Annotated in this window: 112 protein-coding genes, 2 tRNA genes and 2 pseudogenes (2 of these 116 cut by a window edge); 42 read left to right on the top strand and 74 right to left on the bottom strand. The window is 39.9% G+C overall.

What is annotated here, in order from left to right:
• The 4 genes from RM553_RS03130 to xth all read left to right on the top strand — a co-directional run.
• Window positions 1-981, top strand: the 3' portion of a protein-coding gene (locus RM553_RS03130; protein WP_311533525.1) for an MFS transporter. It extends 285 nt beyond the left edge of the window; 981 of the gene's 1,266 nt are visible here — the last part of the coding sequence; the start codon falls outside the window, past its left edge; it ends in the stop codon at window positions 979-981.
• A 32-nt stretch (window positions 982-1,013) separates the two neighbouring features.
• On the top strand, window positions 1,014-1,310 hold the full coding sequence (locus RM553_RS03135) for a hypothetical protein (RefSeq protein ID WP_311533526.1): 297 nt from the start codon (window positions 1,014-1,016) through the stop codon (window positions 1,308-1,310).
• Between the two features lie 126 nt (window positions 1,311-1,436).
• On the top strand, window positions 1,437-1,934 hold the full coding sequence (locus tag RM553_RS03140; RefSeq protein WP_311533527.1) for a peptide-methionine (S)-S-oxide reductase: 498 nt from the start codon (window positions 1,437-1,439) through the stop codon (window positions 1,932-1,934).
• A gap of 43 nt (window positions 1,935-1,977) precedes the next feature.
• Window positions 1,978-2,751, top strand: a complete 774-nt coding sequence (gene xth / locus RM553_RS03145; RefSeq protein ID WP_311533528.1) for an exodeoxyribonuclease III — start codon at window positions 1,978-1,980, stop codon at window positions 2,749-2,751.
• A gap of 22 nt (window positions 2,752-2,773) precedes the next feature.
• On the opposite strand, the gene RM553_RS03150 is transcribed toward xth, so the two are convergent.
• Window positions 2,774-3,544 (bottom strand): DUF6090 family protein, encoded by a 771-nt coding sequence (locus RM553_RS03150; RefSeq protein WP_311533529.1) that lies wholly within the window; start codon window positions 3,542-3,544, stop codon window positions 2,774-2,776.
• A 218-nt stretch (window positions 3,545-3,762) separates the two neighbouring features.
• On the opposite strand from RM553_RS03150, the gene RM553_RS03155 reads away from it, so the two are divergent.
• The gene (locus tag RM553_RS03155; RefSeq protein WP_311533530.1) at window positions 3,763-4,044 is read left to right on the top strand and encodes an agmatine deiminase family protein; all 282 of its coding nucleotides are present in this window, start codon (window positions 3,763-3,765) and stop codon (window positions 4,042-4,044) included.
• Between the two features lie 163 nt (window positions 4,045-4,207).
• Here RM553_RS03155 and RM553_RS03160 read toward each other — a convergent pair whose 3' ends face one another.
• Window positions 4,208-4,711, bottom strand: coding sequence for a DUF4251 domain-containing protein (locus tag RM553_RS03160; protein WP_311533531.1), 504 nt, complete (start codon window positions 4,709-4,711; stop codon window positions 4,208-4,210).
• Window positions 4,712-4,828: 117 nt separating this feature from the next.
• A complete protein-coding gene (locus tag RM553_RS03165) occupies window positions 4,829-5,047 on the bottom strand; it encodes a hypothetical protein (RefSeq protein WP_311533532.1) in 219 nt (72 codons plus the stop codon).
• A gap of 195 nt (window positions 5,048-5,242) precedes the next feature.
• On the opposite strand from RM553_RS03165, the gene RM553_RS03170 reads away from it, so the two are divergent.
• The 3 genes from RM553_RS03170 (at window position 5,243) to hpf (ending at window position 7,639) form a co-directional block, all read left to right on the top strand.
• Window positions 5,243-6,184: a cation diffusion facilitator family transporter gene (locus RM553_RS03170; protein ID WP_311533533.1), complete on the top strand. Its 942-nt coding sequence runs from the start codon at window positions 5,243-5,245 to the stop codon at window positions 6,182-6,184.
• 30 nt (window positions 6,185-6,214) lie between these two features.
• Window positions 6,215-7,174, top strand: coding sequence for a cation diffusion facilitator family transporter (locus RM553_RS03175; RefSeq protein WP_311533534.1), 960 nt, complete (start codon window positions 6,215-6,217; stop codon window positions 7,172-7,174).
• A 165-nt stretch (window positions 7,175-7,339) separates the two neighbouring features.
• Window positions 7,340-7,639, top strand: a complete 300-nt coding sequence (gene hpf / locus RM553_RS03180; protein WP_311533535.1) for a ribosome hibernation-promoting factor, HPF/YfiA family — start codon at window positions 7,340-7,342, stop codon at window positions 7,637-7,639.
• An 83-nt stretch (window positions 7,640-7,722) separates the two neighbouring features.
• Here the strand turns inward: hpf and RM553_RS03185 are convergent, their stop codons facing one another.
• On the bottom strand, window positions 7,723-9,759 hold the full coding sequence (locus RM553_RS03185) for an aconitate hydratase (protein WP_311533536.1): 2,037 nt from the start codon (window positions 9,757-9,759) through the stop codon (window positions 7,723-7,725).
• A gap of 135 nt (window positions 9,760-9,894) precedes the next feature.
• Between RM553_RS03185 and RM553_RS03190 the strand changes: the two genes are divergently transcribed.
• Window positions 9,895-10,506: a thyroid transcription factor 1-associated protein 26 gene (locus RM553_RS03190; protein WP_311533537.1), complete on the top strand. Its 612-nt coding sequence runs from the start codon at window positions 9,895-9,897 to the stop codon at window positions 10,504-10,506.
• 118 nt (window positions 10,507-10,624) lie between these two features.
• Here the strand turns inward: RM553_RS03190 and RM553_RS03195 are convergent, their stop codons facing one another.
• The 13 genes from RM553_RS03195 to RM553_RS03255 form a co-directional block, all read right to left on the bottom strand.
• A complete protein-coding gene (locus RM553_RS03195) occupies window positions 10,625-11,341 on the bottom strand; it encodes an MBL fold metallo-hydrolase (RefSeq protein WP_311533538.1) in 717 nt (238 codons plus the stop codon).
• Window positions 11,342-11,435: 94 nt separating this feature from the next.
• A complete protein-coding gene (locus RM553_RS03200; RefSeq protein WP_311533539.1) occupies window positions 11,436-12,008 on the bottom strand; it encodes a 4'-phosphopantetheinyl transferase family protein in 573 nt (190 codons plus the stop codon).
• Window positions 12,005-12,259: an acyl carrier protein gene (locus tag RM553_RS03205; protein ID WP_311533540.1), complete on the bottom strand. Its 255-nt coding sequence runs from the start codon at window positions 12,257-12,259 to the stop codon at window positions 12,005-12,007. Before RM553_RS03205 ends, RM553_RS03200 begins: the two co-directional genes overlap by 4 nt.
• A 48-nt stretch (window positions 12,260-12,307) precedes the next feature.
• A complete protein-coding gene (locus RM553_RS03210; protein WP_311533541.1) occupies window positions 12,308-13,576 on the bottom strand; it encodes a beta-ketoacyl-[acyl-carrier-protein] synthase family protein in 1,269 nt (422 codons plus the stop codon).
• A gap of 122 nt (window positions 13,577-13,698) precedes the next feature.
• Window positions 13,699-14,136: a 3-hydroxyacyl-ACP dehydratase FabZ family protein gene (locus RM553_RS03215; protein WP_311533542.1), complete on the bottom strand. Its 438-nt coding sequence runs from the start codon at window positions 14,134-14,136 to the stop codon at window positions 13,699-13,701.
• Between the two features lie 7 nt (window positions 14,137-14,143).
• Window positions 14,144-14,938, bottom strand: coding sequence for an enoyl-ACP reductase FabI (locus RM553_RS03220; RefSeq protein WP_311533543.1), 795 nt, complete (start codon window positions 14,936-14,938; stop codon window positions 14,144-14,146).
• Window positions 14,932-15,984, bottom strand: coding sequence for a type III polyketide synthase (locus RM553_RS03225; RefSeq protein WP_311533544.1), 1,053 nt, complete (start codon window positions 15,982-15,984; stop codon window positions 14,932-14,934). Before RM553_RS03225 ends, RM553_RS03220 begins: the two co-directional genes overlap by 7 nt.
• Window positions 15,981-16,709, bottom strand: coding sequence for a methyltransferase domain-containing protein (locus RM553_RS03230; RefSeq protein ID WP_311533545.1), 729 nt, complete (start codon window positions 16,707-16,709; stop codon window positions 15,981-15,983). The genes RM553_RS03225 and RM553_RS03230 overlap by 4 nt, the downstream gene beginning before the upstream one ends.
• Entirely contained in the window at window positions 16,706-17,833 is a 1,128-nt protein-coding gene (locus RM553_RS03235) for an NAD(P)/FAD-dependent oxidoreductase (RefSeq protein ID WP_311533546.1), read from the bottom strand. Before RM553_RS03235 ends, RM553_RS03230 begins: the two co-directional genes overlap by 4 nt.
• 77 nt (window positions 17,834-17,910) lie before the next feature.
• Window positions 17,911-18,609, bottom strand: coding sequence for a YiaD family glycine zipper/OmpA-like lipoprotein (locus tag RM553_RS03240; RefSeq protein ID WP_311533547.1), 699 nt, complete (start codon window positions 18,607-18,609; stop codon window positions 17,911-17,913).
• An 11-nt stretch (window positions 18,610-18,620) separates the two neighbouring features.
• Entirely contained in the window at window positions 18,621-19,100 is a 480-nt protein-coding gene (locus RM553_RS03245; protein WP_311533548.1) for a lipocalin family protein, read from the bottom strand.
• 87 nt (window positions 19,101-19,187) lie between these two features.
• Entirely contained in the window at window positions 19,188-19,349 is a 162-nt protein-coding gene (locus tag RM553_RS03250) for a DUF1328 family protein (RefSeq protein WP_311485615.1), read from the bottom strand.
• Between the two features lie 129 nt (window positions 19,350-19,478).
• A complete protein-coding gene (locus RM553_RS03255; protein ID WP_311533549.1) occupies window positions 19,479-21,485 on the bottom strand; it encodes an alpha-ketoacid dehydrogenase subunit alpha/beta in 2,007 nt (668 codons plus the stop codon).
• 124 nt (window positions 21,486-21,609) lie between these two features.
• Between RM553_RS03255 and RM553_RS03260 the strand changes: the two genes are divergently transcribed.
• The 6 genes from RM553_RS03260 (at window position 21,610) to RM553_RS03285 (ending at window position 27,730) form a co-directional block, all read left to right on the top strand.
• A complete protein-coding gene (locus tag RM553_RS03260) occupies window positions 21,610-22,560 on the top strand; it encodes an isopenicillin N synthase family dioxygenase (RefSeq protein WP_311533631.1) in 951 nt (316 codons plus the stop codon).
• A 3-nt stretch (window positions 22,561-22,563) separates the two neighbouring features.
• Complete coding sequence (locus RM553_RS03265) at window positions 22,564-22,920, top strand: translation initiation factor (RefSeq protein ID WP_311533550.1); 357 nt, start codon at window positions 22,564-22,566, stop codon at window positions 22,918-22,920.
• 29 nt (window positions 22,921-22,949) lie between these two features.
• Window positions 22,950-23,882, top strand: coding sequence for a DUF1835 domain-containing protein (locus RM553_RS03270; protein WP_311533551.1), 933 nt, complete (start codon window positions 22,950-22,952; stop codon window positions 23,880-23,882).
• A 1-nt stretch (window position 23,883) separates the two neighbouring features.
• Entirely contained in the window at window positions 23,884-24,756 is an 873-nt protein-coding gene (locus tag RM553_RS03275) for a nucleoside phosphorylase (RefSeq protein WP_311533552.1), read from the top strand.
• Window positions 24,757-24,824: 68 nt separating this feature from the next.
• Window positions 24,825-26,882 carry a polyphosphate kinase 1 gene (ppk1, locus tag RM553_RS03280; protein ID WP_311533553.1) on the top strand — a complete coding sequence of 686 codons (2,058 nt, stop codon included), beginning with the start codon at window positions 24,825-24,827 and terminating at the stop codon, window positions 26,880-26,882.
• Window positions 26,879-27,730 (top strand): substrate-binding domain-containing protein, encoded by an 852-nt coding sequence (locus RM553_RS03285; RefSeq protein WP_311533554.1) that lies wholly within the window; start codon window positions 26,879-26,881, stop codon window positions 27,728-27,730. Before ppk1 ends, RM553_RS03285 begins: the two co-directional genes overlap by 4 nt.
• Before the next feature lie 25 nt (window positions 27,731-27,755).
• Here the strand turns inward: RM553_RS03285 and RM553_RS03290 are convergent, their stop codons facing one another.
• Complete coding sequence (locus RM553_RS03290; RefSeq protein ID WP_311533555.1) at window positions 27,756-28,421, bottom strand: uracil-DNA glycosylase; 666 nt, start codon at window positions 28,419-28,421, stop codon at window positions 27,756-27,758.
• A gap of 47 nt (window positions 28,422-28,468) precedes the next feature.
• On the opposite strand from RM553_RS03290, the gene RM553_RS03295 reads away from it, so the two are divergent.
• Window positions 28,469-30,652: an endonuclease MutS2 gene (locus RM553_RS03295; RefSeq protein ID WP_311533556.1), complete on the top strand. Its 2,184-nt coding sequence runs from the start codon at window positions 28,469-28,471 to the stop codon at window positions 30,650-30,652.
• A gap of 4 nt (window positions 30,653-30,656) precedes the next feature.
• Window positions 30,657-31,064 (top strand): thiol-disulfide oxidoreductase DCC family protein, encoded by a 408-nt coding sequence (locus RM553_RS03300; protein WP_311533557.1) that lies wholly within the window; start codon window positions 30,657-30,659, stop codon window positions 31,062-31,064.
• Here the strand turns inward: RM553_RS03300 and RM553_RS03305 are convergent.
• From RM553_RS03305 to RM553_RS03325, 5 genes are all read right to left on the bottom strand, one after another.
• Window positions 31,048-32,406 (bottom strand): dicarboxylate/amino acid:cation symporter, encoded by a 1,359-nt coding sequence (locus RM553_RS03305; RefSeq protein ID WP_311533558.1) that lies wholly within the window; start codon window positions 32,404-32,406, stop codon window positions 31,048-31,050. The genes RM553_RS03300 and RM553_RS03305 overlap by 17 nt on opposite strands.
• A gap of 20 nt (window positions 32,407-32,426) precedes the next feature.
• On the bottom strand, window positions 32,427-33,491 hold the full coding sequence (gene aroC / locus RM553_RS03310; RefSeq protein ID WP_311533559.1) for a chorismate synthase: 1,065 nt from the start codon (window positions 33,489-33,491) through the stop codon (window positions 32,427-32,429).
• A gap of 158 nt (window positions 33,492-33,649) precedes the next feature.
• Window positions 33,650-34,027 carry a response regulator gene (locus RM553_RS03315; RefSeq protein ID WP_311533560.1) on the bottom strand — a complete coding sequence of 126 codons (378 nt, stop codon included), beginning with the start codon at window positions 34,025-34,027 and terminating at the stop codon, window positions 33,650-33,652.
• A gap of 10 nt (window positions 34,028-34,037) precedes the next feature.
• Window positions 34,038-35,588, bottom strand: a complete 1,551-nt coding sequence (locus tag RM553_RS03320; protein ID WP_311533561.1) for an ATP-binding protein — start codon at window positions 35,586-35,588, stop codon at window positions 34,038-34,040.
• Between the two features lie 87 nt (window positions 35,589-35,675).
• Window positions 35,676-38,594: an FAD-binding and (Fe-S)-binding domain-containing protein gene (locus RM553_RS03325; RefSeq protein ID WP_311533562.1), complete on the bottom strand. Its 2,919-nt coding sequence runs from the start codon at window positions 38,592-38,594 to the stop codon at window positions 35,676-35,678.
• 145 nt (window positions 38,595-38,739) lie between these two features.
• Here RM553_RS03325 and RM553_RS03330 point away from each other — a divergent pair, with 145 nt between their 5' ends.
• Window positions 38,740-39,237, top strand: a complete 498-nt coding sequence (locus RM553_RS03330) for a hypothetical protein (RefSeq protein ID WP_311533563.1) — start codon at window positions 38,740-38,742, stop codon at window positions 39,235-39,237.
• Between the two features lie 52 nt (window positions 39,238-39,289).
• Here the strand turns inward: RM553_RS03330 and bshA are convergent, their stop codons facing one another.
• From bshA to RM553_RS03365, 7 genes are all read right to left on the bottom strand, one after another.
• Window positions 39,290-40,420 (bottom strand): N-acetyl-alpha-D-glucosaminyl L-malate synthase BshA, encoded by a 1,131-nt coding sequence (gene bshA / locus RM553_RS03335; RefSeq protein ID WP_311533564.1) that lies wholly within the window; start codon window positions 40,418-40,420, stop codon window positions 39,290-39,292.
• A gap of 52 nt (window positions 40,421-40,472) precedes the next feature.
• Window positions 40,473-43,406, bottom strand: a complete 2,934-nt coding sequence (locus RM553_RS03340) for a serine hydrolase domain-containing protein (RefSeq protein WP_311533565.1) — start codon at window positions 43,404-43,406, stop codon at window positions 40,473-40,475.
• Window positions 43,407-43,892, bottom strand: a complete 486-nt coding sequence (locus tag RM553_RS03345; RefSeq protein ID WP_311533566.1) for an ABC transporter ATPase — start codon at window positions 43,890-43,892, stop codon at window positions 43,407-43,409.
• Window positions 43,893-44,036: 144 nt separating this feature from the next.
• On the bottom strand, window positions 44,037-44,828 hold the full coding sequence (locus RM553_RS03350; protein ID WP_311533567.1) for a (Fe-S)-binding protein: 792 nt from the start codon (window positions 44,826-44,828) through the stop codon (window positions 44,037-44,039).
• A gap of 23 nt (window positions 44,829-44,851) precedes the next feature.
• Complete coding sequence (locus tag RM553_RS03355) at window positions 44,852-46,195, bottom strand: 4Fe-4S dicluster domain-containing protein (RefSeq protein ID WP_311533568.1); 1,344 nt, start codon at window positions 46,193-46,195, stop codon at window positions 44,852-44,854.
• A gap of 5 nt (window positions 46,196-46,200) precedes the next feature.
• On the bottom strand, window positions 46,201-47,151 hold the full coding sequence (locus RM553_RS03360) for an MlaD family protein (protein WP_311533569.1): 951 nt from the start codon (window positions 47,149-47,151) through the stop codon (window positions 46,201-46,203).
• Between the two features lie 54 nt (window positions 47,152-47,205).
• Window positions 47,206-48,318, bottom strand: coding sequence for an N-acetylmuramoyl-L-alanine amidase family protein (locus RM553_RS03365; RefSeq protein WP_311533570.1), 1,113 nt, complete (start codon window positions 48,316-48,318; stop codon window positions 47,206-47,208).
• A 137-nt stretch (window positions 48,319-48,455) separates the two neighbouring features.
• On the opposite strand from RM553_RS03365, the gene RM553_RS03370 reads away from it, so the two are divergent.
• Window positions 48,456-51,170 (top strand): putative LPS assembly protein LptD, encoded by a 2,715-nt coding sequence (locus RM553_RS03370; RefSeq protein WP_311533571.1) that lies wholly within the window; start codon window positions 48,456-48,458, stop codon window positions 51,168-51,170.
• A 112-nt stretch (window positions 51,171-51,282) separates the two neighbouring features.
• Complete coding sequence (locus RM553_RS03375; protein WP_311533572.1) at window positions 51,283-51,666, top strand: RidA family protein; 384 nt, start codon at window positions 51,283-51,285, stop codon at window positions 51,664-51,666.
• Window positions 51,667-51,682: 16 nt separating this feature from the next.
• Here the strand turns inward: RM553_RS03375 and RM553_RS03380 are convergent, their stop codons facing one another.
• Together RM553_RS03380 and pfkA are read right to left on the bottom strand one after the other, a co-directional pair.
• On the bottom strand, window positions 51,683-52,048 hold the full coding sequence (locus RM553_RS03380) for a methylglyoxal synthase (protein WP_311533573.1): 366 nt from the start codon (window positions 52,046-52,048) through the stop codon (window positions 51,683-51,685).
• Between the two features lie 10 nt (window positions 52,049-52,058).
• Window positions 52,059-53,045, bottom strand: a complete 987-nt coding sequence (gene pfkA / locus RM553_RS03385) for a 6-phosphofructokinase (RefSeq protein ID WP_311533574.1) — start codon at window positions 53,043-53,045, stop codon at window positions 52,059-52,061.
• 360 nt (window positions 53,046-53,405) lie between these two features.
• Between pfkA and RM553_RS03390 the strand changes: the two genes are divergently transcribed.
• Window positions 53,406-53,735 carry a hypothetical protein gene (locus tag RM553_RS03390; RefSeq protein ID WP_311533575.1) on the top strand — a complete coding sequence of 110 codons (330 nt, stop codon included), beginning with the start codon at window positions 53,406-53,408 and terminating at the stop codon, window positions 53,733-53,735.
• Window positions 53,736-53,860: 125 nt separating this feature from the next.
• Here the strand turns inward: RM553_RS03390 and RM553_RS03395 are convergent, their stop codons facing one another.
• Complete coding sequence (locus RM553_RS03395; RefSeq protein WP_311533576.1) at window positions 53,861-58,234, bottom strand: translocation/assembly module TamB domain-containing protein; 4,374 nt, start codon at window positions 58,232-58,234, stop codon at window positions 53,861-53,863.
• A 124-nt stretch (window positions 58,235-58,358) separates the two neighbouring features.
• Here RM553_RS03395 and tsaD point away from each other — a divergent pair, with 124 nt between their 5' ends.
• Genes tsaD through RM553_RS03425 form a run of 6 tightly spaced genes read left to right on the top strand, consistent with a single transcriptional unit; the run spans window position 58,359 to window position 63,600 of the window.
• Entirely contained in the window at window positions 58,359-59,381 is a 1,023-nt protein-coding gene (tsaD, locus tag RM553_RS03400; protein WP_311533577.1) for a tRNA (adenosine(37)-N6)-threonylcarbamoyltransferase complex transferase subunit TsaD, read from the top strand.
• Between the two features lie 3 nt (window positions 59,382-59,384).
• Window positions 59,385-60,092, top strand: coding sequence for a 16S rRNA (uracil(1498)-N(3))-methyltransferase (locus tag RM553_RS03405; RefSeq protein ID WP_311533578.1), 708 nt, complete (start codon window positions 59,385-59,387; stop codon window positions 60,090-60,092).
• Window positions 60,093-60,140: 48 nt separating this feature from the next.
• Window positions 60,141-60,785, top strand: a complete 645-nt coding sequence (locus RM553_RS03410; RefSeq protein WP_311533579.1) for a DUF4159 domain-containing protein — start codon at window positions 60,141-60,143, stop codon at window positions 60,783-60,785.
• Window positions 60,782-61,300 (top strand): TrmH family RNA methyltransferase, encoded by a 519-nt coding sequence (locus RM553_RS03415; protein ID WP_311533580.1) that lies wholly within the window; start codon window positions 60,782-60,784, stop codon window positions 61,298-61,300. The genes RM553_RS03410 and RM553_RS03415 overlap by 4 nt, the downstream gene beginning before the upstream one ends.
• 18 nt (window positions 61,301-61,318) lie before the next feature.
• On the top strand, window positions 61,319-62,407 hold the full coding sequence (locus RM553_RS03420; protein ID WP_311533581.1) for an AI-2E family transporter: 1,089 nt from the start codon (window positions 61,319-61,321) through the stop codon (window positions 62,405-62,407).
• Between the two features lie 11 nt (window positions 62,408-62,418).
• Entirely contained in the window at window positions 62,419-63,600 is a 1,182-nt protein-coding gene (locus tag RM553_RS03425) for a class I SAM-dependent methyltransferase (protein WP_311533582.1), read from the top strand.
• A 113-nt stretch (window positions 63,601-63,713) separates the two neighbouring features.
• Here the strand turns inward: RM553_RS03425 and RM553_RS03430 are convergent, their stop codons facing one another.
• The 5 genes from RM553_RS03430 to RM553_RS03450 form a co-directional block, all read right to left on the bottom strand.
• Window positions 63,714-66,710 carry an MMPL family transporter gene (locus RM553_RS03430; RefSeq protein WP_311533583.1) on the bottom strand — a complete coding sequence of 999 codons (2,997 nt, stop codon included), beginning with the start codon at window positions 66,708-66,710 and terminating at the stop codon, window positions 63,714-63,716.
• The gene (locus tag RM553_RS03435) at window positions 66,711-67,913 is read right to left on the bottom strand and encodes a DUF2062 domain-containing protein (protein WP_311533584.1); all 1,203 of its coding nucleotides are present in this window, start codon (window positions 67,911-67,913) and stop codon (window positions 66,711-66,713) included. It lies immediately after the preceding gene.
• A 77-nt stretch (window positions 67,914-67,990) separates the two neighbouring features.
• Window positions 67,991-68,350, bottom strand: a complete 360-nt coding sequence (locus RM553_RS03440; protein ID WP_311533585.1) for an ApeI family dehydratase — start codon at window positions 68,348-68,350, stop codon at window positions 67,991-67,993.
• 88 nt (window positions 68,351-68,438) lie between these two features.
• Window positions 68,439-69,062: a flexirubin biosynthesis/transport protein LolA2 gene (gene lolA2, locus RM553_RS03445; protein ID WP_489752711.1), complete on the bottom strand. Its 624-nt coding sequence runs from the start codon at window positions 69,060-69,062 to the stop codon at window positions 68,439-68,441.
• Window positions 69,063-69,233: 171 nt separating this feature from the next.
• Window positions 69,234-69,683, bottom strand: a complete 450-nt coding sequence (locus tag RM553_RS03450) for a hotdog family protein (RefSeq protein WP_311533587.1) — start codon at window positions 69,681-69,683, stop codon at window positions 69,234-69,236.
• Window positions 69,684-70,058: 375 nt separating this feature from the next.
• Here RM553_RS03450 and RM553_RS03455 point away from each other — a divergent pair.
• From RM553_RS03455 to RM553_RS03495, 9 genes are all read left to right on the top strand, one after another.
• Window positions 70,059-70,141, top strand: a tRNA-Ser gene (locus RM553_RS03455).
• 90 nt (window positions 70,142-70,231) lie between these two features.
• Window positions 70,232-70,306, top strand: a tRNA-Pro gene (locus RM553_RS03460).
• Window positions 70,307-70,533: 227 nt separating this feature from the next.
• The gene (locus RM553_RS03465) at window positions 70,534-71,787 is read left to right on the top strand and encodes a site-specific integrase (RefSeq protein ID WP_236979766.1); all 1,254 of its coding nucleotides are present in this window, start codon (window positions 70,534-70,536) and stop codon (window positions 71,785-71,787) included.
• A gap of 351 nt (window positions 71,788-72,138) precedes the next feature.
• Window positions 72,139-72,546 (top strand): hypothetical protein, encoded by a 408-nt coding sequence (locus RM553_RS03470; protein WP_236979767.1) that lies wholly within the window; start codon window positions 72,139-72,141, stop codon window positions 72,544-72,546.
• Window positions 72,547-72,803: 257 nt separating this feature from the next.
• Window positions 72,804-73,640 (top strand): DUF932 domain-containing protein, encoded by an 837-nt coding sequence (locus tag RM553_RS03475; RefSeq protein ID WP_236979768.1) that lies wholly within the window; start codon window positions 72,804-72,806, stop codon window positions 73,638-73,640.
• Between the two features lie 750 nt (window positions 73,641-74,390).
• Entirely contained in the window at window positions 74,391-74,537 is a 147-nt protein-coding gene (locus RM553_RS03480; protein WP_311533588.1) for a hypothetical protein, read from the top strand.
• Window positions 74,538-74,547: 10 nt separating this feature from the next.
• A complete protein-coding gene (locus RM553_RS03485; protein ID WP_311533589.1) occupies window positions 74,548-74,904 on the top strand; it encodes a single-stranded DNA-binding protein in 357 nt (118 codons plus the stop codon).
• A gap of 76 nt (window positions 74,905-74,980) precedes the next feature.
• Window positions 74,981-75,361 carry a DUF6876 family protein gene (locus tag RM553_RS03490; RefSeq protein WP_311533590.1) on the top strand — a complete coding sequence of 127 codons (381 nt, stop codon included), beginning with the start codon at window positions 74,981-74,983 and terminating at the stop codon, window positions 75,359-75,361.
• Between the two features lie 21 nt (window positions 75,362-75,382).
• Window positions 75,383-75,580 (top strand): hypothetical protein, encoded by a 198-nt coding sequence (locus RM553_RS03495; protein WP_236979774.1) that lies wholly within the window; start codon window positions 75,383-75,385, stop codon window positions 75,578-75,580.
• Window positions 75,581-75,810: 230 nt separating this feature from the next.
• On the opposite strand, the gene RM553_RS03500 is transcribed toward RM553_RS03495, so the two are convergent.
• Window positions 75,811-77,268: an IS1182 family transposase gene (locus RM553_RS03500; protein ID WP_311533591.1), complete on the bottom strand. Its 1,458-nt coding sequence runs from the start codon at window positions 77,266-77,268 to the stop codon at window positions 75,811-75,813.
• A gap of 520 nt (window positions 77,269-77,788) precedes the next feature.
• Here RM553_RS03500 and RM553_RS03505 point away from each other — a divergent pair.
• Genes RM553_RS03505 through RM553_RS03515 form a run of 3 tightly spaced genes read left to right on the top strand, consistent with a single transcriptional unit; the run spans window position 77,789 to window position 80,802 of the window.
• Window positions 77,789-78,169 (top strand): BfmA/BtgA family mobilization protein, encoded by a 381-nt coding sequence (locus RM553_RS03505; RefSeq protein WP_236979776.1) that lies wholly within the window; start codon window positions 77,789-77,791, stop codon window positions 78,167-78,169.
• Window positions 78,170-78,180: 11 nt separating this feature from the next.
• A complete protein-coding gene (gene mobB / locus RM553_RS03510) occupies window positions 78,181-79,212 on the top strand; it encodes a MobB family relaxase (RefSeq protein ID WP_236979778.1) in 1,032 nt (343 codons plus the stop codon).
• A 9-nt stretch (window positions 79,213-79,221) separates the two neighbouring features.
• Window positions 79,222-80,802, top strand: a complete 1,581-nt coding sequence (locus RM553_RS03515) for a type IV secretory system conjugative DNA transfer family protein (protein ID WP_236979780.1) — start codon at window positions 79,222-79,224, stop codon at window positions 80,800-80,802.
• Here RM553_RS03515 and RM553_RS03520 read toward each other — a convergent pair whose 3' ends face one another.
• From RM553_RS03520 to RM553_RS03535, 4 genes are read right to left on the bottom strand one after another with little or no spacing between them, the layout of a single operon-like run.
• The gene (locus tag RM553_RS03520; protein ID WP_236979782.1) at window positions 80,803-81,840 is read right to left on the bottom strand and encodes a hypothetical protein; all 1,038 of its coding nucleotides are present in this window, start codon (window positions 81,838-81,840) and stop codon (window positions 80,803-80,805) included.
• 5 nt (window positions 81,841-81,845) lie between these two features.
• A complete protein-coding gene (locus RM553_RS03525; RefSeq protein WP_236979784.1) occupies window positions 81,846-82,055 on the bottom strand; it encodes a KTSC domain-containing protein in 210 nt (69 codons plus the stop codon).
• Between the two features lie 6 nt (window positions 82,056-82,061).
• Window positions 82,062-83,927, bottom strand: coding sequence for an ATP-binding protein (locus RM553_RS03530; protein WP_236979786.1), 1,866 nt, complete (start codon window positions 83,925-83,927; stop codon window positions 82,062-82,064).
• Complete coding sequence (locus RM553_RS03535) at window positions 83,917-85,140, bottom strand: SIR2 family protein (RefSeq protein WP_311533592.1); 1,224 nt, start codon at window positions 85,138-85,140, stop codon at window positions 83,917-83,919. The genes RM553_RS03530 and RM553_RS03535 overlap by 11 nt, the downstream gene beginning before the upstream one ends.
• Window positions 85,141-85,350: 210 nt before the next feature.
• On the opposite strand from RM553_RS03535, the gene RM553_RS03540 reads away from it, so the two are divergent.
• Window positions 85,351-86,106 carry a type IV toxin-antitoxin system AbiEi family antitoxin domain-containing protein gene (locus RM553_RS03540; RefSeq protein WP_311533593.1) on the top strand — a complete coding sequence of 252 codons (756 nt, stop codon included), beginning with the start codon at window positions 85,351-85,353 and terminating at the stop codon, window positions 86,104-86,106.
• A complete protein-coding gene (locus RM553_RS03545) occupies window positions 86,103-86,891 on the top strand; it encodes a nucleotidyl transferase AbiEii/AbiGii toxin family protein (RefSeq protein WP_311533594.1) in 789 nt (262 codons plus the stop codon). The genes RM553_RS03540 and RM553_RS03545 overlap by 4 nt, the downstream gene beginning before the upstream one ends.
• A gap of 5 nt (window positions 86,892-86,896) precedes the next feature.
• On the opposite strand, the gene RM553_RS03550 is transcribed toward RM553_RS03545, so the two are convergent.
• From RM553_RS03550 to RM553_RS03590, 9 genes are read right to left on the bottom strand one after another with little or no spacing between them, the layout of a single operon-like run.
• The gene (locus RM553_RS03550; protein ID WP_236979792.1) at window positions 86,897-87,268 is read right to left on the bottom strand and encodes a hypothetical protein; all 372 of its coding nucleotides are present in this window, start codon (window positions 87,266-87,268) and stop codon (window positions 86,897-86,899) included.
• Between the two features lie 7 nt (window positions 87,269-87,275).
• Window positions 87,276-88,115, bottom strand: a complete 840-nt coding sequence (locus RM553_RS03555; protein ID WP_236979793.1) for a DUF4138 domain-containing protein — start codon at window positions 88,113-88,115, stop codon at window positions 87,276-87,278.
• A 30-nt stretch (window positions 88,116-88,145) separates the two neighbouring features.
• Complete coding sequence (gene traM, locus RM553_RS03560; RefSeq protein WP_236979794.1) at window positions 88,146-89,075, bottom strand: conjugative transposon protein TraM; 930 nt, start codon at window positions 89,073-89,075, stop codon at window positions 88,146-88,148.
• Window positions 89,076-89,108: 33 nt separating this feature from the next.
• A complete protein-coding gene (locus RM553_RS03565; protein ID WP_236979796.1) occupies window positions 89,109-89,723 on the bottom strand; it encodes a hypothetical protein in 615 nt (204 codons plus the stop codon).
• Window positions 89,724-89,735: 12 nt separating this feature from the next.
• Window positions 89,736-90,578: a hypothetical protein gene (locus RM553_RS03570; protein WP_150543768.1), complete on the bottom strand. Its 843-nt coding sequence runs from the start codon at window positions 90,576-90,578 to the stop codon at window positions 89,736-89,738.
• A gap of 2 nt (window positions 90,579-90,580) precedes the next feature.
• On the bottom strand, window positions 90,581-91,162 hold the full coding sequence (locus tag RM553_RS03575; RefSeq protein ID WP_236979798.1) for a hypothetical protein: 582 nt from the start codon (window positions 91,160-91,162) through the stop codon (window positions 90,581-90,583).
• Window positions 91,163-91,166: 4 nt separating this feature from the next.
• A complete protein-coding gene (locus RM553_RS03580; RefSeq protein WP_236979801.1) occupies window positions 91,167-93,569 on the bottom strand; it encodes a TraG family conjugative transposon ATPase in 2,403 nt (800 codons plus the stop codon).
• On the bottom strand, window positions 93,556-93,840 hold the full coding sequence (locus RM553_RS03585) for a hypothetical protein (protein ID WP_150543765.1): 285 nt from the start codon (window positions 93,838-93,840) through the stop codon (window positions 93,556-93,558). Before RM553_RS03585 ends, RM553_RS03580 begins: the two co-directional genes overlap by 14 nt.
• A gap of 36 nt (window positions 93,841-93,876) precedes the next feature.
• Window positions 93,877-94,164: a hypothetical protein gene (locus RM553_RS03590; RefSeq protein WP_031428457.1), complete on the bottom strand. Its 288-nt coding sequence runs from the start codon at window positions 94,162-94,164 to the stop codon at window positions 93,877-93,879.
• A 189-nt stretch (window positions 94,165-94,353) separates the two neighbouring features.
• On the opposite strand from RM553_RS03590, the pseudogene RM553_RS03600 reads away from it, so the two are divergent.
• Window positions 94,354-95,001 (top strand): annotated as a pseudogene (locus tag RM553_RS03600) (N-acetylmuramoyl-L-alanine amidase family protein).
• A 96-nt stretch (window positions 95,002-95,097) separates the two neighbouring features.
• On the opposite strand, the gene RM553_RS03605 reads toward RM553_RS03600, so the two are convergent.
• From RM553_RS03605 to RM553_RS03715, 22 genes and pseudogenes are all read right to left on the bottom strand, one after another.
• On the bottom strand, window positions 95,098-95,760 hold the full coding sequence (locus tag RM553_RS03605) for a P-loop NTPase family protein (RefSeq protein WP_236979807.1): 663 nt from the start codon (window positions 95,758-95,760) through the stop codon (window positions 95,098-95,100).
• Window positions 95,744-96,496 carry a hypothetical protein gene (locus RM553_RS03610; protein ID WP_311533596.1) on the bottom strand — a complete coding sequence of 251 codons (753 nt, stop codon included), beginning with the start codon at window positions 96,494-96,496 and terminating at the stop codon, window positions 95,744-95,746. The genes RM553_RS03605 and RM553_RS03610 overlap by 17 nt, the downstream gene beginning before the upstream one ends.
• A gap of 3 nt (window positions 96,497-96,499) precedes the next feature.
• Window positions 96,500-96,784 carry a helix-turn-helix domain-containing protein gene (locus RM553_RS03615; RefSeq protein WP_121344430.1) on the bottom strand — a complete coding sequence of 95 codons (285 nt, stop codon included), beginning with the start codon at window positions 96,782-96,784 and terminating at the stop codon, window positions 96,500-96,502.
• A 294-nt stretch (window positions 96,785-97,078) separates the two neighbouring features.
• Window positions 97,079-97,868 (bottom strand): annotated as a pseudogene (locus RM553_RS19695) (RteC domain-containing protein).
• Window positions 97,869-97,939: 71 nt separating this feature from the next.
• Window positions 97,940-99,196 (bottom strand): MFS transporter, encoded by a 1,257-nt coding sequence (locus RM553_RS03630; protein ID WP_236979809.1) that lies wholly within the window; start codon window positions 99,194-99,196, stop codon window positions 97,940-97,942.
• Entirely contained in the window at window positions 99,196-101,298 is a 2,103-nt protein-coding gene (locus tag RM553_RS03635; RefSeq protein ID WP_311533599.1) for a copper-translocating P-type ATPase, read from the bottom strand. Before RM553_RS03635 ends, RM553_RS03630 begins: the two co-directional genes overlap by 1 nt.
• 18 nt (window positions 101,299-101,316) lie before the next feature.
• On the bottom strand, window positions 101,317-101,610 hold the full coding sequence (locus tag RM553_RS03640; protein WP_008616393.1) for a hypothetical protein: 294 nt from the start codon (window positions 101,608-101,610) through the stop codon (window positions 101,317-101,319).
• A 6-nt stretch (window positions 101,611-101,616) separates the two neighbouring features.
• Entirely contained in the window at window positions 101,617-102,261 is a 645-nt protein-coding gene (locus RM553_RS03645) for a hypothetical protein (protein WP_311533600.1), read from the bottom strand.
• Entirely contained in the window at window positions 102,258-103,151 is an 894-nt protein-coding gene (locus RM553_RS03650) for a ribose-phosphate pyrophosphokinase (protein WP_311533601.1), read from the bottom strand. The genes RM553_RS03645 and RM553_RS03650 overlap by 4 nt, the downstream gene beginning before the upstream one ends.
• A 6-nt stretch (window positions 103,152-103,157) precedes the next feature.
• Window positions 103,158-104,660, bottom strand: a complete 1,503-nt coding sequence (locus tag RM553_RS03655; RefSeq protein WP_311533602.1) for a thymidine phosphorylase family protein — start codon at window positions 104,658-104,660, stop codon at window positions 103,158-103,160.
• Window positions 104,661-104,680: 20 nt separating this feature from the next.
• Window positions 104,681-106,057, bottom strand: a complete 1,377-nt coding sequence (locus tag RM553_RS03660; protein WP_311533603.1) for an MBL fold metallo-hydrolase RNA specificity domain-containing protein — start codon at window positions 106,055-106,057, stop codon at window positions 104,681-104,683.
• A gap of 15 nt (window positions 106,058-106,072) precedes the next feature.
• The gene (locus RM553_RS03665; protein ID WP_008616402.1) at window positions 106,073-106,327 is read right to left on the bottom strand and encodes a hypothetical protein; all 255 of its coding nucleotides are present in this window, start codon (window positions 106,325-106,327) and stop codon (window positions 106,073-106,075) included.
• A gap of 36 nt (window positions 106,328-106,363) precedes the next feature.
• On the bottom strand, window positions 106,364-107,206 hold the full coding sequence (locus RM553_RS03670; protein ID WP_236979820.1) for a restriction endonuclease: 843 nt from the start codon (window positions 107,204-107,206) through the stop codon (window positions 106,364-106,366).
• A 2-nt stretch (window positions 107,207-107,208) separates the two neighbouring features.
• Window positions 107,209-108,039 (bottom strand): universal stress protein, encoded by an 831-nt coding sequence (locus tag RM553_RS03675; protein ID WP_311533604.1) that lies wholly within the window; start codon window positions 108,037-108,039, stop codon window positions 107,209-107,211.
• 27 nt (window positions 108,040-108,066) lie between these two features.
• A complete protein-coding gene (locus RM553_RS03680; protein ID WP_236979824.1) occupies window positions 108,067-108,840 on the bottom strand; it encodes an SDR family oxidoreductase in 774 nt (257 codons plus the stop codon).
• Window positions 108,841-108,877: 37 nt separating this feature from the next.
• Window positions 108,878-109,849, bottom strand: coding sequence for an ATP-dependent 6-phosphofructokinase (locus RM553_RS03685; protein ID WP_236979825.1), 972 nt, complete (start codon window positions 109,847-109,849; stop codon window positions 108,878-108,880).
• Between the two features lie 24 nt (window positions 109,850-109,873).
• Window positions 109,874-110,935: a class I fructose-bisphosphate aldolase gene (locus RM553_RS03690; protein WP_236979826.1), complete on the bottom strand. Its 1,062-nt coding sequence runs from the start codon at window positions 110,933-110,935 to the stop codon at window positions 109,874-109,876.
• 11 nt (window positions 110,936-110,946) lie between these two features.
• Window positions 110,947-111,960, bottom strand: coding sequence for a type II glyceraldehyde-3-phosphate dehydrogenase (locus RM553_RS03695; RefSeq protein WP_236979827.1), 1,014 nt, complete (start codon window positions 111,958-111,960; stop codon window positions 110,947-110,949).
• A gap of 19 nt (window positions 111,961-111,979) precedes the next feature.
• The gene (locus RM553_RS03700) at window positions 111,980-113,326 is read right to left on the bottom strand and encodes an APC family permease (protein ID WP_236979828.1); all 1,347 of its coding nucleotides are present in this window, start codon (window positions 113,324-113,326) and stop codon (window positions 111,980-111,982) included.
• Window positions 113,316-114,683, bottom strand: coding sequence for an NAD(P)/FAD-dependent oxidoreductase (locus tag RM553_RS03705; RefSeq protein ID WP_311533605.1), 1,368 nt, complete (start codon window positions 114,681-114,683; stop codon window positions 113,316-113,318). The genes RM553_RS03700 and RM553_RS03705 overlap by 11 nt, the downstream gene beginning before the upstream one ends.
• A gap of 34 nt (window positions 114,684-114,717) precedes the next feature.
• Window positions 114,718-115,179 (bottom strand): universal stress protein, encoded by a 462-nt coding sequence (locus tag RM553_RS03710; protein ID WP_311533606.1) that lies wholly within the window; start codon window positions 115,177-115,179, stop codon window positions 114,718-114,720.
• A gap of 49 nt (window positions 115,180-115,228) precedes the next feature.
• On the bottom strand, window positions 115,229-115,343 hold the 3' end of the coding sequence (locus RM553_RS03715; protein ID WP_311533607.1) for an AlbA family DNA-binding domain-containing protein. Its footprint extends 680 nt past the window's final position; only the last 115 of its 795 coding nucleotides appear in the window; the start codon falls outside the window, past its right edge — the gene reads right to left on this strand; its stop codon occupies window positions 115,229-115,231.

The raw sequence follows: 115,343 nt of genomic DNA on the forward strand, positions 1-115,343 counted from the left end.
TTTCTGCTTACCTGGCCCAGGATCACTGCAGGATTATCCCAGCAATTTACCTTGTATGCTATATATTTTCTGATATTTATTGGCGGTATTGTGCGGGCTTTCCTTGGGCCAACTAATTTCTCCCTGTTTGCGCTTATTGTTCCCAAAAAAGTTTATCCCAATGCGGCCACATGGAACAGTTCCGTATGGCAAATGGGCGCGGTTTTAGGTCCGGCACTGGCCGGTTTCAGCATTCACTGGATTGGGGTGCACTGGTCTATGTGCCTCATTTTTGGGTTTTCGCTAATCGCGTTAATCGCCCTTTTACAAATTCCGAAGAAACCTATTTTAAATCCCAGGATTGGGGAGCCGGTAATGAAAAGTTTAATGGAAGGGGTGAAATTTGTTTATAATGCGAAAATAATTTTCGGGGCGATCGCATTGGATATGATCGCGGTTCTTTTTGGTGGAGCAGTGGCTTTATTGCCAGTTTTCGCGCAGGATATTTTAAAAGTCGGCCCCGAAGGTTTTGGTGTTCTAAGAGCAGCGCCGGCCGTGGGAGCCGTGCTTATAATGTTTACTTCAGCCTATTATCCGTTAAATAAAAACGCAGGAATAAAATTACTCGCAGCCATTTTTGGATTTGGAGTTTGCATTATTGTCTTTGGGCTCTCAAAATTTTTCTGGGTGTCGGTAATCGCCTTGTTTCTAAGTGGTGCCACAGATGGCATTTCCATGATCATCAGGCAAACCATTCTTCAACTAAAGACGCCCGATCATATGAGGGGCAGGGTTTCTTCTGTAAACTCCATGTTTGTGGGTTCTTCTAACGAACTGGGGGCTTTTGAAAGTGGCCTGACCGCAAAGCTTATGGGCACGGTTAGCGCGGTGGTTTTCGGCGGAAGTATGACTTTGCTCACGGTGCTGGGAATGGGAATCGCTTTTCCAGGGTTTAGAAAACTCGACCTTCGGAAGGATTTGGAAGAACACGAAAAGGAATAGGAAATTTCTTGTTTAAACCTTATTTTAAGAAGATGAATAAGGCTATTGTGAATGCTATAGAAAACGGAAACCTGCTGGAATTCACTTATCATGAGCATTACCGGCTGGTCGAGCCGCACAGGTACGGTATGTTTAAAAGCGGAAATCAAATCCTGCTTGCCTACCAGATAAAAGGAACAGGGGAAAAATCCGAAATTCCTGGCTGGAAAATGTTTCGTGTTGCTGAAATAAAAAACCTGAAGATTTCAAATTCCGGATTTACTGGTACCAGGCCGGGATACGAAACTGGCAAAACCGATATGGAATTGATTTATGCGGAGTTATCTTAAGCTTTTAAAGCTATATATTTAGAAATAGTCTCCTGAATATTGTTGCTTATATATTTTCAATTATGAACACCTGATTTTGGTTAAAAATTTACCTTTTTACAAACCAAAAAAAACACTTAAATAGTAATGGTTGAAAATCTGGAAAAAATAGTCTTTGGAGGCGGTTGCCACTGGTGTACTGAAGCGGTCTTTCAGGCGCTAAAAGGAGTAGGCAGGGTAGAGCAGGGCTATGTTGCTTCTTCCGGAAAAAATTCAGGATTTTCAGAAGCTGTCATTGTTCATTATAATCCAGAAATTATTTCTATACAGCGCTTAATAGAAATCCACCTGCGTACCCATAACAGTACTTCAAACCACAGCATGAGGTCCAAATATCGCTCTGCCATTTACTATTTCAACCTGCTTCAAAAGCAAAAAGCAGAAAAAGCGCTTCAGGAATTGCAGCAGGACTTTGAAAAAGAAATTGTTACTAAAGTTTACCCCTTTTGGGAATTTAAAGCCTCGCGGGAAGAAATTCAGAATTATTACCAAAAAGATCCGCAGAAACCTTTCTGTAAAAATTATATCGATCCTAAGCTGAAAATGTTATTACAGGAATATTCTGAAGATCTAAAATCAATGTAGCCTGAAATTTTGAATATTCTTATATTAGAATAAATTCAACCATATGAAAATTGCCACCTATAATGTGAATGGAATAAATGCCAGGCTTCCGGTGTTGCTTCGCTGGCTAAAGGCTACACAGCCAGATGTGGTATGCCTGCAGGAATTAAAAGCTCCTAATGAGAAATTTCCGGAAAAAGCTATACAGGAGGCCGGTTATAATGCTTTATGGCACGGACAAAAACAATGGAATGGGGTGGCAATTCTTGCCAGGGACATAGAGATTAATGAAACGGGGAGAGGCCTTGCCGGGGATCCCGAAGATGCGCAAAGCCGTTATCTTGAAGCCCTTGTGGGTGACATCATGATTGGCTGTATTTATTTGCCCAATGGAAATCCCGCTCCCGGCCCCAAGCTGGATTATAAATTGAGATGGTTTGAGCGCCTGCATTCCCATGCTTTAGAATTGTTGCAGCTGGATACACCAGTAATTCTTGCGGGCGATTTTAATGTTATGCCTACTAACCTTGATGTTTATAAACCTGAACGATGGCTGGAAGACGCATTATTTCTTCCGGAAGTGCGGCAGGCTTTTAAGAACCTGGTAGAGCAGGGGTGGACAGATGCTTTAAGAGCTTTATATCCGGATGAAAAGATCTATACTTTCTGGGATTATTTCAGAAATGCCTATAAACGTAACGCCGGATTGCGGATTGATCATTTTCTACTGAGTCCGAATTTAAAGGATAACCTTCTGGATGCAGGGGTAGACCGTGAGGTGCGGGGATGGGAGAAAACCAGCGACCATGCACCGGTGTGGATTCAGTTAGGATCCTGAAAATTTAATTCGCCAATCTTCTTTATGATCGCATTTTTAATTCAGCATCAATAAGGCCCAGGATAATATCAATTTCCTCCAAAAGAGGATTGTAATGGGAATTTTCAGTAGCTTTTCCTGTAGTAAGGAACATTAGCAGGTTGTTTTCAAATTCTCTGGAGACCAGAATATTCATATTGCTGAAATTATCTTCTTTCTTTTTAAATCCCATTTCTGCGGAAACCCCTGTATGGTCAAAAATAGTCCTGATACTTCCGGAATCTGCCCGGAACATATCCAGAATTTTCTCACGTTGTATGCGCAGCGAATTTTCCTGGCGGTGTATACTCTGGATAACCGATTCCCAGTTAGTGAGATACATCCTGAGTTCGGGATTGGAAATATCCTCCAGTCCGCCGGAATTTATAAGTTCATTCAGAAGGGAATTATTAGGATTATAAGCAATCTCGTAAGACAATGAATTATAAAGCAAGCCTGAAAGTTCCTGCTCCTCAATTTCTTGTGGTGCATTATCCAGTTGCTCTGCCAGTTTTATGGATTCTTCATAGTTAAGCCTGTTAACATCTATCAGCTTTTCCAGTTTATATTTACTCCTTTTAAATTCACCTTTTAAGCCTTCCAGGTAGAAATGTTCTTTCTCTTTAATAATTCGGTTTTGATTCCAGTTGTTTAATGCCAGCGCAATAAGGATCCCCATTACAATTAAAAATACTTCCCCCGTGGCGTACAACAGATAATTGCTAAATTTATTATTCTTTAGAAATTGCCGTCTTATTTTGCGGAAGAATTTCATTTTTGAATGTTTTACCCTTGCATCACAAGATTTAGTAATAAGCAGGTAATAAAAATATTAAAATTTCTGAAATAGGAGAATGGTGTTTGTGAAAACAACAATTTTAAAAACCTGTTATTCAAAAAACTACAAATAAAGGGAGATTGCTAAAAATGTGGTAACTGTGGTAGAATCTAATCCTGAACATCGAAATTACCAGGCGCTGCAGGATAATCTGATTGAAAAAAGCAAAACTGGAAAACGGGAAAGATTTAAAAATTATAGAACTGCAATGCCGGAAAATATTTGGTTCGACGGAATGTTTAGCGGCCAGCTATGCGAATTTTATTATCCTGAACAAATGTGTTCTGGTACCAACTTTTAATGATGCTAAAGACAGGAAAGCATTGAGCATTTTTGAAGAATGCTTTCCAGGAAGAAAAGTAATTGGTATTAGCTGTATAGATTTTATCTGGGGCTTTGGAACATTATATTGTTTAAGTCAGCAAATTCCGCAATAAGGTTCTGGAATGTCATACTTCTACTTTAGAGTATTTGCACTATAATTTATATTATGTAAAATAGAAAATTGAAGTACCCATAAATTACATCCAATCTCATACCTTCAAAAAAAGCACTACCACAGCCAGCTATTACTAATCAAAAGAACGATTGCAAGAAAAATTAATCTTCTTTGTTAACTGGTTTTATATTTCCACGATACGTAATGGAATTTCTCTGGGTGCTGTTTACTGAGGTGGTACTATTGCCATTAGAAAAAATCTTTAGCATAAACTGAAAATTTTCATTGCCATTATTTCCAACAAAGCTAATCTGTACGTCATCCTTGTTTAATTCCTCAACAGTAAGTTCTTTTGGAATCCCTTTAAATTTGATTCCACCAGAATCTCCATATCCGCCACCGGAATGCCTAACCCCAAAATATGGCAGAAAAACTTCAACGCTATCGCTATCCTTTTTAAACCTGATGTAATTAGGATTTCCTATTAGGTTAATCATTCCTCCGCCTAAAGGAATTGCCCATTGGTTTTCTACTTCAAAACTCCTGCTGCCCACCAGTTTCATGATATCCTCCCCGGAATTTACTTCAGAAGATCCTCCGCAGGAAATCATCAAAAAGAGCATACCGAAAACTGAAGAAATTTTAAGCCAATTACTTCTGAACATATTTTAAGAATTATTTCAAACTAAATTTTTAGGTGAAAAGAATTGAAGAAAAAGAAACTCCCATTCAAAATTTCAGCTAATTGATGCAATCCTGCCCCTCTCCTATTGATTTTAGGGCTACTTTTCTTCTTCATTTTCCTCACCAAAGGAATCGGTAGCATCCTTAATATCTTCCTTTTCTTCTTCGGTAAGTCCATCCTTCTCTTCGCCGGTTTTCAGGGTGCCATCTCCTTTTACTTTTAGATTATCATCTTTTTCTTCCCTGCCAAAATTAGAAGACCTTCTGTACTTATCCTGAAAATCTGCATGATCTTTCTCCTTTTTTTTATCTGTCATCTCTTTTTTATTTTAATTTACAATAGTAGTTGCAAAGTGCAAACTATTTAAAGAAACTTTAGCAGGAAGCATGGCTTAATCTTTTTTCTAACAAATTCTCCTGCTGTAGATGCCAAAGAAATTCTAAAATCTGCTTAGTCTTGTCTTCCTCAGTAAGAAAATTGTATTTTGCATTGACTAACCAAATTAACAATTATGGCCGCAGGCGGATCAAATATTGCTATTTACGGTGCTATTGGCGCCAATTTACTTATTGCTATAAGCAAATTTACAGCTGCTTTTTTTACCGGAAGCTCCGCAATGCTGGCGGAAGGAATACACTCCCTTGTAGATACCGGAAATGGACTTCTTCTCCTGTTGGGAATTAAAAGATCCAAACAAAAGCCCGATAAAATGCACCCGTTTGGTTACGGAAAGGAAGTCTATTTCTGGAGTTTCGTTGTGAGCATTCTTATTTTTGCCCTTGGTGGCGGATTTGCCATTTACGAAGGTATTCATGCCCTTCAGGAGCCCACTGTTATTGAAGATCCCACGTGGAATTATCTTGTTCTTGGTGCTGCCATTCTTTTTGAAGGTACCGCTCTTTTTCTTGCCCTGCGAACTTTTAATAAATCCCGTGCAAAATCAGGAAATCTCATTAGCAGTATTGTGAGAAGCAAGGATGCGGCTACTTTCGCGGTAATTATTGAAGACACTGCGGCAGTGGCAGGTTTAAGTATCGCGCTTGTAGGTGTCTTCTTATCCCAGCAACTGGAAAATCCATATATAGATGGGGCAGCCTCTATTGTGATAGGTGCGCTTTTACTTATAGTGGCTACTTTCCTGGCCAAAGAAAGCAAAGGCCTGTTATTAGGGGAAAGCGCACATCCTGAAGTTATTAAAGAAGTGGAAAGGATCATGGAGCATAATATTAATGTAAAGGAATGGTCGCTGCCACAGACCATGCATTTTGGGCCTGAAAGTATTCTGCTGGTCATAGAAATCGATCTTATAGAAGATCTGGAATTAAGCCAGGCAGAACAAACCATGGAAAGCCTGCGTCTTGAAATAAAGCAAAAACAGCCAAATATTACCCAGGTGTATATACAAACCACAGATAAATTAAAAAATAATATCCTCGGGGAAAATCCTGCGTAATAAGTTTAAGTAGAATTTAAAATTTCTTTTATGGCGGGCAATTCTAATATCGCCATTTATGGTGCTATAATAGCCAATGTTCTAATTGCGATAAGCAAATTTGTTGCTGCTTTCTTTACCGGAAGTTCTGCAATGCTGGCAGAAGGTATCCATTCTGTAGTAGACACGGGTGACGGGCTCCTCCTGTTGCTGGGCGTTAGTCGTTCCCAAAGAAAAGCAGATAAACATCATCCATTTGGGTACGGGAAAGAAGTTTATTTCTGGAGCTTTGTGGTGAGTATCCTTATTTTTGCCCTTGGTGGCGGTTTTGCTATTTATGAAGGCATACATTCCCTGCAACATCCTGAACTTATTGATGACCCCACCTGGAACTACATTGTTCTGGGGGCGGCATTTTTATTTGAAGGTACCTCCCTCCTCATCTCACTTCACAAATTCAATAAGTCACATGAAGATCCTGGTAATATCATCAGCAATATTATAGAAAGTAAGGATTCCTCCACCTTCGCCGTAATTATTGAAGACAGCGCAGCGGTAACGGGAATTATTATTGCTATCCTGGGCGTGTTCCTTTCAGTCTACTATCAAAATCCCATTTTTGATGGTATAGCTTCTATTTGTATTGGTGCCCTTCTCCTAACCGTAGCCACTTTTTTGGCGCACGAGAGTAAAGGATTGCTGCTTGGGGAAAGCGCACGCTCTACTGTTTTAAACGGAATTGAACATGTGCTGAAATCAAAGCATTATATAAAAAACTGGAAATTTCCCAAAACCATGCACTTTTCCTCAGAAAGTATTCTTTTAATCCTTGAAGTTGAATTAACCAATGGGTTTCAACTGGAAGAAGCGGAAGAGAGAATGCAGGAACTGCGAAAAGATATCCAGGAAAAGCAACCAAAGATCACCCAGGTGTATATCCAGTTAATCAACAACGTAGAAACTACATCTTCCGGGTCTAAAAGAAAATCTCTGAACTCAGAATATTATTGACTTCGTTTTATCCGACTTAACGGGAAACTTCTGCTCGAATAAACACCAGTAATTTCAGCCGGTAACAGAATCCAAAGGCTATCTTAAATGTTTCTCAACAAAGGTATAATTTGCTTGGTAAGCTCTCGTAAATTGGGTTAATTGTACCGAATAAAAACAGATTTTATGGAAGCTATTTATGAATTTGTTCACCTGCAAAAAAGTGAACGCCTTGAGGATTACACTCAAAAAAAATTGGATAAACTGGAAAACAAATATGATTTTGTGGTGCGCGCTGAAGTGCATTTTAAAAAACAGGAAGGACAGGATCCTAATGGTTTTATCTGTAATATCAAATTAAGCGTTCCCGGCCCGCAGCTTTTTGCCGAAGCTAATAAAGACAGCTTTGAAGCCGCTGCCACTTCTGCTGTCAGAGATCTTGAAAAGCAGCTGGAAAAACAAAAAGCAAAAATGAACACCCGCTAAAAGCCAAAAATCCCAACAATATAAAGCCCCTTTAAACCTAGAATTTAAAGGGGCTTCTTTTTTAGATTGAAGTTATTTTTTTCCTATTTTACCTGTTCGCGGGAATTGCCGGTAACAGTGTTTTTATTGTCAGAATGTACTTCTTCATTGCTTAACCTGGCTTTAAATTCATTTATAATACCACCCTTCAGTAAGATCCGGATTTGGCGGTCACTCATAGAATGTTTTACTTCAAATTCCACAGGTTCGCTTCCTTTTTTGGCTTTCTGAACACGTACCCGTATATTGCTTCGGTTCTCCACATCCTCACGAAGGTTTTTAAAGCTTACCACGTCACCCTGTTCTATTTTACTATAATCCTCTAAATCGATAAATTCCAGGGGAAGAATACCAAAGTTCACCAGGTTTTGCCAGGCAATACGTGCATAAGAATTGGCAATTACCGCAACCTGCCCCAGGTATTTTGGCGCGAGCGCTGCGTGTTCCCGGCTGGAACCCTGTGCGTAATTATCGCGGGCCACTACAATATGCCCTCCAAAATCTTCCTTGGCTTTCTGCGCCCTTTCATAAAAGCTCTTATCAATAACAGAATATGAAAATTTACTAATTTCAGGGAGATTACTTCTAAAAGGCAAAACTTCAGCTCCTGCCCTTAAAATTTCATCGGTAGAAATATTATCTTCCATCTTGAGTAAAACAGGCACATCGGCACTATCTACCAGAGGTTGTATCTCCGGAAGGGATTTAATATTCGGCCCTTTTTTCAATTCCACTTCTTCTCCTTTTTCCGCAGGGGCCACAAGCATTTCGGTATTGATAATTTCCATTTCCGGCTGCTCATATTTTGGATAAGTCATATCATAAAGCTTTTCCAAATCCCTGGGATCGGTAATTTTACCGGTTAAAGCTGAAGCGGCCGCTGTTTCGGGGCTACATAAATGTACCTGGTCGTCTTCTGTTCCAGACCTGCTTGGGAAATTTCTTGGCATGGTACGCAGGCTAATCGTTCCTGAAGCAGGCGCCTGTCCCATCCCTATGCACCCCATACATCCTGACTGGTGAAAACGTGCACCGGCGGTAATAAGGTTTGCAAAAGCTTTGTTTTCTATCATATTCTGAATAATCTGCCGGGAAGTCGGGTTAACATCGAAAGAAACATCATTATTCACCGATTTTCCCTTTACAATGGCTCCTGCCATCCAGAAATCCCTAAGTCCGGGATTAGCCGATGATCCAATTACCACCTGGCTTATGGTTTTTCCCGCCACTTCACTTACGGGAACTACATTTCCGGGGCTGGTTGGCAAAGCGATTAAGGGAACAAGCTCGTCCAGTACAATTTCATCATGAAGGTCATATTCACAACCTTCATCCGGTAATAATTCCCTCCAGTCTTCTTCCCGGTGTTGTGATTTTAGAAATCTTTTTGTTTCCTGGTCACTAGGGAAAACAGTAGTGGTGGCCCCAAGTTCAGCCCCCATATTGGCAATTACATGGCGGTCCATTGCACTCAAATACTTCAGGCCTTCCCCGTAATATTCAATTACTTTTCCAACTCCTCCTTTTACATCATATCTCCGCAGCATTTCCAGGATAACATCTTTCGCGCTTACCCAATCCGGTAACTTTCCGGTAAGTTTCACTCCCATTACCTGTGGCATTTTCACAAAATATGGTTGCCCGGCAATGGCTGCCGCAACATCCAGCCCTCCTGTACCAATAGCAAGCATACCCAAAGAACCGGCTGCCGGGGTGTGACTGTCCGATCCCACCATGGTTTTTCCCGGTTTTCCAAATCGCTCCATATGCACCGGGTGGCTCACTCCGTTTCCCGGGCGGCTAAACCACAGCCCGAACTTTTGCGCTGCACTTAACAAAAAAAGGTGGTCATCGGCATTTTTGAAATCGGTTTGAAGCAGGTTATGATCCACATATTGTACCGCTACTTCTGTCTTGGCCTTTTTTAATCCCATGGCTTCAAGTTCAAGCTGTACCAATGTTCCCGTAGCATCCTGCAGCAAGGCCTGGTCTATTTTTATACCTATTTCCTTGCCGGGAGTCATCTCCCCTTCAAGAAGGTGTTCTTTAATAAGTTTTTGAGTTACATTTAATTGTGACATAATTGGAGAATTTTACCTTCAAATTATCAAAATAGATTCACACAATTAGTCCATTTAACAATATCTTATATCATTTATTCTACTTAAACAGTTATTTTGAAATTCTTTTCCAGTAAATCAAAAAGATATTAAATAATGGATATAATTTTAAAGCGCGCCATAGTCGGCGGGGTGGTTTCTACTATTGTAATGGGAACCGGAACTTTTATTCTGGGGGAATTGTCTGGCTATAAGGCCATGGAACTTCTATCTTCTTCGCTCTCGGGGATTAATATGTTGTGTAATACAGTGATTCTTGGCTCTTCGACCATCCTGGCATTAATGCTCACCTTACTGAGTATAAGCCGTGCAGCAGATTCCAGCCTTACCCAAAAACATTATCAGGATGTATTGAGACTGGCAAAGTATGACACCGTCCTTATCATCACCGCAATCATTACTTTTTTAATGCTGAACCTTCCAATTGTTGAAAGTCATGAAGTTCCCGAAAACTGGTATGTAACTATTTATTACGTGAGCCTGGGAATGGCTGCAATCCTTGGAGGGGGATTAATAGCTATTGTTACAATGCTTTACGGTACCATCTCCAATATTATACTTATTGTTGGCCTGGGGGTGAAAGATCATCCACTTGTAAACTCTGAAGACGATAACGAGGCCAAAGAAGAAGTTGAGCAAAGGAAAGAAGAAAAGGAGCGCGATAAAAGCAGGAGTAAACAGCCGGAACAAGAAAAACAAAATGCATAAAAAAGACCATTTGAAAATATCCCTGAAAAACTCTCTTCCCGAACCTACTCTTTAGCAGATTGTTGAATGAGCCAGCTGATACTTTAAAATGGCCTTTCCTTTGTTTTAATCTGGATGTTTAGCTTCTGCTAAGATTATTTAAAATATCAATTTGATGCCCTTCTTCCAGGTTAAACCCAGGTTTTCCTTTTCTTGGGAAAAAGTAGGTAAAAGGATCCTCAAAAGCACTCCAGCTTTCAGCTAAACCATAATCGTTATTTTTATTTTTGTTTTCAGGACGTTTAAAGGTGTTAAGGTCAGAATCATAATCTGAGCCTACCGCATCCTCGCCTGGAAACAGCATTCCATCATTAATATCCGAATAAACCAGAACGGATTCTCCTCCATTTCCCGGAAGATCGATCACTTTTAAACCAAAATCTTTAAGTACGGTTTCTTTGGCCGTAATATCTTTGGTTTTAAAACTGTCTTTAAAGTTGTTCCTTGGGTGCGCAAAAATTGGCGCCCCACCGGCATCTTCAGAAATAGTAGCAAGATCGGCATAAGCAGAATCAAGTATATGGTCACAGGTAATCAGGATGCCTTTAATTCTATATCCATCCTCCACGAGCTTCTTTACCGCTTTTTTTGTAGATTCTTCCACCACATCAATCAGGATCATATCCTGGCGGTTAATGTGCCTTATCGCGTATCCCTGGTTAAAAACCCCGTCTTTTTCTTCTCCTTTTATTATAAAAGTGTCAGGAATAAGTTTTAGGAATTTTCCCGTTTCTCCCTGCTTAATAAATTCAGCCGACTGGCTGTGCAATACCTCCATCTTATCTACAGTCTTCATATATATCTTGGATTTTAAATTAGTTCTCTCAAGATACAAATTCAACAACTTCTTCTCAAAGGTTTTTTAGAAGGGTTTAACTGCGTTTTAGCAGTTAATTAACGGCTAGCACATACGCCGAAAATCGGCCGTGGTGAGAGAGTGAAAATGAATGCTTTAAATACTCACCATCACAGTACAGCTGCGGGATACGATAATTGTTTTTTAATAGCTGGACAGCTCCTGAAGTAAAATTATATCGCTCTGAAAATGCCGAAATGAGTTCTTTTTTAAGCTTTTCCTTAATGCTGAAAATTTCATAAATTCTTTCTGCGGAAGCTGAAGCTGATGCTATGCAGTGAATATATTCTGCTGAAATTTTGCTGCTGCTGAAGTATTCAAAACCTTGAATATGAACAGTTCCTGAAAGCTCTGATTTTTCTGAAATTTCACACCTGCACTTGAAATCTTTAGGATTAAACCTTCGCGGAAGGTTGAACCTTCGCTGATGAGCTTTATACGCCGCCTCCTTCATTGCCCAGAAAAGCCATAATTGCGTTTCCGGATTTTCGGAGGTCCTGATAATAACTCTTTCTTCTTCAGAAAAAATCTTTTCCTGAAGCCGCGGACGGTAAATATTGCTTTCTGTTGCCGAAAGTTTTAAATCAACAATATCGTTTCCAATCACTTCTCCTTCAGTTTCGTCTCGATAATCTCCTTTGCGTCGCCCACCGTTAGCATACCATCCATAGAATCGTTGTCAATTTCAATATCAAATTCATCTTCCACATCCAGCACAACATCCACCAGGTTGGCGGAGTTTATCTGCAGGTCGTTTAGGAAGTCGGTTTCTTTATTAAAATTTTCCAAACCTTCTTTACGCTGTACATACGGATTAACAATTTTCTTTAGTCGCTCTATTATTTCTTTTTCTGTCATTCTATAAAAATCAGTATTACAAGTAGGTGCTATTTCAAGCTTTAATTTTTAATATTTTTTAAAAATAATTACCGCATTCACATCACCAAAACCAAAGCTGGCTTTTGCCAAAATTTGTACTGGCTGCTCCAGGGTTTGCTGCGGAATTCTTTCTGCATTAATTAATTCCAGGATTTCCGGATGGGGATCTTCACAGTTTACATTGCCAAAGATAAAATTGTGCTTTATCTCCAGTACACTGGCCACACATTCTATACTGCCCGAAGCACTAAGGCAATGCCCCGTCATGCTTTTAAGTGAATTTATGTATGGAAAATTTTCTTTGCCACTTTGCAGCGCGTCTTTCCAGTTGCTGATTTCTGCAACATCGCCTCCGGTGGCAGTTAAATGCCCATTAACAGTATCTATTTCTGAAGCCTGGATATTGGCATTTTTAATCGCTGCTTTTATGCAGCGCTGTACCGCTTTGTTGTTAGCAGCGGTCATACTTCCGCCGCCACGCTGGCCGCCACTGTTTACCTCCCCGCCTAAAACTTCAGCATAAATTTCCGCGCCCCTTTCCAAGGCCGAATCCAGTTCTTCCAGCACCAAAGCCCCCGCTCCACTTCCGGGAACAAAACCAGCCGCTGTGGCACTCATAGGCCTGGAAGCTTTTTCGGGATCATCATTATATTTCCCAGGGAGAATGCGCATGGCGTCAAAGCCGCCCCACACGTAAGGACCGTCATCCCCACAACTGCCCACCAGCATCCTTTTTGCTTTTCCAGTTTGAATGCGCTCAAAACCCTGGAGCAAGGCCTCTGTCCCAGTTGTACATGCAGAGGAATTGGTAGTTACCTGATTTCCGCAGCCAAGAATTCCTCCTAAATAGGCGCTTATCCCGCTTGCCATGGTTTGGATAACGCTGGTACTTCCCAACCTGCGTGTTTTTCCTTCATCAATTAAATGGATGGATTCCCTGAATTTCTCCACTCCCAGAATTCCGGTTCCAAAAATAATTCCCGAATCCCAGTCTGGTTCTTCCTCTCCTGAAAATTCCAGGCCGGCATCCTTCCAGGCATCGCTGCCCGCAATCACGCCATAAATTAACCCACTGCTGTTTAGACCTCGCAATTGTAGCGGAGTAAAATATTCTTTTATTTTCTCTTCGGAAATTTGCGGCTTCCCTCCTATCTGGCAGCTGAATTTTAATTCCTTAAGCTTCTCATGAAAAGTAATTCCGCTACTGCCCTCTTTAATAGCCGACTCAAAACCGGGAATTCCAACCCCATTTGGAGCAGCCACGCCAAGTCCGGTAATTACCACACGTTTATTCATATCTAAATGTGTCTTTGTTTGTCGTCTGTTGCCTGCTGCATTTTTGATTTTAGGCTGTAGGCTTTAAGCTTTAACTTCTATCTTCCAACTTCGTACTTCGTATTCTTTTCACTCTCCAGGCTTTACTTCCTCATCATTCCCGCCAGTATTCCTTTACAAACCAGGTTATCTTCAGCGTCATACATTTCTACTTTACACTTAAGCTTATTAAACCTGAAATAAATTTTTTCTGATTTTACCTTTACCCGTTCCCCGGGAAAAACAGGCTTAAAAAAATCCATTTCCGAAGAAGTCATAGCCACTCCGGTTTTTGCTTCAGCTGGTTTCTCCTTGTTCAGTAAAAAAATCCCCAGGCAAACAAGTCCGATCTGCGCCATACATTCGGTTAGAATAACGCCTGGCGTGACTGGATTATCCTTAAAATGGCCTTTATAAAAAAATGAATCAGGGGGAAAAGTATAGGTGCCGGAAACCGCATTTTCATCAATAGCAATAATTTTATCTATAAACAAAAATGGTTGAGAATAAGGTAACCGGGAAAGGATTGTTTTTTGGTCCACAGGAGATTTACATTAAATGTTCGCCGCCATTCACAGGAATAATGGTACCGGTAATCCAGCTTGCTTCGTCTTTGCTTAACAGGTAAACTGCGTTGGCCACATCTTTAGGGACCGTGAGCCTTTTAAAAGGATTGTGTTTAAGGGCATGTGTGTGCAGCGTTTCATTATCTGGGATCATCTGGAACGAACGGGTAACGGTAATTCCAGCCTGTATGCAATTTGCCCTTATTCCATAAGGCGCAAATTCCAAGGCGATATTACGGGTTAGGGCTTCCAAAGTCACTTTTGCAGCTGAAACGGCAGCATAATTCTTCCAGGCTTTTTTATTTCCTTCACTCGTAAAGGAAATAATCCTGGCATCTTTGGCAAAAAGCCCGGCTTTAAAAATATCCTGTGTCCAGTCATACAAGCTTAAGGCCATCGCATCTATGGTAAGCTGAAAATCGATATTTTCAAGCTGCTCTTCTTTTCCGGTCATCGATTTTAAATTTCCCTTTGCTATACTATGCAACAAGGTGCGTATCTTTCCTTCTTTACCTAAAATCTCAGTGATCTGGCTTACCAGGCTGGCCCTTTTTTCCTTCTGAATGGCATCTACATTAAAGCTTTCAAACTGCACTCCTGTTTCCCTTATTTCATCAAAAGATTCTTCGATATTAGGAATTTCAGACCTGCGATCCCTATGCACAATTATAATATTCATGCCGTGCTGTGCCAGTTTGCAGGCACTGGCATAACCAAGCCCACTACTTCCGCCAAGGATAAGCGCCCAGTAATTTTTGTCTTTAAATTCTTCTACCATTGCAATAAAATTCTTTGCGCTGAAAATCCGGGGCCAAAACTCAGCATTATTCCCTGTTCCCCTTCAGGAATATCCTTCTCCAGAAACCGCTGCAAAACATACAATACTGTTGCACTGCTCATATTGCCATATAAGCGCAGCACTTCCCTGGTGTCATCAATATTCTTCCCTAAGTTACCAAAAAGATCAGAAACCGTTTGCACAATTTTCTTCCCACCGGGATGGAAAATCAGGTGGTTCACCTTTTCTATGCTGCTGTTGTTTTTCTCCAGGAACGGGAAAATTATATCTTCAAAACGGCTGGAAATTGTCTCTGGAACTGCAGGATCAAGGATCATTTGCAGGCCGGCATTGGTAAGTCCAAAACCCATTAAATGGGTCGCGTCATAAAAATGATACATCTCTTCAGCTAATATTTCTGGCCCCTGGGCCTCTTCTTCTGAAGAAAGCAAAACACAGGCTGCTCCATCTCCAAATATAGCTGCGCTCACCATGTTTGCCATACTAAAATCTTCCAGCTGAAAAGTGGCCGTGGGGCTTTCCACAGCAATTACAGCAGCCCTTTTGCCAGGGTTGGCTTTTAGAAAATTATGGGCATAAATCATCCCTGAAATTCCCGCGGCACAACCCATTTCGGTAACCGGCAACCTGGTAATATCCTGCTTCAGCTGAAGTTCATTAATAAGGTAAGCGTCCAATGAGGGGATCATTATCCCTGTACAACTTACTGTAATTATATAATCCAGGGATTCGGGTTGCCATTGAGTAGCGGTTAAGGCATTCTGCAGTACGTTTTTCCCCATTTTTTTGACTTCCCGTACATATATGTTATTCTTTTCTTCGAAAGAAGTAGAAGTAAAAACCTCTTCAGGAGACATAATGGAATAGCGTTTATCTACTCCCGCGCCCTCGAAAATTTTAATGATCTTTCTGCGGAACCTTTCCTCCTGCCCTTCCAGCCAGTTTTCCACTAAGGGAATTACATCGGCTGTTTCACGTGAATATTCCGGAAGTTCCTTTACTGCTTTTATAACTTTAACGCTCATAAATTTTTGCTATTCTTTTCTATAATCCACTGGTAGCGGAAAGCCCATTTCCAGGATACCTGTTGTTTAAGAGAAGGTATTTTGGAAGCCAATATGGCAATTTCCTTCTTTTTAAATCCGCGTAAAATGGAGATCAACCCATCTTTACGGGCAATTTCATTGTTAATAAATACCTTACAGAAAGCCTGAAATAACCTGTAAGCTGTTTTACTGCGGTGAAGATCGTTTATTACGATTCCAAGTTTTACCTGCTTATAAAACTCATTCAGCAGATTTACGATCTGCTCATCTTTAAAATGATGCAGGGTAAGAGTGCAAAGGATAATATCATACTCCTTTTGCCTGAAGGTATCACTAAAAATGTTTAAGGCTGAAAATTGCAGTTCCGGATAGGAAGTACTCAATTCTCTGGCAATTTTAATTGCATGTGTATTCGCATCAATACCAATTAACTCAAAATTTCTATCCTTTTTTCTGCCCCACTTGGCTATTTCCCGAAGAATAGCACCATTACCGCAGCCAACATCGGCAATTTTAATTTTTTGTTCCTTAGGAATATCTTTAAGCAATGTTTTAACGCCATTCAGCGTAATTCCGTTGCCACCGAGCCACTTGTTAATATTGTCAAGGTCATGCAGGGTCTTCTTTAATTTATTTCCGCTTAAATCAAAATCATCCATGACCTCTGCCATGTCTGTTCTTCTGGAGGTGTCAATTTTCCTCATGCTGCTACTGGCTTTCCATGGGTTCTTTTAATAATGCGGGGAAGCAAAGATGGCATTGTACCTAGCAAATTCTGGGAAATTTCAGCCAGACCGGGATTCAGTAGTATTTTTTGGAGCATTATTCCGGTTAACATCCTGTTTTTAAAGTTTTTAACCCACTCTTCTTTATATCTTAATTCAAGTGCTTTCCGGCCCTTTTCCTGCCCCTTATAATACCCTAATACCGCCTCCGAAGCAATTTTAGCACTATGTATCGCCATAGCCATTCCATTCCCGCAAAGCGGATGAATTAAACCGGCCGCATCTCCCATCATGAGCACGTGATTTTCTACCATGGATTTCTTCTCAAAAGAAACTTGCGCTATGGTGAGATCTTTTTCAAACACGGGCTCTGCATGTTCAAAGAATTTATTTAATACAGGATTTGCAGAAAGTACATGCTCTTTATAATCCTGCGGATTTTTGTAATTCCTGAAACTCTCGTAAGTCGCCAGATAGCAAACATTCACGTTTCCGTTCTCTACTTTGGACAAACCACAGTAGCCACCTCTAAAATTGTTAAGTGCAACCAGGTTATCATCAAACCCATCATGCCGGTAATGGGCTTTTACGGCCAACCAACCAGATTTCTTCTGAATAAATTCACGCTGCAGCTTTTTATCCATTAATGAGCGTTTCCCATGTGCACCCAGCACAAAGCTGGCTTTAATTTGATTTTCTCCCGCACAATCTATAGTAAAATTATCATCCTTATATTCTACATTAGTTACAGTATCCTGAAGAATCCTGGCACCTCTTTCTAAAGCCTTTTCGTACAGGTAGTTATCCAGGATAAATCTGCTCACGCCCAGCCCGCCCATCTTTAAGCCGGAAGAAATTGTACTGCCATTAGGAGTGCTAAATTCCAGGCGGGTAATTTTTTTGGGCTTAAGGGATAAAATATCTACCTCTAAAGCTTTTATGTACGGAAGGATTTCCGTGGAAAGATATTCGCCGCAGACCTTGTGATGTGGAAAGTTTTCTTTTTCTATGAGGATCACGTTCAAGTTACTGGAAGCCAGGTGAATTGCCGCTGTTAAGCCGGCCAAACCTCCTCCAATTATTACTATGTCTGCGTCTCTCATAAATTGAAGATACTTAAAAGAATAAAAAAATCCCGGTGCTGAACCGAGATTTAGTAAATGTTTATGTATTTGAATTTTTAGTTCTGGGAGGTAGCGTCTTTAGCCTCTTCTTTTAAATCTTCACTGGCAACAATGGCTAATTCCACCCTTCGGTTTTTGGCACGGCCCTCAGCTGTAGTATTATCATATTTAGGTTGTGCCTCACCATACCATTTTGTGGTAAAACGCCCCTGGGAAAGGTTACCGTTATTAACCAGGTAATTGGTTACAGACTGTGCCCTGTTTTTTGAAAGGGTAAGGTTATAACTTTCAGAACCGGTATTATCAGTATGTCCTTCTACAAGTACGTTAGTATCGGGATATTCTTTTAAAATGGAAGAGAGCTTATTCAACGTTTGCTGGGATTCAGCATTAATATTTGACTGATCTGTGGCAAAATAAACCCCGCTGTTTTCATCAAAAGTAACATTGATTCCTTCTCCAACCCTTTCCACTTCTGCTCCGGGGATTTCCTCTTCAATCTGCTTGGCCTGTTTATCCATCCGGTTCCCGATGTAACCTCCGGCAGCGCCACCTACAACACCACCTATAATAGCTCCCAGGGCAGTATTCCCATCGCCGGTGTTATTTCCAATTACCCCGCCAATTACGGCACCACTGGTGGCACCAATTACAGCACCTTTTTGTTTATTATTGGCATTTTTTGTTGCCTCGCAACCCACTAACATGCTCATGGCAAACAGGATTGCAAAAAATTTATTTATCGATTTTTTCATAACATTCAATTTTAATTTCTACTAAAGTTCATTCGTATAACAAAAGGTTCTCCTTCCAAAGTCACAGTCTGTTCCCAAACCATGCTGTCCTGGCTTAGGCTCCTAAGGTTCATACGGAAACCCTGCCCTCCCATGGTAGAATTGGCATCCTCATCTGTAGGCTTCAGAAGAAAATCATACATTCCCTGCGGGGTATTTTCCTCATCTATAGACCAGTTGAAATAACGGGTTTCGGTTCCACAATTTGTACCCTGCAAGTTATAAGTTCCCTGATTGTTATTGGACACAAAATCCCAGGTACTGTTCTCAAAGCAGTTTGCCGAAGCATCATTTAAAAGGGTTACATTAAAGGTGCCTGTATTTTGAGGATAAGTTACGCTTGTTAAGGTCCAGCCACCGTCAAAGGTTTTGCGTGCTTCTTTTGCGACCTTACTGGGCCCGCAGGAAACGATAAGTACCGAGAAAAATACTAGGGTCAGAATCTTTTTCATTATATAGTGTTTGGGTTAAAATAAAAACCCAATGCAAATGCCGGCATTTGCCGATAATATACATTGGATTAATCTTTTTAAATATTCTTATCTTCTAAATAATCGGCTTAAAAGAGAGATTACCAGTAGCACAACAAAAATCCAGAAGATAATTTGGGCAATATCGGCAGCTCCTTCAGCTATTCCACCAAATCCAAAGATCGCAGCGATAATAGCGATAATTAAGAAAATAATAATTAGTCGTATCATAATTTATGATTTATTGATTAGCTATAACTAAAGTACACCAGCCCTTTCCGGCAGGCAAAAGATTATTAATACTTTAACAGTGGATATGTTAAGGAATCTTAATTAAATACTGTGAAAGTTGTTAAAATATTAGTATTCTGTTAATTGAATAAGTTTCTCTATTAATCGCTTTTTTGGAAGATACCCCTGTTCCAAAGAAGTGGCAAAAGGAATGGGGGTTTCCATGCTTCCCACCCGAAACACCGGCGCGTCAAGATGTTCAAAACACTTTTCTGAAACCTGAGCTGCTATTTCTGAAGCCATACTTCCAAAAAGAGAGTCTTCAGTAAGCACGAGTACTTTCCCCGTTTTTCGCGCCGATTTAAATATAGCCTCGTTGTCCAGGGGCTGCAGGCTTCTGAGATCAACCACTTCTACCTCTTTCAGTTCTAATTCTTCAATAGCCTCAAGTGCCCAGTGTACGCCTGCCCCGTAAGAGATAATGCTCATATTCTTACCTTCTTTTACGGTGGAAGCTTTTCCTATTTCCACGGTATAATATCCTTCAGGTACCTCCTGGCGCACGCTACGGTACAAAGCTTTATGTTCAAAGAAAAGTACGGGATTGGGATCATTTACAGCAGCATTCAGCAAACCTTTGGCATCGTATGGAAAAGCCGGATATACAACCTTTAGCCCAGGAGTTTTGGTAAACCAGGCTTCATTGGTCTGACTGTGAAAAGGGCCTGCACCCACTCCCGCGCCACAAGGCATACGAATAACCACATCGGCATTCTGCTTCCACCGGTAATTGGATTTTGCCAAATAATTCACAACAGGATTAAAACCGGAGCTTACAAAATCGGCAAATTGCATTTCAACAACAGCCTTCATTCCATTTATAGACAAACCCATTGCCGCACCTATTACAGCCGACTCACAAATTGGGGTATTCCTGATCCTTTCCCTGCCGAATTCCTCCAAAAAACCTTCGGTTATCTTAAAAACACCACCGTATTCTGCCACATCCTGTCCCATTAAAATTAAATTTTCATGCTTCTGAAAAGATTGGCGGAGCGCCTGTGAAACAGCATCTACAAAGCGTATGTTTTTTTTAGGATATGGATTTTCAAATTGCTGATTTACAAATTCTTTGTATACATCATTGAATTCTTTTTCTTCACTGAAGGAAACCTGTTCTTCCATATTGGCTTTAACCAGGTTTTCCTCAATTTCAGCTTTTATCTCCTGCTCGTACTGCTCCTGGATTTGCTCAGTAAGTATTTCTTCTTCTAAAAGAAACTTCCTGTAATTTTCAATAGGATCTTTCAAAGACCAGGAGGCCATCAGTTCTTCCGGAACGTATTTGGTCCCACTGGCTTCCTCATGCCCCCGCATTCGAAAGGTTTTAAATTCTAAAAGTACCGGCCGTGGATGCTTGCGCACACTTTCGGCAATTTCGGAGGTTTTTTGATAAACCTCCAGGATATTGTTTCCTTCAATTATATGAGACTCCATTCCGTAGCCTGCTCCGCGATCAGCTAGATTTTTGCAACGGTACTGTTCATTAACAGGAGTGGAAAGCCCATAGCCATTGTTTTCAATGCAAAATAATACCGGCAAATCCCATACAGAAGCAAGATTCAGGGCTTCATGAAAATCTCCTTCACTGGTGCCGCCTTCTCCCGTAAAAACTGCGGTAAGCCTGTTCTCCTTTCTAATTTTATGAGCAAGCGCAATTCCATCTGCCACCCCCAATTGCGGACCAAGATGGGAAATCATTCCTATAATCTTATATTCCTGGGTTCCAAAATGGAAACTCCGGTCCCGGCCGTTGGTAAATCCTCCTGCTTTCCCCTGCCACTGTGCAAATAACCTGTGCAACGGAATATCCCTGCTGGTAAAAATTCCTAAATTACGATGCATGGGAAGAATATATTCTTCACGCGAGAGTGCTTTGGCAACACCAACAGAAACTGCCTCCTGCCCTATTCCGCTAAACCATTTTGAAACTTTTCCCTGCCTGAGCAGGATAAGCATTTTTTCTTCTATCAAACGCGGTTTCAGCATAGAGCGGTATAAACCAAGAAGTTGATTTGCACTCAGGTTTTTCCTGTCATAATCAAAAATATGAGATGGCTTATTATGTACAGACATACACGAAGTTTATCAAATGTACTTATTTTTATAAATGCCCGAAAAATTAAATTTTTACGGCATCTCGCTTTATTTATTTAAATTTGTTTGTTGACTCTATAAATAAACACCACACAATATGGCAATGAATAACATTCCCAGCGTAGACCTGGCCGATTTTCTCTCTGATGATCCAAATCGGAAACAAAAATTTGTTGATGAAATCGGGAAAGCTTATGAAGAGATAGGTTTCGTTGCTCTTAAAAATCATTTTTTGAGCGATGAGCTTGTAGAGGAACTTTATAAGGAGGTAAAATCTTTTTTTGACCTGCCGCTGGAGACCAAACGTAAATATGAAATTGAAGGCCTTGCCGGGCAAAGAGGATATATCTCCTTTGGAAAGGAACACGCAAAAGGCAAAAAAGAAGGAGACCTCAAGGAGTTCTGGCACTTTGGACAGGAACCTGCAGAGGATGCCAATCTTACGGAAGAATATCCTGAAAACGTACAGGTAGAAGAGTTAAAAGATTTCAACCACGTTGGAATGGAGGCTTACCGTATGCTTGAGAAAACTGGAATTTATGTGTTAAGAGCACTTGCTTTGCACATTGGCCTTAAAGAACATTATTTTGACCATTGGGCGAGTAACGGAAACAGCATCTTAAGGCCCATCCATTATCCGCCAATCACCGAAGAACCAAAAGGCGCTGTACGTGCCGGGGCACATGGGGATATCAATTTAATTACCTTATTAATGGGAGCTTCCACCGGTGGCCTGCAGGTACTCAGGAAAGATGGCGAATGGATAGATGCAATTCCAAAGGAAGACGAGCTGGTGATTAATGTTGGTGATATGCTGGAAAGGCTTACCAATAATAAATTACGTTCAACTGTACACCGGGTAATTAATCCGCCTAAAGAACAGTGGGACAAACCAAGATATTCCATCCCTTTCTTTATGCACCCAAGAAGTGAAATGCCTTTAGATTGCCTGGAAGAATGTATAGATGAAGAACATCCAAAACAGTATGAAGATATTACCGCAGGTGAATTTTTACATCAACGGCTTGTGGAAATAGGATTGCTAAAAAAGTAGGTTATGGCAAAGAAGAAACTGGGGCTTGAAGATCTTGGAGGCTTTGTTTTCTCCACTGATGAAGATTTTGATGAAAATCAATATGCCGATGATGACCAACAGAAATCTTTAAAGCCAGAAGAACAGGAGCTGGAAGCGCATTTTAGCAGCAAAGGGCGCGGCGGTAAAACCGTGACCATTATAAAAGGATTCCAGGGCCCGGAAGAAGATTTGGTTGCCCTGGGAAAAAAGCTGAAGAAGAAATGTGGCGTAGGCGGTTCTGCCAAAGATGGCGAGATTATAATCCAGGGGGACGATCGGGATAAAATAATGCAGCTGCTTGAAAAAGACGGCTATAATGTTAAGCGTGTTGGAGGCTAACTGCCCCGACACGTTTTTTATCTTCATTTATGAGCAGTAAAACAATACATATTATTAATGGCGACAGCCTTGCCGAGAAAATGCAGGAGCTGGATATCCCGGGAGAAATTATTGTCTGGCGGGAATTACTGTGTGAGGGCCCGGCCGTGAAGGAACTGGGCAGTGAGGATTTTATAAAACTGCGGAAAAAATTTCTACAAGACAGCTATGGGATTTCTTCAGAAGATTATGAAGAAAAATTCCTGTCCCAGCTTTATGCATTGCAAAACATTGAAGAATATGATGCCGTGGTGCTTTGGTTTGAATTCGACCTTTTTTGCCACATAAATATGATAGCAGCCATCAGTTTTTTCCTTGCAAAGAAAAAAGAAGTCCCAATGTCCCTGGTGTGCAGCAAAAAGCTAAAAGGTGACGGAGGGCAAAAATCGCTTTCTCACCTTAGCAGCAAACAGCTTTTAAGCCACTATAAAAAAAGGATCGGCCTTACTTCTGATGACCTGGAGATCGCAGAATATATATGGGAACTATATTGCAGCAACAACCCTATGCAGCTAAAGTCACAGATTAAAAGAAACTCCAATTTTGAATACCTTTCCAGTTGTATCCGTGCCCATGTGGAACGCTTTCCAAACAGCACCACGGGGATAAATTCCCTGGAAAGGAATGTGCTCAAAATTATACAGAGGCATACTATATCTTCAGAAAACCAGCTTCTGGGTTATGCGCTGGAATACCAGGGTTATTATGGCTACAGCGATTCCCAAATGCAGCGTTTGCTTTCCAAATTAAAACGTTTTTATCATTTAAAAGAAGACAGGGTTGTATTAACCGAAGAGGGGGAGCAGGCCATGAACGGGACAAAAAACTTTTACAGGCAACTTAAAAATGAGGAATGTTTTGGAGGAGCCAAAATGTATAATTTCCTTTACGAACCTGAATCACACCGATTACTAAAACTTTAATATGAGCTTAGCAGCATCAGAATTTATCCTGAATATTGACGGGAGTATATACCATTTAAATTTATTACCTGAAAACATTGCCGAAACTATAATAGTTGTTGGTGACCCGGACAGGGTGGACAAGGTAACCGCCCATTTTGATTCCGTAGATTTTAAAGTGCGAAAAAGAGAATTTCACACCCAAACAGGAATTTACAAAGGCAAAAGAATAAGCGTGATCTCCACAGGAATTGGTACTGACAATATTGATATTGTGTTTAATGAACTGGATGCCCTGGTAAATATAGATTTTGACTCACGTTCTTTAAAAGATAAACTCACGAGCCTGGATATCGTGCGCATAGGAACAACGGGGTCTATTCAAAAAGATATTCCTGTAGATTCCTTTTTATTAAGCGAAAAAGGAGTGGGCTTTGATTCTTTGCTGCATTTTTATGATAGCAAACACGTACAGGAAACAGAACTTTCCAGGGCTTTAATGGAGCATTTACAATGGCCTTCGCAAAAATCTGAGCCCTACGCTGTAAACTGCGATGAAGAACTGGCAAAAAAGCTATCTTCAGACAAGGTTTTTAAAGGAATAACAGGCACAAACGTTGGGTTTTACGGTCCACAGGGAAGGATTTTAAGATTGCCCCTGCAGGATCCTGCTCTAAACAATAAACTGGAAAGTTTCTCCTGGAATGGCCAGAAAATCACCAATCTGGAAATGGAAACATCGGGGATCTATGGCTTGTCTAAAATGCTTGGCCACAGAGCGGTTTCCATGAATGCCGTAATTGCTAACAGGGCAAGCGGGACCTTTAGCAAAGATCCCAAAAAAGTGGTAGAAGAGCTTATCTCCTACTGCCTGGAAAAACTGGTTGCACAGTAGCTTATTTAACAGAAAATTAGACTTCATGGCCTGGCCTTCTTCGTATTTTTGGGCCTAAAGACTTTTTTATGCAGGAACCTGATGAAAACCGCTTCAGACACCGTGACCTCAACTGGTTAAGTTTTAATGAAAGGGTTTTACAAGAGGCCGCAGACAAACTGAATCCGCTTTACGAGCGCATTAAATTCCTCGCAATTTTCTCCTCTAATTTAGATGAATATTTTAGGGTAAGGGTATCCCAGCTAAGGCAGATGAAAAGGGTAAAAAAAAGCATCCGCAAAAAGCTGGACCTCCGTCCCAGTAAAATTACCAAGCAAATTATTGAGCAGGTAAAACTACAGCAGGAGAAATTTGGTGTACTGTATAAAAAGCAGATTATTCCTGAACTTGCTGAAAATGGTATAAATCTTATAGAATCCCATCATTTTAATGCAGAACAAAAGAAATTCGCCACAGGTTTCTTCAGCAAAAATGTTTTTGGGCATTTAAAACCGGTCTTACTGGATCTTCAAAAGGAAAATGAATTGTTTCTGGAGAATGCCGTTTTGTATTTCCTGGTAACTTTTCAGGATGAAAATAAACTGGGAGTTGTAAATATTCCGGTGAAAAACTGCGGGCGCTTTATTGCTCTAAAAGAAGAAAACCAGGAACATTTTATTACCTATTTAGATGAAATAGTTAGGTTTAAACTGGATGAGCTTTTTCCGCAGAAAAATATAACAGGAATTTTTGAAATTAAACTTTCCCGGGACGCCGAGCTCTATTTACACGATATTTATGATGGCGAACTTTCTGAAAAAATATATGAGTCGCTAAAACAGAGGACCAAGGGGCAACCAACTAGGCTCCTTTATGACGCAAATATGCCCCAGGAAGTACAGAAGAAAGTTAGAAAATTGCTCAATTTGGGCAAAATAGACATGATGCCTGGTGGAAAATACCATAATTTTAAAGATTTCTTCTCTTTTCCTGATCCTACAGATAATAATGATTTACACCGGGAATCGCGTCCTTCTATTCCGCATAAAAACCTGGAAAACAGCAACAATTATTTCAAAACCATTTCAGAAAAAGACCAGGCGGTACATTTTCCTTACATGTCTTTTAAATACATCGAGAATTTTCTTGAGCAGGCGGTGAATGATGAAGCCGTAACAGATATAAAAATTTCCCTTTACCGGGTGGCAGATGAGTCTAAACTTACCTCCTGCCTTTTGCAAGCCCTGGAAAACGGAAAAAATGTTACCGTTTTTGTAGAGGCAAAAGCCCGGTTTGACGAAGAGAACAATATTATATGGGGCAGAAAATTTGAAGAAAAAGGGGCGCACGTAATTTACAGTTATCCCAAGGTAAAGGTGCATTCTAAAATCATGCTGATAAGCAGGTTAGAAAATGATCATAGAAAGCATTACGCCTACATTGGCACCGGGAATTTTAACAGTGAAACCTCAGAAATTTACTGCGACCATGCTATTTTTACCGCTAATCAGCATATTGCCAAAGAACTCATGAGGCTTTTTAAAGTGCTGGAAGGCGAATTAATAATCCCGAGGGAAAAAAATCTCCTCATCTCCCCTTTTTCAACCCGGCAAAAATTCAGCAAGCTCATTTATAATGAAATTGAAAACGCGAGGGCCGGAAAATTTGCGGCAATCACCGCTAAAATGAATAGTCTGGAAGATCATGAGCTTATTGACCTGCTTTATAAAGCCAGCCAGGCCGGAGTTAAAATCCGACTGCTGGTTAGGGGCTTCACCTGCCTTATTCCGGGGATTGAAGGAATGAGCGTAAACATCTATATCACCAGTGTAGTAGATAGTTTGTTGGAGCATGGCAGGATTTACATTTTTGAGAACGGCGGTGATGAAAAGATCTTCTACGGAAGTGCAGACTGGATGAGCAGAAACCTGGACAGAAGAATTGAAGTGATCTCCCCTGTTCTGGATGAAGAAATTTCGAGGGAATTCAAAGATATTTTGAATATTCAGCTGCAGGACAATGTAAAAGCCCGGATCCAGGATGCTTCAGAAGACAATAAATATGTGCAGCGTGAAAATGGGCAAAAAGCCATACGCTCTCAACATGAAATTTACAACTACCTTAAAGAAAAACATACTTCATCATGAAATCGATAAGAATTGGCGGTGTACCTGAACATTTTAACCTTCCATGGCATTTATGCATAGAAGAAAATGAGTTTAATAAAGAAGAAATTAATGTGATCTGGAAAGATTTTCCCGATGGGACCGGAGCGATGAACCAAGCTTTGCGTTCAGGTGAAATTGATGCCGCCGTTATTTTAACCGAAGGTGTTACGTGGGATGTTATCAACGGAAACCCGGCTAAAATTGTACAGAGCTACATTGGTTCCCCTCTGGTGTGGGGCATTCATGTGGCGGCAGATTCCAAATACAAAAATCTCGCGGACCTTAAAAATACCAAAGCAGCGATTAGCAGGGAAGGTTCGGGATCCCATCTAATGGCTTATGTAAACGCCCAAAATAACGGCTGGGATATTAATAATTTGAAGTTTGAAATAGTTACCGATGTGGATGGTGCCGTAAATGCTTTAAAAGAAGACAAAGCGCAATACTTCATGTGGGAACATTTTACCACGAAACCCCTGGTAGATAACCATACTTTCAGGCTTATTGCAGACTGCCCCACTCCCTGGCCCTGTTTTGTAATCGCGGTAAGGGATGAAGTTTTAAAATACAATGCTGAAAGGATTCAAAAGATGCTCGAAATTTTGAATAATAAAACCAGGTCTTTTAAAGATATTCCTGAAATAGATAAAATTCTTGCCGAAAGGTATGATCAGAAACTGGAAGATATCAGGAGCTGGCTGAAGATAACCTCCTGGAGTAACCATCAGTTAAGCGCGAAAGAACTGGATGAAGTCCAGGAAAAATTACTCCAGTTAAATCTTATATCAGAAAAGGCGGCAGATTCAGAAATTCTTCACAGTTTGTAGGCTGTATTTACCAGTAAAAGGATAATTACCAATCTATTGGTTCCTCTCCTTTACTTTTTAGGTATTCATTTGTTTTGCTGAAGTGCTTATTCCCAAACCAATACCCCCTATTGGCACTTAAAGGCGAAGGATGTCCGCTGGTAAGAATCAGGTGTTTGGAAGCGTCTATTTTTTTAGCTTTTCTCTTGGCATAACCTCCCCATAACAGGAAAACCACGTTTTCTTTTTCTGCGGAAATAATCTCTATCACCCTGTCAGTAAACTGTTCCCAGCCTTTATTTTGATGCGATCCTGCCTGGTGCGCCCTTACGGTTAAAGTAGCATTAAGAAGCAATACACCCTGTTTTGCCCATCTTTCCAGGTTACCAGTATCAGGAACAGGTTTGCCAAGATCGTTTTCAATTTCCCTGAAGATATTAATTAAGGAAGGTGGCACGGCTACATTTTCTTTAACCGAAAAACAAAGTCCGTGCGCCTGGTTTACCCCATGATAAGGATCCTGGCCTAAAATCACAACTTTTGTATTTTCGAAAGTGGAATATTCAAAAGCGGCGAAAATATTTTTCCCGGCAGGAAAACATTTATGATTGGCGTATTCATCTTTAACAAAAGCCGCAAGATTCTGAAAATAAGGTTTTTCAAACTCTTCATCTAACTCTTTTTTCCATCTGGGATGTATTTCTACCTTCATTATAATTAAGTAAATTTGCAACACCTCAAAAGTAGGGAAAAATTACTATGATAAAAATTGCAGCTAAGAGCCTTATTGATCTGGAATTTCCGGTAGTGCGTGAGCAAATCAGCGAACTTTGCGTTACGGGAATGGGTAAGGAAAAAGCACTGGATATAAAGCCATTTTCAACCTATAAAAAAACCTATTTTGGCCTTAATCAAACCAATGAATATGTAAATTCCAAAACGCAGGAAAGCCCTATTCCCAATCATGGTTTTGATACTATTCAGAATGAAATAAAATTGCTGAAAATTGAAGATAGCATTCTTGAAGTTGGTGGCTTCAGGAAAATAGCTTCCATTTCAGAAACGGTAAATACCCAGCTACGGTATTTCAGAAAGTTCAGGGAGATTTATCCTGCACTATACACCACCACTTCAGAAGTGGAATACACTACCGAAGTTATTGAGAAAGTTGGGCAGGTAATTGACAAATATGGCGAGTTAAAAGATGATGCCTCTCCCCTTCTTCAAAATATAAGGCGCTCCATAAATTCCGTAAAAGGAAAAATTAATTCCAGTTTTAGCTCAGCACTTACCACATATTCCGGCTATGGCTATTTAGATGAAATACGGGAAAGTGTGGTGGAAAATGTTCGGGTTCTTGCCGTAAAAGCCATGTACAGGAGAAAGGTAAAAGGCGGGATTATGGGCAATTCCAAAACCGGAAGCATCGTTTACATCCAGCCGGAATCTACTTTTCAATTTACTCGGGAGCTGAATAACCTTCAATATGAAGAAAAAGAAGAGATCAACAGAATATTGAAGGAATTAACAAATTTCCTCAGGCCTTACCGGGAACTACTAATGGATTACCAGGAACTGCTGAGTGAGATTGATGTTATTGCCGCCAAGGCTAAATATGCCGACAAGGTCAACGGAATTTTGCCTAAAATTTCAGATAACAAAGAGGTTCAGCTAAAAGAGGCTTATCACCCTTTATTGCTGCTTTCCAATAAGAGAACTGGCAAGAAGACTTTTCCGCAGACCATAGAAATGGCAAAAGACAACCGGATAATTGTTATTTCCGGCCCCAATGCCGGTGGTAAAAGTATTACGCTAAAAACGGTTGGGCTGCTTCAGGTTATGTTGCAAAGCGGAATCCTGGTTCCTGTACATGAATACAGCCGGATGTGTTTCTTTGATAAGATCCTAACCGATATTGGGGATAATCAGTCCATAGAAAATCATTTAAGCACCTACAGTTACAGGCTGAAGAATATGAAGAAATTTCTTTGGAAGTGTGATGAGAACACGCTCTTTCTTATAGATGAATTCGGGACCGGAAGTGATCCTGAACTTGGCGGTGCTTTAGCTGAAACTTTTCTGGAGGTTTTTTATGAAAAAGAATCTTTTGGAATCCTCACCACGCATTACGCGAACCTGAAAAAACTAGCTGGAGAATTGCCAAATATGAGCAACGCCAATATGCTTTTTGATTCCAACAGCCTGGAGCCTATGTTTAAACTGCAGGTTGGAGAAGCGGGAAGTTCCTTTACTTTTGAAGTTGCGCAAAAAAACGGTATTCCTTTTAGCCTTATTAACCGTTCCAAGAAAAAAGTGGAAAGAGGAAAAATAAGGTTTGATAAAAGCATTGCCAAACTTCAGCAGGAGCGGTCCAAACTGCAAAAAACCACAGATTCCCTAAAGACAAAGGAAGTTAGGGCTGCCCAGGAAAAAGACAAGCTGGAAGAGATCAATAGCCGGGTTCAGCAAAAGCTGGAAAGTTACCAGGAATTGTATGATACCAATCAGCGACTGATATATCTTGGCCAAAAGATAAATGATATTAGCGAAAAATATTTCAACGACAAGAAAAAGAAGGAATTGATAGGAGAATTTCTGAAAATGGTTGAAATTGAAAATTCCAAGCGAAAGAAAGAATCTGCCAGGCAACGCAAAGCGAAAAAAGCACAGGAAAAGAAGCTCCAGCAGGAAGTAGCTAAAAAAATTGAGCCTATCAGGAAGCAGAAGAAGGAAGAAAAAGAAAAGCAAAAAATAGCTGCCCAAAAAGAAGCCAATAAACCTAAAGCTACTTTAAGAATTGGCGACCGGGTAAGGCTTGAGGATAGTAAAAGCGTGGGGACTTTGGATAAAATTGAAAAAGGTAAAGCAATTGTAAATTACGGTATGTTTACCACCTCGGTGGATATAAATCAGCTGGAACTGGTGCAGGCCATGAAAAAATAATATTATGGAAGAAGGAAAGAAAATTGTGCTATTTGACGGGGTTTGTAATCTTTGCGACGGCGCAGTCAATTTTATTATTAAACATGATAAGAAAGATATCTTTAGATTTGCTTCCCTGCAAAGCGAATTTGGCAAAAAGCTGGTAGCAGAAAGAGGCCTGGACCCGGAAGCAATAGATTCAGTTATTCTTATTGAACCTAGTGTGGCTTATTACCGGAAATCTTCCGCTGCCCTGGAAATTTCCCGTGATCTTTCCGGTGGCTATTCCCTGCTAAAAAACTTTATATTTCTACCTGAGGGTTTTCGGGACCTGGTTTATGACCTTATTGCCAAAAACAGGTATAAGTGGTTTGGAAAAAAAGAAAGCTGCATGATTCCCACCCCTGAACTAAAAGCTAAATTTTTGGATTAGAACCTGGTGACCTGCTTTCTGAAGAACTGGTTTCCACCTGTTCTTCATAATAATTATCATCCCAGTCTTTCACATTCGGTTCCCCCATTTTATCAACAGATTTGGCTACCATTAAAGCCACCGCAGCGTCCCCGGTAACATTTACTGTAGTCCTGCACATATCCAGTGGCCGGTCTACGGCAAAGATTAGTGCTAAACCTGCTTCAGGAATGCCTGCCTGGGCCAAAACAATAACCAACATTACCATTCCCGCACCTGGTACCGCTGCAGAGCCTATAGATGCCAATGTTGCAGTTGCAATAATTCCAAGCTGGGCACCTATACTAAGGTCTATTCCAAAAGCCTGTGCAATAAAGACTGCAGCCACGGCCTGGTATAGGCTGGTACCATCCATATTAATAGTAGCGCCAATAGGAAGTACAAAACTGGTTACTTCCCGGTGAACCCCCATGTGCTCCTCTACCCTTTCCATAGTTACCGGCAAAGTGGCCGCGCTGGAACTGGTTGAAAAAGCAAGGAGTTGCGCAGGGGCAATTCCATTAATAAAAAAAGAGGGCGTGTTTTTCGTAAAAATCCATACCAGTAAAACATACACTCCAATCATTAATGCCAGTCCAATAAGTACCGTAAGGGCATACATTCCCAGGGCAGCGAACAGATCGGCGCTGGGAGATTCCACCACTAGAGCGGCCAGCAGTGCAAATACACCATAAGGCGCGGTAAGCATAATGATGTCTATCATCTTAAGGATCACCTCGTTAAACCCATCAAAGAAATCCTTTACAGGTTTGGCAGTTTTTTCCGGGATAAGGATGAGGCCGATTCCGAAGAAAATAGCAAAAAAGATTACCTGTAACATATTGGCATTATCTCCGGCCGCGGCAAAAATATTGCTGGGTACAAGGTCTTCCAAAGCCTGCAAAGGCCCAGATTCCCGTTGCTTGGCTGCATTAAGCTGTACTCCGGAGGCATCCCCTTCATAACTTGCCAGCAAGTCTTCCCTGGTTTCTTGCGAAATAGTGCCTCCGGGATTTATGAGGTTTACCATCCCAAGGCCAATAGAAACTGCAATTATAGTGGTAATAATATAGGTGGCTATGGTCCTGGTCCCCATTTTGGACAATTTTGAAATATCCTTTAAATCTGATATTCCTTTAATAAGGGAGGCCAGGATAAGTGGCACTGCAATTAGTTTAAGGGCATTAATAAAAATATTGCCGAAAGGCTTTATCCAATCGCTTACAAATTCTTCCCCCCAACTAAAATTGGTGAGAATAAGCGCGAATATTACGCCGCCAGCCATTCCTAATAAAATCTGCCAATGCAGTGCAAGTTTTTTCATAGTAAAGCTATATCGAAATTTTAGATTCTTGATGTTTTATTCTGAAGCAAATAATCTGCTATCACTAAGGCTGCCATCGCTTCCACAATAGGGACCGCCCTTGGCACCACGCAGGGATCATGCCTGCCTTTACCCTGCATTTCTACAGATTCCCCTTCAGAATTTATGGTTTCCTGATTTTGCATAATGGTAGCCACCGGTTTAAAGGCAACATTGAAGTAGATGTCCATTCCGTTGGAAATTCCGCCCTGGATCCCGCCGCTAAGATTTGTTTTTGTGGAGCCATCATTGTTAAAAAGGTCGTTGTGTTTACTTCCCCTCATTTTAGTGCCTTCAAAACCACTCCCGTATTCAAAACCTTTTACGGCATTTATGGAAAGCATGGCTTTGCCAAGTTCTGCATGTAATTTGTCAAAAACCGGTTCTCCCAGTCCTTTTGGAACATTTTTTATTACACACTGTACGGTTCCACCCACTGTATCTCCTTCAGACCTGATCTTTTTTATGTAAGCTTCCATTTTTTCGGCAGTGGCAGGATCAGGACAGCGTACAGGATTCGTTTCGGTTAAGCTGAAATCCAGTTCGTTATGCTTCTTTTGAAGTTCAATTTCCCCAACCGAAGCAACGTAGGCGTTAATTTCGATTTCAGAGATTAATTGCTTTGCCAGCGCGCCGGCCACCACTCTACAGGCAGTTTCGCGGGCAGAAGATCTTCCTCCTCCGCGATAATCCCTTACTCCATATTTTTCATCATAAGTATAATCGGCATGGGAAGGCCTGTAAGTATCTTTGATATGCGAATAATCCTTAGACTTCTGGTTTGCATTTTTAATGACAAAACCAATTGGGGTGCCGGTTGTTTTTCCTTCAAAAAGCCCGGAATAAAATTCTACGGTATCCGGCTCTTTTCTTTGTGTAACAATGGCAGATTGCCCTGGCCTGCGGCGGTTAAGCTCCTGCTGAATCTTTTCTATAGCTATTTCCAAGCCGGCGGGACAACCGTCAATTATTCCTCCTATTGCCTGCCCGTGTGATTCTCCAAATGTGGTAAGTTTAAAAATTTTTCCGAAGGAATTACCCGCCATAGTTCTCGTTTTGAGCAAATGTAAATTTTTAGCCCCACTTTTGAAAGGCTAATTTCAATTATTGTCGGGATAAAAGGAGGCGAAAACCAACAGGAATGACTATTTCTATCCTATTGCACCAGCAGATGAAAATTGCAAGTTTTGACGGGATTTCGAATTTAATCTTCTTTATTGGAGTGAGTTGCTAAAACTTCATCTATCCTGGAAATTAAGGTAGCCATATCAAAAGGTTTAGCTATAAAATCCACCGCACCAGCTTCTTTACAAATTTTATCTGCATTGTGTAGTGCAGACATCATCACCACCGGGACGTGGGCAACTTCTTCGTCCTGCTTCAACTGTCCACAAACTTCAGTACCGTCTACTCCAGAAATCAGCTTATCAAGCAGTACGAGTTCTATATTATTGTTAACAATATTATCCTTTGTTTCCAAAGGCCTTTGGGATAAGGTAACGTTGTGGTCTTTGAATTCAAGTATATCCCTAATCATGTATCCAATAGACGCATCGTCATCTACTACTAATATTCTTGCCATATATTTCTGATTAATTTGTACAGGGGAGGGAAATGGTAAATTCTGAACCTTCCCCAAAAGTGCTCTCTACCTTAATAGAGCCACCATGACGTTTTATAATTTCATTAGATAAAAACAATCCTATTCCAAAACCGGCATAAGTATCTTCATTTTTAGCTCCTACCCTGTAAAACCGCTGAAATATCTTATCCAGTTCATTTTCAGGAATCCCTATGCCTTTATCCCTGATCTTCACAGCAGCAAGATGCTCTTCTTCTTTCTCTACCGATACCTCAATATCCTTAATGTCCGAAGAGTATTTAATAGCGTTGGTAATTATGTTCATAAGCACCTGACTAATCCTGGAACGGTCCGCATCAACCAGGCATTTACAATTGTTCTTCAAATTTATGGAATTAAAGTCCTGGTTAGAAAAATGTATGTCCTGTATGGTTTCTTCAACCAACTCATTCAGGAGGAACTTTTTCTTGCTGAATTCCAATTCATTTTCTTCAATCCTGGAAAGATCCAGGATTTCTGAAATAAGTCTAACCTGGCGTTCTACCTCGTTTTCAATTCTACATAAATAAGAGGATAAAGGTACTTCCTTAATTTTAGAATCTCTGTTCTCGTCCAGGATAGAAGTTAATAACTGTGTATAGCCTTTAATTGAAGTTACAGGGGTTTTTAGCTCATGGCTCACCAGTTTCAGGAATTTCTCCTTTTTCTTTTCCTCATCCTTCAATTTCTGAATTTCAGTACTGGAGCTCACCCAATTAACAATTTCTCCGCTTTCATCCCGCAAAGGAATTCCCCTGGTAAGGTGCCACTTATAATCCCCGTCCTTATTCAAAATCCGCATTTCCACTTCCAGTTCTGTTCCTTTAGATAATTTTTCTTTTACCGCCTGCATTATATAATACCTTTCTTCAGGATGCATGCGCTGCGACTTTTCTTCATTTATAAGCTCCTGCATGGATAAGCCGGTATAATCCTGCCAGCTTTTGTTATAATAAAAAGATTTTCCACTGGCGTCTGCAATGGTAATTTTATGAGGCATAAAGTCAATCATCTGGCGGAATTTTGATTCATTCTCCCTTAATTTCTGATGCAGCTCTGCCTGTTGCGAAACTATAGTGGCAATTATCCCTATTCCTTCTACTTCTCCCTTGTGGTTCCTTTGCGGCTGATAAAAAAAATCAAAATATTCAAGCTTTCTTTCTCCGTTCACTATGTGTTCCCCGGGCATTTCGAAAGCTCTTACTACCTCTCCCGTATGGTAAACCTTCATTAACAATTCATAAAAACCCTGTCCTTCCAGTTCCGGAACGGCTTTCATCAGGGGTTTTCCAATCACGGACTTCCCTTTGCCCCAATTTTGGAGTATAGCTTCATTTGCTACTTCAATAACAAGATTTTCACCTCTTAAAAAAGCAATTAATGAAGGCGAGGAATGGATAATCTCTTTATAACGGTTATTTACTTCCCTCTCATGATCAAGACAGGAGCGTAACCTCTCAATCTCCGCCTGAAGATGCGCAACATCTGCAGTTTCATTTTTTTCTGTCTTTGAATTCTTCATTTAAAAGCTTATGCCCCCAAATATAAAGATAAATAAGGGGAAGCCTTTTTGCTTTTACCTACAATGTTCTGTTAATATTATCGTCCATTATATTAATGCTTTTCTTAAAATACTAACGGGATGCAGAGCCGTTCTCTGGGTACCATCCTTTATCTGATGCCTGCAACTGGTACCATTGGCCGAAATAATGGTTTCTTTAGGAGCTTTTCTTACCGCCGGGAACAGCGTTTGTTCTCCTATACTCATACTAACCTGGTAATGCTCCTCTTCATACCCAAAAGATCCTGCCATCCCACAACATCCTGAAGGTATAATTGTGACTTTATAATTTTCCGGCAGATTAAGTATGCTAAAAGTAACTGCAGTGTTGGAAAGTGCTTTTTGGTGGCAATGCCCGTGGATCTTTATTTCCTTTTCTTCTGAAGTGAATGAAGATGCTTTTATATTGCCAAGGGAAACCTCCTTTTTTAGAAATTCCTCAATGATCATACAATTATTGGCAAGAGCTTCGGCTTCTGTTTTATCTTCAGCCAGCCGAAGGTACTCATCCCGAAAACTCAATACAGCAGAAGGTTCTATTCCAATAAGCGGCGTTTCTTCAGAAATAATATCTTTAAACAGCCAGATATTCTTATTGGCCAGTTCCTTAGCCTCTTCCAAAAATCCTTTGGAAAGGTGGCTGCGCCCGCTTTCTTCATGTTCTATGATCTCTACCTGGTAATTCAGCTTAAACAAAAGTTCCAGCGCATCAATACCAATTTCAGCATCCAGATAATTGGTGAATTCATCATTAAACAGGTAAACTTTCTTTATGGGATTTTCAGGTATAAGGCGCCGCCTGTTCTTTTTGTAATAACTCCAAAGTGTTTGGGAAGAAAGCTGGGGAAGACTTCGCTCTTTTGCTATTCCAAAAGCTTTTTTAGCTATTCCAGAGGTAATGTTGTTTTTGAAGAAAAAATTAGAAATCCCGGGCATTTTTGAACCAAGCCGGTTCATTTTTGCGTTGTTTACAAACATTTTATTGCGCCTGGTAAAACCGTTTTCCTTCTGATATTGATATTGAAATTCTGCTTTTAACGCAGCTACATCTACACTGGAAGGACATTCGCTTTTACAGCCTTTACAACTTATGCATAAATCGAAAACCTCTTTTAATTCCGCATTATCAAAGCGGTTCTTTTTTTCTGAATTAGTTAGGAATTCCCTTAATGCGTTGGCCCTTGCCCGCGTAGTATCTTTTTCATTTTTGGTAGCCCTGTAACTGGGGCACATCGTCCCGCCAGATTCTGAAGATTTCCTGCAGTCCCCGCTGCCATTGCACTGCTCTGCAAGCCTTAGGATTCCCTGGGTTTCAGAAAAATTCATTAAAGTATTTATTTCAGGCTCTTCGCGGTCTACTTCATATCTAAACGAGGTATCCATTGGCGCGGCATCTATAATCTTTCCCGGATTAAATATATTCTGCGGATCAAAGGTGAACTTCAGCTCCCTTAAAATCTGGTAATTTTTAGGGCCTATCATATATTCAATAAACTCTGCCCTTACTCTCCCATCTCCATGCTCGCCGCTCATGGAACCATTATATTTTTTCACAAGCCTGGCCACATCTTCCGTAATACTTCGAAAAAGCTTAACATCTTCAGATTTCTTGATATCCAGGATAGGCCTAAGGTGCAATTCCCCGGCCCCGGCATGGGCATAATACACGGCATCCTGTTTATACCTGCTCATCACTTTGGTAAATTCATCTATATAGGAAGCAAGTTTTGGGAGGGCCACTGCGGTATCTTCTATACAGGCCACGGCTTTACGGTCTCCGGTAATATTCCCCAACAACCCAAGGCCGGCTTTGCGCAATTCCAGCGCCAGATCAATCTGTTCTCCGTAAAGTACGGGAAAGGCATAGCCAAGGCCGGAAGATTCGAGAGTGTAAAGCAGCTTTTTCGTCTGTTTTTGTAGTTCCTCATCACTGTTTGCCCTTAGCTCCAGCATTAAAATGGCTTTAGGATCGCCGTCTATAAAAAACCTGTTCTCCTTATATTTAAGATTCTGTTTTGTACAGTCCAGGATGGTTTTATCCATCATTTCGCAGGTAAACAAGGGATGTTGCATGGCGGGGACAACAGCCTGCAAACAGGCTTCAATAGAATTATAATGGGCTGCCACCATAGCTGCTTTTGGAGGCGGTAAATTGTCCAGTTGTAAGGTGATTTCTGTAGTAAAGGCCAAAGTGCCTTCACTCCCGGCCAAAAATTTTGCCAGGTTAAATTCTTCAGCTTCCCCGGGATCGAAAACCTGGTTATAAAGAAGGTCGTCTATGGCATAGCCGGTATTTCGCCGGTGCATTTCCCTGGGTGGAAACTTTTCCTTTATTTCCTTTTGATTTTCTTCGGAAGACAACTTCTCTTTCAGCTCCCGGTATATTTTTCCTTCCAGATTTTGCAACTGAAGTTTTTCACCAAAAGCCTGATTGGATATATATCCGAATTCCGCATTACTCCCATCACTTAAAATGGTCTTGAGAGAAATAACCTTTTCCCGGGTAGTGCCATATTTTATAGAAGTGGTGCCGCTGGAGTTATTTCCCACCATCCCACCTATCATGCAACGATTGGAAGTGGAAGTGTTTGGCCCGAAAAAGAGACCGTGTTCATTTAGGATCCGGTTTAAATCGTCTCTTATAACGCCAGGCTGTAACCTTACCGTTTTATTTTCGGTATCTATTTCCAGGATTTTGGTAAAATGTTTGGAAACATCTACAATTATGCCCGTTCCCACACATTGCCCGGCAAGTGAAGTGCCGGCTGTACGTGGGATAAGCGACGTGTTATTGTTGGAAGCAAATTTTATTAGGATTTTAATATCCTTCTCACTTTTAGGATAGCAAACTGCCAGTGGCAATTCCCTGTACACAGATGCATCGGTGGCATAGATAGAACGCCATAAATCATCAGAAAAAAGTTCTCCTTCTATTTGGCCTTCCAGGGCCTCCAGCTTTTCTTTCATATAAAAAATCATAAATTTAAGAATTTAAGCGGGATCCGCTTAACACATTTTTAAACATTATTAACAATAGATTGGCCTAACCCGGCGTTTGCCTTAATAACGAACAATTAAATTTGTCAAAACAAACAAGAAAATCTCTAAAAGAATGAAGAAATTATTTTTATTCGCAGCGCTCAGTTTTGGTGCGGCATTGTTTACAGGAGCAAAAGCTCAGGAAATAGCTGATAATGCTATTGGTTTGCGCCTTGGAGGCGGTAACGCGTATGGGGCTGAAATTTCTTATCAGCGTGCCCTGGGAATGGACAACAACCGTCTTGAGCTGGATTTAGGCTGGAGAAATGATAGTGATTATAGCGCATTTAAAGTCATGGGCCTTTACCAGTGGGTATGGAACATAGATGGCAATTTTAACTGGTATGCCGGTGCAGGTGCCGGAATTGGCGGAGTATCTGATAAGAGGGATAATGTTGAAGCAGATGAAGGTGCCTTCTTTTCTATAGCCGGAGATGTGGGAATTGAATATAGTTTTGATATTCCACTAATGGTCTCTCTGGACCTTCGCCCTGAAATTGGCCTTAGCGGATACGATTATATTGATGATTTTACACCAGATATCGCTGTAGGAGTACGATATCAGTTTTAATAAAGACAGAAATTGAATAAAAAAAGTGGGAGCAAATCCCACTTTTTTTATTTTATACTTTTTCCAGTAAACTCTGGTAAAGTTCTTCATATTGAGGAACAATCCTGTTGATGTCAAATTTTTCCGCTTCCCGGTGGGCGTTTTCTTTAAACTTCTTCAAACGCTCTTTATCTTCCAGAATAAAAATTGCATTCTCTGCCATCTTCTGCACATCTCCAACCTTATTAAGAAAACCGGAAACTCCTTCTACATTTACTTCAGGCAAACCGCCGGTATTAGTAGAAATAACAGGCACGCCGTTCACCATAGCTTCCAGGGCGGCCAGCCCAAAGCTTTCCTTTTCAGAAGGCAACAGAAAGAGGTCTGAGAAACAAAGTACTTTATCTATTTCATGGCTTTCTCCCAGGAAAAGCACTTTATCCTGAATTTGAAGTTCTTTCACCAGCTCTTCCGCCATTTCTTTTTCCGGGCCTTCACCAACCATCATTAGTTTCGCCTTTATTTTCTTCTGAATTTCAAAAAAGATCTTTACCACATCATCAATGCGTTTCACCTTTCTAAAGTTGCTTACATGGGTGATAATTTTTTCATCTTCAGAAGCCATCATTTCCCGCTGGCAATCGGTAAAAGATTTGCGGTCGAATTTACTAACATCAATAAAATTAGGCACTACCTGTATTTCCCTGGTAATATTAAAGGAACTAAGGGTGTCTTCCTTAAGGCTTTGGGAAACCGAAGTAACCACATCACTGCTGTTAATACTGAATTTGACTGCAGGTTTGTAAAATGGGTGGCGGCCAACCAACGTAATATCGGTGCCGTGCAACGTGGTTACCATAGGAATGAAAATGCCTTCCTCTTCAAGCATCTTCTTTGCCATGTAACCTGCGTAAGCGTGTGGTATCGCGTAATGCACATGTAATAATTCTATCCCGTGCAGCTTTACCATATTCACCAGCTTACTGCTTAAAGCCAATTCGTAAGGCTGATAATGAAAAAGGGGATATTCCGGCACATGCACCTCGTGAAAACGGACATTGCTGGAAAGCTGGTCCAGCCTTACCGGCTGTTTATAAGTAATAAAATGGATCTCGTGTCCTCTTTTGGAGAGCGCCAGGCCAAGTTCAGTGGCTACCACTCCACTGCCCCCAAATGTTGGGTAACAAACAATAGCAATTTTCATTTATTTATTTCTTTTAAAGGACCCGGGACCAAAAGCATTAAATTTACAGGCACTAAAAATCTATAGCTTCATAGATCACTTCCTGTATTTTTGACCTGATATCCTCCCTTATCAACTCCCTGTTATTGGAATCGGGGTAGGTCCTGTTAGACAAAAATACGTATATAATTTCTTCCGCCGGGTCTGCCCAGGCAAAAGTTCCCGTGAATCCGCTATGGCCAAAACTCGTTAGTGAAACACAGCCACAGGTAGGGCCTACGCTGTGTAACTGAGGTTTGTCGAATCCTACGCCACGCCTTACATCCTCGTCACAATAATAACAGGTGTTGAACTTTGAAATGGTTCCCGGCTTCAGGAATTTTTCTCCACCATAGCTTCCTCCATTAAGGTACATTTGCATTATTTTTGCCACATCGTTGGAATTGCTGAATAAGCCGGCATGGCCACCAATGCCTCCCTGCATAGCCGCGCCCTGGTCGTGAACATAACCATGAACGGTTTGCGCCCGCCATAACTTATCCTCTTCGGTTGGAGCAATTTGTTCAAGGCTAAAGCGTGTAAGAGGTAAATAACCGGTATAATTTGCACCAAGGGGACGATAGAGCTTTTCCTGAGTAAGACTATTCATATTGGTATCATAATAATCTTCCAGATAATATTTCAGAATATAAAAAGGCAGGTCGCTGTACTTATACTCTTTTTTTCGCTCCAGGCTACTGTCCCGGATAAGGCTGAGAATAGTATCCTGGGCATCATCTTTTATGTACATATGGTCCGCAACCTGGGTATGAAAGGTTTCCTTTGGAACGGTACTATAAAAAACATCAGAAGGTTTATGCGTTTTTTTACTCAAAGTAGAAATATAAAAAGGAATCCAAACCTTTAGCCTTGCATAATGCATCAGCATATCCTGCAACCTGATATTTTCTTTATTTGAACCTTTAAATACCGGCATTAATTCCCCTAATGTGGTATCAAAACTTACAATCCCCTTTTCCTCCTGTTCCATAACAATTGGAAGCGTGGCCAAAATTTTTGTAAGCGAAGCCAGGTCGTAAAGAGTGGTATCGGTAACCGGTAATTCCTCTTCATAGGTCTGGTATCCAAAATTCCGCTGAAATATCACTTTTCCTTTTCTCGCAACCAGGATCTGGGCTCCGGGAGTCATTTTTTCACCTATGGCAAAATTAATTATAGAATCTATATCTTTTAGTTTGCTGGAGTTTAATCCCACCGTTTCAGGAAGTCCGTAACTAAGCCGGTTCAGGTTTTTGGTATGCAGGCCTGTGCCCTCGGGAAATTCTTTGCCAATGCTTACGGGCAGTTCTCCTTTTGCTTCCAGGGCACCAAAGAGGACCTGCGCCACTTTTTGCTGTGCCACTTCGTTGTTCTGATATCCTACAACTATCGCCTCCAGGTCATTAAAACCAGGAATATCAAGTAAGGCATAAGGCCGGGCAAAAACGCTGAGGAGCGTTTTATTTCTCCTGGCAATTTCGTAGATCCATCTTATTTCATTACTGGAAAATTTATAATCTGCCCATGGGCTGTTATCCGGCTTGTGAAAACCCACTATAACCTGATCATATTCATCTAACTTCTCCAGTAATTCTGAAAGCTTACTGGCTCTCACCCAATCTATTTTGGTGTATTTCTTTAACTGCTCCAAAAATGCGCTACCGTCCCCATCTCCAAAATTCACATAAGCGATCTTCTTTTTTGCAAGCTTTTTTATCGGCAAAATCCCGGTGTTATTCTTTATAAGCGTTATAGAATTTTCAGTGAGCTTTTCGAACAGGGCTTTATCCCGGATATTATTTAATTCTTCTACCAGGAAAGCAGTATTCACCGGTTCATAATCATTTAATCCTGCCTTATATTTCGCATAAAGGATTTTTTTAACTGAATGGCTTAACCGCTGTTCCTTAATGCTTCCCGAATTATAGGCATCAATAATTTTTTGAACAGCTTTAGGCACATCTTCTGAAATAAGCAAAACATCGTTGCCCGCCATAAAAGCCGCAAGATCTATATCTCCGGGGTCGCTAAAATTTGAAGCACCCTTCATATTTAGCGCGTCTGTAAATATGAGACCATGAAATCCAAGTTCATTTTTTAAAATTCCTGTCACCACAGTTTTACTCAAAGAAGACGGCGTACCATCTTCTTTCTCCAGGGCCGGAACATTTAAGTGGGCCACCATTACACTGGACAGCCCTTCCTGGATCAGTTTGCGGTAAGGGTACAGCTCCACACTATCTATTCTTTTTTTGGAGAAAGAAATAGTAGGAAGGGTTTTATGGGAATCGGTATCGGTATCGCCATGGCCCGGAAAATGTTTTGCACTGGAAAGAATCCCTTCCCGCTGCATCCCCTTCATAAAAGCAACAGCCTTTTCAGTCACTTTTTCTTTATTTTCACCAAAAGAACGGTTTCCAATAATGGGGTTTTCGGGATTGGTGTTAATATCCACCACCGGGGCAAAGTTAATATGAACCCCCATTCTTTTAGCGTTGCGGGAAATAGCCGCCCCGGCCTCTTCGATTAACTGATTATCCTGAATGGCACCAAGCGTCATATTCCAGGGAAGGGCAAAAGTGGAATCCAGCCGCATGGCCAGCCCCCATTCGGCATCCATACCTACAAGCAATGGAATATCTGAAATTTCCTGGAACTCGTTCGTTAATTTCGCCTGCCTTACAGGGCCACCTTTGGAAAAGATCACGCCGCCAATCTTTTCTTCTTCAATTAATTTCCTGGTTTTGTCAATTTCAGCATCACTTCCGCTGGAAAAAACATCAACCATAAACAGCTGCCCTACTTTCTCCTTTAAGGTCATCGTATTGTACAGACTATCCACCCATTTTTTCTGGGCGGCAAAATCTTTACTGATAAGTGGACTCGTTTGCTGGGCTGACAGGTTAAAAAATGATAGAAAAAAAAGGAAGCTGAAAAACAGGATTTTCGGAACTGTTTTCAAAGTCATTTAATTCAAAAATCGGTTATGCCAGCTTTCAGATGCGGGAACTTCCCAGTCTGAAAGGTATTCGGCTTTATTATTCACTAGATTATTAAAAACAATAGTTTTGGAAGAAACAGCTTTTTCCTTAGCCATTTTTCTGAAATCGCTCAGATTCTTATACGCGATAAATTCTCCCTGCTTGTATGAAACATTCATTTTATCCAGAAGGTCCACTCCATACTCTTTTTCCAGTTGCTGAATAAAATGTACAGAAGCATCTATAGAGCAGCCCGAAGCGGCATTAACCTGCTGGTCCAGGGCAAGCACGATAAACCGGCGGTACTTTATTTCAAAAGAAGCCTTGAGCTCTGCACCATGAGCGGTCCACCGCTGAATAAAACGTTCTAATTCTGGCTGGATTTCCTGAAGTTCTTCTTCAGTAAACGGGCGGTTTGACTGATAGATCCACACGCGTGAACTATCTGGTAAAGTATTAAAAGGTACTAACATTGTTGAGTCGAAAAATATAGGTTTCTACAAAGCTAATTGTTTAGCCTGTAGCTTCAAATATAGTACCGTAATTTAACTTTTGATATTAAGAAAATCTCATGAAGAACGGGTTTGGAAACCGGAAAAACTTCAGTAAAGAAAAAATTAAAGATCATCGGCAGAAGCGATCATTTCAGCAACATCCATCACCGCTATACTGTCCTCTTTATTTTTATTTTTAACTCCGTCGGTTAGCATGGTATTGCAAAAAGGACAACCTGCGGCAACCACTTCAGGCTTTACCTCCATCGCTTCCTCAGTTCGCTTTATATTAATGTCTTTAGTTCCTGGTTCCGGCTCTTTGAACATTTGCGCGCCCCCGGCACCACAACATAAACCATTGCGCTTGCAATTTCTCATCTCCACAAGTTCCACTTCCAGCTTGCGAAGCAAATCTCGCGGAGCCTCATACTCACCATTCCCTCTTCCCAGATAGCACGGGTCGTGAAAAGTGATTTTTTTGCCTTTAAATTTACCGCCTTCAACTTTCAGCCTGCCCTCATTAAGAAGGGATTTCAGGAATTGGGTATGGTGCATTACTTTATAATTTCCACCAAGGGACGGGTATTCATTCTTTATGGTATTGAAGCAGTGCGGGCAGGCAGTGACAATTTTTTTAATCTCATACCCGTTAAGGACTTCAATATTTGCAGCGGCCTGCATCTGGAAGAGGAATTCGTTCCCGGCACGTTTGGCAGGATCACCGGTACAGCTTTCTTCAGTTCCCAAAACTGCAAAATCTACCCCTGCCTTATTTAAAAGTTTCACAAAAGCCCTGGTAATTTTTTTCGCCCTGTCGTCAAAACTCCCGGCGCATCCCACCCAAAACAGGACTTCCGGCTGTTTGCCTTCTGCCATATATTCGGCCATTGTTGGAACTTTTAATGCTTCTGCCATATCACTACTACTTTCTTTTGTAATTATGAATTTTCTTTGGCCCAGTTTAACCTGTCCATCTGGTTGTAAGGCCAGGGCGCGCCATTATTCTCTATGTTGGTCATAGAAATTGCCAGTTCGTTAGGGGCCGCGCTTTGTTCCATTACCAGATATCTTCTCATATCTACTATAATGGACATGGGATCTATTCCAACAGGGCAGGCTTCCACACAGGCATTACAGGTGGTACAGGCCCAAAGTTCTTCCCTAAGAATATAATCATCCAGCAACTGCTTGCCGTCTTCCTTAAATTCTCCGTTTTTGTTGATGTTTTCTCCCACTTCTTCCAAACGATCGCGGGTATCCATCATGATCTTTCTTGGAGAAAGCTTTTTACCTGTTTTGTTTGCCGGGCATTCTGCCGTACATCTCCCGCATTCTGTACAGGTATAAGCGTTTAAAAGCTGAACCCTGTTGAGATCCATAACATCTGATGCGCCAAATTTTTCGGGTTCTTCTGTTTCTTCCCCTTCAGCCGGGGCAGCAAAAGGATCGGCATCGGGATCCATCATTAGCTTGACTTCATCTGTCACTGACTGTAAGTTGTCAAATTCCCCCTTCGGCTTTAATTTTGAAAAATAGACGTTGGGAAATGCCAGTAAAATATGAAGGTGCTTGGAATAATATAAGTAATTCAGAAAAAATAAAATTCCCAGAATATGAAGCCACCAGGCGGTTCTTTCAATAATAATGAGGGTGCCGTCGCTTAAACCTTCAAAAACAGGTAACATAAACTGGCTCACAGGAAAAGAACCCATAATTCCGGCCTCATTGGCATAATGCTCCACGCCGTTTACCTGTAATTGATAATCTGCCACGTTCATCGTTAGGAACAACAGCATCAGTACCATTTCAAAGTAAAGGATATAATTAGCGTCATTCTTAGGCCAGCCTTTCAGCTCACGGCCCAGAAACCTGTAAATGTTGGTAATGTTTCTCCTGGTCCAGAATATGATTACCCCCAAAAGAACCAGTAGCGCGAGAATTTCGAATGCAGCTATCAAAAAATTATAAAAGCCGCCCATAAAGGAAAAGATGCGATGGGTACCAAACACCCCGTCTATAATAATTTCCAGAACCTCAATATTAATAATTATGAAACCGAGGTAGACTATAACATGAAGAATACCAGCGATGGGTTTTCTAACCATCTTGCTCTGGCCAAACGCGATCCTGGCCATTTTGGAAAATCGTTCCCCTGCCCTGTCTTTTCTGTCTATTTCTTTCCCTAATTTGATATTTCGAATGAGCAGGCGGATATTTTTCGCGAAAAATCCCAGGCCTGCCACCAGGGCAATTAAGAATAAGATTTGGGCGATAATTTGCATGGATATTACTTTAAGCTATCTTCAGGCTCTGTATAACCCTTTGGGCGTTTTCCAAATACGGAAAAATGCACATATCTCTTTGGGTTAAGTTTTATGTCCTGTAGTAATTCTTCAAGCTGCTTCGTAGCACGGTCCAGGTTATTATAAACCTCATCATCATTAATAAATTTACCTGCTGTACCCTGGCCTTCCGCCAGTTTATTGGAAACTTCTTCAAAATCAGCAATAATGTTTTCCAAGTCACCTGTCATTTTGCTAAGGTTCACATTCGCCAGCGTATCTGAGAACTTATTAAAGTTGGTAGACATTTCGTCCAAATTGGTAAGAGTGCGGTCAATTTTATCAGAATTTCCCTGTACAATTCCTTCCAAAGATTCCGCGGTACCTCTAAAAGCCCGGGAAGTAGCACTTAGGTTCTGGAAAGTATTCTGGATGTTATTGGTTGTAGAGTCGTTTAACACTTTATTGATCCCCGATAGTAAAGAATCGGCGCTAACGATGGCATTTTCTACCTTAGCCTGAAGAGGTGTAAGTTTATCGTTAACAAGTTCCATAATCCCTTCTTCAATTTCGCCACGAAGGGTGTCCCCGGATTTTGCCAAATTGCCTTTCTCGTATGTAGGAACTATAGCCAGGGATTTGCCTCCAATAATATTACCCCCGTATATGTTGGCAACACTGGATTCAGAAAATGGAAAATCGTTATCTACGGTAAATTTAACTACTAAAAGTCCGGTATTATTTAGAAAATCTATACTGTTTACCTGCCCAACTTTAAGGCCATTAATGGTTACTGCAGAGGAAGGGGAAAGACCTTCAACATCATCATAGACTGCGTAAAATACCCTGCTGTCATCAAGAAGATTTTTACCTTTGAGGAAACTATAACCGAAAATAAGAATCAATATGGCAATTATGCCAAGTATGGCTGTTTTTACCTCTTTAGAATACTTCAAAAGCTATTTTTTTAGGATCCGTACAAATTTAGAAATAAAAATAGAAAAGTACATCTAATTGAGGCCCGATTTTAACGCCTCATTAACTGTAATCTTGTGCCCGTTCCTAAAAGCGACGATATAGCTGGAAGAATACCCGCTTTTTATAGCTTCCTGATGCAGTTGCTGGATTTTAAGATAATCTGAAGTAGCTCCAAGATAGTATTTATAAAGGGAACCTTCCTTTGCCCGCGCCACATTTTCCAGTCCTTTAAAATTGTAAGGCTTTGTTTCCAGCTTCCTGGAACCGGCGGCTAACTGTACTTTAAAAGTCACTCCTTCATAATAGCTGGAATTGCTCACCGCTGTGGATTCTATATTTCCAGCGGTCTCTGGGATACTTTCCAGGGTAGAGAGGTTAATGTTCTTGCTATAGTTAATAATAGCGTCAGAAATGGCTTCGGCCATTTTGTTTTGCCCGCTGTTGCTGTTTAAAAATGCTCCTTCTTCATTATTGGTAAGAAAACCAGTTTCAATAAGAACACTTGGCATAACTGCTTCACGTAATACAAGAAAAACATCCTGTTTTACACCACGATTATTTCTTTTAAGCTCGTTGGTAAACTTCTTCTGGATAAAATCTGCCAGGAGAATACTCTGGTTTAAATATTCTTCCTGCATTAAAGCAAGCCCTATATAAGATTCAGGGGAATTTGGATCAAATCCATTATAAGTCACCTCGTAATCTTCCTCGAGATAGATCACAGAGTTTTCCCGCTTGGCAATCTCCAGGTTATCGTCGCTCCTCCTAAGTCCCAGCACAAAAGTTTCAGTGCCTTTGGCCTGGGAACTGTGGGAATTGCAGTGTACGGAAACAAACAAATCTGCCCGTGCGTCATTAGCAATTTGCGTGCGCTCCTTTAAAGGGATAAAAACGTCGCTGTCCCGGGTGTAAATAACTTCTATCCCGTTCTTTTCAAGCTCCTTCCCTACTTTAAGAATTATACTTAGCGCTATATTCTTCTCTTTGTATCCATTGCCCATGTTGCCGGGATCTTTGCCTCCATGGCCGGCGTCCAGTACCACAACAAAACGATCTTTAGGGGGAACTTCATTAGCAAAGGCAACAGTGCTAAAATTAAAAACACAAAAGAATAATACGAAAAGTTTAATTAAGTTCGTTCTCATAAACAGGTAACGCTAATATCGGGGTGAATATTTTAATTACTATTTTTCACTCTTTCACAAAAGTCAGGTGGAAAAATATATGTAATTTTGGAATCGCAAAAAGCAAGCCACTCTATACAAAAATAGTACTTAAAGCATTGCAAACAAATATACCTCATATACTTTTTTGCTGTATTTTTATACTGTCATTCCCTTCATTTTTAACCGCCCAGGAAATTGATACACTGGGCGGCATTCGTATAGACGCGGCCCGCGATACTATTATTTCTGTGGGAGAAGGCATTCCGCTTGCGCAAACCATCCGCATGCAGGATAGCATTTTAACAGACACTGTACGCCCTCCACAGGGAAACCAGCTTTTAACAGACAAAGTAACTTATAAAGCCAAAGATTATTTGCGCCTAAGCCAGCGGGAAAACCGTATGTACCTGTATAATGAAGCTGAAGTAGTGTATGGGGACATGACTATTAACGCAGGCCGCATTATTATCGATAATGAGAAAAATGAGGTATATGCCTTCGGAATAGTAGACTCCACGGGCACTTACACGCAGGCGCCGGTTTTTAAACAGGGCCCAAAAACTGTGGAACCAGATTCCATACGCTTCAATTTTGATACGGAAAGGGCGCTAATTTATAATTCCCGCACCCAGGAAGCCCAGTTTAATGTTATTGGAGAAGTGACCAAACGGGAGAATGATTCGGTTTACTTTATGCAGAACGTGCGTTTTACCACTTCTGAAGATGTGGATAACCCGGATTATTATTTTTATGCCCGGAGGATAAAATTTGTTCCAGACAAGAAAATTGTCTCCGGCCTGGTAAATATGTATATCGCCGATGTCCCCACACCCTTAGGATTACCTTTTGGATATTTCCCGATGACTGAAGAAGAGACCTCCGGTTTTATAATTCCTTCTTTTGGGGACAGTAATGCCCGGGGCTATTATCTGCAGAACGGAGGGTATTATTTTGCCATAAGCGATTATGTGGACCTACTGGCCATTGGGGATTATTATACCAACGGGAGTTACGCTATGAACCTGGAAAGTAATTACGCCAAACGCTATCGCTTTCGCGGAAATATTAGTTTCAGGTACGAACGGCTTCTGGAAAGCGAGAGAGGTTTTCCAGATTTTGCTCAAAGCTCCAATTATAATTTAAGGTGGTCCCATAGCCAGGATTCAAAAGCCAGTCCTTCTTCCAGGTTCAGCGCTTCGGTAAATTTAGGAAGTAGCGATTATTACCGGGAATCTGTAAATCAAGCCAATACAGGTAATTTCTTGAACAATACCTTAAACTCTTCGGTTTCCTATTCTAAAACTTTTGAAGGGACACCGCAGGTTACCTTAAACCTAGCTGCAAGGCATTCCCAGAATACCAATACCGGGGTGGTAAATCTAACATTGCCAACTTTAACGGCCAGCATGTCCAGGATCTATCCTTTTGAACCCAGGGTTGGAGCAAAAAAAGGAATCATAGAAAATATCAATTTTCAGTATAACTTAAGAGCCGAAAACAGGATTAGTACTTATGATTCTCTTTTCTTTAAACCAGAGATGTTTGAAGGCGCGGTTTACGGAGCCCAACATTCCGTTCCTATCTCTACTAACTTCAAACTTTTCAGGTATCTAAGCGTTAGTACCGGTGCGAGTTATGAAGAGAACTGGGTCTTTGAAACTTACGAAAGGTATTATGACGAAGAAACCAACAGTGTATTAAGGGACACCATTAAAGGTTTTGACGCTTTTCGCACCTATAATTTTAATGCCAGCATAGGAACTACAATTTATGGCATGAAGAGTTTTGGGAAAGACAAGAAAATTCAGGCGATAAGGCATGTAATGCGGCCATCGATAAATTACAACGTGAACCCGGCTTTTGACCAGTATTATGACCAATTCGAAAGGCCAGACGCTGCAGATCCCTCCCAGATTAACCTGGTGGATTATTCGCGTTTCGATGGAACCTTGTATGGCGCGCCGGGAAGAAATTTTTCCAGTTCTATAGGCCTTAGCATAAGTAACACGCTGGAAGCAAAAGTGCGCGATAAAGACAGTACAGCCACAGAACCCAAGAAGATAACGCTGCTCAACAACTTTAGCATGAGCACCTCCTATAATCTTGCAGGCGATTCCCTGCGCCTGGCTCCAATTTCCCTGCGTGGCGGAATTCCGATAGTGGACAACAAGCTTACCATTAATTTTTCCAGTATGCTGGATATTTATGCGCTGGACAACAACAACCGCCGGATTGACAGGCTAAACATCAACAATGGCGGTAGCCTCTTCAGGTTTACTAACGCCAATGTAAGTTTTGGATATTCTTTCTCAAGCAAGGATTTTGATAAGGATACCGAAAATGATGATGAAGTTGAAAATGACACCTACAGAAATGGTGGCCGAAGGGACGATCTCTTTGGAAAAGGTACCGATCTAGATGGCACTTTTTATGAAGATGAAGAAGATCCTTTTGAAGGTAATGAAGAACGGGAAACCAACAGTGAGTGGTACAACTACAAAATTCCCTGGGACCTGCGCCTTTCTTATACCATGACGTACAGCAACAATGCTCGCCAAAATGAAATCACTTCCCATTCCCTCATGTTCTCGGGGAATGTGGAACTTTCCCCAAAATGGTCTATTGGAGCCTCTTCAGGTTTTGACATAAAGGAACAGGGGTTTACTTATACCCAATTGAGATTTGCAAGGGATCTGGACAGCTGGAGGATAAACTTTAGCTGGATACCTTTTAGTCAGCGAAAATCCTGGAATTTCTTTATTGGAATTAAATCTTCTATCTTAAGTGATATTAAATACGAAAAACGAAGGAATCGTGACAGAAGCCTTTAAGCGATAGACAGTGAAGGAGAAAGAGTGAAGAATTCAATTTAAAAAGTACATCAATTTTTTTTAAAAAGGCATTCTGGCTAGAGCAAGAAGAAAATAATCTAAAAGAACAATCATGAAAAAGATCATTAAAACTGAAAATGCCCCCGCGCCAATAGGTCCTTATAACCAGGCGGTATTAAGCGGAAACATGCTTTACATTTCCGGGCAAATAGCTATAAATCCAAAAACAGGTAATCTGGAAACAGAGGATCTGGCGGAAGAAACAAAATTGGTCATGGAAAATCTTAAAGCTATTCTTGCTGAAGCCGAAATGAGCTTTGAAAATGTGATCAAAACTTCAATTTTCATTAGCGATATGAACAACTTCAGTAAAATAAATGAAGTTTACGGGACTTACTTTAATGCGGAAACTGCTCCTGCCAGGGAAACCGTTGAAGTGGCGAACCTTCCAAAATTCGTGAATGTGGAGATAAGCGCGATTGCTGTAAAAGAATAAAAGACTACGCCTTAATCTAAATCCCTTTTATCAGCAAACCTGCTGTTGCCGGATTTGTTGCCAGGGGCACATCATGAACATCGCATAAGCGCATCAGCATAAAAATATCAGGTTCATGCGGATGTTTGTCCAGCGGGTCCCGAAAGAAAATCACCATATCTATGCGGCCTTCTGCAATACGGGCGGCAATTTGGGCATCGCCACCAAGCGGGCCGGAAAGCAGTTTTTCAACTTTAAAGCCGGCAAGTTCTGTTTTTGCACCAGTGGTACCTGTAGCTACAAGATTAATTTCTTTAGATTGAAGGGTCTCCCGGTGCTCATTAAGAAACTGGACCATTTCTGCTTTTTTCCCGTTATGAGCTATTATGGCTATTGTCTTCATATACTATATGCTAGGTAGATAAAATATCTGAAATTCTTAAAAGGTCTTTATTGACTTTATGTTCGGTTTGCAGGGCTTCCCTGATACCGGTTGCTTTTATTTCGTTATTAATAATGCCTACCATCATATCCCGTTTCCCATCCATTAGCAATTCTACTGCCTTAACACATAACCGGCTTGCCAGCACCCTGTCAAAACACGTAGGCCTGCCCCCTCTCTGGATATGGCCTAAAACAGTAACTTTCGCGTCATAATAAGGAAGGTTTTCCTTTACATACTCGGCGAGCTCAAAGACATTTTTTCCAATTTTATCTCCTTCAGAAACCACGACAATACTGGAAGTTTTGCCTGACCTTCTACTTCTTTCAAGAGAATTCAAGAGCCTTTCCAGCCCCAGGTCTTCTTCAGGAATAAGAATTTCTTCAGCCCCTGCACCAATTCCGCTGTTTAAAGCAATAAAACCGGCATCCCTCCCCATGACTTCCACAAAAAACAAACGGTTATGGGAACTGGCCGTATCCCTTATTTTATCAATTGCCTCCACCACGGTATTTAAAGCGGTATCGTAGCCAATTGTATAATTTGTACCTGCAATATCATTATCTATAGTCCCCGGAACTCCAATACAGGGAACCCCATGCTCCTCACTTAAAGCAAGGCCACCCTTAAAAGTGCCATCACCACCTATAAGGATCATAGCATCTACTTCAGCTTCTTTTAATTTTTCAGCAGCTTTCGCCCTGCCCTCTCTTGTACGGAATTCTTTTGAGCGGGCAGATTGTAGCATGGTGCCACCATAGGTTATGATATTACGTACACTACGTGCGTTTAAAGTAACATAATCTCCTTCTATCATTCCCTGAAAACCACGATAAAACCCAACACATTCTGTGTGATAATAAGCGCATGCCCTTACCACTGCCCTTATGGCGGCATTCATTCCCGGTGCATCTCCGCCGGAAGTCATTACTCCTATTTTCCTGATCTTTTTTGACATAGAAACCTTATCCTTAAATATATTAACCTTTAAGATTGATGTAAATCTAAATACAAATAGGTTTGTGGCAAAATATTCCCGAAAACTTCAAAAAATTAATTTTCAGCATCCACTCTATAAAAGTCATTTTTTTTCCGATAGCGGTAAATTAGTATTCACATTTCTTTAACGCCGTAAAATAAGGATTTCTTAAATTTTTGGTGATCTTCATGTAAGAATTTAAGCGCATAAAGGCATATTTTTAAGATTTATTTAAGTGTAATGCCCTGTAATAGTGTTAGTTAAATGAGCAATTGCGTTATGATGTTTTTATAAAAATCATTTACTTTGAAATAGAAATTAACCATTCTACTTATAATTATGTACTACAAACCAACCCAGGGATTTCTTTATGTTCCCAGCAGACCAAAGCCTACTCTAAAAGGCGCCGCAGAAATAGATTTCGATTACTACTTTTCAGCCCGCTACTTCGAAGAAAATGTACTTCTGGATGTTACTACCAAAATCATTTCTGAATACGAAAAGGTTTATACGCGCATATCTAATCACCTTATAAAAAGGGGAGAGGTAAAAACCTGTGTTAAAGAATGCATACTCACACATCTTCTAAGGATGGGTGTATCCAGAAAAAGAGCTAATTATATTCTTAAGGATTTTAGCCTTAGTCCGAGAAAGATACAATTTCAGTAAACTTATTAAAGCTTAGCTAAATTAGCTGCAGTTTAAGATTTATTAGGTTAGTTACATTTGGGGAGATGTACTAATCAAAAAAGAGGGTAAATTAATTTTTACTCTCTTTTTTATTTTTATAATGCCTAATTTTCCGGAAAGTTTATGTACTCTGGTGCCAGGGATTCTTTTTGTACTTCCTCCTGTTCCACTTTTTCTTCATCCCTGGACAGTTCGCTATCTGCTATTTTTCGCAGTAATTCTTTAAAAGTATCAAAATCCACAGAATAAGATAATCCCACGCCCTGGGTAAAACCTATTTCCTCTCCAATAAACTGTATATTATTTTCCCTGTTGAAAACCTTGGCCCTTAGAGTCCCGTCTTCATTTAGAAGAAAATCTATTTCCACGTTTCCAATAATGAGGGATTCCGTCACACCTCCAATAGGCACTCCCACCTGCCCGTTAATTAATACACGGTCACTAATTTGGGTGCTAAGCGTCAAGCCAAAGCGGTCTACTGTTTGCTGATCTGGGGTGCGGTCTCCCTGCACATAATTTACACCTACCTGGAATTTCCCTTCTTCGTCTGCAAAAATATCGTTTACGATACTGGAAGCCCTTTCCGCAAGTGTACCGGTAATAGCGGTTTGATTAAGCCCGAATTCACTATAAAATGCTCCTTGTGTAACCAGGAACAGCGCCTGAAGTTCTTTACTCGCGCGGTCATCGATCTTATATTCCAGTTCTGACCGTACCACGGAACTTACGTTTGGAAAATCTATATCAAAATTAATATCTGGCTGTACAATCTGCCCCTGAAGGTTAATAACCACTTCTACAGGAATTTTACGATTTATGGTAGGATTTTCCAGCAATACTGAAGGATTAGCATTCAGGTCGTAAACCGCACTCACATCCAGTTCAGCCTGGATTGGGTTACCGTCCCAGTTTATACTTCCTCCAGATTTTACACGGAAAACTTTTTGTACAAGCCCGGCATATTTAAAGTTGTAAACTCCTTCATAAACAATAAAGTCACCCCACATATTAAACTTGCCGTTGGTATTGATCTCCAGCAGCAGGTTACCCGCTCCACGACCGCGCAAGGTACTACCGCTGGTTTTATCTATTACCACTTCCACTTCGGCATCATTGGTAACATCCAGGTCAAAGACCATTTCCAGCCCTTTTACCTCGGGCAGCACGATTTCCTCCCCGGCAAGTTTGGCTGCTTTTTCCTCCGGACTTAAAAAATGTATATAAGAATTGTCTCCCGCAGATTCTGTATCGCTAAGCGGAATTTTGAACACTGTCCCCTCCTCTGTGGTGGCATTAACCTCCATTAAGAGCTTATCTGTTGGGCCTTCTATAGAAGCGTCGCCGCTAATAAAAGCGGTGCCGTAATAAAGGGCATCTTCTTCGGCTTCTGTATCCAGCACCACAAGGCGATCTGTGGTAATGTCCAGGTCCAGGAACCAATCAGTGAAATTTTTATGCGAGATATTACCATTCAGGATTCCACGGGTATTGAATTTGGTATCTGTAAACCTGATATTATTAAAATTAAACTGTTGCCGTGTAAGATCCACTTCAGCCATATCCTGGAAACGGTAATCCACATCCAGGTAGGGAATACTCAATCCTGCATCTTCCAGGACTAATTGTCCGCCAAAATCCGGGTTCTTATAATTTCCCTCCACTCTCGCGGTACCTGTTGCTCGCCCTCTTATGTTGCCAATGGCATCGCCACCAAGTGGGCTAAAAGCGGCCATATTGAGCTCTTCCAGGTCAATATCCAAATCTATAGTAGGAACATTCCCCGCCACATTAATATTTCCCGTGGCGTTTAAAGATTCAACCTGCTGTTTCTTAAGATGGGCATTCACAACGTAATTGGTTAAATCTTGATTTCCTTCTACATCAACTAAAAGGTTTCCCAGCAATATTTCATTTACGTTCAGGGAGTCAATGCTCAGCGAAGTGTTGGGGTAATAAGCGCCATTTTCCTGGAGCAGGTCCAGTTTTCCGTTTATTCTTCCGGAAAGCCCAAGTTTTTGTATATCGGGGGTGATTTTGTTGAGTTCCACATTATCAAACTCCATATTAAAATCTTTATAAGTGGAATCCCTCATAACACCGCTTAACCTTATTTCTTCATTTTCATGGCTCATCACCAGCGAGTCGATAACTAAATTCCTGAAGTTATCCTCAATCACCACCTTATTGCTTTTGTTACCTTCTTCATTGAGATACCATACATTGTTCTTGAATTTTAAATCGGAACGCTGTATACCAACAACAGACTTGTTATCTTCGTTTATAGTATGAAAAAGGTTGATATTAAATACATCTTCATTGTTTTCACCTCCCTGGAATTCAGATCTTATAAAAAGCGTATCGCGCTGGGTAACGTTGATAAAGCTGAATTCTGAAAAATTATAAAGATCGGTCGCAACGCTATCAGCTTCAAAATAAGTATTGTAAATAGGGTTAGTATTATCTACCTGAAGGTTCACCCCCTGGAACATATTCTCAAAAGCTTCAATTTCAGGAGACCTGAAAGTTAATTTAAATTCAGATTCGTCCGATTCCACTCTTCCGCGGACGAAAGTATTTGGCGCCAGGGTTATTTCCGGATAAAAGACTTCAACTATTTTATTATAAATATCAAAATCGAACTCCATGTACTGGTTGGTGGTAATCGTCCTGGGTTCATAATTGGTGTAAATACTTCCCAGGGAATTTTCAAACAACGCCCCTACTTCGCTAAGCTGAAAAACTCCCTGCACCTGCCCGCTTATAACATCTGGCGAGTTAATGGCAATGGTCCTCTCGTTTCCTTCGAAGGAAGAAACTATACTGAAATCATCAAAATAATACAGGTCATTCTGGTTTCTGTAAGAAGTGTTCAGCAAAAGGATATTTCCAAAGGCATCATCTATACTGGTGCCTTTCATATTCATAATCACATCTCCTTTAAAAATCGAAATCGTGTCCCGCGAAATAAAATTAAGCGCATTTAAATCGGCATATCCCACAGATGCTTCAAAGTCGTAGACATTAATATCTTCTGAAACATCCACCAGCCCGTTAAATTCCATCCTAAGGTTTGGATCGTTCGAGACGAGATTTCCATTGAAGACCGGATTTCTTAAATTCCCGATTACCCTGATGTTTTCGTAAGTATAATTGTTATAGTTCAGCTTTGAAATAGCACCACGCAGCTGGGCGTTGATATTTTCCTTTTTGAAGCCACGCCCATCCACATCAAGGTTAAAACTTGTTTTTCCCAGCTTCTGATTATCGAGCAAACGCCCCACATTAAAATTCTTAAAAATAAGCTTGCCTTTATAGTTCGCCGCGCTGGAATTGTCAAAATTCCGCAGCACAAAATCGGCATCGGCAGAGCCCAGCTGAGTGTTTATTAGGATATCAGCAACAAGGGAGTTTGCCGTAAGCACTGCTTCGCCACTCATCCTCAGGCTTCCGAAATCCCTTAAATTTTCAGGAAGATTTCCCCGTAAAGGACCGGGCAAAAGGTTTACCAGGTCGTAATAATTGGAATTAAATTCTTCAAATTCTCCTGAAATTTTAAAATCCTGAGCTTCCTGGGAAAAAGAACCCTGTACTTCCAGGTTACCATATATCGCACTGCGGTCCATTCCTTCCAGCTCCAGGTTTTCCAGGTTAAAATCGTTTAAAGTACCCGTCATACGCGTATTAAAGGTCACAAGTTCCCCACTGCCAAACCCGTCATAAAATACCTGAAGGTCTGTGCTGGAAATGGTGGATTCCCGAAAAAGGGCATTAACCTGTACTTTATTTTCAAAATCTGAGAACTGCTCCCGGGTATAATCAAAATTCAGGTCCCCATTAATTTCAGATTCCGCTGTCTTTAGTAACAAATTTTCCAGTTGCATGTGGCGCGGAGTATAACTAAATTCCGTGTTCATGTCGGTAATGCCAATTCCACGCCGCTCATCGGCCCTTAGAGAGGTTATATCCACCTGGATGAGCTCTCCGTCTACCAGCAGGTCTTCAGCATAAATATTAAGGTCGTCCAGCAACAACACGTTTTCTGTCTCCAGATTTTGATCCCGGTAACTGTAGTGGCTGTTGAGGATTTGCACATCATCTACCCGTAGTTCAAAAGGTGAAGGAGGTTTACCAGTGGGTTCTTTTTTTAATTTTGAAATTAGCAAACTTAGATTGTCCCTGTCTTCCCCTTCATAACGTTTCATCTTAAGCTGAAGGTCTTCTACAACGGTATTTCCAAAATTCGGACTGTTGTTAAACAGGTTTCTAAGACTTAAAATAGATGTGGAAACCTCCCTCGCATAAAGCAGCGTATCCTGGTGATGGTCTTCCACATAAACCCCTTTCACTTTTATATTTCCAAAGTAAGACAGGCTTACACGATCTATATTAATGTTAATATCCTTATTTTTCCGGAGGGATCTTGTGAGTCTCCCGGCAACCGAAGTTTGTACGGCGGGAATGGAAAATACTATCAGCAAGAGTATAAAAAACAAAAGAAGCGCGACCACTACCCTTTTTAATATTTTCCAGAATTTTTTGATACGCTTTTATATTTTAAATTTGTACAAAATTTGCAAGTTCTATGCCTCTTTTATTTTCCTGATGACACAACAAAATATTTATATCCTGGCCATTGAATCTTCCTGTGACGACACGGCTGCGGCTGTACTTTGTAACGGCAAAATACTTTCGAATATTGTCGCTACCCAGGAAGTGCACCAGCAATATGGTGGTGTGGTGCCGGAATTAGCTTCCAGGGCCCACCAGCAAAACATCGTGCCAGTGATTCACCAGGCAATTGTGAAGGCAAATATCGACAAAAAACACTTATCTGCAATCGCTTTTACCCGTGGCCCCGGACTTATGGGTTCCCTTCTTGTGGGAACTTCTTTTGCGAAATCTTTGGCCATGGGCCTGGATATTCCGCTTATTGAAATAAACCATATGCAGGCGCATATCCTGGCGCATTTTATTGAAGAGGAAGGTTTTGAAAAACCTAAGTTCCCTTTCCTGGCCTTAACCATTAGCGGTGGCCACACCCAGATTGTAAAGGTTTCCGATTATTTTAAGATGGAAGTTATCGGGCAAACTACAGATGATGCCGTGGGGGAAGCCTTTGATAAAAGCGCGAAAATTATGGGATTGCCCTACCCCGGAGGCCCCTTGATTGACAAATACGCCCGGGAAGGAAACCCTAAGGCCTTTCAATTTCCAAAGCCGAAAGTAGCAGGGCTTGATTTTAGTTTTAGCGGACTCAAAACCGCGATCCTGTATTTTATTCAGAAGCAAAAAAAGGAAAATCCAGATTTTGTGGAAGAAAACCTGAAAGATATTTGCGCTTCCATACAGTATACGATAATTGCGATTTTAATGGATAAGCTGAAAAAAGCTGTTAAAGAAACAGGTATCCGGCAGGTTGCCATTGGTGGCGGCGTTTCTGCCAACAGCGGAATAAGAAATGCCCTTAAGGAAGCCGAAAAAAAACATGGCTGGAAATGTTTTATTCCCAAATTTGAATATACAACAGATAATGCCGCAATGATTGCAATTGCGGGACATTACAAGTTCCTGAAGAAGGATTTTTCAGATTTTTCCACCACCGCACAGGCGCGTTATAAATTTTAGAATATGCAGTTGTTTTACCATCCCGGCCTGTCAGAATCAGATTCTCAGATTGTTTTTCCAAAGGACGAAAGTAAGCATATCGCGAAGGTCCTGAGGAAAAAAGAAGGAGATGTACTGCAGGTTACCAATGGCGAAGGTTTGTTGTTCAACGTAAAACTGATACAGGCAGGAAACCAGACCATTGCCAAAGTTCTTGACGTGCAGGCTGAAGAACCACCAGGTTACTACCTGCATATGGCCGTGGCCCCAACTAAAATGAATGACCGCTTTGAATGGTTCCTGGAAAAGGCCACGGAAATTGGAGTACATGAAATAACCCCTGTAATTTGTGACCACAGCGAGCGGAAAGTGGTAAAATTAAATCGTTTTGAAAGAGTGCTGCAAAGCGCCATGAAACAATCTTTGCATTACAGGATGCCAAAGCTTAATGAGCCGCAAAATTTTTCGGAGTTTTTAGAAGTGGTGCAGGAAGAAGAAATGTTTATCGCCCATTGTGAAGATGATCAGCAACGTTTCCTGCTGAAAAACAAGATCAAAGCCAAATACCGGGCGGTAATGCTCATTGGTCCGGAAGGCGATTTTTCTCCTGAAGAGATCCGGCTGGCACTAAAAAAAGGATTCCAACCGGTAAGCCTTGGGAACAGCAGGTTAAGGACAGAAACCGCTGCCATAGCCGCCTGCCATACTTTTGCACTGGCAAACCAGGAATAATCTTTTTCTTCGGGTAAAATTTATACTTTTAGGGAATTAATCTCAATAATGAAAAACCTACTCCTGCTTTATCTTTTTGCGATAATTGGATATACCTGCAATGCCCAGCAAATAGCTTTGCTAAAGTACAACGGCGGGGGTGACTGGTATGCCAATCCCACGGCTTTGCCAAACCTCATTAAGTTCAGCAATAAAAATACAGGCACAGCCATAGATCCAAAACCGGGAACTGTCAGCCCCGGAGCCACAGAAATTTTTCAGTATCCTTTTATACATATGACGGGCCATGGGAATGTATTCTTCAATGAGGAAGAGGCCAGGAACCTTAGAAGTTACCTGTTAAGCGGCGGATTTCTTCATATTGATGATAATTACGGGATGAACCAATATCTGCGGAAAGAGTTAAAAAAAGTCTTTCCGGAGAAAGAACTGGAAGAATTGCCTGCCAGTCATCCAATTTTCAGCAGCTACTTCGATTTTCCAAACGGCCTGCCCAAAATTCACGAACACGATAATAAACCGCCACAGGCATACGGAATTTTTGATAACGACCGGCTGGTACTTTTATTTACTTATGAAAGTGATCTTGGCGACGGCTGGGAAAATCCCGAAATTCATCATGATCCGGAAGAAGTGCGGCAAAAAGCTTTGAAAATGGGAGCAAATATCCTAAAATACATTTTTGAAAATTGAAGTCACAGCTTTCCCATTATCAATCCAAATTTAATAAGAAGCAGTTTCCGCTTGTTCTAATTCTGGACAATGTTTCCGGCGAAGCGAATATTGGAAGCATCTTTCGCCTCGCCGATGCTTTTGGGGTTGAAAAAATAATTTTTTGCGGTATTCCGCCAAACCTTAAGAGTAACAGGCTAAAGAAAACTGCCAGGAATACCCATGAATATGTGAAATTTGAAGTTTTTGAAACCACTTTGGAAGCGGCAAAATTTTACCAACAACAAAATTACAGCCTTTTCGCCCTGGAAATTACAGATAAAAGTATTCCGCTGGATTCCGCCGATTTTACAGATACAGCTTCCCTGGCATTAGTGCTTGGAAGTGAATCGCATGGAATACAGGAAGAAGTCCTTTCCCTTTGCAGCATTGTGTTGCATATCAATATGTTTGGCAATAACAGCAGTATGAATGTGGCGCAGGCTGCGGCAATCGCTTTGTACGAAATTACCAAAAGCACCACTATTTATGATTAGAAATAATATATTTACGCCGTGAACGCAAAAGAACTTTCTTACGGAATACTACGTGCAGCCGGGATAATGGTTGGAATTATTATCCTCTTATATTTTCTGTACGAGATACAATCTGTTCTGGTTTATATTGCGGTAGCTGCGGTAATTTCGCTTGTGGGCCGCCCCATAGTCATATTTTTGAAGTATCGGCTGCGGTTACCAAACCAGCTGGCGGTTATTATGGTCTTACTGCTTGTGCTTTCCCTTTTTATCGGTTTAATTTATGTATTTGTCCCTATTGTTATAGAGCAAAGCCAATACCTGGGCAGGATAGACATGGATGCCTTTAGGAGTGACCTTAACGATCTAAACACGCAGATAAACAGTTATCTTGGCGTAGAGGAAATAAATATTATTGAAGGACTCAAGCAAAGTGAATTTGTCAGGAATTTTGACATTACCGCTATTCCAAAATTCCTCAACAATGTTTTCAGCATCCTTGGAGCTACTTTAGTGGCGATATTTTCAATTATTTTCATCTCTTTTTTCCTGCTGAAGGACAGTAAGTTGATGATCAACAGTATCCTGGTATTTGCAAATCATGGAGAAGAGCTTAAATTCCAAAGGGTGTTTAATAAGATAAAAATCCTGCTTTCCAGGTATTTTGTTGGCCTTACCATGCAGGTAACGGTACTTTTTATTCTATATACTATTTTACTGAGCGTTTTTGAAATCAGAAACCCAATAGCGATAGCCTTTATTTGCGCATTTCTAAACCTCGTGCCTTACCTTGGGCCGCTATTTGCCGGAATTTTAATGGCACTTTTTGTAATTTCCAGCAACCTCGGGGCCGACTTTTCCGTGGTGATTTTACCGCGTTTAATCTACGTAATGCTGGGCTACAGCATTTGCCAGTTAATAGACAATTTTATTTCACAACCTATGATCTTTGGGGCGAGCGTGCGTTCTCATCCCTTAGAAATTTTCCTTATTATCCTAATTGCCGGCCTTCTCTTCGGGATTGGAGGAATGGTGGTTGCCGTGCCTTTTTATACGGCATTAAAGGTAATCGCAAAGGAATCCCTGAGCGAATATAAAATCGTAAAAAGGCTTACCAGGGATCTTTAATAGCAGGTATTTTGAACAGGGAAATATTACGTGCAGATGTTCAGGAGTTTATTCGGGATAATCTAAAGGCCGATCTTTCACGATTAATACTGAAAGGCAGCCCCTTTCCTGATGTTTCCATCCAGAAGATTGCCGCACAAATCGCCGGATTAAAAACTGCTGAAAAAAAGCTGCCAACCTGGTTTAAAACTCCCGGAATAATTTTTCCTCCCCGCCTTAACCTGGAACAGACTTCTTCTGAAATTACCGCGGAATATAAAGCTTCTTTGATTTCCGGGAAAACGTTGGTTGATATTACCGGCGGCCTGGGGATCGATACTTTTCATTTTTCGCAAAAAGTAGAAAAAGTTCACAATTTTGAAATCAATAAAAATTTAGCTGAAATAGCCGCTCATAATTTTGCTGTTTTAGGCGCGAATAATATTACTCCACACCCTAAAGACGGTTTGAATTTTCTCAGGAACACTTCTGAAAATTTTGACTGGATTTTTGCAGATCCTGCCCGCCGGGACGAACATGGCGGCAAGGTTTTTAGATTTGTAGATTGCCAGCCTGATATTCCTGCCAACCTTCAACTTCTTTTTGAGCATACTCAAAACATTTTGATAAAAACTTCTCCCCTGCTGGACCTTAGTGCAGGGATTGAGGAACTCCAAAACGTGGCAGAAATTCATATTGTTGCCGTAGAGAATGAGGTAAAAGAACTTTTATGGCTTCTTAAGAAGGATTTCTCTTCGGAAGAAATCAGAATAAAAACCATCAATTTTCAGAAGAAAGGAAAACAGGAATTTGAAACAACACTTTCTTCAAAAAATCAAGATGTGGAATATTCCCTTCCTGAAAAATATCTTTATGAGCCAAACGCCGCCATTATGAAAAGCGGATGTTTTGCCGAATTAGCAGAAGTCACAGCAACCAAAGAACTGCATCCAAATTCCCATCTCTATACTTCCCCGGAAGAAAAAGAATTCCCTGGGCGATGTTTTGAAGTGTCTGATTTATTGGTTTTTAACAAAGCGCAGTTAAAGAAAAGGTTCAATAGAAAAAAAGCCAATATCACCACCAGGAATTTCCCTGAATCTGTTGCTGAAATAAGAAAAAAGTTCAAAATAAAAGAAGGCGGGAAAGATTATTTGTTTTTCACTACTAACCTGAAAGAAGAAAAAATCGTACTCGTTTGCAGGAAACTGTAAATTCGCTCCTCGTGCTTTCTATATCGGCTTCAGTTAACAACAAGTGCCTCGCAATTATGAAGAGGATCTGCCCGACTTAACGTACCGAAAACTGTTTCAGGAAAAAATTACTTTCAGGAAAGTTTGCTGAGTTCAATAATATTATTTTGGCGGTAAGTAATTTCAAAATTCAGGTCCAGGATCCATCTGTAAGAATATTCAGGATCAAGAATAATAACTTTCCTGGCAGATTTCGAGATCATTTCCTTCAGCTCCTTTTCAAAAATATCAGTAGCATAGCGTTCAATTATATAGATCTGGGCGTCTTTTAGTGCAGAAATTTCATCAGTAAAGCTTAGCAATTCATGCCCGTTCCTAAAAGCATTCTTTGATATTCTAAGTTTTGATTCTTCCGTTTCAAAACCTGTAATGCGGTTCTCCGGGTGTTTATAACTTAAGTAAATGGCGAGCATCCCGTAACCGGAATTATAGATTGCCAGGTTTTCTTTATCTTCTATAAATCCTGAAATCCTTAAGAAACGCTCTCTTTCTTCTGAAAATGTTTTCCGCATAAGGCCGTAAACCGATTTAAAGCGGTAATTGTCCAGTACCAGTTTTTTAAAGTATAACTGGTTTTTAAAGGAAACTTTCTTTTCGGGATTGGAAACAAGATTTCTCAGCCGGAAAGGTGCCAATCCTTTTTTTGCCCTTCTATGAAACAGAAAATCGAAAATAAAAGCCTGGAAAACAAAGGCCACAAAAACTGCAGTCAGCACACCAATCGCAGAAACCACGGAAACCGACCTTAATGCAGGATGTTTGGCAAAAACAAGCGCTCCTATTCCCATTAAGGTTGTAAGCACCGAAATTAAAATTGAAGTACGGTAAGTTTTAAGGGCCGGCCTGCCCTCTTCATATTCCTTTAAAGCCCCATTGGTAATAAATATGCTGTAATCCAGCCCAAGGCCAAATATAAAAGTGGAAATTATAATGTTCAGGATATTAAATTCGATACCCAAAACGCTCATGATCCCCAATGAAATCACCCAGGTTATGGCTACAGGTAAAATGGTAAGGATACTAAGCTCGAGATTTTTATAAAAAAGAAGAAGGACCAGGAAAACGGCAAAAATAGAAATGCCAATCAGCTGGTTAAATTCATTTTTAAGGTTACCCAGAAAAGCCTGGCTTATTTCGTTTTTATCTACTACAACAATGCCTTCAATATCTTCCAGTTCTTCTGAAAAATTCAGGGAACTACCTTCAGGAAGATTAACGGTAGTGGTAACCGTGGCAAAATCAGGACTCACCGAAATAAAATCATTAAGATATAAGTTGGCTGTGTTTCTATAATCATCCAGCAAGATTGGGTTGAAATCTTTTTCTAATTGCCGGTAAAACGTATTAAAACTCTCTTCCTTGAATCCAAAATCTTCCGACTGCTCAATTAGGTCTTGTTTTAGCTGCTCTTTTTTGCCTCCGTTCCAAAATTCATCCCAATTGGAGATTTTGGCAGTTTGGGTATTTGTAGAAAGCACCACTCCCCCAATACTGCTGAAATTTTCAATTTTTCCCTCTTCCTGCATTTCTTGCAGCCTGGAATACAGGTTATAATTATGGAGCAGGGCTTCGTCTACATTGCTGCCGTAGCTTACCAAAAAAATAGTCTCTCCAGATCTTCCTGCAATTTCTAAAATTTTCCCTTCGGCATTTTGCACCTCATCCGGCTCATAACTTAGCCGCGAAAGTTCACTGTTAAAATCAACACCGGTAAAAAACAGGAGGCCAAACAGAAAAAGAAAAACTGTTGTTATTACCAGTCCTGTTTTCTTATGAAGGTCCACAGATGCGATCCAATCCAGAAGACGTGGTTTTTCTTTATCCAAAGAGACAGGAAGCTTATACAACAGTGGCACGAAGATGAGCGCAAAAATAGAAGTAGCCACAAAACTTATGGCGCCAAAGATCCCAAGGTCATGCAAAGCCTGGCTATCCACAAAGAGCAGGCATAAAAAAGCTACTGAAGTTGTTAAGCTGCTCATTAAAACCGGGCGGGTAACATCTTTATAGAGCTGGCTTATATTCTTATTATTCCGGTAATGCGTAAGAGTATGCAATGCGTAATCCAGGCTTATTCCCAGAAGAAGCGCTCCTATTCCCAGGGAAACAGTCGAAATTGTTCCCTTAAAAAAATAGAGGAAGACCACGGCCACAAGGGCGCCCAACATACTTGGGAGAAAAATAATAATTGGCGCGGTTATCCTCCTGTAGAAAAAGATAAGCAGCAATAGCAGGAGGGCAACCGCTATAGAAACAGTTATCCAGATATCAGCTTTTATCCTGTTGGCATTCGCCAGGGAATACAGCACTCCACCAAAAATATCGCCTTCTACCTCTTCATATTTTTTATCCAGGGAAGACTGGATTTCCTTTAACTTATTAATAAAGATTTTATTCCTGCTGGTTTCTGAAGCCGGTAAAGTAGGACTTAGGAATAACAGTAAATGCTGCCGGTCTTTTGTGAGTAAAAAATTGTTGTAGAGTTCATATTCATTCCCTACCTGCAATTCCCGAAGTTTGTTTAACCCAAGGTTGGTAACCGAGAGAGGGTCCTTAAAAATAAATTCCTTGGTAACAAGGCCGGTGGGAGAAATAAGGTTGCGGTAATCTTTTCTTAAATACCAGCCAATGCTGTCTTCGGTTATTCGTGAACCTATTTCCTGATAATCTTCCGAATTCAGGAATAACGGCAGATGATCGTAAACAAAATCATATACCTCCAGCACACCTTCTTCAGGCAATTCTCCTTCTATTTCTTCAATATACTGCGGCAGTTCTGCATTAATCGAGTCTATAAACTCTTCAGCATAACGGGTAAGGCGGTCAGGATGTGTTTCTTCGGAAGAAGCCGATATTGTGACGATTATTTTATCTGAAAATTGTGTCTCATCTAAAACCCTACGCAGCACATTGTTACTTTCCCCTGAAGGTATTAACTGCGTAATATCTTCTTCCAGTTTAATTTTGGACGCGAAAAATACCAGGACAGCTGCCAAAACAACAAGAAGAGAAAACCCCGCAATCTTCTTACGTTTAAAGAAATAGTGAATTTTCAGAAAGAAATTATACATCTAGGGCTTTATAACCTGTTTTTGGTTTGTAACCGAAAATAAGAAATAAAACACAATCCATATAAGCAAAGCGGCAAAACCTGCAAGGGTAAAACTTCCCAGAACATAATGCCAAAGCCCCTGAAAAACTTCCGCAGAGCTGTCAAATTTGTCGGGGTCTATTCCCCAGTTAAAGCCTTTTCCCGAAATAAGGGAACCTACCTGGTAACTTCCGTAGACAATAAAGGGGATTAATGGCGGAATGCTGATATTTGAAAACAGGAAAGCAATAACCTTATTCAGCCTGAAAACTGCGGCTAAAAGAAACACCAGCAGGGTGTGCAGGCCCCAAAACGGGGAAATGCCTATAAACACTCCTAAAGCAATGGCTGCAGCTTTTTTATGTGGCGGCTCCTGACTTTTAATAATATCTTCTTTCCAAAACCTTACGAAACCTTTTCTCTTAAAGTCCTGGTATTTGTTGCGCGGATGGATGTAAAAAAAACTTACCAGCACAAACCACATGTATAAAAGGGTAATGCGCGCAATATCCCGAAAAGGCCTGAAATGTGTCACGCGGTTTTCAGCATAAATCACTTTTATAGGGATATTTTTCACCTCTACTTTACGCCATGCTGCTTTTACAATAATTTCAATTTCAAATTCGAATTTTCGGGTAAGCAGCTTCAGTTCATTTACCACTTTAAGCGGGTAAAGCCGGTAGCCGCTTTGGGTATCGTATAACTGGGTACCGGTTACCACCAAATACCAAAAGTTGGAAAATCTATTTCCGGTAGAGCTTTTGCCGGGAATGCCTTCGCGCCCCATGTTGCGATCCCCTACGAGCAGTATTTCGGGATCGCCGGGTTTACGGCTTTCCATTTCCTTTAAAAATACATCAAGGTCGTCAGGATAATGCTGGCCGTCGCTATCTATAGTTATGGCATAAGAATAACCCAATTTTTCAGCAAATTCGAAGCCACGGTTAAGCGCAACACCTTTTCCCCGGTTCTCTTCAAAATGAAGAACTTCCACATTATTGAATTTCTTCAGGATTTGCCTGGTCGCATCCGTAGACCCGTCATTTACCACAACGAGATTACTTGTATAAACCATAAGGTCCTGAAGTACACTGGCGAGCGTCCCCTCATTATTGTAAGTGGGAATTAGGACACAACAATTAAACTTGTCGAACCTGTTCTGGTATATTGGCGAACTACTCAATTAGGTTGGGTTTAAATGCAAAAATATCATTTAATTCCAGATAGCAATATCGTTTGAGAAGTTAAGCAGAATTGTTATTAATTATAAAAAGCATTTATTTTTAAGGCGATACTGCCGTTGTTTTTAGTAATAGCCTTAAGCGTAATAACCTCCTCATTCTCTTCTGTTTCATATTCCATAATCAGCACGTCGTCTATATTTGGATCTACCACAGCCATAAATTTCACATTGGAAGCTTTGGAAAAACGCAGTTTTCTACCCGTTTGCCGCTCCATTTCTTCACGGAACATGTGCATTAACACCACGCCCGGAGTTACAGGACGATCTGGAAAATGCCCTTTATAAAGTTCATGGTTTTTATTGATCCTGATGTGGGTAATAACCTTGCCTTCTTCTTTTTTAGACTGAATTACGGAATAGAAATCCTGTAGCAACATCTTCCTGTATTTTAATTATCCATCTAAAATAAGCAGAATTTTAATGGAAGCATGAAAGAATTTAATTTGAAGAGGAAGAACTCTTTAATTAATGCTGAAAAACGGAATTCTCCAAAGGCTGGTTCATCTGTACATTTCTAAGATAAATCTCTGTGGAATCCCCACCTTCATCTATAAGTTTTACAGACTGGATTAGATACTGATTATTGAAGCGCATCAAAATCTTGCTGAACATTTGCAAAATATCTTCGTCCTTTGGTTTAAGGCTGGCACAAATTTGCTCATTTTCGCGAAAATAGACCACTTCAAAATTCTCGGTTTTTCCCAACAACTTACCATTCATGGTCTCAGAAATCATCGTGATCATCTTACCATATAATTTATTGCCGGATGCCTCTGTTATGCTTTTACTGCCGTCGTCGTTAATGTATAATTTTCCGTCCCTGAAAAGAACGGTATATTGGAAAGGTTCAGAATAATGCCATTTTATAATATCTGGAGAACGAAAGAAAATTTGTCCTTTGCTCCTGGTATCTGCGGTAATCATTTCTATGTGCTTGGTCTGCACAAAATCTGCCTGCAGGGTTTCCAGGTTCTTTGCCTGTGACGCCACTTCCCGCTGAAATTTTTCTTTTTCCGCCTGATTAAGCCGGTTGTCCTGCGCCGACATGTTCAGGACCAGGAAAAAAAATAAGAAATTTAATATTCGCATTATATGAATTAAATTGCCCGCACAAGCTCGATTTTGTGCTCCTCCAGATATATCAATTATTGTTCCAACACGATTTTAAGCTAGAGCTTATTGTATGCAAAGTCCCACACTTTTTTTAATGTTCTTAATGAGTTTTTAACTCCTAACATTCTTCAGTAATAACCATATATCTTAATCTACGGTCACGGTTTTCATTTCAGAAGTGGCGATTAATTTGCCATTTTCATCTTCAGTACGCGCTGTTACCAATGTTACCTTCATAATTTCATTAAGGATCTCTACATAAGTGGTTAGCCTGGCTCCTGCAACAGGCAATTCCAGCACTTCCACAGTTTTTATTGCTCCAATAAACCCTGTTCTTGGTTTATCTAAACCTGCAAGATAATCCCGGTACCCGCGATGCAGCGACATACTTTGCGCCATATGTTCTATAAGCCCGGGTTCTGAAAATAAGCCATTTTCAACTAAAAGGTTGTTTGGCGGAATCGTAAATCCCATTTTACCGGTAAGCGCCGTATATTCATATATACTATCTACCATCACAAAAGGAGGCTTCTGCGGAATCAATTTCAGAATTTGTTCCTTTTCCAGGATGGGTTCTTTAAGTAAATTTTCTGCCATAGATTAAATTTTAGCTGAAGTTGTTTTGGTAATTTTAATTGAACAAGCCTTCTTGCTTTTCAGATTTTCTTCCGGGTTTCAAGATATGATATTAGTAGCTTTCCTGAGGAATTTTTCTCAAATATTGGACATTCCGGGACATCTTGAAGAATCCGGTTCTTACATCAAATCAAAAAAGGAAGTAATTCAAGACTGGAAAATCATAAAAATAATTTTATTTTTCACCAGTTAATTTTCTGAAGTCAAAGTATTTAAAGTCGGCACCCGTTTTTGTGATCTCCTTTTTGGCTGAAAAATGTAAGGAAAGTTTGGAAGGTAAGTAAGTAAAACATACATTTGCATCCGCAAAAACAATTGCAAAGTTCATTACATAACGGAGAGGTGGCAGAGTGGTAATGCAGCAGCCTGCTAAGCTGTCATCCTTTTTGGATGCCCGGGTTCGAATCCCGGTCTCTCCGCAGAAGTTCAAGGTTCCAGATTTAAATTGATTTAGCAAGACTTGAAATCTGAAGTTTTGAATATGAAATAATTAGGATAACTAATTATTTCGGGGTGTAGCGTAGCCCGGTTATCGCGCCTGCTTTGGGAGCAGGAGGCCGCAGGTTCGAATCCTGCCACCCCGACAATTACGGTGTCAATAGACACCAAAATATAGCTAATCTTATGAAAATCAAGGATTTTCATTTTTCTTGAAATCATAAGATTGGCTTTATTATCAAATGAAAGGTTACCTATTCGGTTACCTGATTTATTACCGGAATTTTCACTACATTGGTAATTCAATAGACTTGACTTTCGCAGCGATTTGACTTTCGTAAACAAATCGATTATTCACTTAAAGCGAGAGTTTATGCAAACTTCCAAGACTTTTACCATTCATTTTTGGCTGAGTATGGCCAAAGCGAAAGATGATTTTGCACCCATTTATGCCCGTATCACGGTCGATGGAAAACGTGCCGAAATCAGTTTAAAACGATCTACATCGGTTACCTATTGGGATACCCATTCCAAGAGGTCAACTTTGAGAACTTCTGAGGGCAAAGCCCTCAATGTCTATTTAGACCAAGTGTATTCCGATTTATTGGAATGCCACAAACAGCTTCTGGGCGAATCCAAGTATGTCACCGCCCAAGCTATCAAAGCCCGTTACCTTGGGGAAGATGAACAGCACAAAACGCTTCTTCAACTGGTTTCCTACCACAACAAGAATATGATTTCCATTCTCAAGCCGGGCACGTTGAAAAATTATTTCACTACGGAACGCTACATCAAACGGTATTTAAAGAACAAACTAAAGACCAATGACGTTTTTCTGAAACAACTGTCCTATAAATTCATCATTGACTTTGAACAGTTCCTTCGCAACGGAAAATCCATAAACCGTTCCCAGCCCCTTAAAAATAATGGAGTTATGAAACATTTGGAGCGGTTGAAAAAGATAATGAACCTTGCCCTTCGGTTGGAATGGATCGAAAAAGACCCTTTTGTAAGGTTTTCGCTAAAATTCACAAAACATCAACGGGCATTTCTGTCCCAATCGGAACTTGAAGTTTTGGAATCTGGTCAGCTTTTAAAAGGGATGCACCAAAAAACAAGGGATGTTTTTGTTTTTGCCTGTTATACGGGACTATCCTATATCGATGTGAAATTGCTCTGCGATGATCATATTGTACGTGGAATTGATGGGGATTACTGGATATTCACAAAAAGGGAAAAGAATGATGAAGCGGTAAAAATTCCCCTTTTGGATAAAGCGCTTGCTATCCTGAAAAAATATGATCAAGAACCTAAAGGCAAGCAAGAAAAACTGCTACCGGTTTTTTCCAATCAAAAGATCAATAAATATTTGAAGGAAATAGCGGCAATCCTAAAAATCAATAAAAAGCTCACGTTCCACGCAGCCCGACATACGTTTGCCACTACCGTTACGCTTTCCAATGGTGTGCCCATTGAGACCGTTTCAAAACTACTGGGTCATACCAAGCTTTCCACAACGCAAATCTATGCCCGGGTCATCGAGCAGAAAGTATCTTCGGATATGCGTTCGTTACGCGGTAAATTAAACACCAAGGACAAAGCTGAAACTAGGGTGCATTATCAATAATTCATTTCGGAAAACACCTTTTAGGTTCTAATCCAGTCGACACTCTTATTTTTTCCCGTCTGATCCTTTGCAGATTTTGGTTTTTTATTGAGCCATAAATTTCTACGTTAAGTCATTTTTCATTTCGGTCAGCTGAGGCAACCAAAACCAAACCGGGGGCAAATGTAGCCACCTTCCACCGCTTGGTCAAGGCCAGGCCCTTCGGGATGCCGAACATTTTTCTGCGAAAAATAACCGCTCATACCTTGCCACTTCCTCCCTGTGGCTGTTAATGCCCTGTTTTGGTATTGCTCGTTGCCTTACAAGCTGCCAAAACGATTTAAAATAATGTTTAACTCAAAAATTTTAATTATGGCAACAACAGTAAAACAAAACGGAACTGCAAAAAAGGATACTGCATCCGTTAAAAAAGAAGTACAGAAAAAGCTGACCGATGAAGCTATCGGAAAAGCTGCTTCAACAGAAAAAGCGTTAGCATCTAAAAAGGCTACCATCAATTTGGATGATCGGATTCAAAATTTCGAGAAACTGAGAGGATTGGCGACCCAACGGGAACGGTTGACCCAAACCTTGAACGAGTTGACGAAGTTCAACTACAACCAAGGGGATTCAGCCTCGTTCTATATACGGGATTCCCACAATTTGGAGTTTAAAACGACCAATACGAACCTTATCAAATTGGTTACAACACACTTACAGTCCACTTTGGAGGAACGAAAGTCCGAGATTGAAGAACAGATTGTAGAGTTTGAGCTCTAGAATAACTTCAAATCCTTTAAACAGGAAGCCTACTCCCCAAGAGTAGGTTTTCTTTTGTGATTTTGAATGAAAAATAGAGGTAAATAGTATTCAATCAATATGTGCGCAAAGGTAAACCCGTAAAATACTCACATCAAAAGACTACAGCATAAAACCGCTCCCGCACTCGCTATTTATTCCGTTTCCTTTTGAGCCGAGATTTTATCTTCCGTTTGGTTCCAGCTTAAATATTAATTGTTTAACTAAAATCAAATGTTATGTATTTATCAAATTTACAGCAGGATGAAATCTTCGTTCCATCAGAAATGAAATCCTTGAAAAGCCTGACCCAGATGGAATCCCGAAGGGGACTTGAAAATGCCATAATTTCGAATGGCAAAATTGTCAACGTGGTATCGAACAGCTACGGCCACGTACCGAACGAACTATTCTTTAAGAAAGCAGAGGAAATGTTGACTGATGCAAAACTGAATTATCAGAAACGGACGATCAACAGGAATGATAGGTCTTTCATTACCGACTTTATCATCGACGATAAAAGCCAGTTTTCGGTAAAGAATGAAAAAGACCTGATACTGCCGATGCTGCGGTTTAAGAATTCCTATGATGGGAGCGAAAAAACTTCCGGGCATTTTGGCTTTTACCGACAGGTATGCTCCAATGGACTGCACGTTTCGCAGGCGGAAATCGAGTTTTCCATCAAGCACAGTAAGAACAATACCGACCTGATAATGCCAAGGTTGAGCAATCTCTTTGATAAGTTCTTGGATAATGAATTTTACACCATTACCAAAAAATTCGATAGAATGAGGGAATTTAAAATCATCGACACAAACAAATTTGTCAAGGAAATTCTCGAAAAGACGAAATTGTTCCGGTATGAATGTAGCGATAAGAACAATGATCCTTCAAAGAAATCCCGTGAAGTCCTTGAAATTCTGGATAATGAAGCATTGTTACTTGAGGAAGCTCCCAATTTATGGATAGGCTATAATGCGTTTAACCAGATGCTTCACAATACCTTGAAGAAAAGCTTTTCACAACAAGAACGCTTGGACAAAAAACTGTTCGATGCCGTCTTTGAAATGGCTTAATGCCAACAAAGGTTTATCCAGTACCTTAAACTGGATTTTTTCCTGTTTTCTCGGCAATGCTGTTTATTTAGAAAGTTGGCTTTGCAATCCCACTCAGCCCATTCCCCTGCATTCCGCAGAAAAAGCTGCATTCCGGGAAAAGCGCTTCATTACAAAGGTCTTGGACACAACTCCAAAGCTTCCGATTTCCATTCCACTTGCCCGCTCATTCCCTAGAAAATTCGGGAAGCGGCCAAACTCCATTCCCAATCTACACCTTTGAAGTCAAGTCCGCTTTAAATCCTGCTTCAAGAGGATAATCCGTTTTTATAATCCGGTCAGCACATTGCCGCTCCATTTCGCGAAAAGCTACATTCCGGGCAAAGAGCTTTCCTGCAAAGGTCTTGGACACAACTCTAAAAGATTCCGATTTCCATTACGTTAACCCTGCCTGAAAAACGGCAGGAACACTTCATTCCCAATCTACATCTTTAAAGTTAAGTCCGCCTGATAGGAATTCCATTTATCATTTAGTCCCGCTTCCTATGTTTTTATACTTCACAAAAGGCATTTAGACCTACCCCCGAGCCACCGCTGTCCCAACCGTTTTTTTGTAAGCAAAATACCAACATTTGGAAGTTGAACGGACTGCATAACCGGTCGTGCCTCCCTTTTATAAGTCCTTATCAATTCCAAATATTGAAAATGTATCAGCAACAAAAAAAGGTAACAGCGGACGGCTCTATGGGAAGTAAATCTAAATTGAATATTATGAAATCTTACAAAAACATCAAAAAGGAAGCGGGACTAAAAAAACAAAAAAAGGAAAACGCTCTGGATATAATAAGTAAATCACTTCAAAAAAATATAAACGTAAACTGCCTGAATGGTTCAGGTAGCATTTTAATTAATCTTTAAATATTTTATTATGAGTACTTTAAAAAATCACGTGCAGTTAATCGGAAACGTTGGACAAGAGCCACAGATCACGAACCTTGAAAGCGGTAAGAAAGTAGCCCGTTTTTCACTCGCCACAAACGAGTATTACAAAGGTGCCAAGGGCGAAAAAGTCCAAAATACCGAATGGCACACGATTGTAGCCTGGGGCAAAACTGCCGAAATCATCGAGAAGTATGCCGGAAAGGGCAAGGAAATCGGGGTAACCGGGAAATTGAAATCCCGAAGCTACGAGGACAAGGACGGTATCAAAAGATATGTTACCGAAGTGGAAGCCAACGAAATCCTTTTGTTGGGAACTAAGAACGGCAACAATTCAGCCGACTAATCTAAAATTAAAGAGGGCGTAACCGTCTAAAGATGCGCCCTCTTTTTCATTATCCATTAATTAAAATTAGATAACAATGAAAGCACAAGTTAACGAAATCAAACAGGGATTGCAACATTTTCACGGTTCGGAAACCATATTTCAAATCCCATTATTAAGAATCCGATACACCAACGGACTGAAATATTTGGCGGAAGCTGCCGAATGTTTTTGGCTCATTACGGACGCTTCCGTAATCGCACAAAACCTGATGAACCAAAGCGAATTTATTACTATCGACTTCAAGAGATTGTCCGAGGACAAACAGGATTTTACGGGCTACGAAGCTGAGATAATCTACACGGATGGAAATGATAATATTTTGGAAAAACACGGGTATCGGGCGACTGATTTTCCGCTTGATGAACTACGGTTGTTTTTTGTGAATAATACGCTGATGTTACCGAGCGAATATTAACCCCTTCAAAACCTAAAAATTATGATCTATCTAAATTTTTCAGACTTGAACGGGGATGCCCAAGAACGTCTTTTGGAAAGTTCAAAAAAAGACGTCGAGCAAAAATTTGGCGATGATATTCGGAAGTATTCAAAAAAGCATTGCACCAATTTTGAGGTAATGATTGAGGAAGAAGCACTAAGGAATTTATACAGTTATACCTATGTGTTTAATATCTGAAATTGTCCAAATAGGAACGGAAAGACCTTTGAATTTTCGAGGGCACTGAAAAACTATCTCTTTTGAGGTGATTTTTATTAAAGCGATCAAGTCAAAAAATATATTTTGACTTGATCGCTTTTTTTGTTTTGTGATTTAAGGCGTTGATATTTAAATCAATCTATGACTTAAAATGATCGATATGAACCTTTTCTCCTCTTTTTATGCTTGCTCTTATCGATATCCCGGACTTACCTGTTTAATTTAAGGATTCTCTTGAGGTTTACGGTGAAAATTGCAAGTGCCCCCTGCATCTGCATACTATTGATGCCATAGGCTAGGGCGCGACCGTAACCATGGACATTTTTTAGTTCACTGTTTTTGGCCTCGATCTTATAGCGGTGTTTCGATTTTTCTTTATAATATTCAGTTTCCTGAAATATCATCTGTTCTTGGTGCAGACTTGATTTTATGGAGAGCGAATAGCTTTTGGTCTTGGCCCCTGGCTTATAACAACCATTCTTTAATGGGCATACCTTGCATTTCTCCACATCAAAATAATAGGTATGTACCTGATTGTCCCCGATGTTCTTTTTTCCCTGTCGTGCCTTTCGTATGGCCAGGTGTCCTGCCGGGCACACGAACATGTCGGCATCTTTGTTATAATCGAACCTATCCTCTTCCTTCCTAACGCCTTGTGTTATGGCGGGGTTGAGTTTTGCCACTATCTTTATTTTCTGATCATCTTTGCCCTTGAGCTTAAGGTTTCCCTTTCCGGAATAGGCTGTATCGCCGATTACCGCATCCACCTGAATTCCATTGTCCTGACTTATCTTCAAAAGCACTGGCAACTCCGGGCCATCGCCTTTTTCACCCGATGTGACAACTGCTGCGGTAATGATACGTTCCTCCGTCATGGCCAGGTGGGTCTTGTAACCAAAGAATTTGCTGTCAACTGATTTATGGCCGATTTTAGCATCTGTATCCCTGGAAAGGATATAGTTTTCCCGGGTATCTTCCACAGTCTCCTTCAATAGGTTCAACTTCTCTTTGACTGCGGGGACCGAACTTAATGTTTGGTCTGATTCAATGCACTTCTCCAGTTCCCTGCAATAATCCAATTCTTTGTCCAGCTCCCCGGAAGCATTCTTTTCCGGCATGCGGTCTTTCATGTCCTCGTCTATGGTATAAACCGCTTTGCGAAGCAGCTTTGAACGCTCCCTGAGAACCTCAAGTGCGGAATATGGATTGGATCTGGACAGGGAATGTGTGGCATCAACAATAATGGACCTGGACTTGATGATTCCCTTCTCAATGGCTATGGAGACAGTCTTGCTTATCAACAGGTTCAACAGATCGGTATCCTTCAATCGCAACTTACGGAACTTGGTCAATGAACTGGAATTGATGACCGCATCCTCAGGTGCCATTTCCAGGAAATACTTGAAGGACATATCATATCGGGAACGCTCAACCACATCAACATCTGAAATGGAATAGATCGTTTTCAGTAACAAGTATTTGAACATGCGGATGGGACTTTCTGCTTTTCGTCCATTATTTGAACAATACTTATCTACCAGTTCATCGTAGATAAAGGAAAAATCAATCAATTCATTGATTTTTCTAAGAAGGTTTTCCTTGGGTACGATCAGATCATATAGATCCGAGTACGCACTCAATTGAATTTTTTGTTGCTGTAATAACATACTTAAGTTGTTGTTAACCAGCATTTAAAATACGAAAAAAGGAGCAAAAACATTACTGTTTTTGCTCCTTTTCATCTCTTTTCATACTAATTTATTGAGGGACTTTTTCAGTGCCCTCGAATTTTCAGAGGTCTTTTTTTGCTAAAACATATCCAGTTCAATAAAAATCCTTATCTTTATTCCGCTGAAATTCAGCATTCAATTTTACGCAGGGGTATCCATTTTTTGACTTTCGCCGATAACCCTGCCCATCGAAAAATTACATAACGGGAAATCTTTTCCCTGAAATTGGCAATTGGCTTTTTAGCCAGATTGTACGAAATTTTTGTTCGCCCGTGGCGAACGAAAAGGAGTAGCAAGAGGGTAACACGCGATGCGATGTTAAGCACTCCTATTCCTTGTTAATCACCTGATTTTTAAACACTTAAAAATCAGCCGATTATTTAGATTTCTACAATTTGCGACAAATGCCCTGTGAGCGCCTATTTTTAGGGAAGGATTTGCGACAAATCGGCGAATTATGGACTCATTTATCGGCATTAGGTTTAAAAAGGAAACAGCAAAGCGTTTTCAGGAATTTTCAAAAATACATTTCAAATCGCACACCGAGGCAATGGCCACGATGCTCGATTTTTTCTTCTACAACGAAATCTCTCCACGGGAAAGATTGGGCCCGACCGGAAGGACGATCGAGGCCAATTTAAAGAAACGGATCAATGCCGTAATCGCCATAATGAGGGATATGGAAAAGACCCAGACCAAACCTACGGTGGCGATGATCGAATCCCTTTTTCAGACCGAAGAACCCAAAAAGAAACCGCTGATCTTAGAGAAGAAATATGTGGAAGAAAAGCCGAAAGTAAGATTTCAGGAAAAGCAAAACCACAACAACGAACTATAAATTTTTGAGCTATGTATATCACGATCACACCTCAAAAATTGGGCAGGAACTATGCCCAAAGTTCGGCCGATTTTGTAGGCTATCTGGAAAAAGAAAACCAAGGTCTGGAGCAGGAAGAAATGGAACACTTTTTCAATCAATATGGCGATGAATTTTCAGCGGAAGAAGTGGTAAAAGATATTGATGGGAACGGTGCAAAACTGAAAAAGAAAGAGCCGAAATTCTATTCGATCACGGTCAGTCCTTCCAAATACGAATTGAACCGGTTACAGAACAGCAGCGAAGATTTAAAAAAGTACACCCGTGAGCTGATGAAGGATTATGTGGCATCATTCAACCGGGAAATCAATGGGCGCCCTGTGACCATCGATGACATAAAATATTATGCAAAAATCGAGCACCAACGAACGTTTAAGGGAACCGACAAACAGATTAGGGAAAACCAACCTTTTGCTACCAAAATACTTCAGCTAAGAAATGAAATCCGAAGCATAGAAAACGGCTCGATGGAAGGAAGTGTTAGGAAGCGGGAACGGGAAATCGCAAAATTAGAAAAGCAGGCCCCACATCAACAGGATGGGAAACGGATCGTCCAAGGAATGCCCAAGGCGGGAAGCCAAAGCCATATCCATATTATCGTGAGCCGAAAGGATGCGTCCAATTCGTTCAGCCTTTCGCCCGGGAGCAAATACAAAGCTTCCGATGTCGAGATGAGGGGGAAACAGGTGAAACGGGGTTTTGACAGGGATAAATTTTTTGAAAATGCCGAAAAGAGCTTTGACAGGACGTTTGGCTACCAGCGGAACTTTGCGGAAACCTACAAGGCGCGGAAGGATTTTATCAAAAACCCAAAAATCTATTTTGCCTCGTTGATGAAATTGCCCACCAATGAAAAGGCAATCGCTTTCAAGTTGATGCGGGAAACGGGCATCCCGATAATGCCAAGCATCCCGACCAATCAGGCGCAGCTCGCCCTAAAGGTTTTCAACAAACTGCGCAAAGGTTTGGACGTGGCCATCAAATCAAGTTCAATCGGTATTTAATTCAAGACGATGGAAATAGAAAGTCTTTTTACGGTACTCTCGGTTATTAGCTTGACTAGTTTATTATTTTATTCGTTTTTCAAGATCAGTCGGTATGCGTTCGCGCTGAATATGCTGCTAATCGCAGCTATCTTTTATTATATTTCCGAAGAGAATCGGTTGATATTGACCCTACTTTATTTAGGTTGTCCGTTGATGCTAATTAATACAGGACTGTACGTTTTTTTGCACAAAACGGAGGAACCGAAAAATGCCGATAGCAAGTATCGTGTAAGCTTTGCAACGAGCAAGGGAAACTTCAAACTCGAAAACGTAAAAAGAGGGGCATCCATCATAGGATCTGCCGGAAGTGGCAAGACCGAAAGCGTGGTTTATGGGTTTTTGAGGCATTTTCAGAAAGAAGCCTTTTGCGGGATCATTCACGACTACAAAGATTTTGAGCTGACTGAAATGGCCTATCCACTTTTCAAGGATGGTCAAATCCCGTTTAAGGTCATTTCCTTTGATAAAATCATCCATAGGGTCAATCCTATTGCACCTCGCTATTTAGAGAACGAGGAAAGCGTAAACGAAGTTTCAAGGGTGCTGATCGAAAATCTTTTGGAGCAAAGGGAATCCGGTACGAGCGGCACTACCAAATTTTTCAATGATGCTGCCGAAGGCTTGATTGGTGGATTGATTTGGAAACTGAAAACCGACTATTTCCAATTCTGCACATTGCCCCATTTAATAGCGGTTTACCAATATCTGGATACAGACAGCCTTATCCAGTTTTTGGAATCCAATACAACATCCAGAGCGATGGCAGATGCCTTTATTAGCGGTAAAGATTCAGAGCGACAGACAGCAGGTGTAAAAAGCACCTTGGCCAATGCGCTAAAACGAATCAGTACACAGCGAATATTTATGGCATTGTCCGCAGACGAAGTGCCACTTAATATAAATAGTCCAGAAAATCCTTGTGTAATTTCAATTGTGAATAATCCGAAATTTGAAACTTCTTATTCCCCTGTCATTGCAACAATAATCCATACTATTACCAAGCAAATGAGCGTGCGGAATTCCAAACCTTCTTTCCTGTTGATGGAAGAAGCCCCGACCATTCGGCTATTGAATATGCACCGTATTCCGGCTACGCTGCGGAGTTATGATATTGCCACAATTTATGTGATGCAGGACAAGATACAAAATGATATGATGTACGGCGACAAAGCGAGCAAGGCAATTTTGAGTAACCTTTCCTATCAATTTTTCGGCAAGGTAAACGACCCGGACACCGCCAAATACTACGAACGCTTTTTTGAAATTATTAAAGACCCGACCAAAAGCGTGAGCCGTGGCCATAACTTGGATTTTGATACACGAGTAACAACTGGGGAAAAAGAAATCCCGAAAATAAGGGCAGATGTTTTCTTTCGGCTGAATCAGGGAGAGTTTATTACCTATGCGGACGGGAAGGATAAAAAGGTGCAGTTTAAATTACAGCAAATTAACAGGGAACTTCCCGAAGAATCTAAACAGTATTCACAGGCAGATTTGGAGGCTAACTTTGAACGGATTTATGAGGAGGCGCGGTCGATATTTGGATAATTAGGATATGCTAAAATTTTCATTAATTTCCTTTTCAATAATCTTATATTTATCCTTCACATCTTCACCCATATAAAAATCTAACAGATCATTTTTATCCAAAGTTCCATCTTCTAAAAACTTATTCAGATACTGTTGGTTGAAGTCTAATAACAACATAGATTTCTTAATTTGTTTTAAAATTTTTTTATTATTCTCAATATTATTCTCAACTAGATTTTTAATCAGGGATATTTCATTTATATCCTTAATGATACGATTTACCAGAATAGCCAAAATATTATTATCGACTTTAACACTCTTAGCATTTAAAGCTATATCCCTTGCCAACATATAAGCTATTGCCAAATTAGAATAATTCCCTTTCTGGGAATCGATTATAGCGATAAAACCAATAGAAGGAATGTAGCCCACATTTTCAAATGCTTTAAGAATTGAGTTATCCACGAGAGAAATATCAAATACGATAAGGCTAACCTTTGAATCCCTATTTGCTTGAGCTTCTATTAATTGACTCCAGGCTGTATCGGTTCTACGAGTAAAAATTTCTTTTGATTCTATATCTCCAAATTTGATACTCTTATCAAACTTGCACTCAATAACAATCTTTAAGTCTTTATTTCCCTCTATCTCGCAAACAATATCACCTGTTTTATTTCGACTGAGTTCACCTTGTTCATTCCCAGTTAAGTAGGCTTTGTCTTTTAAACGCTTATCTTTAAAATACTGATTAAGAAACCCGGCAACTTCATCTTCGGCCAAGTTTCCTTTTATTGCAGATTTATAGAAAAGTTCCTTTTTCATTTCAAAAATTATCTTCAAACTTTCCAGTTCAGTACCCAGTTCATTTGATGTTTTCGATAAAAATGCGGATAGTCGATCTTCCATAAGTGCGAGGACACCAATATAAATAGCTTTTAATAATTTTTCATCACGATCAGACACGGGAAGATTATCAAAATAATTAAAGACTATTTGATTCTCAATTTCAAACTCCTTTACTTCAACTCGTTTCAGTTGTTGATTGAGTCTTATCATTTTGCTTAAACTTTAGAGTACCTGTACCTTCCTTTGATACTTTGGGCTAAATATGTTCCGTGGGATTCAGCACCAATAAGCCCTTTATATTCTCTTTCTGGAAGGTCAAAATATTGATAGACCGTGCCGTTTTTAAATTCTATTTCTAATGTGGATGAATTGTCGTCATAGCCAATAGATGCTATGTTCGATGATTTTACTGGTTTTCTATTCATAATACTTTATTTGATAATTTTACTAATTTTAGGATTTTGAGACCTCCAGGCCTCAATAAATTCTTCGTAGTTAGGGCTTTCTTCCATTTTGTTGCCCCAACCCCCAGGCATTAAAGATTCTTCTGTATCAACAATATCGAATACGATAGGATCTTGACTATCAGGTCTTTTATCCTTCGGTGGAGCTTTGATAAGCGATCTCATAGGAAGCTTTACCGATTCTCCTAAGATTATAGCCTCTCCCGTTTTTAATATTGGGAGCATACTTGTAAGACCTTCCAGATTATCTGTGACAGCACTTGTTATGTGGGCGCGATCAGTAGAGTTCGCCAATCGGAGAGCAAAGAATGTACCACATTGTGAAAGAATTGTAGAATTTATTTCTGACGGTCTTTGACTAACTATCATTGAGCCTATCCCATATTTCCTACCCTCCTTCACAATTTTTTGAACAATCGATAACGCGCTACCTTCAAAGTTTAAATAATTGTGAGCTTCTTCCATTACCAAAAGCAATGGACGTTCCTTGCCTCCTTGCGAGAGGTTTCTTGCCCAGAATAAGCCTTCATAAACTATACGCAGTAAAACTCCGATAATTGTATTTAAAATAGTTATTGGAACACCTGATAAATCCAAAATAGTAATTGGCTTGTCGCTTCCTATCCAACCTTTTATCAGGGAATCTAAATCTTTTTCTATAAATCCATCCTTTTTTGGAGTCCAATCCCCAGGTTTGAAAATAAAATCATACCTTGGAATTCTCAACTTTGAACCCAATGAATGTAACTGTTGGCTATTATTTAAAGGGGTTTCAGGCAAGTATTGAACTCGATCACCATTTGCTTTGGAGGTATTTATTTTTTTAAAAATAGGAGGAATACCCCGAACTGGATCACCTAATATCTTATCTCCATTTTCATCAGTTTCAAAAGCAAGATTTTCCATAATCGTCCCATCCTTGTCCGGATAGAACTTTCCTAGCGTTTCGGTATAAAGGTCATACCAGAGATGATTCAAGCTAAATGGTATGGGAGAATCAATACTAAGGTTATCTATGTCGATTCCGGTTTTAGGATGTTTTTCCAAACTTTTCAACTTAGCTTGCTGAATTCTTTCTAGAATTACATTTTGATCTTTTTCGGCAGCAAATTTTCCAAAACTGATATCACATAATTCTTCAAAATTTAAGGCCCAAAAGGGAATAACCAATTCTTTTTCTTGACTTCCTTCGCTTTTGTCAGCGTTAATTTTAAAAATATTCGCTCGATCTTTTAGAGCTTGTCCATACTCTCCGTGTATGTCAAACACCAAAATTCGTGATGATGGATATTTCTCAGAATCGGATAGCGCATTTAACAGACTTGCAACTGTCGTTGACTTTCCTGAACCAGTTGTTCCAACTACTGCTGAATGTCTCGTAATTAACCTATTTACATCCACCAAAGCAGGAATAGATTCGGCTCCCGCAATATGTCCAATATTTACAAAGTATGGTTTGTCTGGTTGTCCATAGATTCGTTTTAGGTCTACTTCAGATACTAAATGCACTTCATCACTAATTGTTGGATATTGAGAAATCCCTCTTTGAAATTCACCAGATCGATGTCCTTCCCCAACCAGTTGTACAGTTATCCATCTATTTCCATAAGGTTGGTCGTTTTCTGGTGCTGCGCTTGCGCCGACCTGAGTAATAATTCCAAACAAAAAATTGTATCCAATTGGAATTTTAACAAAACTTCCAATTTGTCCAATTTTGTAACCTTCACCATTTACATATGTCAAACCAGATAGTGAATCGTTGACCATTGCTATTCTAATGGTAGTGCCACTAACGTCTTGTACGGAACCAAGATAAGTAGAGTTATTTTTCATCCAAAAGAGTTTGATTATATCCGATTAAAGCTTGAAGGAAATCCCCCATTTTTGAAAAATCACCAAGATCTAAATCGCAAAGAGCTGCTTCTTCGTCATCCCTTTTAGACAGACAATTAGCTAAATTATCCTCATCTTCCAATAAGGCTCCTAATTTCCACTTGCCTCTAACCGTACCAATTATCGCTTCGTCTTTAGCCCATATAGCAAGATTGCCTCTGTTTAATGCAGCATCCACACCTTTAGGGTACTTTTCAGTCGTTGAATCATTTTCTTTATTTTTCTCAGTTAAAGAGCCAAATAACATCGAAATTACCATACTATTTGGGTTCGCTCTTAGTGAACCTAAAATGCAATCATTTATATGCTCGTCGTTAAAAGAATAACCTGAGATAATAAGTAATGCGTTAGGTTTTCTCAAAAAGCGAGAAAGTTGATCCATCAAAGCCAAAAAAGGCATTTTTCTACTTTGGTCATATTTGAGATGAGATGGGTAAATTAGCTGTGAAGCGTCTATTTCTTTAGTTCTGCTTGATCTGAATACCTGATGATTTTTCTTTTGAAACCAATTAATAGAGCCGTGGATTTTCCAAAGACGTGTCCAATGATTTGGTATTAAATCGTCTTCAACTGATCTCAAATCAAAAAATGACTGTCTTGAACCGACAAAACCATCAAAGTAGGGTATGGATAAGTCCTCAAAGGCTTGTTCCACTAGCAAATCATAATTCGTTGTAAATACTTCGACAGGTTTCTCACGATCTATTGATATCCATTTTGCAAGTTTATGATATGGGGATTCTTTATTTGGTAATTCCACATCCAATTTACTTACGATTTTCGTGCATATTTCGCTTTCCAGTTTGATAAGCTCTTCATTGCTAAAGCCTCTAACGCTGTTACCAACCGAAACATCTTTCAAACCTCTTATAAAACTCAAAATATCTTCAATGTTTTTAATACTTTTTTGAGCTAAACTTATTTCATCTAAAAGTTTATCATAATCATTTTTGACATCTGTTTTTGATGATAGTTCCGAACTTAGAAATTGGGTCAATCCGGCTACATCAGGAATCAGAGGCCATTGCTCCTTCGGCATATTTACGGATAAGGGACAGCCAGCAGATATAAAGTAGCCTATTGGTTTTTTGTCTTGGGATAAAGTTTGACGTAAAAACTTAATATGTTTAATAGGATCGTGATAATTATCCATATTGTTGATTGATTTCTGTTTTGGAGTAAATTTAACAAACTTTTAGAATTCGCTTTCAAATTTTCAAGTTTGTTTGAAATAAAGCCAATCTTGGATTTTAAATAAATATAAATTTTATAGTATTTATTTTAGTTTTATGTCTAAAATACATATATTGCTCTAATAATTACTAAAGTTATGGTGGCGGAATATATCGACAAATTGCTGTCTGTGGAAGAATATTCTTTTTCCCTGGAAGAATTGATGAGCCGAACCCAGAAGAGCAAAAACGCAATTTGGCAGGAATTGGCTCATCTGATCGAAAAGAACAAAGTCCTCAATCTAAGAAAGGGCTTCTACCTTATACTGACCCCAAGGTATTCCAGTTTTCGAAAACTTCCCATAAATCTCTATATCGACAAACTTTTCGATTATTTAGGCCGTAGTTATTATTTAGGTTTTTACAGTGCAGCAAAAGCCTATGGAGCAAGCCATCAACAATCTCAGCGCGATTATGTAATGACATCCTCCCCGAAACTGTTGGATATTCAGAAATCGGCCATTGATATCCGTTTTTTGACCACTTCCGCTTGGCCGGAACAAAATATACTTTCAAAAAAATCAGATGCCGGAATCTACCATATTTCCAGTCCGGCTTTAACCTTGGCCGATCTGGTACATTATCAGAACAAATTAGGCGGGCTGAACCGAATGTTATCCACCATTGAAGAATTATTGGAAGAAGTCAACCAAAAAGACCTAGAAGATTTGTTGAGCTGGTATAGCAACAAAGCCACACTTCAACGATTAGGTTTTTTATTGGATCAAATAGATGAAGAGAATAGTTTTTCTGCTTTAATTTTTCAACATTTGGAAAAACAAAAAATACATCCGGTTTTATTAAAGCCAACCAACCAGCAAAGACCCGGTTCGGTGGATAATAAATGGAAGGTAGATACTAACCTACAGTTAGAAAGCGACCTATGATTTCAAAACCTTATATAGCCCAATGGCGGGAATACGCATCTTGGAAAGAATTTGCACAGGTTGAACAGGATTTGATTATTAGTCGGGCGTTGGTAGCAATTTTTGCCGATGATTTTCTAAGGGAAAACCTTGCTTTCCGGGGCGGCACCGCTCTACATAAATTATATCTGAACCCGGCACCGAGATATTCCGAGGATATTGACCTTGTACAGGTTCGGGAAGGCCCTATCAAACCCATTATGAAGCGCATTGGCGAGGTCATTACTTTTTTTGAGGAAGACAGGCGTACACAGGTAAGAGGGCACGGAGCAAAAGCGCTGTACAGGTTTACATCGGAATATGAAGAAGAACGTCGCCGACTAAAATTAGAGATTAATTGTAAAGAACACTTCAACGTACTCGATTGGGTAGATTTCCCTTTTGAAATGGCGAACCCTTGGTTTTCGGGGAGAGCTGATATTAAAACATATAAAATCAATGAACTTTTGGGCACGAAGTTGAGGGCGCTTTATCAACGAAGTAAAGGAAGGGATTTGTTTGATCTGGATTATTCCAGACAATATATGAAACTCGATATTGATGAGATTATCAAGTGCTTTAGGGTTTATATGGAATCTTCCGTTGGCAAAGTCCCTTCCCAAAAAGAGTTCCTACAAAATATGGAAGCCAAGAAAAACGATGCAGCTTTTGAAGGCGATATGGAAGGTTTGTTACGGCCGGAAATCCTATACGATCAAAAAGCTGCTTTCCATTGGTTGAAAGAAACGGTTATTCCAAGAATGTGATTATTTTAAAAAGGCGATTTATCCTTTGAACCTCTTGCAGTAGCCAACCACTTGCCGTCCTGCTTAATCAGTTTAAAAATACCAGGCGTTTTATCGTATGCTGTGTTATATTTTACCCAAGCCACATCGCCCATAATCGTATCCTGCAAAACAGTAAAGTTAGAATCATCCTTTGGTGTAGCGTTGAACATATTTATGGTATTCATATAGTTGGAATACGCCTGTGGTGTGGAATGTGCTTTTAAGGTTTCCTCATCTTTTTCATAAAAGCTTTCAATGACAATTTGGGCTGTAGCACTTGGTCCTGAAATTTTAGTTTCAGAATCAGCACAAGAAAGGAACAGTAATGTGAGCGAAAAAACGACATTTTTTTTCATAACAGTATTAATTTGGGTTATTAATATATCTATGTGATAGTTTCATTTCAATATTTCGTTCGCCATCCTTTTCATTCAATTCCAAAACTGCCCTACGGTCATTGGATAATGAAAACTTGGGCAACACATAAACGAAGCGAACCGTTTCACTTTCTGTAATTTTTGAAGGCAGATTATTTATGTAAATAGGTTCTTGATAGAGGCGTTGTAACGATTTTCTTTTTCCTTTTTGCCGAGTTTCAATCGACAGGTTCAAGAAATTCAAATCGTAATCCAAAGCAGAATTATTTTCAATCTGGATAACGAAGTAGAGCTCTTCCTTATCAAAAACAATATTCTCAACACTCAAAACAATACTTTCGTTTCGTTTCTTAATTCGACCTATGCGCTGTTTTCTATTGAGAAGATACGAGCAGAATTTTTGGTAATAATAGGTTCTATTATCTACAAGTTCTTCAGAAGATTCAACAAGAACCGAATCAGTTACAATCGGTTTTTCATTACCGATACTATTTGATAACGGAATGAAATAATTGAGCTTAGAGAGCTGTTTCTTATATCTTACAATATACGAAAAAATTGAACCATTTCTATTGACTACTAAAAGGTTACTTTCTTTTCCGGGCTTTGCTTGAAGAAGTCCGAAATACTGTTCTTTTTCACGGTTGTAGGTAAATATAAAGTTATCTGAACCCGTTATGCCTTGCCGTATGGGTTCTGGGAAGAATAGCGCAACGTTTTTGGTGTCGTTTGCATAAATGGTGTCGAGTAAATGAGTGGTTTGTGCTTTTACTTTTGCGAAAGTCGAACAAATAATAAGAGCGGAAATAATGATATAATTTTTCATAAGAGTGCGTTTTAAATGCCCATTATGGGCTCATAATTTCGGTTTTAAGATTAATCTGTAATTGTTCAATACTGTAACCTTTACGTTGCGGTTACTTCGTCTTAGTACTTTTGTAACGCCACCTACTTGCGGAACGGTAGGTATGTTGATGTCGCCAATAATATCGTCCAGAACTTCGGTTGTGGCTTCTGCCCGAAAATTGTTCTGTACGTAGATACCTTCGCTTCCATCAGATATATCAAAAGCTTTAAGTTTTGTGGGATGGTGCTGTATGTTCTCGATTTCAATTAAAGCCCGATTAGGCTGAAAACTTATAAAACCGAAAATGGGTGTGTTCTTTGGCATTTCTTTACCATTAATGGTAGCAGTTTTGGTCAGTCGCATTCGTAATCTGGTATTTGCTTTTACAACTTGGTCGCCATCTACCACTACATAAATGGTTTCGTCTGTGTTGCCGATGATGGATTCCTCATTGGGTTTAGGTGCAGCAGCGAAGAACAATTGATGTTCTAAGCCCAATTCTTTCGCTTCAATTTTTTGTTCCCGTTTTACTTCAGCAGAATTGATTGTTGATACCGCTTTGCGAACAGTTCTTCTTCGTCCCAAGTTTTGATATCGCGTCTCTGAATACTGAATCTTACCAGCCTCATAGATGCTATCTACGATACGCTCTTTTTCGCGTTCGGGAAGGTTTGGGTCGTAAAATCCCAAGGAATCAATCAGCTTTTCATCATAGATGCTGGGTGCATTGTTTTCACGCACTTTCTTCAAGTCGTTAATCGCATCAAGCTTGGAATCATACTCTTTTTGGCCTTCTTCCAAATCAGGAACTAAGGTCTGCTTAAGGTTTTCTGTTTCACTTTCATCATCGCCCATTACCATCACGGAATAGGAAATCAGAAATATGAAAATCACGGTCAAAACCGCTGCAAATACTATCTTGTTTTTTTCTACTTTCATAATAGTGCGTTTTTAATTACCGATTATCGGCTTTCAACTTTCATCTGATATTTTCTTTAAGGTGTTTTCGAAATAGTTAGTAATCAATAATCCGTGCGGATTGTTCGGAAAGTTTCGGTCGACCATAATCAGGTTTCCGGTGGAAACCAATTCGTAGGTGTCGATGATTGAACCTCTATTGATTTCAAAAATGGTCGTCGTGGTAAAACTATACGCACCATCATTTTCGGTTATCCGTGAATCGATGCTCAGCACTTTTTGAACCAATGAATACTGAAGTAATCTATTGTAAACACCATCGGCTTTTTTCTGGCGGTAGAGATTGTCCACGGAACTATTACCCAACCAAAGTGCCTTTTCCAAGTTGCGCTCGTAATTACTGGCATCGATGTTATAGAAATAGTTGTGGAACAGATCTAAATGTGCCAAAGCTTCTACTCTGAAATTCTCTTTTTGGGTCACGACCTTCAGCGGAATGATACTGCCATCGGTATTGATGGCAAAGGCACTATTGAGTGCTTTTTGATTGGTGTTGAATACCATCCAAACCGAAAATGTACTGGAAAGCAAGGTACACACAACAACCGCCAAAACGATAAATCGATTCAGTTTTAGGACATTGTAAATATTCTTATATGGTGTTTTCATATTTAATCTGATTTAGGCAGTAAATAATCTGAGTGTAAAGGACGTGGCACGTTTATACAGTTTGAATTTCAGGAACACAATAAATCCTACTGAACCCAATTGAACCACAGGTGCAAAAAATCCTTGACCTGTATCGGTTCCGAATAGATTGACCCAAAAATTGGTATTGATTTCAGTATAAATGGCATTGATAAATACATTGACAAGAAAGAATGCTGGCACGAGCATATATACCGCTGCATATAGTTTAAAGAACGTATAAGCGAGCGAACGGAACTTTTCAAAAACTGCCAGGCTAATGACCAGAGGAAAGAAGGCTTGCATTATTCCTAAAAGGAAGAAGCGTTCTGCCAAGAATAACGGATAGATGAACAAATCCAATATCCAAAGTATGGTGCTCATTATGAAAGCCAATATCTTAAAACCGTACAATGGCGTGACCAATGCTTCGTATAAAAGCGTCATTGCCGAACTTGCGGCATCAAACAAACTTACGTCTTCCTCTAAAGGAATGTCTTGCATCTGTAAAGGCAATAATGCTGGTGCTGTCCCTCGATATTGCCCTTCAATAGCGACTAAGATGCCATCGAAAAAGCTTAAGACCTGTGTTGAGAAAATGACCAAAATGACGATAGCAAAATTTTTGGCCAATTCGCCAGGGCTCAATCCCCAAGTGTAGCCATCCTTATCTGCAATGCCTTCGTTATACTTTTTAAGGATGTTAACCAGAAAGAACAAGACAGCAAGCGTTTTCATTCCGGCAATGGTGTATTGCGAAAAGTCGCTGGCCTGTATAGTCTGGAAAACCGTGTCTATATATTCCAGTCCGATTCCTAAGAGAATGGTCGCAGTCATTTTTAATATTCCGTTTCTCTGTTATTGACTTTATCCTGCATTTTTCTGAAGGAAATAATGTCGCGATAGCGTTTGGTTTTTGTAGTGATGTTGGAAACCATCTGCTTTGATTCCAGCTCTTTTTGCTTTAAAATTTCAGCGCGCTCTGCATCACTCATTTTTAGGTAATCGCTTGAGAGAACTTCATCAATAAAATCCACCGTGTCCAATGAGTTTTGAACTATGGCATCAAAAGATTCCACAACCTTTGAAACTTCATCTGGCTTAATGTAAGGCGAGTTGAGAATATCCTGTACATCGTTTTGCATTACGTTGATAAGGCGTTGATTGTTCTGTCCAATTTCCTCAACTGCCCTCAGTTGCTGGACAACGCTTGATACTTTTTCTATTGCCTCTTTTGCATCTTTCAGGAATTTTACAGACTTAATCATCTGGGCTGTCTGCTTTCCAGATTCTATGAGTTGTTTTACCAAGCTGATAAAATTGGTATTATCATAAGTGGGCATTCCTTGGGCAGTCGCATTACCCGACATAAACAAAGTCAGGGCTACTGTCATTACTAAAATTTTGATTTTTGTCTTCATAATATTATGTTTTAGATGTGAATTGAATTATTGCTTTTTGCATATCGTGATACTTTTCATAGAGCTTCATAATTTCCTCATTTTCTTGCCCATCGGTCAAGTAAGCGGCATACACTTCCTTAGGAACTTCAAGCCGGAAGATGTTACTTTCCTTTCCAATCTTAATGAACATTTCGGTGTACTTGCGCGGACCGGAAAGGTTGTTTTTGATGGATTTTAATTGGTTTAAATCGTGGCTAGATAGGTTGAGCCTTTTGACCAGTTCGTCATAGCCTTTTTCATTGTTCAGACTATAAATGACCTGCGTATTTTCGAGAATACTTGCGGAAGTCGAATTGTTCGGCAGCTGGTTGATGGATTGCAGGATGATACCAATAGCACCGTTCTGTTTTCGGATAGCCTGATAATAGAATTCCACGCTTTCGAGTACATTGTCGAACTTCAGTTGCTTCGCAAACTCATCAAATAGAATAATGCCTTTTTCAGCTCTGTTTTTCCAAATAGTTCTTTGAATGGCGGACTTTATCAGTTTCAGCATCACCGACAGGATTTCCTTATTGTCCTTGACTTCATCCAGTTCAAAAACAATCAATCGCTTGTCCTCGATTTTATAGGTCTGGTCTTCGCTAACTTCAAAAAGGAAGCTATATAGACCATCGCCGACATATTCGGACATTACGTGCAAGAAGCTGGTAACGTTGAAGTAGTCGGGATGGATTTTAAGAGTGTCAAGTAGATTTTCTTGGCTCTTTTCTATAAAGCTGTAGAAACCATCTAATGAGTGATTTTCAGAAGTACTATAATAATAATGGCGCAGTATCTTTTTGACGGATACTGACTGTGCCTTGGTTACTTTTAAATCGGAAGCAAACAGTTCAAACAGGAAAACGGATAAGTCTTCCAATCGTTCGGGTGTGAGGTCATTTGTGTCACTTATGTAAAATGGATTGATGCCTAAGTTTTTTCCGCTTTCGTAGCGAAGTACCGTGTATTTTTCAGGATAGAGTTTGGCAAACTTGGTGTATGAGCCACCCAAATCAATGATGACCAAGCGAACACCACTTTCAAAATATTGGCGCAGAATATTATTTGCCAAAAAGGATTTACCTTCGCCTGTTGGCGCGAAAATAGCAAAGTTCCGTGCCTTGATGCGTTTCTTCTTTTCGTCCCAAACATCCTTTAATACGGGAATGTTATGCTCACGGTCATTAAAGATGATTCCGGTATTATCAGATTTATAGTTTGTATTGTTGATGAACAGGCAAAGTGCGTGCTTTAAATCCGTTACATACAGATCGTTGTTTGAAAAGTTGGATGAAAAGCAGCAGTAACTATTTAGAATATAGTTTTTACGTTCTTCGCCTCGTGGGTAATACGGGATGATATCCAATTCTTTGAATTCAGTTTTTATTTTGGAACCGATCTGGCTAAGGTTGACCGGGTTTTTATCCCAATAGACAATGTTCAGATGACCACGAATAATCCGCGCATTGTCATCCGCATTGATCTGGTCAAGGATGTGCTGGATTTTTCCTAATACCACTTTGTTTTGCGAACCAAAGTTGGAACTTTTGTTTAGTTCCTCGACTTTCTTATCGAGCAGCTTGCGCCACTTCTGTTTATCGTCCAGATAAAGAATTTGGTTGACAATGTGGTTTTCGTTAAGCGTAAGCCCTAAACCATCAATAAACCCTTGATGAAACACAAAATCGTCAGAAGTGAATTTCTCATTGGTCTTGCTACTTTGTACACTTTCGCCAAAGCACAGTTCGCTGTTGATGGCCAGGGCATCAAGATAGTTTTCGCCTATATTGACGTTTTTCTTTTCAAGTAAAATATCCGTATCAAAACCTTCATTGAAGCCATTAAAGTACCCATTGGTCAGTTGCTCAATCCCTTTCGCTTCAAGCGGAAAAAATTCCATTTTACGGCTATTGTTGATAAAGGAAACCGAATCACTTACCGAGCCGATAAAGCGTTGCACGGTATCATCAAGTTCCCGGATAATGCTCTTGGAAACCTTTCGGAAGGGGTTGACATATTTGGGACTGTTAAGTGCTTTGTTCTTGGTCAGGATAAAGAACAGGAAACAGCGGTGCTCCATATATTCACGCCCTTTAAAATGATCGTGGGTCGCTTTTTCCAAAAAGGTTTTATTGGGCAGTTGTTGCGAAGAATAGGATTTTTTCAAATAAATATCCTGCTTATGAACTACAGTTCCCACCGGCAACGACTTCAAAGCCTGAAACCAAGCCCCGTGCATATCCTCAAAATCCTTTTCGGACAAGGAATAGATTTCGGGCAAATTGCCTTCATAGCACAAGACCACATTGCCATTATTGGCAAAAATGATATTGTCCTGAATATCCGCTATGGGTCGGTATGCCGAAAGGTTAATCTTGTTCATAATCGATGCCGGAGTTTCTTTTGTTACTGATGATTTGTGGGAAGGCTTTTGCCATTTGGAAAAGCTGTGGATTGCCGGTTATCCGGGTCAAAGCGATATACAAGGCTGAATTGAGCAGCAATACGCCAATGATTATTCCGAAGCTGAACGAGAAGATGATGACCAGTAGCGAAGCGAGAATGGAAACCATCATTATGGCAAACAAGGATATGGGCAGTCCGAAAATGACCGCCCGCTTCCTGATGTTTTTATAGACCTCGAATTTCTTCATAAAGCTCTTCTATTAAAGCCCTCGATGAGGGTTCATTTATACTACGATTCCTATTAGGTAAGTAAAGATTCCAACTACAGCTCCCGCTATTAGCACAAATACGAGTACACGGGTAATTCCTTTTTTAAGGTCTGCATTTTCCCCAAAGAAATGTCCTGCGTTGAACAGGAAACCGATAAGGAAAATCACCCCGAGGATTATCGGAAAAATGGTTCTGATGGTGTTTGAAACATCGTCAACTGAATCTTCGATTCCGCCGATTTGTGCAAAAAGTGATGTTGAGAGCAACGAAAGAAAAGTTGCCAAGTAGATTGATTTTTTCATAATGGAACAGTTTAAATTTTTGATTCGTTTTCGTTAAGGGAAAAGTACATATATTTGTATTCAAATACTTGAAAATCAAATATTTGTGAATAAAATATTATTTGGTATTAATTGAATTCCGTTGCCATTATTTGACATCAAATTTTATGGATTTTGGAAGGTAGATTGTTGATAACCCGAAAAGTGAAAATGAAAAAAGTGCTCAAAAACGTCAGTTTTGTGATTTTGCTTCTAAAAATGTGTGTCATTTTTGGACAAGAAACGAGTGTTCAAAAACGAATAATAATTGACGTTGGACACGGAGGAAAAGATGCTGGTGCAATTGGTGTAAATGGAATCTAAGAAAAGGATGTGGTTTTGGATATTGCAAATGCCATTTTGAAGCTGAATAATGTATTGGAAGAGCCTTTGGATATTTATTTAACCAGGTATAGTGATACACTAATTTCTTTATCTGACAGAACTAAGCTGGCCAAAGCATTAAAAGCGGATTTATTTGTGTCCTTGCATTGCAATCATTCTGATAATCCGGATGCGAGAGGGATTGAGGTTTATGCTTTAAGAAAACAAGAAAAATTCTCGATGGAATTGGTATTTGCAGGCTATAAAATTGAAAGGGCACTTTGTGAAGTAATAGGTTATGAAAGTAGAGGTGTGAAGTTTGCCAACTTTCAAGTTCTGAGGGAAATGATTGGGTATTGCCCGGCCATACTTGTGGAAGCTGGATTTCTTACCAATGAAGATGAGGGAAATTATTTTTTGATACCTGAAAAAATTAAGGCAATGGCATTGGCTATTTTGATGGGAATAGATAACTATTTAAAAACCAAATTATGAAAGAGGCATTTTTAGAAGTGATAAAAAACATTCGGGAATTAGGCAAGCAATTTTTTATTGAGTTGTTTATAATATTCAAGTCTTGGCGGGCTTAATCTATTTCCTCTTATCCCCAGCCCCTTCATCAAAAGCAATCAAATTAAACAGTTCCCGCATCCGGCTACGGACACGGTTTCCATAGCGTTCTTCCAGTTCCTCGGCATTGAGGTTCGTAGTCGCGTGCGTCTTGATTTTATGTTTGGTCTGTAGGAAGAGCTCGTATCTGGATAACAGGACTTCACCCATCACATTCAGGTCCTTACCGTAGAACCTTCCGGAAGGTTCTACGCCCAGATCGTCAAAACAGAAAAACTTCGTGTTGCCATAGTCCTCGATGGTTTTAAAACCAAGATGATTAAAACTGAATGCAACATTCCGACAGGGAATCATTTCATACGGGCGTTGCAACGGTACTAAATGTCGTAAAAGTTTCATTAAACTGGTTTTACCGCACCCTACCGGGCCTGATAGTAAAATGCCTTTCTCAATATCGATGTCGAATTTTTGGCAGTTTTCCTTGTCCTTGATGAAGTAGGAACAGAGCTTTAGCAAAATATCCTTGTCCTCTTCATAAATTTTGAATTTCTTTCCAAAGAGGAGCTTTCCCTTGGCATTCAGATAAATTAGTATTCTCGGGAAATCGTAAAGCACGCATTTCCCGTCAAATTTGCCGAGCGAATATTCCACGCCGCCTTCGGTTATTTTAGAGGGGTTGTCCATAATCCTTGGTTTTAGTGGTTTTAAGGTTGTCCCGATTTTGGGACGCTCCCTTTTTGTTTGGTTTGTTTTCTTCGGTAAATAATTCGGTTCTATCCATCCAATTTTTGGCTAGAGCCCGCCAATCACGTATTATTTTTCCATCGCTTGTTTTCCAATTGTTGGCTTCATAGTGCGCAAAGAATTTTTTTCCTTCATCAGCATTAAAATTTTTTTCAACAAAAAAATCTAAAACGGCCTGCCTGCCCTTTGGTTGTTTATTAATGTTTACTTGTTTGGTATTGTTTATATTAGATACCAATGCTTGTCCACTCAAGGGACGGTGCGGGTACACAGCTTGTCCGTTGGTGGGATGGTGTTGGTACACTACTGGTTCACGTATGGGATGGTACCGTTCCGCAAGCTGTTCCAATTCGGGATTGTACCGTCCCATATCCGGTTCATCACTTGTCCCGATAATGGACATCTTGATTTTGCTACCTTTGTAAGGATTGTTCGATGGAAAATAAGATAGATAGTTCCACGAGTGCAGGTCGGTAACACAGCGATGATAGGTCGATTTAGAACCTATTTTAGCCACGCGCATCAACTCTCGAGGGTTCACAAAAAACTCATCGGCAAAACGGCTGCTGTTCCACTCTTGGAACAGCGCCATATACAGGCTGATATGGGTCGGGTTCAAGCGGTCATCGAAAAAGAATTTTTCAAAAGCCGCGTTGAGTAGCTTTATATAATTCATCGCTTAAGAATTTAATCCGTGCTGCACACGGTTTGCAGACATTACATTCTGGATTTCTTCGGCATCGTAATAGATGATACCGCCCACTTTCGTGTATGGCAATGTGCCATTGACACGAAGATTTTGAAGTGTTCCCGGACTGACCTGAAGCAGTTCCATTACATCGGAAGATTTCAGGTACTTTTTAAGTTTACCGGTTGCTTGTCGGGATAGGAGCTTTTTAATGTCATCGAGCAATTCCATTTTGAATTCCCGAAGATCGTCTGTGGTAATGATACTTGTTGGCATAATAGAACGGTTTTAAATGAAAAGGGCTACCGCCTCAGTCTAAACTAATTTGATAGCCCCTCGCAGGATTTGACTTTCGTTCTACAAATTTGGGATAGTTTAATGGGTTTTATTCCCAAGTTATACCCAAGTTGGGTGTTTTTATTTTCTCATTTTCAATGAGTTAAAATGGTTTTATTTGTTTGTTGTTCATTGGAAGGTCAACACTAAACAGCCATAAAAAAAATTAATTTTATTTTTTCCCAAGTCGTACCCAACTTGGGAGAAAATTTAACATTTTCAGGGTTGAATAAATTAACCGTCGGTTTCTTCCATCCTTTGTAAAAGCGCAGATTTTAGCCTATCGATAAATTTGGTCAGGTCTATCTTCCTTTCCCTGATTTCTAAAAAAGTCCTGTACACGTTACCAAGATTTAGGTCAAAAATACTTTCGCAAGCCGAAGCCATTTCTTTAATCCCTGCCGTTCCGCTTTTTATGGCTCCAGAGGCCTGCAAGGCATATATCAATTCGATCAAGTCTGTTTTTGAAGCAGTCCAGCTTAGCCGGTCCCCGTTTGCCAAGGTGTTTAATTTCCTTGGTTTTCCATAAGATAGATTCCTTAAATCTTCCAATTCCTGAATGTAGTGGTTGACCAAAAGATCATACGCCATAATTTTAGCTTGTAGAAAATTCAGCATCGGTGTAAAAGTGAGATGTATCTGAAACCAAGCTGATTTTATCCTTTCCCCTCAAAAAATAAAATTCATCGAGAACCGTAGATTGCTCCCTATAATACTTTATGAAATCTATATTACGCCGGTTACTTTCTTGAAGTTTTTTTATTTCTGCGTCTATAAATTCCTGTTGGGATTTTATTGTTCCCGCAGGCCTATTTATCAAGAAATTATAGAGTTTAGCATAAAATTTTAACCGACTGTATATGTAAGGTTTATGTTCTTTAAAGAATGTTATTTCGTCCTGTTGATTACTGAACTCATTTTGCCTTACACATATTCTTAATTTCTGTAAATACTGCCTGGAAATGGAAATTCCTTGCTCAACGTTGTTAAAATCGTTAAGATTGGATTCTACAACCCCCTTCATATCCTCTTTGTAATCATCTAATATTTTATGTATTAATTTAAGCAAAACATATATGGGGCTTTAGAATTCGGTTAATTATCAGTAAGTGATCTTTGGGTATTTTCGTTGGTAGGTTTGTAAAAGCTTTTATAAAAATACAGTAATCCAATAGCGGTCAGTATGATGATGCCGGCAATAATAAATGGGTAATAAAACCCACCTGCAATAAGCCAAGTCCCTATGACCGGCCCTAAAATCTGTCCCACACTATTTGCCGATGTTTGGATAGAAATATTGCTGCCCGCATTTTCTTTTGAAAGTAAGGAAACGGCCGAAAGTAGGTTCGGGGTTACCAGAGCACCTCCTGTGGCAAATGTGATGATTAACACATAGACATAAAATTCGTTGTTGAAAAAAGGGAATGCGATCATTGAAATTCCCGAAATCAATAATCCAGCTCCGATTTGTTGCTTTGCCGTTATCAATTTTTTACCGTAGGTCGCAAATACAGGTTGTAATACCGCCATTACAACCCCACAGAGCATAAAACCAATGCCTATTTGAATACTGGTAAATGACAACTCGTCTTTTCCATAAATTGAAAAAACCGTTTCAAAGAGGGTGACTACAAACTGCATTACAAAAGAAAGCAGTAAAAGGACGATAAAGAACCTACTAAAACTAAAATTTAATTTTTGTTTTCCTGAAGCAAAATTGATTACTGGTGCTGTATTTTTAAGCCATTTAATAAGTATCATCATTACAATAAAGCCCAAAAGAGCTATCAGAAGAAATGGGATTGAAAAGCGATCCAGATGTAATATCCCTAATGAATATTTAAAATGTAGGTTGGTTTGGGATAGGAAGCTGCCTAAAACGGGTCCAAAAATAACCCCGGAACTTATAGCCACACCAGACCAAGCCATAATCTTGGTCCTATGCTTTCTAGAAGTGATATCACTAAGGTATGCATTACTGACAGGAATAACAGCCGATGTGAATATACCTCCAAGGATACGCGCTATATAGAGCATTGTAAGAGATGTTGCCAGTCCAGTAAGCAGTTGCATTACTATAAATCCAATTAATCCGACAATGATTATGGGTTTACGTCCATATTTATCGGATAACCTACCCCAGAGTATAGCGAAAAGAAGCTGAAAGAGCGGATAAATACTGGTCAATAAACCAATATGAAAGTTAATCGAATCAGTATCCAGGTTATCTCCTAAAGCAAGCCTTTCGGTATAGTATGGAAGGATTGGTAATAAAATGCCATACCCAAGCATTACCATAAATAAACTCAGCAGGATCAAAATAATCCTGCCGAGCTTTCTTTTTTTGCTCATTATTTCTTTCCAATTTTCTTTTTCAATAATTGAGCATTAATGGCCACAATAATTGTACTCAAACTCATAAGTACGGCTCCAACGGCTGGGCCTAAAACAAAACCGGTAGAATAAAGCACCCCAGCAGCTAACGGAATGGCAATAACGTTGTAGCCCGTCGCCCAAACAAGATTCTGGATCATTTTATTGTAGGTAGCCTTGCCAAACAGAATCAAGTTAGCAATATCTTGTGGATTGCTATTTACCAAAATAATATCGGCGGTTTCGGCGGCTACGTCCGTGCCAGAACCTACCGCAATACCCACATTCGCCTGGGCCAAAGCTGGGGCATCGTTCACTCCGTCGCCGGTCATTGCCACAAACTCTCCTTTACTTTCCAACTCTTTTACTATTTCCACTTTTTGATGTGGCAAAACTTCGGCGTAGTATCCATCCAATCCGAGTTTATCACTAACAGCTTTGGCAGTTCTTTCATTATCACCAGTAGCCATTAAAACTTTAATATTATTCTTTTTAAAGACCTTTATAGCTTCGGCAGATTCTGGTCTGATCTCATCGGCAAGCGCAATATATCCAGCCAATTCTCCATCAATCAGGACAAAAACAACAGTTTCTGCGGCATCGCTATAAGCATCCTCGGGAATAATTATTTTTTCATCTCTTAAATAGCCCGGACTTACAACTTTTATTTGTTTCCCCTCTACGTTGGCTTCAACCCCTTTACCGGTAATTGCGTTGAAGTTTTCTGGATTTGGAATAGCAACTTCATCTTCTTTTACTTTTTTAATTATTCCAACCGCAATAGGGTGTTCAGAACTCTGTTCCAATGCACTTGAAAGCCTCAAAATTTCTTTAGGTGGATATTTCTGATTGACCGACTCAACCCTTGTTACACCAAAATCACCTTTGGTCAATGTTCCAGTCTTGTCGAATAATAATGCCGTTATTTTTCGGGATTCTTCAAAAGCTGTTCTATTTCTAATCAATAATCCATTCTGTGCAGAAACCGCAGTAGAAATAGCGACCACTAATGGAATGGCAAGACCTAAAGCGTGCGGACACGCAATAATCATTACCGTTACCATACGCTCCAAAGCATACACAAAAGGGAAGCCTAAAATTAGCCAAACCGCCAATGTGCCAAATCCAATACCTAATGCGATATAGGTAAGCCATTTTGCAGCTCTATCCGAGAGGTTTTGCATTTTTGATTTGGACTTTTGTGCTTCTTCAACCATTGTGATCACCTTGTTGAGATAACTGTCCTTTCCTGTATGCTCAACCTTTACCTTTATGCTGCCATTACCGTTTACCGAACCTCCAATAACCTTATCATCTATTTCTTTCTTAACTGGTTTGGACTCCCCAGTAAGCATAGATTCATTCAGGTAGCTGGTGCCTTCTGTTATAATACCATCAGCAGGCACCTTTTCACCTGGTTTTACTAATATGACATCATCTTTTAACAAATCTTCCAACGGAATATCTTCTATGGTATCACCCTTTACCCTATGGGCTTCTGCGGGCATCATACTTACCAAAAGCTGTAAGGCCTTTGATGCTCCCAAGACGCTTTTCATCTCTATCCAATGTCCTACCAACATAATAGCGATAAGGGTAGCCAGTTCCCAGAAAAAATCAACTCCTTCTAAGCCGAACACGGTTGCCGAACTATAAACGTAAGCCACGGTAATGGCCATAGAAATAAGGGTCATCATCCCTGGTGCACCTTTTTTAACTTCGGACCAAAATCCGGTAATAAATGGCCAGCCGCCATAGAAATACACTACAGAAGAAAGGCCAAATAATATATATTGGTTTCCGGGAAGCAGGAACTCATACCCAATAAACCCTTGGATCATCGGGGAGATGATGAGGATGGGAATGGTCAAGATTAAGGTTACCCAAAACCGTTTCCTGAAATCGGCAATCATCATTTTATGATGGTCGTGGCCCATTTGACCGTGACCCGGATTGTGACCCGAATGGTCCCCACCTTTGTGGTTCATTTTAGAATGGTCTTCTTTTTTGTGTTTCATCTTCGAATGGTCCATTTTAGAATGGTCCATTTCATCGTGATTGTGGTGTTCGTGATTTTCCATTATTGTCTTGTTTAAGTGTTATCGTAATTTTTTTCTCATAGCTTCCGAAATGTTTTCGGCATAGACGCCATAGGCATCTACCAAAAGTCCTTTAATCCCATTTTTTGATGAAATAGCATAAAGCACACTATTATCGTCGGTACTGCTCATACCCTCAAAACGATGCATCTCGTCAACATTAAAATCTTCTGGGTGTATTTCAATTTTTAGTGAGGCACACTCCAAACATTCTGGTTTTAGGTTAAAATCATATGTATAGCCATTTCCCTGTAAATCGTTTATGGCTTCTGAAAGTGTATCGTAATTTTTCATCTGTCTTTATTTATAGTTTATTGTAAAATAGCTGTTATCTGCTTCTGAAAATTTCTGAAAAGTCAATAATCCTTTTTCATTTAATTTTTCAATAACAGTATAATTGAATTGCTTGATGCGAATACCCCAGGCATAGGCCTTAATATTTATTTTTGATTTAATAGTGTTTTTGCCAGCTTCTAATTTTCGATCGTAAATTTTTATGATGCTTTTTGAACCAAAAAAAGCCAGCAGTCCTGAATCAAAAGTCATTTCCAATTCTATATCTTCAAGGTTGTCCAAATCGTAGAGATCTTTAAAATTTTCGGATGTGGTATTGATTTCGGTTTCCTTTGATTTTGGGTTGGAAAATGGAAATGCCATTACCATTACACTGGCTTCGTTTGGTTTACAGCGATAGGTCGTTGTATATTTATCGGTAGATTTTTTGTCTTTGTCAAATAATTCTGTGATTACCTCAATTTTAAAATATCCATTTTCCTTTATCATTTTACCGGCTTCAAAAGTCTGTTTGTTGAGAAAAGTATCTTCTTTATCAAAATTTTCGCGAACCACAAATCTGCCTGAAATCTGCCCAATAAGCATTTCAGTCTGGCCATTCATTGTGATGCTGAATAAGATGAAGAATAATATGAAGCTGTTCTTTTTCATATATGGTGCATTAATTTTTTTACCTCTTTTGCCATAATATCACTTAAATCTATTCCCTTTGAAGAGTGTGGGATGGTATTGCAAGTCACTATTTTTTCTACTCCAGAATCCAATAAATCTTGATAGGCATTTCCTGAAAAAACAGCGTGAATGCCTACACAAATAGGTGGTTTCATTCCTGCTTTTTTAAGATGTTGTACGGTTTCAATCATTGTTCGGGCTGTGGAAATAATGTCATCTACTAAAATAGGTGTAGCATCTTTATATATATCCACATCGGGAACAGAGACTTCTACATCACGGTCACCGTGACGCACCTTTTGTAGTACCGTAAATGGTGCTCCTGCATTTTTGGCGACTTCGGAAACCCATTGTTCACTTTCCGAATCAGGCCCAATAAGTACCGGGTTTTCAATGTTTTCTTTTATCCATTCTGAAATGGCATCGGCAGCGTGAATCACTTTATTTGGAATTTGATACACTTCTCCCAACGAACTAATTCTGTGCAAGTGAGGGTCAACCGTGGTAATGCTATCGGCAAAACCTGATATCAATTTTCCGAAGAAACCAGAAGTCACTCCTTCACCTTCATTAAATACTTTGTCCTGCCGCATATACGCCAAATAGGGTGCTACCAAACAGGTACACATTGCCCCCAATGATTTGGCTGTGTGACTTAAAAAATAAAGCGGCAACAGTTTTTCATCCGGTTCGTGTAAGGTGCATACCAGTACCACACATTTACCTTTAACATCAGATAATATACGTGTGTACGATTCCCCATCAGGAAAATTACGCAAAGTGGCTTTGCCCACTTCAGCATCCATTTTTGTAGCCATAAGTTCTGTGAGTTCTTCATTTCCGGGAAGACTGAATAATATTGTTTTCATAGTTTTTTAAATTATAGTTAGGATGTCGTTATGGTTGTTTTTATATTCCAAGGCATAGTTAAGTTCACCTTTGGATTCAGCATATATGGTATAAAGCAATTGGTTCTCCTCAATGGGTTCTCCCAAATGGACATTTAGAAGAATCCCTGCCGATTTAGATTGTGGTGCCCCAGAAAGCTTAGCTAGTTTTGCAATTTTTCGGTTATCAATTCGTTGCAAAACACCTGACTTTTCAGCTTTAATTTCAATTTTATAAGGTGCTAAAACTGGTTTTGAAAATTGACCTTGCGCCTTACAAATAGCTATGAATTTTTCATATGCTTTTCCAGATTTGAGAATTTCACGTGCGGTTTCCAGTCCCTTTCCTTTTTCTACTTTTCCAGAAAGTTCTATCAGTTCAGTAGCTAAAAGCAATGCTCTTTCTATTAAGTCTTTAGGTGCATCTTCCTCATTTTTCAAAACTTTTAATATATCTATGGCTTCTAATGTTGGACCGATACCCCTTCCAACAGGCTGCGTGCCATCCGTAACTACAACTTTCACATTCAACCCAACAGCAGTTCCAACAGTTTCCATATGATTTTTTAGTTTTTCTGCCATTTCGGTACTGCGAACCTTGGCGGTTTCTCCCACGGGAATATCTATGACCACGTGCGTAGAACCAGCTGCTGCCTTTTTAGAGAGTACTGAAGCAATGAGCTGACCTTCGCTATCGATATCCAAAGCTTTTTCAATTTTAATGAGCACATCATCGGCAGGACTTAACTGCGCCGTGCCTCCCCAAACAAAACATCCGCCTTCTTTTTCTACTACGGTCTTTATTTCCTCGGAAGAGAGCGTAACATTGGTTAGTACTTCCATTGTATCTGCTGTGCCTGCTGGCGAAGTGATTGCCCGTGAGGATGTTTTTGGCATAGTAAGACCATACGCGGCAACAATGGCAACGACCAATGGTGTTGTCCTATTGCCAGGCAATCCGCCAATACAATGTTTGTCGACCACGATATCCTTGTTCCAGTTCAGTTGCTTTCCGGAAGTAATCATTGCTTTCGTTAGGTCGGATATTTCGTCAATATCCATTCGGTCGCCAGCACAGGCAGTAATAAATGCCGAAAGATGGATGTTGGAATAATCGCCTTCAACGATATCGGTTATGATTTCATTAAATGCTGAATAATCCAGTTTTTGATTATAAATTTTCGCCCTGACGTGGCTTAAGGATTCTATAGGTTCTAAATGGGAAACATATAATGTATCGTTTGGGGAAACATTCAGTTTTTTCGCAGCAGCATCTGATAGTCCGATTTCATTGGGCAACAGGATATCAGAATTCAAAACATTAAGACTTGCCACGATTGATGTACTTGCGTTGGATATTCTTATTCGGGTAAGTGCCTCAAACCCTTCTGAAATACAAACGTGGCAATCTTCGCGCATATACACTACATTCTCGTTTTGGGTATAGATGCCGAGGTGTTTGTATTTTAATATGTTTGAGTGTGTGTCCATATTTTTTTGATTGTTGTGATTTATTCTATTTCTTCGATGGTGTATAATTGCGGAATTTCAGCATCCCACCCATAAGTTTCCTTGATGCCTTTTTGCAATGCTTCTGCACTCTCTTTTTCACCGTGTACAATGAAAATACGTTCGGGTTTGTTTTTTACCTTATCCATCCAGTCCATAAGTTCTGCGTGGTCTGCGTGTGCTGAGAGCCCTTCAATTTCTACAACTTCCATATCAAAGGGCACCCATTTTCCATACACTTTAAGTTCTTTATCGCCTTCCAATAATTTTCTGCCTCGCGTACCTTCAGCTTGATAACCCACAAAAAGCAAGGTGTTGTTGGGGTTTTGTGCTTGGGTTTCAAGGTAGTTTAGCATTCTTCCTCCTGTTAGCATTCCACTTCCTGCGATTACTATTTTAGGTTTGTTATCGGTTCGTAACTCCATTGTTTCCCGATAACTGCTTACGATCGTAAAGTGCGAACACATTTCATCACATTCGTTATCTTCCAACCTGTGCCAATCCCTTGTGCGATGAAACAATTCTAATACACTTGCTCCCATTGGGCTGTCCATTATCATTTGTATTTTTGGGATTTTCTTCTCTTTCAATAATTTCCAAAAAATCAGCATCATCAGCTGGGCACGTTCTACTGAAAAACTTGGAACAAATAAGCTGCCACCTCGATTGATAGTGTCATTAACCAATTTTTCTATCTGTGGAAGTGCTTCTACTTCATCAGGATGAAATCTTCCTCCGTAGGTGGATTCAATAAATAATACATCTGCCTTTTTTGGCTTTAATGGCGGAAACAGTAATAAATCGTTTGTTCTGCCTATATCGCCAGAAAACACAAAACGTTTCCTGTGTACATCCAACTCAATGTAAGTTGCTCCCAGAATGTGTCCATTATATTGAAATCGAGCCGTTATGCCATTAAACAATGGAATCCATTGTGATTGCGGAATTCCTTTAAAATGAGGGATAGTTTTTTCTACATCCTTTAGGTCGTACAATGGTTCAGCAGGATTATGTTTGGAATAGCCTTCTTTATTGGCACGTTCTGCTTCTTGTTCCTGAATTTTTGCACTATCATTCAAAATGATTTTTGCAATGTCCAAAGTAGGATTGGTGCCGTATATTGGTCCATTGAACCCCTTCTTGACCAATCTTGGTAAATACCCTGTGTGGTCTAAATGGCCGTGGGTAAGAAGCACCGTATCAATTTCTGAAACTTCCACGGGTGGATACTCCCAGTTTTTAAGGCGCAATTCTTTTAACCCTTGAAAAAGTCCGCAGTCTATGAGTATCTTTTTATCTCCTGTGTCCACTAAATATTTTGAGCCGGTTACCGTACCTGCTGCACCTAAAAAGTGAATATTTATTTTATTGTTATCCATCTTTATAGTATTTATTTAGAGTCCACCACAGCAAGAAGGTGTATTTCCTTTATCTTGTTTTGATTTGCTCAATTCCACTATTTCTTTATATAGATTACGAGAATCCTCTTTAATAAAAAGAGCCAATTTCTTTACTGATTTAGGTTCAAAGTGAACCATTTCCAATAATATCTCAAGGGCTTCTTCAAGTAGTTTAGAGTCATCTTCCAATGCTTGGTAAAATGGCTCTAAATCTATACTGTCCTTTTCTTTCAGTTCATCTGTTTTCATTTGTTCTATTTTTAAATTAAAAATGTATGTAGTGCTTTATTGAATTCTACATAGTTCTCTTGAATCTTCGAGAATCTTTTTGTGCCTTGACTTTGGCACTCCTACTTGTTCTAAAACTTTTGGGTTTTCGTGAAGCTCTTTGCAGAGCACAAGACCTCTATCCAATAATTTCGTTTTTTCGGCCTTAGTAAGCGTTGTTATTGCTGTTAATGGATGTAGCCCCGACTTATCTATTCTGTCTTTTAACCCGTTATCCATTGGGTAATCCCAACTTGTCAATAATAGCCCAACGCATTTACCATATTGTACCGCATCACTTGTAAATCGTGTATTGGTATAGACGCCTCCTTTGTGAAGTTTAGTTTCGTGACCTTTTTGGCGTTCCCAATTTTTTTCTACATCTAAAAATCTTGAATTGATGTATAATGGAATCTTCACGTTGCAAACTCGTCCTTGATCGCTATGGTATTTGCATTCAATCATATAATGATTATTGTCTTTTTGCGCTATCACATCTATTTCGTGCTGCACACAATTGCCCTGCACAATCACACCAACTTGTGTTGAAAACCCTTCGTGCGTTAATAGTTTGCCTACGAATCTTTCAAATGGAAAACCGGTTGGACCCAGTTCCATCAAAGCTTTTTTGAGCTTGTACTTTGAAGCACTTACCCTGGATTTAGCCTTTAGCATTTTAAAGGCCATTTGATAGATCCTTTTGGTGGTCATTCCTTCTTCAATCTGCTCTTGCACCTTCCGGGCTATATCCTGAATGATATCCTCATCTGCCCGTGAACGCCGCAGGGAATTGATGAGTTTGTTTATATCAAAAGCTTCGTACTCACCGGAATATTTTTTTATCAGAACTGATTTATTCATCCTTACACTTTAATAGTCATTACTGGTAATTCGGAATGATTGGTTACACCCTCGGCGATACTCTTAGAGAACAGGCTTAAAAAACCTGTACGGCCGTGGGTACACATTGCAATCAAATCTGCATCTCTATACTTTAAAAAATTATTTATACCTGTTTCTACGTCAGGTTCGTTATATACATTCATTGAATACTTTTCTAAATGGGGGAATTTTTTCAGGAATTCCTTAATGGGATTTAACCCCTGCTCAATACTATTAAAATCAGTCTCAGTATTGATCCTCAATAAATGGATATGTGCACCGCATTTTTCAGCAATCGAAATAACCTGCTTAAAGCTTTCACTCACATCTTCCGAAAAATCTGAAACAAAAACGACATCTTTAAAAGGAAAGGATATTTCTTCGTTCTTGACCACAATTACCGGTACATCTGCTTTTCTCACAATCTTCTCAACGTTGCTTCCCAATAATTCACGAACGCTGCCGCGGGTACCACTGCTTCCAGTAACTATAAAATCGTGATGGAAATGGCCGGAATGTCTTAGAATGTTGGCCTGACCGCCATCAAATTCCAGAAAGGTCCTGCATTCAAGGTTTTGTTGTTCTGCTTTTTTCTCCAATTCTCTCAGGTTAGCTTTTGCACTGCCTATTTGTTTTACTGTTTCCGGATACTGCTTTTCCTTTTGTTTATCTAACTTTACCCATTCCACGGGAGTTTTTATCAAATGAAAAAAATGGATTTCGGAATTATAAAGCTTCGCCATTTTAATTCCGAGTTCTGCTGCCTTGTTGCAGTTTTCTGAAAAGTCTGTAGGTACGAGTATGTTTTTCATAGTTTATTGATTTTTTTAGTTTGTATTTTATTGTGCGGTATAACCGCCGTCGATTACCAATTCAGAACCTGTCATAAATTTAGATTCATCCGAAGCCAGATACACCACTCCATAACCTATATCATCTGGCTCTCCCATATGTCCAACAGGGTGCAAACTTTCCAATTGCTTTTTTCCTTCTTCTAAATTACCTTGGGCTTTAAGGAAATTTTCTACCATTGGTGTCCATATATAAGCTGGATGAATGGAATTGACACGGATGCCATAACCTTCTTTTGCGCAATGAAGTGCAGCGGATTTGGTAAACAAGGTCACACCGCCCTTGCTCGCATTATAGGCCGGTAGATTGGGGTCGCCAACAAGGCCTTCTATGGAAGAAAAGTTAATGATTGAACCACCTTCCCCGGTCTCCTTCATAGCTTTGATCCCATATTGGGTGCCGAGAAAACTGCCATCTAGGTTGATATTTAGAAGATTTTTCCAATCTGCAAGGGTGACCTCTTCCACAGTTCCTCCAACTCCTATACCGGCTGAATTTGCCAGAATATGGAGTTTCCCAAATGTTTTGAGTGTAGTATCCATAACCATTTCCCACTGATCTTCTTCCGACACGTCCTGTTTTATGAATATGGCTTCACCACCGTCGTCCTTGATTTGTTGAACTACTACATTTCCGTTTTCTTCGTCCAAATCTGTTATCACTATTTTTGCTCCTTCACGTGCTAACAAAATAGCACTTGATTTTCCGAGGCCAGAGGCACCTCCCGTGACAATGGCTATTTTATTTTTTACTCGATCCATAATTTTAAGATTTAAGTGTTTATAAGAGTTTTGTTTTTTACTTACCAAATAATTCTAAAAGTTTCTGTAATTCATCATTTACTTGATGTTGCTTAACTACCTCTTCAAAAGGTGTTAGGTATAATTCATTATTTAACAATCCGACCATTTTGTTTTTATTTCCGTTTAATAGTTGCTCTACTGCTGCTACTCCAAACCTAATACCAAGCATTCTATCTAAAGCAGACGGATTACCACCACGTTGAACGTGTCCTAATCTAGTAATGCGTAAATCGACACTTGAATTGACTTCATTAATTTTAGATGCGAGAAGTTCAGCACCTATTTCATCCCCTTCTGAGACCACGATAAGAAAAGCATCTTCGCTATCGTAACTTTTAACCTTATTCAAAAGATAAATAAAGTCCCTGCCGCTTTCGGGAATTAAAATAGCATCAGCACCAACGACCAATCCTGAATGAATAGCGATGTAGCCGGAATCCCTCCCCATCAATTCTATAACGAACACCCGATTATGCGATTCGGCGGTATCTCGTATCTTATCTATATTTTCAATAGCGGTATTTACTGCGGAATCAAAACCAAGGGTATAATCAGTCCCAGAAATATCGTTATCTATTGTTCCAGGAATACCTATAAATGGGATGTCACATATTTCTGAAAAAGCCAATAGCCCCCTAAAAGTACCATCGCCACCTATGGCGATCAAAGCATCTATATTATTTATTTTTAAGGTTTGTAGTGCCTTTTTTCTGCCTTCCAGTTCCATAAAACGTTTGCTCCGGGCAGTTTTAAGGATGGTGCCGCCTTTGTGTACCAATTTCTGTAATTGATGTGTTTCTAAGGACATAAAATCACCATCAATCAATCCTTCGTAACCTTTTCTAATTCCGGTAGCTTTTATGCCATTTGCTTCTGCTGCTTTTGCAATTGCGTATAATACAGCATTCATTCCCGGGCTATCGCCTCCAGATGTAAATACTCCAATATGTTTTATGGATTGATTCATTTTTATATTTCTATGTGCAATAGTTTACGCTATTGTAATTTCATCATTCAGATATACTTTCTGAACGGATTGTAATATTTCCACTCCTTCGCCAAAAGGCTTTTGAAATGCTTTTCTTCCCATTATCAATCCAGAGCCACCAGCTCTTTTATTGATTACCGCAGTAGCTATAGCATCAACTAAATCTGACTTTCCTTTAGAACCACCGCCAGAATTTATCAGCCCTATTTTACCCATATAACAATTTGCTACCTGTAATCGACAAAGGTCAATGGGATGGTCTGTCGTCAACGTTTTATACATTTCATCATCATATTTTCCAAATCCTATTTCTTTAAACCCGAAATTATTGGTTGGCAATTTTTGTTTAATGACATCTGCCTGAATGGTTACCCCTATATGGTTGGCCTGCCCGGTTAAATCGGCAGCGGCGTGGTAATCTTTATCTTTGGTTTTAAAAGCTTCATTGCGGGTATAACACCATAGTATAGTAGCCATTCCAAGATTATGCGCTTCGGAAAAAGCTTCGGCTATTTCCTTTAATTGCCGGTCACTTTCTTCGGAACCAAAATAGATGGTAGCACCCACGGCAATTGCTCCCATATCCCACGCAGATTTTACTTTTCCAAATAGCGTTTGGTCGTATTTGTTGGGATAAGTGAGCAACTCGTTGTGGTTGATCTTTACGATAAAGGGGATTTTATGGGCGTATTTTCGGGCATTCAATCCCAAAACCCCAAAGGTAGAAGCCACACCATTACAGCCGGCTTCCATCGCCAGTTTTATAATATTCTCTGGGTCAAAATAATCAGGATTTTTATAGAATGAAAAAGCTGCGCTATGCTCAATGCCTTGGTCTACAGGAAGGATGCTCAGGTAGCCTGTGCCACCAAGATTTCCGTGATTATACAATTGTGAAAGACTTCGCAGTACCTGTGGATTTCTGTTGCTTTGGGTAAACACCTTATCCAGGCTTGCTTTACTAGGGGTTTGCAGTTCATCCTTGGTTATTTTTTCACAAACGTGTTCTAAATAGAAGTCTGCTTTTTCTCCTAAAAGTTCTATTATGTTTTTGTTTGTTTTCATCTCGATAGTGTTTAATGAATTCCTAAACTTTCATTTGTTTTGGCGATGGATTTTGCTCCATCTGTTTCAATTCCAGTTAATGCTCTAATAGCATCAATCGTTTCAGGGATGACAATGGCTTGGTTATCGACCACGTAGGCATAAAAAAGTTCATCGCCCTGTACCTTCAGCATATCTTCCCAAAGGGCTACTTCGTACATATCGCCCCAAGGTCTTCCCATATCCAAGAACATTTCCTTAATGGTATTGTTTGAAACCAGACCTTGATCATATTGAATTAGCTTGATACGACTAGAGGTTTTAAAAGCATCAAGCACTTCTTCTTTTGAGGCTTGTTTTTTTAACTTCACGTTCCAATAATGCATATGGCTTAATGTTTCCGGTACTTTTACCGCGGAAGTAATAACATTCAAATCAGGATCTACGCTTTTAGCGTCAGGACCTTGATGGCTTGGGATATCTCTTTCGGGAACCATTGTGTTCATTATACCACCTAGATGACTTTCCCAAGGATCTGTAGCTCTTCTTAAAAGTGTACCTCGGGCATAATCCAATAAATCGACTCTTTTTAAAGCGGTCAATGTTCTTAAAATAGAAGTGGTATTGCAGGAAACAACTCTTGTAGCGTTTATGTTGAGAGCAGACTCATAATTATTTTCTGCACTAAAGGAATGGCCTGTTGTTTCGTGTTTTTCGCCACCGTGTAGAATAAATTTGATGTTCTGCTTCTTATAGACTGCTACATTTTTTGCTGCAATTTTTTTAGGGGTACAATCCACAACGAGGTCAGACTTCTTTAAAAGTTCCTGCATATCGCCTTTTACTGAAATATCTTCGGATTTCATTTCGTATTCGGCTTCTTGAGTTGCTGCATAAATTTCGTATTCCTTTCTTACCGCATTTTGAATACGCCAATTGCTAATGATGTCGCACACTCCCGAAAGCTTCATATCGTTTTGTAAGTTGATGGCATCTGCCACCCTTTTTCCAATGACTCCGTATCCTATAACTGCTATATTTTTCATATAATTTGATTTTTATTAATTATGTTTTATTGTTTGTAGTTTCCATTCCCATATGCATATTTCCTTCATCGTCTGTATGTGAAATCATAAAAAGGCGTTCCGCAACAATGATTAGAACAATCCCAATTGCTGCAACGATAAGCACCAATGGATCATTCAGATATTTTATATAAAGAAAGGCCGTGAGTACTGCGACATCCAGTATAATGGCGACCAAGGGGATAATTGGTTTAAAATCAACTTCTTTTTTAAGGTGCCTTACAAGCCCCCAATGAATAGCAATATCCATAATGAGGTAGAAAATAGCGCCGATAGAAGCGATTCTTGTTAAATCAAATAGGACAGTTAGTAAAATAGCGAGTGAAACCGTGAATATGAGCGCAGGATTTTTAAAGTTCCCCATCCTTTTTAAAGACGGTACCTGTTTCATATTGCTGAGCATCGCTAACAAGCGTGATGATGAGAAAACACTAGCAATGACCCCAGATACTGTGGCAATTATGGCAATGCCAATGGTAATCCAGGATCCCCATTCGCCAAAAATAGGTCTTGCTGCAGCCGCAAGGGCATAATCTTTTGCCGCAATAACCTCAGGGATGCTTAAACCTCCGGCCACGGCCAAAGCCAGTGCTACGTAGATAAGTGTACAAATAAGAATAGAAATAATAATGGACCGTCCCAGATTCTTATGCGGGTTTTTAATATCCCCGCCTTGATTGGTAATAGTAGTAAAACCCTTATAAGCAAGTATAGACAAGGCCAAAGCAGCCACAAAGGCGAATCCTTGCGGTAATGTTTCGGTATTTTGAGGGATATAGTTTCCGGTAATATCTGAAAAACCTGAAACTATAAGTCCGGCAATAGCCAATAATGCAATTCCCACAACCTTAATTATCGCCGTGAAGGTTGCAGTTGCACCTATAACTTTGTTGCCCAAAACATTCACTATATAAGCCGTCACTAGCAATACTATACCCAGTATTGACGCATAACCGGCAAAATCTTCGGGGAACAACCGAAGGGTATAAGCTCCAAAGGTACCTGCAACAAGGCTTTCTGAAATTACCATAGAAACATACATCAGTAAAGAAAAAACACCAGTTGTGGTTCCCGGGCCATAAGACTTATCCAGAAACTTGACTACACCTCCAGAGGATGGAAAAGCGTTTGAAAACTTTACATAAGAGTACGAACTAAAACCCACCACAATGGCTCCCGCTATAAATGCTATGGGGAATAAATCACCTACCAGTTCGGCTATCTGTCCCATAAGGACAAATATACCTGCACCGATCATCACACCGGTGCCGAGGGATATAGATCCAATTAAAGATAGTTTTTGAATATTTGTTGTATTAACTTTCATATTGGCCTGATTCTTTTGTTTGGGATGACGTGGGTTTAAAATTTCTAATAATCAGGCGGTTGCTCTTTTCATAGGTGAAATAGCTTACCGCCCAATTAAAGCCAACCATCAATTTATTTCTAAACCCACTTATGGACATAAGGTGTACGATAGACCATAGCAACCAGGCGAAATAGCCAGCAAACTTCATTTTCCCCAAGTCGGCTACTGCTTTACGTTTTCCTACGGTTGCCAAAGAACCCTTATCTTTATATTCGAAAGGTTTTGGGGACTCGTTCTTAATGATTTTTAATAGTGAATTACCCAACCATTTACCTTGCTGAATAGCTGTCTGGGCTACTTGTGGATGCCCTTTCGGTGTTTTTTTTGAAATTACAGCTGCAATGTCGCCAATGGCAAATATATTTTTGGAACCTTCAACCATTAGAAATGAACCAGTTTTTATACGGTTGTCTTTGACCACGTGTTTTTTATCAATGCCTTTTGGAAATTGTCCTTTTACTCCAGCCGTCCAGATTAGATTCTTGGCTAAAATGGTCTTGCCACTTTTGGTAGTGACTTCATTGCCATCATAATTGCTTACAGCTTCATTTAATAATACCTTTACATTCAAATCTTCTAAATATTTGAGGGTTTTCGATGATGCCTTGTCTGACATCGTGCTTAACAAATCATCAATGGCTTCTATTAAATAAATATTCATAATGGAAGAAGGGTACTCAGGGTAATCCTTCGGTAGGATGTATTTACAGAATTCAGCCAATGCTCCGGCCATCTCCACACCAGCAGGACCACCACCTACAATTACAAAATTTGTTAAGGCATCCCGCTCATCATCATCACAGGTAATGGCAGCCTGTTCCAAATTTTGCAACATCATATGGCGAATGTTCAGGGAATCGCGAATATCCTTCATCCCCAAACTATTTTTGGCCACAGAATCCATCCCAAAGAAATTGGTGGTTGTACCAGTAGCCAACACCAAATAATCATAAGAAACACTTCCTTTATTGGTCATTATAGTATTTGAATCAGCTTGAATTTCCTCAACTTCAGCCAAACGAAAGAAAACATTTTTATAGCCATTGATTTGTTTTCTGAATGGAAATACAATACTATCTGGCTCCAAGGCACTCGTTGCCACTTGATACAATAAAGGCTGAAACTGATGGAAGTTATTTTTATCGAGCAAAACCACTTGAACCTCTTGGTGTTTCAGTTTCTCAACCAATGCCAAACCTGCAAACCCACCACCAATGATAACTATACGCGGTAAGTCGGAATCTGGAAGGCAGATTTCATCTGTTATCTTGCAAGCAGTTTCTGTTATTTTATTATTTGAGTGGTTGACATTCATATTTAATTTTTATATCATTGGAATTAGCCATAGTTTATTTTGCGTCTTTGTCTTTTACAATCATTACTGAACATTTGGCGTGCGTTGCTAAATATCGTGAAACAGAACCCAATAAAAGACGTGAAAATGCTCCTTGCCCTTGCGAACCCACTACAATTAAATCGGCATCAAAAGATTCCGCTTTTTCTAAAATTTCTTTTTTAGGAAGGCCACTAACAACACTTGTGGTTATAGTAAGTGCCTTGTTTTCGGTCTTGATTTTATCGAAAGCTTCTGAAACGATTTTGTTTCCCAATTTTTTAGCGTTACTTCTAATTTCTTCTATGTAATTACCTATCCTGCCGCCCATAGTATGCAATCCCAGACCGGTTGTTTTAGGAACTTCATAAACATTTATAATATGAATTTCACTTTTTGAGGATGGGGTCATTTTTATAAGTTCGTGAATGGCTACTTTACTAAAATCTGAACCGTCTATGGCCAATATAATTTTCATAATTTGAATTTGTTATTAATTGAGATGTCCTATGCCTTATTGCATATACTTATGCTTTTTGAGTTTTTAAATAATCCACTGTTTCCTTTACTGATAATGGATACGTAGCATTTCCTGTGCGTACATAAAAAGTGGTGTTTCCTTCATCATTCACATAAACCGGT

Source organism: Autumnicola tepida, assembly GCF_031846485.1.
In the GTDB taxonomy this organism is placed as follows: Bacteria; Bacteroidota; Bacteroidia; order Flavobacteriales; family Flavobacteriaceae; genus Autumnicola; species Autumnicola tepida.

Excerpts from the sequence above, each read along its gene's own strand:
- RM553_RS03135 (WP_311533526.1), top strand. The coding sequence starts at position 1,014 with ATGAATAAGGCTATTGTGAATGCTATAGAAAACGGAAACCTGCTGGAA.
- RM553_RS03140 (WP_311533527.1), top strand. The coding sequence starts at position 1,437 with ATGGTTGAAAATCTGGAAAAAATAGTCTTTGGAGGCGGTTGCCACTGG.
- xth (WP_311533528.1), top strand. The coding sequence starts at position 1,978 with ATGAAAATTGCCACCTATAATGTGAATGGAATAAATGCCAGGCTTCCG.
- RM553_RS03150 (WP_311533529.1), bottom strand. The coding sequence starts at position 3,544 with ATGAAATTCTTCCGCAAAATAAGACGGCAATTTCTAAAGAATAATAAA.
- RM553_RS03160 (WP_311533531.1), bottom strand. The coding sequence starts at position 4,711 with ATGTTCAGAAGTAATTGGCTTAAAATTTCTTCAGTTTTCGGTATGCTC.
- RM553_RS03165 (WP_311533532.1), bottom strand. The coding sequence starts at position 5,047 with ATGACAGATAAAAAAAAGGAGAAAGATCATGCAGATTTTCAGGATAAG.
- RM553_RS03170 (WP_311533533.1), top strand. The coding sequence starts at position 5,243 with ATGGCCGCAGGCGGATCAAATATTGCTATTTACGGTGCTATTGGCGCC.
- RM553_RS03175 (WP_311533534.1), top strand. The coding sequence starts at position 6,215 with ATGGCGGGCAATTCTAATATCGCCATTTATGGTGCTATAATAGCCAAT.
- hpf (WP_311533535.1), top strand. The coding sequence starts at position 7,340 with ATGGAAGCTATTTATGAATTTGTTCACCTGCAAAAAAGTGAACGCCTT.
- RM553_RS03185 (WP_311533536.1), bottom strand. The coding sequence starts at position 9,759 with ATGTCACAATTAAATGTAACTCAAAAACTTATTAAAGAACACCTTCTT.
- RM553_RS03190 (WP_311533537.1), top strand. The coding sequence starts at position 9,895 with ATGGATATAATTTTAAAGCGCGCCATAGTCGGCGGGGTGGTTTCTACT.
- RM553_RS03195 (WP_311533538.1), bottom strand. The coding sequence starts at position 11,341 with ATGAAGACTGTAGATAAGATGGAGGTATTGCACAGCCAGTCGGCTGAA.
- RM553_RS03205 (WP_311533540.1), bottom strand. The coding sequence starts at position 12,259 with ATGACAGAAAAAGAAATAATAGAGCGACTAAAGAAAATTGTTAATCCG.
- RM553_RS03210 (WP_311533541.1), bottom strand. The coding sequence starts at position 13,576 with ATGAATAAACGTGTGGTAATTACCGGACTTGGCGTGGCTGCTCCAAAT.
- RM553_RS03220 (WP_311533543.1), bottom strand. The coding sequence starts at position 14,938 with ATGGTAGAAGAATTTAAAGACAAAAATTACTGGGCGCTTATCCTTGGC.
- RM553_RS03225 (WP_311533544.1), bottom strand. The coding sequence starts at position 15,984 with ATGAGCGTTAAAGTTATAAAAGCAGTAAAGGAACTTCCGGAATATTCA.
- RM553_RS03230 (WP_311533545.1), bottom strand. The coding sequence starts at position 16,709 with ATGAGGAAAATTGACACCTCCAGAAGAACAGACATGGCAGAGGTCATG.
- RM553_RS03235 (WP_311533546.1), bottom strand. The coding sequence starts at position 17,833 with ATGAGAGACGCAGACATAGTAATAATTGGAGGAGGTTTGGCCGGCTTA.
- RM553_RS03240 (WP_311533547.1), bottom strand. The coding sequence starts at position 18,609 with ATGAAAAAATCGATAAATAAATTTTTTGCAATCCTGTTTGCCATGAGC.
- RM553_RS03245 (WP_311533548.1), bottom strand. The coding sequence starts at position 19,100 with ATGAAAAAGATTCTGACCCTAGTATTTTTCTCGGTACTTATCGTTTCC.
- RM553_RS03250 (WP_311485615.1), bottom strand. The coding sequence starts at position 19,349 with ATGATACGACTAATTATTATTTTCTTAATTATCGCTATTATCGCTGCG.
- RM553_RS03255 (WP_311533549.1), bottom strand. The coding sequence starts at position 21,485 with ATGTCTGTACATAATAAGCCATCTCATATTTTTGATTATGACAGGAAA.
- RM553_RS03260 (WP_311533631.1), top strand. The coding sequence starts at position 21,610 with ATGAATAACATTCCCAGCGTAGACCTGGCCGATTTTCTCTCTGATGAT.
- RM553_RS03265 (WP_311533550.1), top strand. The coding sequence starts at position 22,564 with ATGGCAAAGAAGAAACTGGGGCTTGAAGATCTTGGAGGCTTTGTTTTC.
- RM553_RS03270 (WP_311533551.1), top strand. The coding sequence starts at position 22,950 with ATGAGCAGTAAAACAATACATATTATTAATGGCGACAGCCTTGCCGAG.
- RM553_RS03275 (WP_311533552.1), top strand. The coding sequence starts at position 23,884 with ATGAGCTTAGCAGCATCAGAATTTATCCTGAATATTGACGGGAGTATA.
- ppk1 (WP_311533553.1), top strand. The coding sequence starts at position 24,825 with ATGCAGGAACCTGATGAAAACCGCTTCAGACACCGTGACCTCAACTGG.
- RM553_RS03285 (WP_311533554.1), top strand. The coding sequence starts at position 26,879 with ATGAAATCGATAAGAATTGGCGGTGTACCTGAACATTTTAACCTTCCA.
- RM553_RS03290 (WP_311533555.1), bottom strand. The coding sequence starts at position 28,421 with ATGAAGGTAGAAATACATCCCAGATGGAAAAAAGAGTTAGATGAAGAG.
- RM553_RS03295 (WP_311533556.1), top strand. The coding sequence starts at position 28,469 with ATGATAAAAATTGCAGCTAAGAGCCTTATTGATCTGGAATTTCCGGTA.
- RM553_RS03300 (WP_311533557.1), top strand. The coding sequence starts at position 30,657 with ATGGAAGAAGGAAAGAAAATTGTGCTATTTGACGGGGTTTGTAATCTT.
- RM553_RS03305 (WP_311533558.1), bottom strand. The coding sequence starts at position 32,406 with ATGAAAAAACTTGCACTGCATTGGCAGATTTTATTAGGAATGGCTGGC.
- aroC (WP_311533559.1), bottom strand. The coding sequence starts at position 33,491 with ATGGCGGGTAATTCCTTCGGAAAAATTTTTAAACTTACCACATTTGGA.
- RM553_RS03315 (WP_311533560.1), bottom strand. The coding sequence starts at position 34,027 with ATGGCAAGAATATTAGTAGTAGATGACGATGCGTCTATTGGATACATG.
- RM553_RS03320 (WP_311533561.1), bottom strand. The coding sequence starts at position 35,588 with ATGAAGAATTCAAAGACAGAAAAAAATGAAACTGCAGATGTTGCGCAT.
- RM553_RS03325 (WP_311533562.1), bottom strand. The coding sequence starts at position 38,594 with ATGAAAGAAAAGCTGGAGGCCCTGGAAGGCCAAATAGAAGGAGAACTT.
- RM553_RS03330 (WP_311533563.1), top strand. The coding sequence starts at position 38,740 with ATGAAGAAATTATTTTTATTCGCAGCGCTCAGTTTTGGTGCGGCATTG.
- bshA (WP_311533564.1), bottom strand. The coding sequence starts at position 40,420 with ATGAAAATTGCTATTGTTTGTTACCCAACATTTGGGGGCAGTGGAGTG.
- RM553_RS03340 (WP_311533565.1), bottom strand. The coding sequence starts at position 43,406 with ATGACTTTGAAAACAGTTCCGAAAATCCTGTTTTTCAGCTTCCTTTTT.
- RM553_RS03345 (WP_311533566.1), bottom strand. The coding sequence starts at position 43,892 with ATGTTAGTACCTTTTAATACTTTACCAGATAGTTCACGCGTGTGGATC.
- RM553_RS03350 (WP_311533567.1), bottom strand. The coding sequence starts at position 44,828 with ATGGCAGAAGCATTAAAAGTTCCAACAATGGCCGAATATATGGCAGAA.
- RM553_RS03355 (WP_311533568.1), bottom strand. The coding sequence starts at position 46,195 with ATGCAAATTATCGCCCAAATCTTATTCTTAATTGCCCTGGTGGCAGGC.
- RM553_RS03365 (WP_311533570.1), bottom strand. The coding sequence starts at position 48,318 with ATGAGAACGAACTTAATTAAACTTTTCGTATTATTCTTTTGTGTTTTT.
- RM553_RS03375 (WP_311533572.1), top strand. The coding sequence starts at position 51,283 with ATGAAAAAGATCATTAAAACTGAAAATGCCCCCGCGCCAATAGGTCCT.
- RM553_RS03380 (WP_311533573.1), bottom strand. The coding sequence starts at position 52,048 with ATGAAGACAATAGCCATAATAGCTCATAACGGGAAAAAAGCAGAAATG.
- pfkA (WP_311533574.1), bottom strand. The coding sequence starts at position 53,045 with ATGTCAAAAAAGATCAGGAAAATAGGAGTAATGACTTCCGGCGGAGAT.
- RM553_RS03390 (WP_311533575.1), top strand. The coding sequence starts at position 53,406 with ATGTACTACAAACCAACCCAGGGATTTCTTTATGTTCCCAGCAGACCA.
- tsaD (WP_311533577.1), top strand. The coding sequence starts at position 58,359 with ATGACACAACAAAATATTTATATCCTGGCCATTGAATCTTCCTGTGAC.
- RM553_RS03405 (WP_311533578.1), top strand. The coding sequence starts at position 59,385 with ATGCAGTTGTTTTACCATCCCGGCCTGTCAGAATCAGATTCTCAGATT.
- RM553_RS03410 (WP_311533579.1), top strand. The coding sequence starts at position 60,141 with ATGAAAAACCTACTCCTGCTTTATCTTTTTGCGATAATTGGATATACC.
- RM553_RS03430 (WP_311533583.1), bottom strand. The coding sequence starts at position 66,710 with ATGTATAATTTCTTTCTGAAAATTCACTATTTCTTTAAACGTAAGAAG.
- RM553_RS03440 (WP_311533585.1), bottom strand. The coding sequence starts at position 68,350 with ATGTTGCTACAGGATTTCTATTCCGTAATTCAGTCTAAAAAAGAAGAA.
- lolA2 (WP_489752711.1), bottom strand. The coding sequence starts at position 69,062 with ATGCGAATATTAAATTTCTTATTTTTTTTCCTGGTCCTGAACATGTCG.
- RM553_RS03450 (WP_311533587.1), bottom strand. The coding sequence starts at position 69,683 with ATGGCAGAAAATTTACTTAAAGAACCCATCCTGGAAAAGGAACAAATT.
- RM553_RS03465 (WP_236979766.1), top strand. The coding sequence starts at position 70,534 with ATGCAAACTTCCAAGACTTTTACCATTCATTTTTGGCTGAGTATGGCC.
- RM553_RS03470 (WP_236979767.1), top strand. The coding sequence starts at position 72,139 with ATGGCAACAACAGTAAAACAAAACGGAACTGCAAAAAAGGATACTGCA.
- RM553_RS03475 (WP_236979768.1), top strand. The coding sequence starts at position 72,804 with ATGTATTTATCAAATTTACAGCAGGATGAAATCTTCGTTCCATCAGAA.
- RM553_RS03480 (WP_311533588.1), top strand. The coding sequence starts at position 74,391 with ATGAAATCTTACAAAAACATCAAAAAGGAAGCGGGACTAAAAAAACAA.
- RM553_RS03485 (WP_311533589.1), top strand. The coding sequence starts at position 74,548 with ATGAGTACTTTAAAAAATCACGTGCAGTTAATCGGAAACGTTGGACAA.
- RM553_RS03490 (WP_311533590.1), top strand. The coding sequence starts at position 74,981 with ATGAAAGCACAAGTTAACGAAATCAAACAGGGATTGCAACATTTTCAC.
- RM553_RS03495 (WP_236979774.1), top strand. The coding sequence starts at position 75,383 with ATGATCTATCTAAATTTTTCAGACTTGAACGGGGATGCCCAAGAACGT.
- RM553_RS03500 (WP_311533591.1), bottom strand. The coding sequence starts at position 77,268 with ATGTTATTACAGCAACAAAAAATTCAATTGAGTGCGTACTCGGATCTA.
- RM553_RS03505 (WP_236979776.1), top strand. The coding sequence starts at position 77,789 with ATGGACTCATTTATCGGCATTAGGTTTAAAAAGGAAACAGCAAAGCGT.
- mobB (WP_236979778.1), top strand. The coding sequence starts at position 78,181 with ATGTATATCACGATCACACCTCAAAAATTGGGCAGGAACTATGCCCAA.
- RM553_RS03515 (WP_236979780.1), top strand. The coding sequence starts at position 79,222 with ATGGAAATAGAAAGTCTTTTTACGGTACTCTCGGTTATTAGCTTGACT.
- RM553_RS03520 (WP_236979782.1), bottom strand. The coding sequence starts at position 81,840 with ATGATAAGACTCAATCAACAACTGAAACGAGTTGAAGTAAAGGAGTTT.
- RM553_RS03525 (WP_236979784.1), bottom strand. The coding sequence starts at position 82,055 with ATGAATAGAAAACCAGTAAAATCATCGAACATAGCATCTATTGGCTAT.
- RM553_RS03530 (WP_236979786.1), bottom strand. The coding sequence starts at position 83,927 with ATGAAAAATAACTCTACTTATCTTGGTTCCGTACAAGACGTTAGTGGC.
- RM553_RS03535 (WP_311533592.1), bottom strand. The coding sequence starts at position 85,140 with ATGGATAATTATCACGATCCTATTAAACATATTAAGTTTTTACGTCAA.
- RM553_RS03545 (WP_311533594.1), top strand. The coding sequence starts at position 86,103 with ATGATTTCAAAACCTTATATAGCCCAATGGCGGGAATACGCATCTTGG.
- RM553_RS03550 (WP_236979792.1), bottom strand. The coding sequence starts at position 87,268 with ATGAAAAAAAATGTCGTTTTTTCGCTCACATTACTGTTCCTTTCTTGT.
- RM553_RS03555 (WP_236979793.1), bottom strand. The coding sequence starts at position 88,115 with ATGAAAAATTATATCATTATTTCCGCTCTTATTATTTGTTCGACTTTC.
- traM (WP_236979794.1), bottom strand. The coding sequence starts at position 89,075 with ATGAAAGTAGAAAAAAACAAGATAGTATTTGCAGCGGTTTTGACCGTG.
- RM553_RS03565 (WP_236979796.1), bottom strand. The coding sequence starts at position 89,723 with ATGAAAACACCATATAAGAATATTTACAATGTCCTAAAACTGAATCGA.
- RM553_RS03570 (WP_150543768.1), bottom strand. The coding sequence starts at position 90,578 with ATGACTGCGACCATTCTCTTAGGAATCGGACTGGAATATATAGACACG.
- RM553_RS03575 (WP_236979798.1), bottom strand. The coding sequence starts at position 91,162 with ATGAAGACAAAAATCAAAATTTTAGTAATGACAGTAGCCCTGACTTTG.
- RM553_RS03580 (WP_236979801.1), bottom strand. The coding sequence starts at position 93,569 with ATGAACAAGATTAACCTTTCGGCATACCGACCCATAGCGGATATTCAG.
- RM553_RS03585 (WP_150543765.1), bottom strand. The coding sequence starts at position 93,840 with ATGAAGAAATTCGAGGTCTATAAAAACATCAGGAAGCGGGCGGTCATT.
- RM553_RS03590 (WP_031428457.1), bottom strand. The coding sequence starts at position 94,164 with ATGAAAAAATCAATCTACTTGGCAACTTTTCTTTCGTTGCTCTCAACA.
- RM553_RS03605 (WP_236979807.1), bottom strand. The coding sequence starts at position 95,760 with ATGGACAACCCCTCTAAAATAACCGAAGGCGGCGTGGAATATTCGCTC.
- RM553_RS03610 (WP_311533596.1), bottom strand. The coding sequence starts at position 96,496 with ATGAATTATATAAAGCTACTCAACGCGGCTTTTGAAAAATTCTTTTTC.
- RM553_RS03615 (WP_121344430.1), bottom strand. The coding sequence starts at position 96,784 with ATGCCAACAAGTATCATTACCACAGACGATCTTCGGGAATTCAAAATG.
- RM553_RS03630 (WP_236979809.1), bottom strand. The coding sequence starts at position 99,196 with ATGAGCAAAAAAAGAAAGCTCGGCAGGATTATTTTGATCCTGCTGAGT.
- RM553_RS03635 (WP_311533599.1), bottom strand. The coding sequence starts at position 101,298 with ATGGAAAATCACGAACACCACAATCACGATGAAATGGACCATTCTAAA.
- RM553_RS03640 (WP_008616393.1), bottom strand. The coding sequence starts at position 101,610 with ATGAAAAATTACGATACACTTTCAGAAGCCATAAACGATTTACAGGGA.
- RM553_RS03645 (WP_311533600.1), bottom strand. The coding sequence starts at position 102,261 with ATGAAAAAGAACAGCTTCATATTATTCTTCATCTTATTCAGCATCACA.
- RM553_RS03650 (WP_311533601.1), bottom strand. The coding sequence starts at position 103,151 with ATGAAAACAATATTATTCAGTCTTCCCGGAAATGAAGAACTCACAGAA.
- RM553_RS03655 (WP_311533602.1), bottom strand. The coding sequence starts at position 104,660 with ATGGACACACACTCAAACATATTAAAATACAAACACCTCGGCATCTAT.
- RM553_RS03660 (WP_311533603.1), bottom strand. The coding sequence starts at position 106,057 with ATGGATAACAATAAAATAAATATTCACTTTTTAGGTGCAGCAGGTACG.
- RM553_RS03665 (WP_008616402.1), bottom strand. The coding sequence starts at position 106,327 with ATGAAAACAGATGAACTGAAAGAAAAGGACAGTATAGATTTAGAGCCA.
- RM553_RS03670 (WP_236979820.1), bottom strand. The coding sequence starts at position 107,206 with ATGAATAAATCAGTTCTGATAAAAAAATATTCCGGTGAGTACGAAGCT.
- RM553_RS03675 (WP_311533604.1), bottom strand. The coding sequence starts at position 108,039 with ATGAAAAACATACTCGTACCTACAGACTTTTCAGAAAACTGCAACAAG.
- RM553_RS03680 (WP_236979824.1), bottom strand. The coding sequence starts at position 108,840 with ATGGATCGAGTAAAAAATAAAATAGCCATTGTCACGGGAGGTGCCTCT.
- RM553_RS03685 (WP_236979825.1), bottom strand. The coding sequence starts at position 109,849 with ATGAATCAATCCATAAAACATATTGGAGTATTTACATCTGGAGGCGAT.
- RM553_RS03690 (WP_236979826.1), bottom strand. The coding sequence starts at position 110,935 with ATGAAAACAAACAAAAACATAATAGAACTTTTAGGAGAAAAAGCAGAC.
- RM553_RS03695 (WP_236979827.1), bottom strand. The coding sequence starts at position 111,960 with ATGAAAAATATAGCAGTTATAGGATACGGAGTCATTGGAAAAAGGGTG.
- RM553_RS03700 (WP_236979828.1), bottom strand. The coding sequence starts at position 113,326 with ATGAAAGTTAATACAACAAATATTCAAAAACTATCTTTAATTGGATCT.
- RM553_RS03705 (WP_311533605.1), bottom strand. The coding sequence starts at position 114,683 with ATGAATGTCAACCACTCAAATAATAAAATAACAGAAACTGCTTGCAAG.
- RM553_RS03710 (WP_311533606.1), bottom strand. The coding sequence starts at position 115,179 with ATGAAAATTATATTGGCCATAGACGGTTCAGATTTTAGTAAAGTAGCC.